Genomic DNA, 112,446 nt, shown 5'->3' with positions numbered 1-112,446 from the left:
TCGGCCTTGGCCAGGGCGTCGGCCTTGGACTTCGAGGCGTCGGTCTTGGACTTCAAAGCCTCGGCCTTGGCGAGCTTGGCCTTCTCGGCCGCGACTTTGGCGTCGGCGGCCTTGGCCTCCGCCAGCTTCTTGGCTTCGAGCTTCTTCGCCTCGGCGAGCTTCTTGGCCTCGGCCGCCTTATCGGCGGCCGCCTTCTGGGCCTCGATCTTGGCGAGGCGCGCCGTCTCCGCAGCCTTATCGGCCTCGGCCTTCTTCAGACGCTTGGCATCCTGCTCATGGGCGGCGGCTTCGGCCTTTCTGGCCTTGGCCTCTTCCTCGCGGGCGACCTTGGCGGCGCGCTCGGCTTTCGCCTGCTCCTCGCGGGCGGCCTTGGCGGCGGCTTCCGCCTTGCGCTGCTCCGCGCGGGCCGCGGCGGCCTCGGCTTTCGGATCGGCGGCGGCGACCTTTGCGGGCGCAGGGGCCGGCGCAGGCGCCGCGGCGGGCGCCGTCGAACGGGCGACCGCGCCGGCGCGGTAGACCGGGATGATCAGACGGGAGCCCGGCTGCACCTGCGCGGCGGCGCTATAGCCATTGGCATGCAGCAGCGCGTCCGGCGGGACGCCGTAACGGGTGGCGAGCATGGACGCCGTCTCGCCAGGCGCCACAGTGACGGGCGTGCCGCCGTCGGCGGTCCAATGGGCGGCGGCAGGGCCAGCCGGCGCGGGAGCAGCGGCGGCGACAGGCGTGCGGGGGGCAGCAGTGGCGGCGGCGCTGGGAGCCGGCGCGGCGGTCGGCGGCGCCAGCGGGCGCGTTTCGACCCGGGCGGGCGCCGGATTGGCGATCGCGCCGGTCGGCGACCGGTCGACGCCGCGAACGGACGCGCTACGCTGAGCGGCGGCGCCGGAGCCGCCGAAAGGATCGGAGAAGGGGTCGGAAAAACGTGTGGCGTCGGAGCAACCCGACATCAGAGCGGCCGCCCCGACGGCCATCATGAGCCGCAGCGCGGCCCGCGAATTGGAAATTTGACGCTCTATAGCCATGACGCCGACCCACTCGCACGCACCAACAACGCGTTAGTTGTATGCGTATGTCGGTTAAGGAGGCGTTTAAGATGAATCTCCGATGAGCGGGTTCATGAAAATCTTCATCATAAGCAAAGTCTCAATTCACAAGGCTTTTGCAAGGCCGCTCGCCGCCGGGCCGAGGCTGTGGGGCCCGAGATCGGTCTCGTGCGGCTCGCCGCTTTCCGTGCGATCAACCTTAATCAATCGTTGACGGGCGCGTTTCTCGCCCGCTTGCGGCTCGCGGCGCGCGTACACGAGCGTCCCGCCCGGCGACAGCATGGAGATCAGCGCGGCCGGCGGCGCGTCGAGCGCGGCCTCGACGAGGATGCGGTCGAATTCGCCGAGCGTCGCCTCCGGCGCGAGGCCGTCCGCATGCAGCACAGCAGCGTTGGCGATCTCCAAGGCGGCGAGCCGCGGCGCGGCTTCGATGGCGAGCGTCTCGAAACGCTCCAGCGAAACCACTTCCCAGGCGAGACGCGCGAGGATCGCCGTCCCATAGCCGGAGCCGGTCCCGATCTCCAGCACCCGATGCCCCTTGCCGATGCGCAACGCCTCGATGCGCCGGCCGACATCGGCGGGGCGCGACATGGTCTGCCCGCAGCCGAGCGGCAGCGCGAGATTGCGATTGGCGAGATCGCGGAACTTGTAAGGAGCGAAGGCCTCGCGCGGCACGGTCTCGATGGCGCGCATGACCGAAATATCCCGCACCCCCGCCCGACGCACGGCGAGGAGCAAGGCCGCGCGCTCCTCGACGGCAGCCTTGGCGGCGGGATCGCTCATATGGACGCCTTCAGCCCTTCCTCGAAAGCGCGCGCGAGTCGCGTCACTGTCGGATGATCGGTGAGATCGAGCTGAAGCGGCGTCACTGAAATCCTGTTTTCGTCGACCGCCAGCAGATCGGTTCCCTGCCCCGGCGTGAAGCTGCCGCGCTGGAAGGAAATCCAATGATAGGGATTGCCGCGCCCGTCCTGGCGGTCCTCGATGCGCATGAGGTCATTGCTGCGCCGCCCCTGCATGGTGACGGCGACGCCCTTGACCTCGCCGGGCGCGCAGGCCGGGAAGTTGACGTTCATCAGCACATTGCCCGGTATGCCCGTCGCCAGCAGCTTGCGCACGATCGCCGCGCCATGCGTCTCGGCGCATTCCCAATGGATCTTGCGCCGGCCGGCGAAGAAGTCATAGCACTGAGAAAGCGCGATCGCGGGAATCCCGAGAATCGTCGCCTCCATCGCGCCCGCGATCGTGCCGGAATAGGTGACGTCCTCGGCCAGATTCTGCCCGCTGTTGACGCCGGAGATCACGAGATCGGGCGGGCAATCGAGCATCAGCTTGCGCACGGCCATGATCACGCAATCGGTTGGCGTGCCTTTGACCGCGAAATGACGCGGCGAGATTTCGCGTAGCCGCAACGGATCATTGAGCGAAAGCGAATGGGCGACGCCCGATTGCTCGGTCTCCGGCGCAACGATGAAAATGTCGTCGGAGATCGCCCGCGCGATCTTTTCGGCGACTTCGAGGCCGGGCGCGTGAACGCCATCGTCATTGGTGATGAGAATTCGCATCGCTCGGGCGTGACCGTGAGGAAGTGGGGATGTTTTGAGCGCAAATTTCACGGCTCGCGCCCACGCACGCCCTACATGGTTCGGGGGTCTGGGTAAAGCGCAGGGAGTGCGCCATGCGTTCGAAACTTACGCCTCTGTTTGTCGCCATGGGGCTCGCCGCTTCGGTGGCCTCGGCGGCCGCCGTCCCCGCCATTGTGTCGGCGGACACCGCCTTACGCGCCCGCCCCGGCATGCGCAGCGCCATCGTCGCCACCATACCGGCCGGGGCCGCGGTCGAGGCCGGCCCCTGCCGCGCCTGGTGCCGCGTTCAATATGGCCCGGCCGTGGGCTTCGTCCCATCGCCGCTGGTGACCGCCAGCGCGGGCGCGCCCGGCTATTACGGTTCGGCCGGCTATGCCGACGCCGGCCCGTTCGGCTTGTTGGGCGCCCCGTTCGAAGCCGCTGGCGACATCTTCGGCGCGGGCGGGCCGGACGTATATGGGCAGGCGGCGCCGATGCAACCGCCGGTCGTCGCGGGCTATTGAAGCAGTGAGCGAAGCAATCCGGAGGAGCTTTTTCTCCCCCGGATGGCTTCGTCGAATCCTTCGCAGACTTTTGACCCGTTTTTAGCGAAGCCCGAGAAAAACGCGGCCTCGGGCATAGCCCTCCCGCTTCGGCGCGCCATATTTTTGCTTGCCTGCATCTTAAGTGGGGAGGCAATCATGCGTACGCTTTGCTATTCACTGATCGCTGCTGTCGCTCTCATCGGCTCGGTTTCGAGAGCTTCCGCCTTCGAGGCCATGCTCGGCGGAAACTTCATGCTTCACGCGCACCCCAATGGCCCCCATCTGATGACGCTCGCCGCCGGCGACGTCGTGAACATCGACCAGTGCAACCATAGCTGGTGCGCCGTGAGTCACGGCCCGCACGCCGGCTTCATCTACATGCCGCGCGTCCTCGACGGGACGGTATACGGCCCGCGCGGCGGCATCGCCGGCTATCAGGATGGCGGCCCGGCGGAGCTGGGCGTCGCCATCGTCTCCGCGCCGGTGATGGCCGCCGGGCAAATCGTCGACGCCGGCGTCAGCGTTTTGCGCTGACACCAAAGCGCTGATCGTGAGCAAATCCCTCCCCTTTACGGGGAGGGTGGCCCCGCGCAAGCGGGGTCGGGTGGGGTCCGCCCCAACCCGAGTCGTAACGGCGCGAGCCCCACCCGGCGGCCTTTGGCCGCCGACCTCCCCGTAAAGGGGAGGTATTGGCGCCGTCGCTGTCGCTTACACGCTTCGCGCGATACGCGTGAGGCCGCCCATATAGGGTTGCAGCACCGCCGGCACCGTCACCGAGCCGTCGGCCTCCTGATAATTCTCCAGCACCGCCACCATGGCGCGGCCGACCGCGACGCCCGAACCGTTGAGCGTATGCACGAAGCGCGGCTTGCCGTCCGGCCCGCGCGAGCGCGCGTTCATGCGCCGCGCCTGGAAGTCGCCGCAGACCGAGCAGGACGAAATCTCGCGATATTTCCCCTGCCCCGGCAGCCAGACTTCGAGATCGTAGGTCTTCTGCGACGCAAAGCCCATGTCGCCCGTGCAAAGCACAACCTTGCGATAGGGCAGTTCCAGCGCCTGCAGCACTTTCTCGGCGCAGCCGGTCATGCGCTCGTGTTCTTCGAGCGACTGCTCGGGCGCGGTGATCGAGACGAGCTCCACCTTGTAGAACTGGTGCTGGCGGATCATGCCGCGCGTATCTTTGCCGGCGGCGCCCGCTTCCGCGCGGAAGCAATAGGTGCCGGCGGTCATGCGGATCGGGAGCTGCGCCTCGTCAAGAATGGATTCGCGGACAAGGTTTGTGAGAGGGACTTCGGCCGTGGGGATGAGCCAATATTCGGACGTCGGCTCATCGGACGACTGCCGACCGGCGGTGACGGAGAACTGGTCCTCGCGGAACTTCGGCAATTGCGCGGTGCCAAACATGGCGTCGTCGCGCACGAGCAGCGGCGGGTTCACTTCCATATAGCCATGCTCGCCCGTGTGCAGATCGAGCATGAATTGCGCGAGGGCGCGCTCCAGCCGCGCCAGCGGACCTTTGTTCACAACGAAACGCGCGCCCGAGAGCTTGGCCGCCGTCTCGAAATCCATGAAACCGAGACCCTCGCCGATCTCGAAATGCTCCTTGGGCGTGAAGTCGAATGCGCGCGGCGTCCCCCAGCGGAAGACCTCGACATTGTCGTTCTCGTCCTTGCCCTGCGGCACGGAATCGAGCGGCGTGTTGGGGATGCTCGACAGCGCATTATCGAGCGCCGCGATCGCGTCGCGCTCCGCCTGCTCCAGCGCCGGCCAATTGTCCTTGATCTGCGCGACCTCCGCCTTCAGCGCTTCCGCCTTGGCGCTGTCGCCCGCCTTCATCGCCGCGCCGATCTCCTTTGAGGCAGCGTTGCGGCGCTCCTGGGCCTTCTGCAATTCGGCGATCGCCGCGCGGCGCGCGTCGTCGAGCGCGAAGAGCTCCGCCGACATGGGCGCAAGCCCGCGCCGCTCGCGGCCTTTGTCGAAAACGTCAGCGTTCTCGCGAATCCATTTGATGTCATACATGTCGGGCTACCGGGCGTTTGGCGTCAGATGAGAATGTAACAGCGTCATGCCCGGCCTTGTGCCGGGCATCCACGCCGCGCCGTTGCGACGTCTCGGCGTGGATGGCCGGGACAAGCCCGGCCATGACGCTGGAAAAACTTGGGGCCTTCTCCCGCAGGCGCGTGATGCGGTCAAGCGGCGGGCTGTCGCTATTCCTGCGCCGCCGCTTCCTGCTCCGCCCGCTTCTTCTCGACCATGCGGACGGAATAAATCGACGCCTCGTAAAGCAGCATCCCCGGCAGCGCGAGCGCGAGCTGGGAGAAGACGTCCGGCGGCGTCAGAACCGCCGCGATCACGAAGACGATGACGATGGCGTAGCGGCGCTTCTCTTTCAGGAATTCGGAAGAGACGATGCCCACCTGCCCCAGAAGCGTGAGAATCACCGGCATCTGGAAGACGACGCCGAAAGCGAGCACCAGCGTCATGATGAGCGAGAGATATTCCGAGACGCGTGGCAGCAGTTCGATCTGCGCCTTCCCCGGCTCGTTCGCCTGCTGCATGCCGATGAAGAAGCGCAGCAGATTGGGCATCACCAGAAAATAGACCACCAGCGCGCCGACGGCGAAGAAGACCGGCGTCGCGAACAGATACGGCCGGAAGGCCGCGCGCTCGTTCCGGTAGAGCCCGGGCGCAACGAAGGCGTAAAGCTGCGAGAGCACGATCGGGCAGGACAGGAAGGCCGCCATAAAGAGCGCGACCTTGATCTGGGTGAAGAAATATTCCTGCGGCGCGGTGTAGATCAGCCGCGCCTCGGGCCCCGCCACTTGCGTATAGGGGATGACAAGAATGTTGTAGATGTCCTTGGCGAAGAAGAAGGCCAGGATGAACGTCGCCAGAAAGGCGAGCAGCGCCTTGATGAGCCGCTCGCGCAATTCCATCAGATGTTCGATCAGCGGCGCCTTGGAGGCTTCGATTTCGGCTTCGTCGGCCTCGGTCATTTATCCGCCTTTTGCGCGTCCTGAGGAGCTGCGTCCGTGGCAGGCTGCCCCTCCGTCGAGACGCCGCTTTGCGGCTCCTCAAGCGCGCGTTCCGGCGGGGGCTTTTTGTCGCCGTCCTCGATCGCGCTGACGATCTGCTTGCGGGCCTCCGCCATCGGATCGAAGGCGCCGTTGAGATTCGCGCCGGCCATGATGGCGCTGTTCGTCTCTTCGATCTGCTTTTTCAGATCGTCGAGCTCGGCCTCGCGCATGGCCGCCATGAACTGGTCCTGGAACTCATTGGCCATGCGCCGCATACGGCCCGTTGCCTGGCCCAAAGTGCGCAGGACGCGCGGCAAATCCTTCGACGGAATCGCGATGAGCGCGACAATGCCGATGACGAGGAGCTTTCCGGGGTCGAGATCGAACATTTCCAGTCCGAGAAGATGATGGGAGGCGCCCCCTCCCTGTCCCTCCCCCGCTCCGCGGGAGAGGGGACGCTCGCGATCAGCATCGCGGATTCAAGCCGCAGTCTGCCCCCTCTCCCGCGAAGCGGGGGAGGGTTGGGGAGGGGGCTTACCGCCCCTACGCCATCAAACCTTATCGCCGCTCGCTGACTTATTCGCCTCGATGGCCCGTGGCTCGACGCGTTCTCCCACCGGCTTCGCCGCCTCGGCGGTCTCATCCTCGGCCATGCCCTTCTTGAAGGCTTTGATGCCCTTGGCGACATCGCCCATCACGTCGGAAATCTTGAACTTTCCGCCGAACAAAATGAACGCCACGCCGCCGACGATGATCCAGTGCCAGATCGAGAAACCGCCCATGGCGGAAACCTCCAGTGGGAAACAGGCCGGGATCGCCGACCAAACTCACGGGAACCTATGCGGCCCGCGTCTCAAAAACAAGGCGACAGGCTAGCGAAATGATAGGTTTTTAACGGCGCTTAGCTCGCAATGAGGGCAGAACGGCGTCAATCGTCGTTGAGCGCGTCCGGCGCGTCGATTGGCTCCGGCTCCTCCGGAAAGTCCATCTCCAGCGCCTGTGGGGCGTCGTCCTCCAGCGGCTCCTCGTCATCGCGCAGCGCCGAGTCGTCGGTCGGCTGCGGCACGCCGAAGCCCTTTGGCAGGCGGCCGTCGAAGAGGCCCGCCGCCTTGAGCTCGTCGAGACCGGGGAGATCGCTGATCTGCTCCAGGCCGAAATGCATCAGAAAGGCGTCGGTCGTGCCATAGGTGATCGGCCGCCCGGGGGCCTTGCGGCGGCCGCGCAGGCGGACCCAGCCAGTTTCCATCAGCGTGTCGAGCGTGCCTTTGGAAATGGCGACGCCCCGAATCTCCTCGATCTCGGCGCGGGTCGCCGGCTGATGATAGGCGATGATGGCGAGCGTCTCGAGCGCGGCGCGGGAGAGCTTCTTTTCCTCCACCTGCTCGCGGGCGAGAATCCAGTTCAAATCCCCCGCCGTGCGGAAGAACCACCTCTTGCCGACGCGGGTGAGGTTCACGCCGCGATTGGCGTAATGGTTGCGCAGACGCTCCAGCACCTGGGCGAGCTCGACCTTGTCGTCGACGCGCCGGGCCATTTCGGCTTCATCGAGCGGCTCGGCAGAGGCGAACAGCATCGCTTCGACGATGCGCTCCGCCTCGCGCAAGGCGACCTCGTGGCGGGCCAGCGCCTCGTCGCTGTTGACGTCGAAGAGTTCGATTTTTTCCGCGGGCTGCGCCAATGCGCTCCTCCAAATGCTGGACCGCGAGCCTTCAGGCTCGCAGAATCAAAGCGAGCTTTCGGGCTCGCAGGACTAGAGCGAGCCTGAAGGCTCGCGGTCCAATAATGGCTGCGGCGCGCGGCGGCGCAGCCAGAGCGGCGCGAAGGGCCGGTCCTGCCGGATGTCGAACAGACCTTCGCGGACCATTTCGAGCGACGCCGAAAAGGACGAGGCGCGGACGGTGCGCGCCGTCTGCAGGTCGGCGCAATATTGCAGCAGATAATCGTCGAGCACGGTCCATTCCGCGGAGACGCCGGCGAGCCGCTCCAGCGCCTCGCGCGCCTCGGCGAGCGACCAGACCGTGCGCTGTTTCAGCACCACATGGACGGCGGCGGTCTTCTGCCGCTGGCGGGAATAGGCGGAGAGGAGATCGAAGAGGCTCGCCTGATAATTCGGCTGCGAGATGGTCTCCAGCCCCTCCGGCCCGCCGCGCAGGAACATGTCGCGTCCGAGCCGCCCGCGCTGGGTCAGCTTGTCGGCGGCGAGCCGGATCAGCTCCAGCCGCTTGAGGCGTTCGGCGAGCGCGGCGGCGAGCTCCGCCGCCGAGGGTTCGTCGCTGTTCTTGGGCGGCTCGGGAAGCAGTAGGCGCGATTTCAAAAAGGCGAGCCAGGCGGCCATGACCAGATAATCGGCCGCCAGCTCCAGCCGCACCCGCCGCGCCGCCTCGATGAAGGCGAGATATTGCTCGGCGAGCGCCAAAATGGAGATGCGGGACAGGTCCACCTTCTGGCGCCGGGCAAGCTCCAGCAACAGATCGAGCGGCCCCTCGAATCCGTCGACGTCGACGAGAAAGGCCTCGCCTTCCGCGCGCGGTTCATCGGACAGATCGAATGAGAGATCCTGGGCCAATCGACTTTCCAGCTATGCGACAATTACGCGACTTTCAGGTCGGAGATTGGCAACTTCACGGCGCGCCCGCAAGCGCGGCGCGCGGTCCGGGAACGCCATCCACATGAAATGACCGCCCACCCGGCGGGAGCGGCCCGACACATTCCTGTCTCAAATGTTTCAAGCGGCGCTGCGATATGTCCCGCCGATTGCGCAGCCGAGCTTGGTTCCGCGCAAGCGTTTCAACGGATGGGGAAATTAGTCGATGTATCTCAAGCTCAAATACACGGTCGCCCTCGCGGCGCTCGCCGCGGCGACAACGGCGCTGGCCGATTCCCCGAAGGGCGTCGGGCCGATCACCTTCAGCGTTCCCAACGCCGTGTCTCCGACCGGCAATCCGCAGGCGACGCTGGTGAGCGACAATTTCAGCCTGCGCCTGCTCGCGTCGACGCCCGACCTGGTGGAAAATCCGAGCGGAGACATCACCACCTTCGGCAAGCTGGCGACGGGCGCCGATACGGTGCCGGACATCCACACCTATCTCGTGCTGCCCAGAAATCCCGGCGGCCCGACGCAAGGCTATGATTATGGCCGCCACTTCCTTTATCAGGGCCATGAGAACGGCGGGGATATGGCCTATATCACCCGCATCAATCTCGACGTCGCCGACCCGGCGCACCGCATCACCCTGCTGACGCCCGTCGATTCGGCGAGCGGCAAAACGGGCCTCAACCGCATCGACGGCTCGAGCTACAACCCCTTCACCCAGAAGCTGCTGTTCGCGGAAGAAGACGACAATTCCGCCACTCTCAACGGGACTGGCAATGTCCACGAGGTCAGTCTCGGCTGGCCGGCGCAGCGCGTCTCTCTCGAGGCGTTCATCGGCACGGGCGGCTTCGAGGGCGTTCATCCCGACGACAAGGGCAACATCTATCTGATCGAGGACATCGGCGGAAAAACCGCGCCTTCCGGCACGACCGCCACTGTCGACGGGGTGGCGAATGTGCCGCTGAAGTCGGCGCGTCAGCCCAACTCCTTCGTCTACCGCTTCGTGCCGAACAACCCGAAGCGCCTGCAGGACGGCGGCAAACTGCAGTCGCTCCAGGTTTATGTCGATGGCGCGCCGGTCACCTTCCATGCGAACGACGTGATCGGCGACATCATCTCGCCCGCGCAAAAGCAGCTCTACACGCCGGGCCTGCGTTTGCCGTTCAAGTGGGTGACCATCCACGAGTCGCACAAGGACGACGCCACGCCGTTCAGCGCCACCGAAGCGGCGAAAGCCGCGGGCGCGACGCCGTTCAAGCGTCCGGAAAACATGACCTGGCTGCCCGACTCGCATTTCCGCACCTTCTACTTCACCGCGACCGGCGACACCGACGCCCCGACGGGCCAGGTGCCGCAGCTTGCGGCCCGCGGCGCCTGGGGCGCCATCATCCGTGTCGACCTCCGCGAGAACGAAGAGCATGAGGAGCACGAAGAGCACGAAGAGCATCACGGCGCGCGCGCCAGCGGAGATGGCAGCGTCTCTGTCTTCGTTCTCGGCGACCAGGATCATGCCGCCTTCGACAATATCTTCTTCGCCAACCGCGAACAGTTGCTCGCGGCCGAAGACCGGGGCGACAAGCTGCATGACCAGTTGCAGAAATACGACTCGATCTGGGCGTATAACGTGCGCAACGGTCGTGCGGCGCGCTTCGTCGCTCTCGGCGCTGACGCGCTGGCCGCGCCCAACGGCGCTGCCGACAACGAGCCGACCGGCGTGATCATCTCCAATGGCAGCCCGACCAAGGGCGAGATGGTCGGCATGGAGGGCAGCCTCGAGCACGTTCGCGGCTTCTTTACCCAGCAGCACGGCTTGAACCAGGTCTACGAGTTCTACAAGATCGGCCGCTGATCCCGGCCGCCGGCGGCGCACGCGCCGCCGGCTCTTTCGCAGCGACGCCAGCAAAGTTCCGTGACGACTAGACGGGGCGCAACGAGGCGCTACTCCCCGTAGATGTCCGCAAACGCGATCTCTAGCCCCGGCGGGTCGAGCGTGACCGAGCCCTCGCGGATGATCCGCGTCAGGATCGTCTCCCCCTCCCCGCGCGCGTGGTGGAAGATGAGCCGCGCATCCGGCGAGACAATCAAGTAATGCGCGACGCTCGGCAGCCGGAAATAGGCCGCGAGCTTGCCAAGAGAATCGTTCTTCCCGGTCGACGGCGACAGGACCTCGACCACGATGATGGGGTTTTCGACGACGATCGTATCGGGCGGCAGCTCCGGCCCGCAATAGACCTGCGCATCGGGCTCGAAGACCGTATCGGCGGCAATTCGGATGGCCATGCCGTCGGGCAAAGAATGGCAAGGCAGGCCCTTGGCGCAGATGGCGTTGTGCAGAGCCATATAGACCCGGCCTTTGATCTTCGCATGCGCGACGCGCTCCGACGCCTGGGCGAAAACCTCGCCGCCGGCGAGTTCGTAGCGCCCCGCCTGAGTCTGCGACCAGGCGATGAATTCTTCGGCGCTCATGCGCTCTTTCGGAACGGCGGCGGCGGACATGAAGCGAGGATAGCGCGGCCGGGCCGCCCGCGCCACTCGTCGAATCGGCTCCACGCCCAGGCCGTCCCGCCGAACGAGCGTGAGCCCCGCGAATCAGGCGCGAGCGAAGACGCCTGCGCTGCCGCCCATCGCTCCCTGTGTGACGCTCTAAAGGCCTGAGCCACGCGCGCAGCTTCTCGAGCAGGCCAATCCAGAACAAAGATAATTATAAATACACTCAATAACTTATCAAAAGAAAACACGCTTTCACCTGCTTTCCTTCCTCCCTTCCACCGGGAGTGGACCAACGAAAATCGTCCCGCGTGGCTCTTTGTGAACGGATGATTGAAATGTAGTCCATATGACTAGACAATCGTCATAATGCCTAATCTATGGACGATTATTTGCCTTGTTAATAGGCACAAGATGCAAGAATGCATCGACTTAAGGGGGAAATATCCATGATCCGTAATCGGCTTTTTTTGACCCTGCTGTTAGTGGGAGCCAGCCTGGCCTCGGGAGCGCTCGCGGCCGAGAAGCACAAACGCGCGCATCCTCAGGATTTCTATGCGCGCGCTGCGGAGACCTCCGACGATCTCATGGCCGGCGCGCCTCAGACGAATGCTCGGCCCGACTGCTTCGTTTCCTATTCCCCGGCAGAAGTCACCAAAGGCATCCGCCACTGGACCGGCAAGTGTCACTGAGCTTGCGAGATTAGGCCTGAGACAAAAACGCCCCGACCGTGACATCGACGGTCGGGGCGTTTGTTTGTGTAGGCTGCGACTGAATAGGCAGCGGGCCTGAAGCGACCTTCAAACTCGCGCCCCCGCCCCTATCGCCGCCTCGAACGCCGCAACGCCAGCGGCGACGTCGAAGGCCTCGACCGCACGCACGCACGCAAGCGCCTTTTCCGCCCGCTCCAGCGCCCTGCCCGCCAACGCCGGCGCGCCTTCGGCCACCGGGAGAGCCTCGGCGAGGTCGCCATTGCAATGCAGAACCATGTCGCACCCCGCGGCAATGGCGCGCTCGGCGCGTTCGCGGAAATTTCCTGTCAGCGCCTTCATGGAGAGATCGTCGGTCATCAGCAGGCCGTCGAAGCCGATCAAGCCGCGAATGATGTCGCTCACCACGGTCTTCGACTGCGTGCCGGGCGCGCTTGGGTCGATCGCCGCGTAGACCACATGGGCGCTCATCGCCATGGGCAGGTCGGCGTTGGCCTTGAAGGGCTCGAAGTCCACCGCCTCAAGCTCGGCGCGGCTCGCCTCGACCGTCGGCAGCTCCAAATGACTATCGGCCTTGGCGCGGCCGTGGCCGGGGATATGTTTCATCACCGGCGCGACGCCGCCCGCCATCAGCCCCTCGGCGGCGGCGCGGCCGAGCTTCGCGGCGCGCGTAGGGTCGCGGCTGTAGGCGCGGTCGCTGATGATGGCGTGAGAGCTTTCGGCTGGAACGTCCAGCACCGGCAAGCAGTCGACGTCGATGCCGACTTCGCGCAAATCATGCGCCATCAGCCGCGCCCCTAGCCAGGCGAGGCGCTCGGCCTTCGCGGCGTCGCCCCCGGCCTGTTCGAAACGTGCGGCGCTCGGATAGGCGCGCCAGTTCGGTGTATTGAGCCGCTGCACCCGGCCGCCTTCCTGATCGACCAGCACCGGCGCGTGACGGCCGAGCGCGTCACGCAGTTCCGCCGTCAGGCGCGCGACCTGCTCGCGGCTCTCGACGTTGCGGCGAAAGAGGATGACGCCCCAGGGGCTGGCGTCACGCAGAAAGGCGCGCTCATCGGCGTCGAGGGAGAGGCCTTTGAGGCCGCAGATGAAAGCGCGCATGGGAAAGTTCCGGAATCACAACCGCACGTCATGCCCGCGCTTGTCGCGGGCATCCACGCGATTCGGCAAGGCGTGGATGGCCGGGACAAGCCCGGCCATGACGGTTTGTCAGTTCCCCGCGACGAAGCAGTTGCCGCCCGACGCCTTGACCTTGTTGCAGATGGCGTTGGCGGACTCCTTGCTCACGCCGGCGACGCGGACGCGATAGACCGTCTTGTCGCCGACCTTGGCGGGTTTGAACGTCGGCCGCACGCCATACTTGGCCGAAACGGTCTTGAGAAGCGTGCGGGCCTCCTCCTCCGTATTGGCGGCGCCGAACTGCACGGCGTAGCCGCCGCTCGTCGTCGCGGGCGCGGCGGCGGCGGTCTCCCCGGCGTCGGCTGGGGGCTCCACAGCGGCGACCTTGGGGGCCGGCTTGGGGGCCGGCTTGGGCTTCGGAGCCGGCGTCGTCGCGGTCTTGGTCTCGGGCTTCGGCGTCGCGCCCTTCGTCTGGAACGGATCCAACGGCACGACGACGGGATTGGCGCTCTTGGCGACGGCCGGCGGCACGCTGGCCTCATCGACACGGCTGCCATCGGGGCGCACGGTGACGGTCTTCACCTTATGGGGCTGCGAGCCGAGCGCCGGCTCATGCGGCGCGTCGACGGGACCGTTGCCTAGCGTCACGGCTTTCGGCGCCACCGTTGGATCGATCGCCTGCTCCTGATGCGTCACGACCTGCTTGACGGGCGTCGAATCCTTGCGGTCGAGCACAGCCGCCCCGTTGTCGCTCGCGGTCTCCTGCTCCGTCTCGGCCGAGGGCTTTACCTTCACCGGGCCTTCCGGCGCGTTGATGACGGCGATCTCCTTGGAGCCGCCTGCGCCGCCGCGATGCAGAAAGCCCCAGCCGATGCTGGCGACGGCGATAACGGAAATCGCCGCGACCGCATGCCAGGGACGCAGATATTTGCCGACGCCGCCGCGCGCCGTCTCGGGCGACTCCTCGGCGCCATAGTCGAGATATTCCGCGTCATCCGGCCAGCCGCCCTCGGCCCCGCCGTGATAGGCCGCGTCATAATGCTGATCAGGCTGCTGGCCATGGGCGTAGGCATGCGCGTCATAGCCCTGATGCTGCTCATAGCCCTGATGTTCTTGGCCCTGATGTTCATGGCCCTGATGTTCATGGCCCTGATGTTCATGGCCCTGCTGCTGCGCGTAATGCGGATGCGCCTCTTCGTAATGGCGCGGCTCGGGCTGCACCGCCGGCGCGGCGTCCAGGGAGCCGCGCAGCGGCGCGTCCCACTGCGGCTGTTGCGGCTGCGGCGGGGGAGCGGCGCGCGCCGCGCGAGGATCGGGCAGGATTTTGTTGAGGGGATCGGCTGGCGCCGTCTCGCCCTGCATCAGCCGGGCGAGCTCGCTCAGAGGGTTGGTCTTCGGCGGGGCGACCTGCGGCGTCTCCGCCGCCCGCATGCGCCGCTCGAATTCCGAGAGGTCGATCGCTGGGCCTCTAACGGACGATTCACGCATGATCTACCTCGATCCTCTTCCCACTCGCGGAGCTTATCGTCAGGCGTCGCGCGGGCTAAGGCCGAAGGTCGCGCGTCAACGCATTTCGTCGGGGGCGCTCACGCCGAGAAGCCTCAAGCCCGACCCCAGGACGATTGTTAAGGATAAAACCAACGCGACCCGGGCGCTCGTTAAATCTCTCTCCTTGGCATTAACAAAGCGTAATTGTGGCTGATCTTTGCCGCGGTTCCAATGCGCATGGAACACGCTCGCGATCTCATAGAGGTAAAACGCGACCCGATGCGGCTCATGGGCGGCGGCGGCCGCCTCTATGGCGCGCGGATATTGGGCGATCACGCGGGCAAGCTGCAATTCACCTTCATCCGTAAGCAGCTCGAGCTTTGCGCCCGCCAGCGCCGGCAACGAAACGTCGAGGTCGGGAAAGGCCGCGAGCGCCTGGCGCACCGCCGATTTGGCCCGCGCATGGGCGTATTGCACATAGAAGACGGCGTTGTCCTTCGATTGCTCGATGACCTTGGCGAGGTCGAAATCGAGCGGCGCGTCATTCTTGCGATAGAGCATCATAAAGCGCACGGCGTCCAAGCCGACTTCATCGACCACCTCGCGCAGCGTGACGAAATCGCCGGCGCGCTTCGACATCTTCACCGGCTCGCCGTTGCGCATCAGCTTGACGAGCTGGCAAAGCTTCACGTCGAGCGTGACCTTCCTGTCGGAGAGCGCGGCGACGGCGGCGCCCATGCGCTTCACATAGCCGCCGTGATCGGCGCCCCAAACGTCGACCAGCGTATCGAAGCCGCGGTCGATCTTGTCCTTGTGATAGGCGATGTCGGCGGCGAAATAGGTCGGCGAGCCGTCCGACTTCTTCAGCGCGCGGTCGACGTCGTCGCCGAAATCGGTCGAACGGAACAGGGTCTGCTCCCGGTCCTCCCAATCGTCCGGCAGCTGGCCCTTGGGCGGCGGCAGGCGGCCCTCATAGACCAACCCCTTCTCACGCAGCCACTCGATCGCCGCGTCGATCTTCGACGGGCCGTTGGAGCTGTCGTGCAGGGTGCGCTCGGAGAAGAACACCTCATGGCGGATGTTGAGCGCGGCGAGATCGTCGCGGATCATGTCCATCATGGCGTCAATGGCCGCGTTCTTGACGATCGGCAGCCATTCGCGCTCGGACTTGTCCAAAAGCGCCTTGCCATGCGCCTTGGCCAGCGCCTGGCCCACAGGCACGAGATAGTCGCCGGGGTAAAGCCCCTCCGGGATCGTGATGGTTTCGCCCAGCGCCTCGCGGTAGCGCATGAAGGCGGAGCGGGCGAGGACGTCGACCTGGGCGCCGGCGTCATTGATGTAATATTCGCGCGTCACCTCGCAGCCGGAAAAGGCCAGGAGATTTGCGAGCGCGTCGCCGAAAACCGCGCCGCGGCCATGGCCGACATGCATGGGGCCAGTCGGATTAGCGGAGACGTATTCGACGTTGACCTTGCCCTGCAGCGCCCCTGCCCGGCCCTTCTCGACACGGCCGAAATTTTCGGGATCGCTCAAGGCGGCGCGCAGCACCTGCGAGAAGATTTCAGGCTTCAGGCGGATGTTGATGAAGCCCGGCCCCGCCACCTCGGCCGTCGCCACGCCCTCGGATTCGGCCAAAGCGTAGCAGATCGCCACGGCCAGCTCGCGCGGATTTGCGAAACTGGGCTTCGCCTCCTTGGCGAAGACCATGGCGGCGTTGCAGGCGAGATCGCCCAGCGCCGCTTCCTTCGGCGGCTCGACGACGAAGCGCGCAGGGTCGAGCGCCGGCAGGCGGCCGTCTGCCTGGAGCCGGTCGAGGACCGAAGCGATGCGGGCGTGGAAGATGTCGAAAATGTTCATGGCGGTCCGGATCAAGGGATTTCGCGCGCGGGTCTAGCAGACCCCGCGCGCAAATGCATCCTCCGGCGGACCGGGCCCCTCGGGCCTCTCAGGCCCCTTGCCGGGCCTGGACGTCGAAATGCAGCATCATCCCCATGTCCTCGTGCTCGACGAGGTGGCAATGGTAGGGGTAGTGGCCAGTGTAACCCTTCGGGAAATGCACCAGCAGCTCGACGAGCTCATTCGACTGGATGCGCACAGTATCGTGGCGCGCGACCTTGTCGAAATCGAGCGGGCGGTTTCCCGTCGTCTCCACGAATTGGTTCGCGCTGTTCAGCGCCCAACGCCGGGTGACCACGAAACTCACCAGATGCAGGTGGAAAGGGTGCATGTCCGGCGCGCCGCCGGCGAGGTTCGTCGGGTCATTGCCGATATTCGCGACGTACCACCGCTCATAGGTCCCCTCCACCGGCTGGATCACCTGACGGCCCTGCGCCGGATTGATCCGATAGAGATGGGGATAGCGGTAGATCGGCGGAAATCCCGCCGGATTGCTGTTCTGCGTCGCAAGCCCCCAGAGCTGATCCTTATGGGTGGCCGCGTGCGGCGGCATTGGCTCCTCTGGCTCGAAGAAGAAGGCCCGCGCCACCTGATAGGGTACGGCAGGCGCCGGCGCGCCTTGTAGCGTCGGGTCGTTGAGCTTCGCGTCGAAAGGCACAGGGAAAACGGTAGGATCGCCTGACGGCGCGGTCGCCGGACGAAGCTCCCAGATTTGCGTATCGCGCCAGGGCGTGTCGCCCGTGTAAGGCGAGTTTTCGCCATTTTGCGCGAGCTTGCGCGTATCGTTCATCAAGACGACGAAACGATTGTGAGCAATCGGCGCATTTGCCGGGCTCGGCGCGAGCTCTGGCGATGCGCCCGGGACCCAATGGAAGCTCTCGTCATCAGCGTGGCGGCGCAGAATTTTGTCCAATGTGCAGACGTCGAGCGCCGAGGGCTCGCTGTGGCCCCCGCCGCCGTGGACGTGCCCGGCCGCAGCGAAGCGGAACTGGAGCAAATTGGCGAGCGGAAGATAGGGGTCCGGATTAGGTTGATTGGCGGCGCCAATGGCGGCGAGCGCCTTGTTGCTGTCCGGCGGCATCACCGAATTTCCGTCAAACTGGAAAATCGGTTCGTCGTCCGGGGCGCCGGGCTTGTACCCCGCAAGCGCCAAATTGACGAGGATGAGCGCGTTGACCTCGGGCTTCACCCCCGTGAAATCGACCAAAAGGTCGAGACGTTCGCCCGGCGCCAGCAGCAGATATTGCTTGTCCTGCAGCGAGACGCTTTTGCCGAGCAAGCCCGCTTCATTGCCGATCGCCGTCAGCCGATCCCCGTACCAAACCTTGCCATTGTCCGTTCCAGTGGGATCGGCCAATGTGAGCGCATAAGTGCGGGCGTTCGAGCCGTTGAGCACGCGCAGCCGATAAATCTTCCGATCGGCGTGAACATGCGGCCACGGCCGCCCATTCACAAAAATAGTGTCGCCGAGAAACTCCGGCCGGGCGGTGCGGTCCAAGGTCTTAAGGAGGGGCACGCCCTTCTTATAGTCGATCCGTGTGGAATCCACTTCGAGGCCATCGGGACCCTTCGATGCGAAGCAGCGGTCCTGGATGACGAGCGGGATTTCCTGCGCTTCGCCGCCGATCAGATGGAAAATCTCTGCGTCGGACTGGTCGCGGATGAAATAGAGGCCGGCCAGGCCGGCGTGAACCTGCTGCGCCGTGTTGTCCATCGAATGGTCGTGGAACCACAGCATCGTGGCCCGCTGATCATTCGGGTAGAAATAGGTCCGATGCGAGGGCATGTGGAAGGGATTGCCTTCGTAGCTCGCCGGATGCAGCGGCCAGCCGTCCGAGGTCGGCAATACCTTGCCGCCATGCAGATGGGTGACGACGCCGAGCGCGTAGTTCATCGACTTGAATTGCGGAATAGAATTTCCGATCTCCATGTCGGCAGGATTGATCGGCGGCATGGCGAGCGGGCGCGCTTCGCCTGCTTTCGCCGCGCCCATGGAGGGCAGCTTGTTGATCCAGACCGTCTTCAGCGGCTGACCGCGCTGGACGTTGATCACGGGGCCGAGATAGTTTTCCAGCGTCGCCGCCCGCTCCTGCGGCGAGCCGCTCCGAATATAGCACCACGCGTTGACATTCTTCGGGTCGGGCGGGTTTTTGGGATCGACCGCGTCGATGAACTTCACATTTCGCGCTTCGACGGTGAAGGTGAGGCAGCCCCATACGCTCGTCTGCCCCGTCGTAACGATGTCGAGCGCTCCCAGCGGCAAATGGTTTTCGAAATTCAGAGCCATCATTAAGTCCCTCCTGAAAAATCAGCCCTCGAAAAGCATCCCCGACACCGGGGGAAGAAAATGTGCGGCGACGCACGCCCCCTTTGGCTAATTGCCTTCGAGCGCCTAACCCTGCGTAACGCAAGCGTATTTCCCCTGCAATAGTTTACCCGAAAAGCCGTTTCACCTCGCCCAGCGCATATCTGTCGGTCATCCCGGCGATGTAATCCGCCACCACCACCGCTCTCGCGGCGCCGTCGCGCGCTGCGGCCAGCGTCGCCCATTCGGCCGGCATGAGCGACGGCTGCTCAAAAAACGCCGGGAAAAGGCGGGAAATCGCCTCCTCCGCGCGGGTCCAAACGCCCATCACCCGCTCGTGCCGATACATATTCGCGAAGAGGAAGCGCTTGATGTCGCGCTCGGTCGCGCGCATCGCGGCGGAAAGCGCGACCATCGCCTCCCCTGCCCCGCGGACCTCTTCGGCCGAGCGAGGAGAATGCTGCTCGAGACGCGCCTGCGCCGTCCTGATCGCATCCTCGACGAAGCGCGTGATCACCCGGCGCACCAGCTCATGGATGACGCGGCCGCGTTCGAGGCCGGGATGCTTGCGCGCGATTTCCTCCAGCAATCCGGCGACGAAGGACACCGCTCCTGCAATGTCCTCCAGCGTGAAGAGATTGGCGCGCAGGCCGTCGTCCATGTCGTGGCCGATATAGGCGATGTCGTCGGCGAGCGCCGCCGCCTGCGCCTCAACGCCCGCGAAGGAGGCGAGCTCCAGCGGATAGCCGGCGTCGAATTCGCAAATATAGCGCGACGGGGGCTTCAACGCCTTGGGCCCGGCGAGCGGCCCATTGTGCTTCACAATGCCTTCGAGCGCCTCCCAGGTGAGATCGAGCCCGTCGTAATCGGCGTAACGGCGCTCCAGCAACGTCACGACCCGTAGCGCCTGGGAATTGTGGTCGAAGCCGCCATAGGGCTTCATGCAGGCTTCCAGCGCCTCCTCCCCGGCATGGCCGAAAGGCGTGTGGCCGAGATCATGCGCCAGCGCCACCGCCTCGGCGAGGTCCTCGTCGACCCCGAGCGCCCGGGCGATCGCGCGGGCGATCTGCCCCACTTCGATCGTATGGGTCAGCCGCGTGCGGAAATGGTCGCCGTCGAGTGGCACGAAAACCTGAGTCTTATGCGCGAGGCGCCGGAAGGCGGTGGAATGGATGATGCGGTCGCGGTCGCGCTGAAACTCGCTGCGCGTCGGCGATGGCGCGACGGCATAGAGGCGCCCGCGCGACTTTGTGGCGTCGCAGGCATAGGGCGCGAGGGGCTGGCGCAGCGCCACGGTCGGGCTCCAGTCATTGAAAGGCCGGAAGTTCGGACCTATGTTGCCGCCATAGCCCGCAATCGACGGCATAAGCAAGAATCCAAAGGGGAGAGGCATGACAGCGACCCTGTCGAGCGACGTGGCGCTCACAGAACAGGCGGCGAGGCGTATTGCGGCGATTCTCGCCAATGAAGCCCCGGGCGCGGTCTTCCGCGTCGCCGTCGAGGGCGGCGGCTGCTCGGGCTTCCAATATAAATTCGTCGTGGACCCCGCGCCCGCCGCCGACGATGCGCTTTTGGAGCAGGACGGCGCCCGCGTGGCGATCGATCCAGCGTCGCTGGGCTTCCTTACGGGGGCGAAGGTCGACTTCGTGGACGATCTGATGGGACAGTCGTTCCGAATCGAGAACCCGAACGCCGTTTCATCCTGCGGCTGCGGCACCAGCTTCGCGCTTTAGGACCGATATTGGACCGCGAGCCTTCAGGCTCGCTTAGAAAAGTGCGAGCCTGAAGGCTCGCGGTCCTGTGACACTCGGGCGCCATCGAAACCGGCGACGGTGACAAACCGCCCACCATTGCGGAGCCTGATTCTTGGAAGCGCTTTTCCTCGGCCACGCCTATATCGACGTCACCATGCTCGCCGACGAGATGCCGGCCGGCGACGAGAAGATGGTCGCCCGCGACTATGCCGTGAGCTTCGGCGGCAACGCCGTCACCGCCGGCTTCGCCTGCGCCAAGCTCGGTCACGACGTGCATCTTCTCACGACGCAGGCGCGCGACTGGCTCGGCCATATGTTCTCCGAAATGGCCGACGCCTACGGAATCCGCCTGCATCCGCGCAAGGTGGCGCGCTCTTCGCTCTCTTTCGTGCTGCCCAACGACGGCAAGCGCGCCATTCTGCGCGCGCGCGACGATCACTATCTGCAGCCCTTCCTACGCCTCGATATTTCGAGCGCGCGCGTGCTGCATCTCGACGGCCATATGGCCGACGCCGCCATCCATTACGCCAAGGCGGCGCGCGAGCGCGGCGTGCTGGTCTCGCTCGACGGCGGCGCAATGCGTCCCCGCCTCGAGGAACTGATCGACTTCGTCGACGTCGCCGTGGTCTCGAAGCAGCTCTGCAAGCAGATGTCCTTCTCCGAATCGGAGATGCTCGCCTGGCTGAAATCCAAGGGCTGCCGAATCGCCGCCGTCACGGTGGGCGAGAAAGGCACCTTCTGGTGCGGCGAGGACGGCGTTCCGCAGCATTTGCCCTCCCTGCACGTGCCCTCCGAGCGGGTCATCGACACCTCGGGCGCCGGCGACGTCTTCCACGGCGCCTATTGCGCCTCTTTTCTGGAGCGCCCCGAGGCGGGCTGGCGCGAGCATTTCGAATTCGCGCGCGCAGCGTCGGCGCATAAGGTCCAGCATCTCGGCAATGAAGCCGGCCTGCCGGGCCGCGAGGACGTCGCGAGAGCGCTCGCAGAATTCAGCGAGACCGCGGCTGCGGAAGCCCAGGTCTGAGGGAGTTATCAACAGGCTGCGCGAAAGGGCTTGGCAAAGCCGCCGGGGCCTTGTATACGCCCTCCACCACGTCGTTCCCCGATAGCTCAGCTGGTAGAGCACGCGACTGTTAATCGCTAGGTCGTAGGTTCGAGTCCTACTCGGGGAGCCATTCCAAAATCGAAGAATCACAGGGTTCACGAGCGCGCTCAATTGCCGCTTCGGCGACCGCTTTTCCTGCCTCGATCGGCTTCGTCCAAAAGTTGAGGCGCCGACAAAGCGCCCTAAATGTTCCTCCCTCACTGCGGGAGGCAGCAATGCGGAAACTCACGCTTCTGACGATCGCCGCGCTTCTGACGGCTGCGGGCTCGGCCCATGCGCAGAGCGCCGGACCCTTTCCTTCTGACGGCAACATTCAGTCTTACGGCGGCCACTGGCGCTACCAGCACCGCGATTGGAGCGCGCCAGGGCGTCCTCTCAATCCCGGCGTCTGTTGGCAGTGGAGCGACTCTGAGCTCCTTTGGAAATGGGTGTGCTGAGCAGAGACCTCAACGAAGCGCCCCGCCGCCCGATCGGCGGCCGGGCCTCTTGCTCAGGATTCCCGCGCTACCTTAGCCCACTCGGTTCTGACCCGGCGCCGCCCTACATGACCCTTCGGCGCCTACGCCGCAGAGGGCTCGAAACGCGCAGGCTTTATGACGCGCGCCAGACGCAACCAGGCGTAGGGGCCGATGTTTCCAGGCAGAGGTGCGCCATGAATACCGCCAATCTCCAGCTCGAAGGCATTTATGTCATCCTCGCCGCCCTTCTCGGCGCATTGTGCGAGAAAGGCGTTTTCAAGCGAGAGGAAATCGACGGGCTGCTCGCCAAAGTCGAGGCGGCGTTGAGCGAGGATCCAAACAGGTCAGAAGACATGCGCGGCTCCAACGTCGAAGCGATCTGTTTCCCGGCGCGCTTCCTGAGGCAAGCCATTCATGCGACGTCCGAGGAGCCGAGCCTCTCGTTTGTGGATATTGCAACGCGAGTCGGACAAATGAAGCGCGAGGGGCAGAGCCGCTAAAACCTCAAACGGGGAAATCGATTCCGGCTGCGCGCAGCAAATCTATCACCTCCCCGCGCTTGCGCTCGACCGATTGCTCGCCCTCCCAGATCGCCTCCTTGGCGCGCTCGAACTCGAGCAATCCGATGTGTCCTACGCGCGGCGTGATGTGCACGTCTGGCGGATCGCCGGCGAGGCGGGAGCGCGTCAGCCGGTCCTGCATAATGCCGAGCGAGGTGGTCAACACGCCGAAGAGGCTCGGGAGATCGCCTCCCTGCTGGACGAAGGCGCGGGTCGCGCTCGCCTGGCGCGCCGACGCAACGTCATGGACGCCGAGCACCAGCGGATCGAAGCCGATAGACGTGCGCGGCGACGTTTCGCTACGCCGCATCTTCCCGATGACGTCAGTGTTGAGATTGATCGCGATCACAAGGTCCGCTCCCAAGGCGCGGCAGGGCGCGACCGGCAAGGGATCGACGAGCGCGCCGTCCGCCAGAATGCGATTGCCCGATTCGATCGGCGGCAGAAGGCCGGGAAGCGCTATGGAAGCCCGGACGGCGTCGACGAGCCCCCCATGTTGAAGCCAAATCTCGTGGCCGGTCGTCAGATCCGTCGCGACAGCGACGAACGGGTTTTGCAAATCTTCGACCCTGCGCGCGCCCAGCAGCCGGCTTACCTCGTCGATGATCCGATTGCCGCTGAGCAGGCTTCCGCGCCCGAAATGCAAGTCGATGTAGCCGAGAATCCGTCGCTTGGTGAGCGACAAAGCCCACCGCTCCAGCTCATCTAATTCCTTGGCGAGATAGCAGGCCCCGACCAATGCGCCTGCGGATGATCCAGCGACGATGTCGAACGGAACGCCGAGCTTCGTCAGCGCGTTGATTGCGCCGATATGCGCCCATCCCCTCGCGACGCCGCTGCTCAGCGCAAGGCCGATCTTGCGTCGCCCGAAGGGGTTGCCGATCGCCGCGGCCATTCAGGCTTTTCTCCAAGAAAGAGAGATGGAGCGAGAGGCCCGTCGCCTTCCCCGCGCTAGCTCACTTCCAAAACAACCAAAGCCGCATCGTCGCCCATCATCGCCGGCGCGCAAAAATCCCGCACCTCGCGCAAAAGTTTCCGCACGATGACCTCGGGCGCAAATTCTCGATTGGCGGCAAAGCGCCGGCACAGGCGCTCCAGCCCGAAGAATGCGCCGGAGGCGTCCTGGGCCTCGACGACGCCGTCGGTGTAAAAGAGAAGCTTGTCGCCCTGCGAGAGAAACAGGCTCCGCTCTTCGAAATCGACAACGCGCTCGGCTCCCAGCACGAGCCCCTCGCTATCCAGCTCCATGCAGTCCTGCTGGCCCGCCCGCAACAGCAGCCCAGGGTTGTGGCCGGCGTTTGCGTATTTCAAACGACCGGTGGCGGATTCATATCGGCAGAAAAACATGGTGATGAACAATTCGGACCGATCGAGATCGTCGTAGAGCAGCTCGTTGAGCTCGCGCAGCATATGAGCGGGGCGCCCGGTGGAAGCCGGCCGGGATTGAGCGCGGACCATGCTTCTGACTTCCGTCATGATCAGCGCCGCGCCGACGCTATGACCCGACACGTCGGCGACGACGAAATCCAGATTCCCGCCATTCTCGAAATAATCGAAATAATCCCCGCCGACATGGGTCGCCGGCAAACACACGCCAGCGATCTCGGCATGCGGCAAGCGTAACGGCTTGTCGGGCAGCAGCGACAATTGAATCTGCTTGGCGATCTCGAGGTCGCGGCGGCTTTCCTCGGCGCGCCGCTTTTCGGTGACGTCGGTCTGAATGCCGATGTAATGCGTGATCGTCCCCGTTTCGTCAGGGACGGGAGAAATAAGCAATTCGTTCCAGAAGGCTTCGCCATTCTTGCGGTAGTTTTGCAAGGTGACTTCGCAGCCCTCGCCCGTTTGCAGGGCATGCCGAATCTTCGCGACAGCCGCCGGATCGGTCCCCGGCCCCTGCAGGATATGCATGCCGCCCCGTAGCAGCTCCTCTTGCGAATAGCCGGTCATTTGGGCGAGCGCGGGATTGACGTAGATATTCGGATTTCCGCGCGCGCGCGCGTCGCAGATCACAATGCCGACATGCACCGCCTCCATCGCGCGATTACGCACGCGCAAGGCGTCCTCATATTCCTTTCGCTCGGTAATATCGCGGTCGACGCCGCGCCACTTCGCCAAACGTCCGTTCTCGTCGAATATCGGGGCGCCGCTGGACTCGGTGAAAACCCGCCGCCCATCGCCGCGCAAGTAGCAATTGACGATGCGACGGAACGGTTTGGGAGTCGGCAGTTTACCAGCAAGCCGCGAACCGTCGCCTTCTGGCTGGAGAATGCTGAGATAACTCTTACCCAATAGATCGGAAGGCTCGAGCCCAAGAATTTCCCTTACGGCGTCGCTGCTATAAGTGTAGCGGCCCTCTGCGTCCTGCTCCCAAAGCCACTCGCCGACCATCTCCGCGACCTTGCGAAAGCGCTCCTCGCTTTCCGCCAGCGCCTCTTTGTCGCGCCTTTGCTCGGTGACGTCCTGCTGAATGGCGAGATAGTGCCTGACCTGCCCATCCTCGTCGCGCAAGGGCGCGATGATCTCATAGGCCCAATAAAGCGCGCCGTCTTTTCGCCGGTCCTGGATTTCCCCGCGCCACTCCGCGCCGCTTTCGATCGTGCGCCACAAGCGCAGATGCTGGTCTCTCGGCGTGTGCGGGGAATGAAGGATTCGAGGGTTTTGTCCGATGACCTCCGCTTCGCTGTATCCTGTGAGCTTCGTGAAATAGTCGTTCACATATTCGATGAGGCCGTTTCTATCGGAGATCATCACCGCGACAGGACTTTGCTCGATGGCCGCCGTCAGCATCCACAGGCGGCTTTCGGCGCGTTTCGTCTTCGTCAGATCATGGGTGACGCCAACGAAGTAGCGACGACCCTCGAGCCATATTTCGCCGATGGAAAGATACATCGGGAAAATCGCGCCGTCCCTGCGCCGTCCCGAAACATCGCGTCCGATTCCGATGATCTTGCGTATTCCAGTGTCGCGATAGGCGGCAAGATAACTGTCGTGCTCCTCCTTGTAGGGTGACGGCATCAGCAATTTCACATTTGTGCCCATCACTTCTTCGGCGCGATAGCCAAAGAGTTTCTCCGCGCCCGCGCTGAAGAACAGGATTTTTCCGAACTCGTCGATGACGACCAGGCCGTCGGCCATTCCTCCGAAGATCGCATCGAGCTTGATTTTCATATCCTCGAGCGCCGCCGTCGAGGTTTCTTCGGCCTTCAGTTTCAGTAGTAGCCCAGCGAGACCTTTCGCTCCGAGCCGATAAACCTCGCAACTCGCGTCGATCTCTTTTTCGTCCTTCCGCTTGATCCGCACGTCGATCCACTGGCGGGCGGGCGCCATCAACCATGAAAGCGGCCCGTCTTTGGCCCCCGCCATCGCAATCTTCGGCCTGCCCGGGAATGGGCGTCCGATTAACTCGCTTTCCTTGTATCCGATGAGTTGCTGGCCGCGGCTGTTCAACGCCAGCACGAGACCGGACGGGTCCAGCAAACACGCAGCCTCGTTGCTGGCTTCAAGAAGCAGATGCGTGAGCGGCTCTTCTTCCACGGCCTCGTCCTTCTCGCATCACGCCGCGCGCCGGGCGGAGTTACAGGCTTCGACCAGGGCGTCGAGCTCGGAGGCAAAGAGCGCAAAGGGCGCAACGGTTTTCGGCGCGCTTTCGACGATCTCGGCGCGTAGCTTGCGCAGTTCCGTCAGCTTCGGCGCGAGGTCGGCGAGCCGGAAAATGGCGGCGGGCTCCTCGACGCCAGCCCTCAAGGCGACCCCCGCAATGCGCGCGGTCGCGGCGCGCAGCCGTTCCTCGATCGCCGTCTGCAGCTTCCCCTCCCACGCGTCCCGCGCAGTAAGCTCGCCGGCCAATGCAGCGATCTGGCGCACGCCGAGGCTTCCGCCAACCTCGTCGAAAAACCGCGCCGCCACCGCGATGTCCTTGCCGCCCTGCTCCGCAAGAGCAACGAGAAACGGAAAGTCCCGAAGCCTGTTGAGGAACATCTCGCGAGACGCCTCCGGCGCATTGGCGTCGAGGATCGACGCTTCCGCGCTTTGCGAAAAATAGGCGAGATATTTTTCGAGATAGGCGCGCCATTCAACGACCTCGCGCGTCTGCGGCTGGAGCCGGCGGCCGCCTTGCAGCGCCCAGCGGCACAAATAGGCCAAAGCGTCTTCGAGTTGCAGCAGATATTCATATTGCCGCCCGGCACTCATTCTGCCGTCGAGGCTCCGCACCGCGCTACGCCAACGCTCGCCTCCGAGTATCTCGTCGAAGGCAAGATAGAGGCCGACGGCGTCGGTCAGCAGAGTCGGCGCGAGCGGGTCTCCGAAAAGAAGAAATCTCGCGCCGGCCTGATCGATGATCCTGTTGCAGATGACAGTCGCGGCAATCTCGCGCGCAAGCGGATGCGCGTCGATCCTGGAAGCGTCTTCCGATCGCAGCGACGACGGGAAATAGGCGGCGAGAAACGCCTCGCTCCATTTGGAATCGAGAAAGCCCGGCGCGTCGAGAAGCGCCCGCTTCAACGCCAATTTCGACTCGGCCATGAGGATGCTCAGCTCCGGCCGCGTCAGCCCCCCTTCCGCGCGCGCCAAAAGCTCCCGCCGATTTGGAAAAGCGTTATTTTCGCGATCGAGCTGCGCCGCCGCCTCGAGCCGATCGGCGACGTCCATATATGGTTCAAGATCGGCGAGGGCGCGTTCCCGCTCGAGGGAGATGCACAGGCTCTGATTATAATTGTCATCCAGGACCGCGGCGCAGACTTCGTCGGTCAAGCTCTCCAAAAGACGATGAATCTCGCTCGATGCAGCGAATTGCGCCCCACGCGCGCCGCGCAACAAAATCTTCAGATTTACCTCGTGATCCGACAGATCGACGCCCGCCGAGTTGTCGACGGCGTCCGTATTGATCCGGCCGCCATTCAAAGCATATTCGACGCGCGCTCTTTGGGTGAAACCGAGATTGGCGCCTTCGCCGACGACTTTGGCGCGGAGCTGATTGGCGTCGATCCGCGCGCCGTCATTGGCGCGATCGCCAACGCTTTCGTCCGTCTCCGCGCTTGCCTTCACATAGGAGCCGACGCCGCCCATCCAAAGCAAATCCACAGGCGCCGCCAGCAGCAGACGGATCAGCCCCTCGCCGTCGACCAAGCGGTTTCTGGCTTGCAGCCACGACCGCGCCTCGGGGCTCAGCTCGATGTCCTTCGCATCGCGGCGATAGACGCCGCCGCCGCGCGAAATCTTGGCCGGGTCGTAATCCGCCCAGGAGGATCGCGGCTTCTCGAAAAGCCGCCGGCGTTCGTCGTAAGAGATCAGCGGATCGGGGTTGGGGTCGATGAAGATATGTTCGCCGCTGAACGCCCCCAACAGCCTGATGGTGTGCGTCTCCAACATCCCGTTCCCGAAGACGTCGCCATCCATCGAACCGACGCCGACGACGGAAAATCCCTGGTCGTCGATGTTTCGACCGATCTCGCGAAAATGACGCCGCACGCAGACCCAGGCGCCCCGCGAGGTTATGCCGAGGCGCTTGTGGCTGTAGCCGTTCGATCCGCCGGTGGCGAAGGCGTCGTCGAGCCAGAATCCGCGCGCCTGTGACATCTCATTGGCAATATCCGACCAAGCGCCCGTGCCCTTGTCGGCCGCGACGACAAGATAGGGATCGGGTTCGTCGTAGCAGATGCGCTCTGCTGGCCCAGGCTTCTCGGGATCGAGATTATCCGTCAATTCGAGCAGCGCGCCGATAAATGCGCGATAGGCGGACTTCCCCGCCGCTTCGCGTCCGGACGGGTCGGAACTCGGGGTTTTCAAAACGAAACCGCCCTTGGCGCCCTGCGGGACGATCAAGGCGTTCTTGATCATCTGCGTCTGCATGAGATCGAGAATCTCGGTTCGCAAATCGTGCGCGCGATCCGACCAGCGTATGCCGCCGCGCGCGACCTTGGCGCCGCGCAGATGTATGCCCGTCATCGCGCGCGCGTGGACGAAGATTTCGAACATCGGCTTGGGAGGCGGCGCGCCGATCACGCCGAGGCTGTTGATCTTGAGCGCCAGCGCTTTCGGTTGGCCCTCGTCGTTCAGATAGAAATTCGTGCGCAGCGTCGCATCGATGAGGTTGAAGAGATCGCGAAAAATGCGATCGTCCGTGAGATTGGAGATTTCGTCGAAGGCGGCGATCAGACGTTGCCTGACCTCGGCGAGCGCGTCGAGCGAGCCTTGGCCTGCATGATCGGGACAAAACCTGGTCTCGAAATAGGAGAAAAGCAGGCGCGTGACCTCGACTCCGCCGATGAGCGCCTCATACAAACGCGAGCGGTCCACACGCACGCCAAGTTGCAGATAATAGCAGCAGTAGGCGCGAAGGACGCCAATCTCCTTCGCGCTCAACCCCGCGAGCAGGACAAGCTTGTTGAGGGGATCGTCCTCCGCCTCCCCTGATAGCAATGCGTTCAACGCCGCAAGAAGCTGCGCCCGTGATTGCTGAACCTTCCTGGCGTCCACCGGCCTCACGCGGAAACTGCGAATGAAGCGCCTGTCTCCCGAATGCGTCACGGGAAAGAGAATCTGATCGACGGCGGAAAGGCCGAGATTGTGCAAGATCGGAATGAGATCGTCGAGCGGGCGCGGCTGTGCGCCGTAGATTCGCAGATCATACTCACGCCCGTCGCGAAGCCGGCGGAGATCGATGGCGTGGCGGCTCGGGTCGAAGACCTCGCCGAGCTTCAACAGATCGCGCATGCGCTGCCGGGGGGCGACGAGATCGCGATAATCTGCGGGAAACTCCGCGGCGGCGCCGTTCACCGCGCGGCGTGATGTCTGCGCCGCTCCGTCCACATTATTGCGGAGGTGAATGTCCCCGTCCATGGCGAGCGCTTTCTCTTTCTCTCTCGCTGCCGCCGGCGCGCGTTACTTCAAGCTCTTGTGCATTTCGAGAACATTGCCGCTTTCGCTCTTCTGATAGGTGACCGAGTCCATCAGATTACGAATGAGGAATATGCCCCGCCCCCGTTCCTGGAGTTCATCGATGTCCGGCATCGGCACGGCGCTGATGTCGAAACCCTGACCATGGTCGTAAACCCGGATACGCAGATCGTTCTCCTCGATCGAAAGACAAATTTTCACGGTATGATCCGCGCGCCTCTCGTCGGCATATTCCATCGCATTGGCGACGGCTTCGGTGAGCACGAGATTGAGGTGATAGGCGAGCATGTCCTGGTCGACCGCATCCGTCTCGAGCTCTTTTGCGATCTGCTCGGCGATATTGCCGATCACACGCAGATAGCGGGTCTGGTTCGGCACGACGATGTCGACGCTCATGCTTGTCTTGGACATGCCTGCATCGCTAGCTGACGCCTTGGCTGCTGATCGCCTCCTGCAGGCGCGGGTAGATTTCAAAGACGCGGTTGAGCCGCGTCAGCTCGAACATCGAGCGCACGCGGGGTTGTAGGCCAGAGAGCACGAATGTCCCGGAGCGCTGACTTGCGTTTTTGTAGCCGGACAGCAATGCGCCAAGTCCGGAGCTGTCGATGAATTTCACGTCCGCCAGATCGACCACCAGACGGCGCCCGCCTTCTTCGAGAGTCCTTAAAATGCGTTCCTTGAGCTCGCTCGAATTGTGCGCGTCCAGACGCTCCTCCTTCACGATGAGGACGGCTCGGTCATTCTGGGTCTGCGTTTCGAGCTGCATGTTCGAGGTCGATCCGGACATCGACAAAGGCCGCCATAGCGGTGAGATGGCTAGCTAGGTCAGCCTCTAGCGTTGTCAACGGATAAGCCTGCCGAAGTGGCTCAGCTTGAAGCCGTGCCGATGAACGGGGAAGCTAAATGACGCCTTCGCCTGCCGCCGCACGAGATGGATTGGCTAGCTAGGCAGATAGCGACACAGCCAAAGACACGGCTTACGTGCAAGGCTGTAGCGGGGAATATGGCCGGAAGGGAAATTAAAGATGCCCGCCGAAGGCGTTGTGTCCATACGTGACGCCCGTCCGTCGGTTATAAATGGGTTGGCGGCGAGAAAGGAACGTGGAAGCTCAGAATAAAAAGCCTGCCCAGGACGTAGCCCGGGCAGTAGTTGGGGAGCCCTGCCCGGCAAGCGCCAGCCGGACAGGAATTCTTTGCCAGAGAGCCGATCAGCCGCTCGCCAGGAATTTCTCGAGATACACTTGCTCCTTGGGAACGCCGGCCGAAGAAGCGGCCGCGAACGCCGCATCGATCATTCCCGGCGGCCCGCAGAGATAGATGTCGGGTTTCTCCGCGCGCCTGCCGAGCTCGTCCTGCAGCAAATCGATTACCGTGCCCTTGGCGACGCCATTGCCCTCGGAAACATTCACGACAGCAATCTGCACGTCGAGGCTCGGCATCGAATGCTGCAGCGCCTTGAGCTCATCGACATAGAAAAGCTCTTCATAATTGGTGACGCCGAAGAACAAAGTCGCGGGCTGTGGATCGCTCTCCTTGTGCAACTGCCGGATCATCGACAGGACCGGCGATAATCCGGTTCCGCCGGCGACGAAAAAGCGCGGCCGCTCGCTCTTGTGCAGCGAGAAGGAGCCCGCCGGCCCCCGGAGCGCGACGCGTTGGCCGACGTGCGCCTGCGTGCGCAGATAGTTGGAGAAGGCGCCATCCGGCAGCAGGCGGATGAAAAACTCCAGGCGGCCGTCCTCGGCGACCGAGGCCATTGAATAAGAGCGGCGCGTATGTGTGCCCGGAATTTCGATGTCGACGAATTGCCCCGGCAGGAAGTTCAGCGAAATGGGCGCCGCGCCGTCGGCCGTCAACGGCTGCAGAACCAGCCGCACGACATTCGACGACACCCTGTCGCACTCGGCGATCTCGGCAAGCCAATTCGTCTGGATCGCCTGGAAGGAGATGCGATCATAGGTGTAAGGCACGACGATGTGGAGATCGCTGCGCGGAAAGGTGCGGCACAGCAGAACCTTCCCGTCTTCCTCCTCGTCCGGCGGCAGCGCCTGGACCTTGACGTCGATGAGCTCATAATCGCCGTCCGCGCAATCGGCCTTGCAGGTCGCGCAGCCGCCGGCCCGGCAGGACGCGAGAAGAATCACGCTCTGACGAAGGCCCGCAGAGATGACGTCCTCGCTCGGTCCGCATTCGAATGAACAGGTTTCTCCATCCTCTGTCTCAATGACGATCTGATACATACGTCTCCCGCCCTATGCTACTCTGGCTGCGCCAGTTCGTTTTTCGTCGTGTCGTTCTTGTCGTTGATCGGCTCCGGCGTGCCGATCGCGCGCAATAGCCGCTTGATCTCCAGGCTATTGTCGCCGGGCGTTGCGGCGGCATCGTCCTGCCGTCGGAAGTAGCTCAACACATGAGCGACCGCCTCGCGCGCCGAATCCTGCGACAGTGAGCATCCTTCCTGGATAAACTCGCCATCGCGCAGGATTTCCCAGCGCCACATATAATCGAGGTCCATCGTATAGGCGGCGTAGCGTGAATCCGCGTGAATCAGGATCCCTTGCTCGGCCGTCGCATGTTCCGCCGAAAGCGTCATGGCGCTTCCTCCTCTCTAGAGGCGGCGTTCGGGCGGAAAGCCGTCCGAACGCTCGATCTTTACGAAGCGGATAAAGCCGTCACGCCTGCAGATGCAGGACCTTGACGCCGCGCTCCTTGCGCAAGCCCTCGAGCGGCGTTGCGTAATAGTCCGTGTTGCGCAGCTCCATCAGAATGGTGCCGAGCGCCGCATCCGTGCGCAGGAACACATTCACCGGCAGAACCGGCGGCTTGTAGAGCTGGCGGAACTCGATGTGAATGCGCTCCGCTTCGTATTTGCTCTTGGCGGATTGCATCTTGGCGATCCAGGCGGCCTCCACCGCGGCGGCGTCCTCTCCGGTCGTCGCCTTGGTGATGAGATCCGCCACAGGGAGCTTTTCGGTCTTGAGCACCGACAAACGCTCCTCGATCTTGCGTTCGATATATTGATAATCGACATCGAGGTCGTAGCTCTTGCGGAACGGTGAGCTGTAACTGACGCGGAAGTCCTGAATGAACTTCGTCGCCTGGTCTACGCTGTTCAGCTTTTTGATCTTGCCTTCCCACTCTGCGCGAGTGGAATTGTCGTGGATCGGTTCTCTTTTCGCCATTGTGGCATTCCTTGTCGTCGGACCGATCAGATGTCGGTCAGGGCGCGATCGAGGCCCATGAGTTCCGAGGTGATGGTGAATTTCGTGCCGAGCGTATAGGCGCGGCCGACGGTCGACGACACATTCACGAGAAGGTCGTAGACCGAGAACGGCTTGCCGAGCAGGTCGGAGGCTTCGGCGGCGTCGATCTCGATCGCGCCATCGGCCTTGATCCACCAGAAGCCCGCCTTGTCCTCGACGACGATCGACGGATTCTTCGCCTTGCCGCCCTTGAGCACGATGTCCTCGATAATCGCGTCGATTTCGTCGCTCTTCATCAGAACGAGAACGACCGCGTTGGACTCGTGGACGACTTGGTTCTCCTCGGCGAAAAATTCATCCGCGAAGGCCTTGCCGGTCTTCTGCATGATGCCGGCGTTATAAGCGTTATGTGCGCTAGACATATGAACGTCCTTCTCAATTCTTGTAGCCGGAGAGAACGGCGTCGACCTTCTGGTCGACGTCGATCTTGAACCCGATCTTGTCGGCGTAATCGACCTTCCAATCGCCGAAAACGCGCTGGAGCGCTTCCGAGACGCCCGCGCGATCGGTCGCGCCCGCGACTTTCTCGACCTTGGCGTAGATGCCGACGAAATCCTTCAGCGCATTGACCGAACGCGCGAGATAATGCTCGGTCCAGGCGTTGAGGAAGGTGCGGTTGTGCGCGCCGAATTCGGGGTCATTAGCGAGGCAGTAGACGAAGAGATCTTCGATCGCGCCGCGCGTGGTCTGGAAATAGGTCTGCGATTGCGCCGTGAAGAAGGGCGTGAGCGTGTCGCCATAGACCGTCGCCAGACGCTGGAAGAACTCGCGGCGGGCGAACTGGCCGAAGGTCGCGTCATAGACGGCGTGACCCGCCCAGAGGATCTCGTTCCAATCCTGAATGCCCTGCCAGATCTCTTCCACCGCGCCGCGCGCGCCGGCGTAGATCGGATCGCTCGTCCAGATCTTCTTCGGAACGTCGGTCGACGCGTCGAAGCCCGGCACGAGCTTGGCGATGAACAGACGCTCCATCTGGATCATCTGCGCATTGTCGACCTTGTCGAGACCGGCGAAAGTCGCCGACTGACGGATCGTGTCCGACAGACAGTCGCGGCCGACCGACGAATGGGCGTTGAACAGGCCATATTCGTTGTACAGCAGCGCGCCGTAATATTTGTTGAGGATTTCGTCGCGCCAATAGGCGTCGATGGTGCGGATCGAGCCCTCGGAAGAATAGGCGGCGAGAAAGCGCTGCGTGTAGCGCGCCTCTTCCGATTTGTCCTTCACATAAGGCGCGTGCCAGCGACGGGCCGGATCGCGATGGCGATACCAGTCGGTCGTGCGCAGCTCGGTGCTCTCATTGCCCCAGGACGGACGGCCGCCGTGGAATTTCTGAGTCCAATCGCCCCAATCGAGGCCGCCGGCGATCCAGTCGGGGTTGGGCTGCGCATAGCAGGACAGTTGCTCGTATTCCGACAGGCGCTTCCAGCGCGGCTGGATGAAATAATGGTATTTGCGCTGTGTATCCAGCGCGTGATCCGGAACAGCGGCGGCGATAATCGCTGCGCGTTCCGGATCAGTGAGACCTCGCTTCGTAACTTGAGAGCTTTGAGGCTGTGACATTTTAGATGTCCTCCACTAAGGATTTGTTCGTGCTTCACAGTGGGCGGGCGCACATCACCCGCCAAGATCCCGGCGCGTGCGAGACGCGCCGGGAATTCTTGTTCTTTCGACAGCCTACGCCGCCGACCGGAGATCAGTTGAATTTCGCGAGCGGATCGGGGAAGACGCAGCCCGCGCGCTTGATGTCCTCGAGCGTCCAGAGGTTGTCGCCGCGCACGTGAGGCTGGGCGATCAGCGTCTTGCCGTCGGAGCGAACGCCATGGCCCTCGGCGATCACCTCGGACAATTCGCGTCCCTCATATTGCTCGAAGAGATTGTGGCACTCGTAGCGCTCCGGCTCCGACAGCCACATGCGCTCACCCCACTCATCCGTGAGCGAATGCTTCTTGCCGTTGAACTCGTGCACGCGCAGCGAGCCGGAGCCCTTGGCGAGAGACGGGATGAACGGCACCTGCGAGACCCGGTCGATGTAAACATCGTGACCGTTCTGCAGCAGCCAGGCGTAGGGGATGAATCCGCTCTTGGGATCCTCGTAGCCGAGCTTCTTCCACTCGTTGTAGATTTTGCCGTAATGATCGGCCCAACCCGGATAGTTCGCCTCGAACCACTCCTGGTCCTCCTCGTCCGGCAGAGCCAGGCGCGCGAAGCCGAGCGGCCACAGCGCATAGGCCGCGAGGGCGAGATCGTGATGGGCCCAATAGGCGTCCGTCTTGGCGTCGCGCAGCGAGCGGGGGCTCTCCACGCCATATTTGCCGAGACGACCGATCCAGATTCCACCCCAATCCTCGTAGACCCAGCGGTTCCAGGTCTTCACCCACGGCTCGACCTTGAACTTGGAGCCATACTCGAACAGATAGCCGAGGGCCGGCGTGAAATACTTCTGCTGCGTCCAGAAGGCGTTGTTGAGGTCGGTATTGAGATATTTGGCCGCCGCCGGATCATTGGCGATCGACACCACCGTCTGATAGCCATTCGCCATATGGCGCAGCTCGTCCGTCTCCACCGACAGGAACACCGTCGGCGTGATCTCGTCGCCATTGGCCGAGGCCCATTCGGTGACGGCGACGATCAGCGGATTGGTGAAACAGGCTTCGCCGACCAACTGCAGATTGACCGAGCACTCCACGGCGTCGCCGGAGATGAAGCCGTCGGCGAAGACGCGCTTCATGCCCTTCCACAACGGGCCGATCGCACGGGTGCGACGGGCGTCATTGTGGCCGGCCGGATCGTGATAATGCTTGGAATAATAGTGATTGATGAAAGCGCACTGATGCGTGTGACGAATTTCGTCGAGCACCTGAGCGAGATAGCCGTTCTTCTGCTCGGCGGCGGTGGCGGAGTCCCACAGCATGGCCGAAGCGGCGATGGCGTTATACTCGCCGACCTCGAGGAAGTTCGAGATCACTTTCATGGTCTCGCCCCAGCGCGGATGCACTTTGTTGCCGGCGCCGAGACGCGTAAGGCCGTCAAGCAGAGTGCCGAACTGGCGCTCGTCCTTGGCCGCCTCCATGCGGGCGTATTCCTTGGCGATGACCTTGAACTGCTCCTTGGTCTGGTTCGCCATATGATATTTGGTGGCGTATTTGGTGCGGTTTTCTTTGAAGTCCCAGTTGAAGCTCTGCAGCCACTTGTGCACCTCCTGCGGCTCGACGCCGACCGGAGCGCGGTTGACCTTCAGAGCGTCGGTCGCCGCCTTGGTTGCGAGACTGATCGCCATGCTTGTTCCTCCTACCTGACTTATCGTTTCCAACTTCGTGGGCTTTGCTTTTCGTGACGCCCCGCAGTTTCGGCTCGGGCGCCTCGCTTACAAATTTCGAATAAGGAAACCTTTCGACGTCACCGCTGCGTTTCTTCTGCGAGCGGCGACCTGACTTGTTTGGCAAGGCGCATGCCACTCGTCGCGAGATTTATGAATCGACGCTATTGCAAAGGATTCGAGATGAGGTCGAAATGTTTCATGAGCGACGGCGTCGATGCAGAAAGATGATCAGCGATACATGTGTAAAGGAACCATACGCACGATCTGCGCACGCATTTCGTCGAGGCTCCATCGTCGTCAAACGAAAGCGAAAAAAAGCGGCGCGCATGGCTGCAGCCCCGCAACAAACATTGCGGAGTAGCCAGGCGCGCCGCTTACCTGAGACACGAGGATCCGCTCGATTGGATCGGATCCAAAAGCAAAACCTGCGCTTTTGCGACTGTGGATGTCAGGACCGCGGATCTTCTCTCGTCTGCGCGGCGAGATGCGGATCGAAGCCGAACGTCGGATCACTCGGGGAGACATGCGTGACCGCGCATTCGACTGTCATTAAGGATGACGCCGTTGCGATGGCGTTGCGGAGCGCGAGACGTGAGACGCGCGCAGGATCGATCACGCCCGCAGCATAAAGGTCGCCATAGGCGCCGCTGCGCATGTCCATTCCCCAGAAGTCGTCATCGGTTCGTTTGAGTTCGAACAGCAATTCATTGACGTCGACGCCGGCGTTGCCGGCGATACGGCGTATGGGCTCGTCGAGCGCTTCGCGTATGATGGCGATGCCGTGGCTCTCATCGAGAGTGTCGCCTTGAAGATTGGCGAGCGCCGCGCGGGCGCGATACAGCGCGACGCCACCCCCGGCGACGACGCCTTCGTCGCGCGCCGCGCGCGCCGAGTTCAACGCATTCTCGATGCGCTGCATACGCTCCTTGATGAGAATATCAGAGAAGCCGCCGGCTTTGATCGTGACGACCTTGCCGGTGAGCGCCTGGATTCTGGCGTGTAAATTCTCGAGGTCGTGTCGCTTCCCGCTAGGCGAGCCTTTGGATGCGTCGCCGCCGGTAATCCGCTCCGCTTGCCGTCGCGCGGAGGCGAGACGGTCGGCGATCAAAGCCGGGTCTCCTCCGGCGCCGATCACGACTGTTTCGTCCTCGCTGACAATGACACGCCGCGCGCGGCCCAGATGCTCCATCGTGACGCTGGAGAGTTCTTCGCCGAACGCCTCCATGATCGCTCGCCCGCCCGTCAAAGCGGCAAGATCGAGCAGATATTCGTAACGATTGTCGCCGTAGCCCGGACCTTTGACCGCGATGGAGCAGAGGTTCTTGCGAATATGATTGAGCAGCAGGCCCGGGAGCGCCTCTTCGGCAATGTTTTCCGCGACGACGAGCAGGGCGCCCTTGCGCCGGCGCACCAACTCGAGCGCTGGCAGGAGTTCGGCGAAATCATTTATCACGCGATCATAGACGAGGACATAAGCGTCTTCGAGCTCGGCGAGCTTGCGCGTGCTGTCGGTCATGAAATAGGGCGAGCGATAACCCTGCGCCCATCGCATGCCTTCGACCGCCTCGATCTCGTCTTGGAGCGCGCTCCCCAACTCGACGTCCACGAGTCCGCCCTCGCCGGCCTGCCGGAGCGCTTCGGCGACAATGGCGCCGATCGATTCGTCGCCCGCCGCCGCGAGCGTCGCGACATGTGCGAGCGACCGCACGTCGGCGCAGGGCCGCGCGCGCCGCGTGAGCTCTGAGTCGACGGCGCGCGCGGCGCGCTCCATGCCGATCGCGAGATCACGCGGATTGAATCCGGCGGCGAGCGCCTTTCGCGTCTCGATGGCGATGCGCCGCGTCAGCACAACGGAGGTGGTCGTGCCGTCCCCGGCCTCTTTCGCCACCGTCGTCGCCATCTGCCGCACGAGCGACACGCCGACGCTCTCCGTCCTGCCCGACAATTCGATCGCCTGCGCGACCGTCACGCCGTCCTTCGTCGCGACCGGCGGCAAGCCCGCGGCTCGATGCTCGATGACGACGTTACGGCCGCGCGGGCCGAGCGTGACGCCCACTGCGTCCGCAAGAGTATTTACGCCGTCGAGCAATTTCATGCGTACGGGATCGCCAAAACCAATATGTCTCGCCACGATTTTTTCTCCAATTGTCGCGCGCCGAAAGTGACGATGCGACGTTTCCTCACTTCTTTTTCGACTTGTCGAAAGATGTGATGTCGATGTCGTCGCGTCCGGCGTCGAGGATCATCGTTCGACGTCCCGCCGCGACGCGATGGCTGCGATTTCGTTCCAGGCGTATCCAGATCGACAGCAGCCGTCGGTCGTCGTAATCGAGCCCGCGACGCATTTCTTCCAGATCGACGGGCTCGAACTCCTTGCGCAGATAAGCCGCGAGCTCGACGACGCGCTCCTCGCCGATGACCTCCGTCAGTCGTTCTTCCTCTTGCTCGAGTTCACGCATCGACGCGTCGAGGGTGCGCGCCATCTCTTCCAGAAACGCGCGGTCGTCGGGGTCCATCGCATCACCTCTTCGAAATGATCCGCTTGTCGCTGCGCAGGCCGAAGCGGGCCATTTTGTGGTAGAGCGTCGCACGGGTGATGCCGAGGTTGCGGGCCGCCTTGGCGATGTTGCCGTTGCTCGACGCGAGCGCGAAGCGCACCGCCCTCGCCTCCCAGTCCGCGAGATCGAAGGAGGTTTCATCGCCCTGTTGCGCACATTGCGCGTCTCGTGAGGCGCTCTGGCACGCCTCGGCGGCGCCGGGGCAATCGGCGTTCAGCTCCTGCAGGAAATCGACGGGGAGATCATCGATCGCGATGAGCTTTCCTCTCGCGACGGCGATCGACGATCTCAACACGTTGCGCGCCTCGCGGATGTTTCCGGGCCAGGGGTGCCGGTCGAAAACGCGCCACACATCGTCTTCGAAGCACATCGTCTCGGTGACGCCGAGCGCCTCCTGCTCTAGCCGGAACAGATGCGCGAGCAGTCGCAGTCGATCCGGACGCTCGCGCAGCGACGGCAATCGAAGCTGCACGCCGTTCAATCGGTAATAGAGGTCACGGCGGAACGCGCCTTTTTGCACCATCTCCTGAAGGCTGCGATTGGTCGCAGCGACGACGCGCACATCGACGCGAATGGGCTTGCTCGAGCCGATCGGCGTGACCTCGCTCGAATCGAGCACGCGCAGCAGCGTCGCTTGCAGATCGAGCGCCATGTCGCCGATTTCGTCGAGGAACAGAATGCCCTTGTCCGCTTCGACGAATTTCCCCGCTTTGCCCTTCGCGCGCGCGCCGGTGAAGCTGCCGCCCTCATAGCCGAACAACTCGCTTTCGATGAGCTCGCGGGGGATAGCCGCGCAGTTGATCGCAACGAGCGGGCGATCCTTGCGAGGTCCGGAAGCGTGCAGCCGACGTACGAGGTGATCCTTTCCGACGCCAGATTCCCCCGTGATCAGGATGGAAATATTGCGCTCCTGCAGTCCTGTCGCTTTGCGCAGCGCCGAGTCGAGCACGCTATCGCTCCACGCGCCGTCGAAGGCGTTCGCAGGATGGCGGGGCGCGCCCTCGCCGGCGGGCGAGGCGCCCGACGAAACCGTCGGGGCGCTCCTGCGTTTCGCCGTGCGATGGACTTCCGCCGCGACAGCGCGTCCGCCGCCGCCGCGCGCGACGAGCGTAACGATGTCCGCAGCGTCGCTGGCGGCGTTCAGCGCCGCCAGATCGACGCCGATCGTCGCCGCCGCATCTTTTCCCAGTATCGCCGCCGCGTCGCCGGCGCCGAGAATGTCCAGCGCGTCTCGATCGGCGCCGCACACGCGGCCGTTTTGGGCGATGAACAAGCGCCCGGCGCTCAACGGGCCGCCACCGGCCTCGTCGCCGCAACGCAGCCGCAGCAAAAAGCCGTCGCAAGACATGCGTTCGAAAAGTGAAGCTTCGAGGAGGCGGCGCGCGACCTTCAAGAACCCGAGCAGCAATCTGGCGGCGTCGGGGCGATCACAGATCACGCCGACGATCGCGACGATTCCGCCGTCCGGCCCGGAAATGGGACAGCCGGCCGTCGCGCAGCGATGCAGCGCGGCGTTGAAATGCTCCTTGCCAGCAAAAGCGACAGGCTCGCGCAGCAGCGCCGCCGTCCCCACGCCATTGGCGCCGAGACTCGCTTCGCGCCAATCCGCGCCGATGCGCGCCATCTGCATGCCGCCCGCCCATATCCGGCGACCGGAGTCGAGCAGATGGATCACGCGGCCGGCCGCGTCGGCCAGCAGGAGCGTGACGTCCGCGTCGTCGAGCAACGAGCCGAGGTCGTAGATCATCGCCGAGAGATGCGACGCAACGGCGCCGCTGGCGGCGCGGGACGGCGCGTCGATCTCGGGGACGAAGCCGTCGCTTTGGCGTTGGCGCGGCGGAAAATCCAAGCCGGTCGGCAGCGCGTGGTCTTCGACGCAGCGCATCCAGGCGTCCGCCACCAGCGGCCGCACCCAATCGACGCCGCAAGGGGCTTGTCCCGTCTGCTTCATCCAATCCCAGGCGACGCCCGGGCGGTCCACCCCATAGAGGCCTGTCGCTTCGGCGGAACAGAGCGCGCCGGCGAAAGCCCCCTCGCGTTCGAGGCAGGGCTGTCTCACTATGAAGTCGCTCAACGGCGATCCTCCCGATGATGAATGTCGTCGTGGCGCGCGGGGGCATGCCGCGCGGTGACGGCTTTCGCTCGCCATTTCTTTCAGAAATGGCGAGCGCTTCTGGTCGAGTGAGAGGCGTCGGTCCGTGGATCAGGCGCTCGTGGCCGATTGCGGCCGGCGTCCGCGAAGCGGGACATATCTTTGCAGCGCTTCCGTCAGATAGTCCGACAACAGCGCGAATATCACGCCCGCCAGGAGCGACAGAACAGCGATGGCGAGCGGATTGTCCTGCGACAGCGCGATGATGCGCTCGCCGCGGTCCGAGACGCCCACGAGCGCGAAAAGCGTCGCATAGCCGAGGATCGCGACGGCGAAGTCGCTCAGCGCCGACAGTCGCGACGCGAAGACGAGGATGGCCAGCGTGATCGCCACGGCGATCGCCGTCCACGCCGGACCGCCCAGCGTCGCGCCATAGGGGAGGCGCGAGATAAGAGCCAGGGCGACGCCAGCGAGAACGACGCCCGCCAGAAGATGAAGAAGCGCTTTCTTCACGCCCTCGATCTTTCCGCGGAAGTGGTAGTAGCCGGCCCAGCCGATCAGGATCGGAAAGAGCTGCGCGCCATAGTGGGCGGCGGGTCCCTCGGCGAGAAAGGCGGCCACGCCGGCGAGCGCGCCAACGCTCACGGCGCGATATGTCGAGATGCTCATGATAAATTTCCTCTTGTCCCGCGCGATCGACGATCGGCGCGTGCGAATGAATCCCTTGGGTTGCCTGTTCAATCGAACAAAGCCGCCCGTCAGTTGAAGATGACTGTTGAGGGGATCAGACGCCGCGCGGCGGGGGCGCGCGAGGACAGAGGGCGCGCAGCTCTGGCGCGACGATGACGGCGTCGATCTGGTCGTCGCACGCCGGAGAAGCGGAAACGGTTTCCAGAGGCAGGATTTCGACGGGAGCGCGGCCCGCGTCGGCCTCGATGAAAGAGCTGCAGTGCAGAACGCAGCAGGGACCGACATGCTGCTGCTCGATCGGCCCGGAGGAGTCCCTATTCGCCGCGTCGGCGTTTTGGCAGATTGTTCCGAACAGCAGGCCGGCGGCGCCATTGGCGGTCGCGCCAGCGGCGAAGCCGATCGACGCCGCTTGCAACAGCAAGAGTATCGCGACCGCCGCGCTCACGGCCGCACGGGCGACGACCGCACGGGCCATGGCCGTTCGTTCGACGCTCCGATATGACCGGCCTGACGCTTTCAAGATCACTCACCCCGCGTGTCGGATCGAGACGCGCTATAGCAGCGATACAGGGTCCAGCGACCGCTTGTCGCATGCAATGCGGCAGGTTGTCGCGCTGACGTCCAGCGAGAGCGGCGCGCTGGCTTCACCGCCGCGCCTGCCCGGGCGTGTATGCGCGACCTGCGTCGCCCGCTTCGTCCCGCGCCATGCGCGGCCGCCTCGACGAGGAAGGCTTTCAACCTCTTGGAGGCGATATCGGCTTGCTCCATGAAGGAGAGCGTATCGACGAGCTGGCCGCGATGGTCGACAAGATAGACGAGCGTCGTGTGGTCGATCGTATAGCCGCCGCCTTTGAGAGGAACCTTGCGGTGGTAGACTCGAAACGCCTGCGCCGCTCGCGCAAGTTCGTCCGTCGATCCCCTCAATCCAGTAACGCGCCCGCCGAAGGACCCGACAAAATCCGAGAGGACGTCGGGCGTGTCTCGTTCGGCGTCGAGGCTGACGAAGAGAATTTCGAAATCGGACGTATCCGCCCCCGCCTCTTTCACGACCGTCGTCAGCTCGAGCAGCGTTGCTGGACAGGCTTCAGGACATTTCGTGAAACCGAAGAATATGGCGTAGGGGCGTCCGAGCATCGTGCGATCATCGACTGTTTCGCCCTTGGAGGACGTCAGACGAAACGCCGGCGCGGTCTTGCCCGGCGCCGCGATCGCGTCGCGGGGCTGCGGCGTCGCCTGCAGCATTGGAAGAACCATCAACGCCGATGCGGCGGCGCAGGCGATCCAGGGGCTCTGTGTTCGTTTCGCCGGCGCATCTTCGGCTCCGCGCTCCGATGGCGCGGCGGGCGCCGCCGACGCCGCGCAGGACGGCGTTTTGCAGACGGTTCGCACCGGCGCCTCGACGCCCGCCTCGCGCAGCGCAGCCGCCAGCCGCTCGACGATCGCTTCGCGTTCGCCCGGCAAGACATCGCGCGCGATTTCGAGTTGTCGCGCGACGCCTTCGACCTCGACGCGCCGGCAGTCGCCGGCGTCGTCGATGTGCCGAACGACTCCGATCGCCTTCACTCTGCGCCGACCGACGAGTTCATCGTCGACATAGTGCGAGACGCAGACGATGTTTCGCTCGATGGTCACCCGCTCCGTGAAGCGCCGCTTCGCAAACAGCGACGAGCAGGCCCAGGAGAGGCCGAGTATGGAAAAAACGCCGATGATCTTCGCATCCGGCCTGATGGCAAGGATAGCGGACATGCTCTCGAACGCGGCGTAAGCGAGCGCGAGCGCCAGAACGCGCTTGCAGGCCGTCCTTCTCATCTCACGCCGTCTTGTCGACGCTTCGGCGAGAATCTCGCTGGCGTTGGTTGCCGGATCGATCAGGACGGTCGAGCGCGGTCGAATGAGCACGAACATTCACCAATGCGTTGAAATGGGGCGAAAGCCCGCGCTCGGAACATACAAAGAAGGCGCGACGGCAAAGCGTCGAAGCGCCTACGTCGATTCCGAGAACCGCGAACGGAAAAACCAGCTTGACGATAGGAATCGTGGAGCTGTTGCGTCAATCGTCGTTGCGCAAATAATCCTGCGACAGGACGTCGCGTTCAATAAATGAACAGTTTCTCTCCGCTTTGGAGTCGGCGCTTTCGCTGCAGAAAGATGCCGACGCGCCCGATGAATAGTTCACTGTTCGTGAATTGGACTGAGGCGGCCGCATATGTATCAACACTATTCATAACCGCGACCCGCATTTTACTGCATGCACTCTGCGAACGACCCGCGATCCCAACGAATATCGCCGGTTCCGACCGCGACGCGGCTGGCGCGCGTTTTGGCGCCGATGTTGCCCAGCGGTCGGCCATGAACACGACGAGCTATGACCCCACGAGACGCCGCTACGCCATCGTTGCGCCTGTTGCAGGAGGCATTCTTTGTTGCGGTCTCGGCGCGCTCGGGGCCGCCGCGGGCGCGACTGTCCCTCTCGACATCGAGATCGAGCATCCGTGGTGTGCGGCGTCTCCAAAGGGCGTCACCACGGGCGCCTGCTATATGACGGTTCGCAATCGGGGGACGGAGACGGTCAGAATTGTCGGCGTGGATATTGCCGTATCGGACCATACCGAGCTGCATGAAACGGGCGTTGCAGACGGGATCATGAAAATGCGCCCTGTCTCTGAGGGCGTGGAAATTCCCGCCGGAACGTCGATCGACTTTCAAACGCGCGGTTACCATCTCATGCTGCTCGATCTGAAATCGTCATTGAAGCTCGGGCAGACGATCGACGGCTCGCTTCGCTTCGAAAGCGGCGGCGCGATGAAGATCGAGTTTCATGTGGAGACACGGCGGCTGTAGCACGCCCCGGGCATCGTCGTGGACGGCCGTCTGATATGAGATGCGCTTGATCGGGTCACTGTCATTCCCGACGCTCACGCAGCGAGCGATCGGGAATGAAGAGCAAAACCAGCGCTTTTGTGGCTCTGGATCCCCGGTCGGGCTTTCAGCCCGCCGGGAATGACAAGTCCCCATGCGAGCTATTCAAACGGAAATGGCATGAGGGGCTTATCGAGGCCCGCAATCCGGAAGCACCACTCCGAAGATAGCCCCTCCCCCGCCGGCGTGGGACTTGAGAGTTTTCGGCTACGTCGCCCCACAATTGGATCGATCAGAATTCGCCCACTAACTTGCTAGTTCCCACCCGTCGGCAGCATTCCGTAGTGCTTGATTCGAATGGTGGGCGCGACAGGAGTTGAACCTATGGCCAGTATCGACGGAATCGACGCTCTCATTATGGCGATGACGGGACGCCGGCCAAACTCAAACCATAAAGGCCGTGGGGCCGGCTTCCGCATTTTCAATCGACACCTCATCCGCGATGGCTCGGTCAACCGCCTCAATGAATTCCTGCACGCTCTTAAAGGTATTGGCCCAACGCTCAGGGCTATCCTCTTGAGGCTCGCCAACAAGACGAGCAATTCGGCGGCGCTCAGTGACCAGCTTCGCTCGAACGGAATTCAAGATTTCGACTTCCGACATATCGGCCCCCAAGGACTAAGAATCACGCCACGAATATGCGCGCGCAGGGAGCCGTCAGCAATGGCTGCATTGAGCGCTCGGTCCGCTCCGAGCCTGAGGAGGTTTCGAGGGTTTTGAGGGTGCTGGCTCGGGGCATTTTCAGATTTTTTTGCCCTACCGACCGCGACGGTGACCTCTTGGTCCAGCGGTGACTATATGGTGACCGGACTTCGCGGCCTCGACACTATATCTTTGTAAGTTCTTGATTTTGATGGTGGGCGCGACAGGGATTGAACCTGTGACCCCTACGATGTCAACGTAGTGCTCTCCCGCTGAGCTACGCGCCCCCTTCCGGGGTTCCGCCTTGGCGGCGGCTCGGGTGGCGTGTGTATAGTGGCGGACGCGGCGGCGCGCAAGCGCCTTTGTGCAGAAAAATTTCATAGTCCCGCGACAGCGCAAATTCCGCCCGGCGGCGGCTTGGCGGGAGTGGCCGTTAACAATTTGTTGAGGCCAGATGTCGCGGGGACGAAAGATTTATGACGCCGCGACAATTCTTATCTTGCGGGCCTCGCCCAATGTGGCATGCTTGGCCGTGCGCCCCTCGCGAGGGGAAAGTCACAAAGGAGGTTTCGCATGTCCTTACAAGGCCATATCGTCGAACTCCAACGTCGCCACGAGGCGCTCAAGAAGGAAATCGAGAGAGAGCAGCTTCACCGCAATGCCGACAAAGCCAAAATCATCGAGCTGAAACGCAAGAAGCTGCAAATCAAGGACGAACTCGCCAAATTGGCGATCAGCGAAACACGCCACTGACGCACGCTCGAACGGGGCGGAAAGCTTTTTCCGCCCTGTCCGCCTTTCAACGCTCTCGGCCCATGGCGCGCCCGCGCGTCACCGCGCGCCCGACACCAGCAGCTTGTAGTTGATCGCGTCGACAATCGCTTCGAAAGAGGCGTCTATCACATTGGCCGAGACGCCCACCGTCGACCAACGATTTCCCTCCCCGTCCGCGCATTCCACCAGCACGCGCGTCACCGCGTCCGTGCCGCCCTGGAAGACGCGCACGCGGTAATCGACAAGCCGGACGTCGTCGACGAATTTCTGATAGGCGCCGAGATCCTTTCGCAGCGCGACATCGAGCGCATTGACCGGGCCGTTGCCCTCAGCCGCCGAGATGCGCGTCTCGCCGTGAACATTGATCTTGACGATCGCCTCGGCGCCCTTGTCCTCGAAGCCATTGCGCGCGAAGCGCCGATCCACCGCCACGCTATAGCGCTCGATGTCGAAATAATGCGGGGCTTCGCCGAGCACGCGCTTGGCGAGCAGGAAGAAGGAGGCGTCGGCGCCCTCATAGGCATAGCCCTGCGATTCCTTTTCCTTCACCTCGTCGAGCAGACGCGTCAGGCGCGGATCATCCTTGTCCAGCGTCACGCCGAGGCGCGTCAGCTCGGAAATGATATTGGATCGCCCGGCCTGGTCGGAGACCAGCACGCGGCGCTGATTGCCCACGGTTTCCGGCGCCACATGCTCATAGGTGCGCGGATCGGTCAGCACGGCGGAGGCGTGAATGCCGGCCTTCGTCGCAAAGGCGCTGGCGCCCACATATGGCGCATGGCGATTCGGGGCGCGATTGAGCAGCTCGTCGAGCGCATGGCTGATGCGCGTGAGATGGGACAGCTTCTCGCGCGTGACGCTTATCTCGAACCGAGAAGCGTATTCATCCTTGAGCAGCAGCGTCGGGATGATAGTCGTGAGATTGGCGTTGCCGCAGCGCTCTCCCAATCCGTTGAGCGTGCCCTGAATCTGCCGCGCGCCGGCGCGCAGGGCGGCCAATGAGTTCGCCACCGCTTGCCCCGTGTCGTCGTGGCAATGCACGCCGATATGGTCGCCCGGAATGACCTTGGCGACCTCCGCGACGATGCGCTCGACCTCATGCGGCAGCGTGCCACCATTGGTGTCGCACAGCACCACCCAGCGCGCGCCGGCCTCGTAAGCCGCAACGGCGCAGGCGAGCGCATATTGCGGATTGTCCTTGAAACCGTCGAAGAAATGCTCGCAATCGACCGCCGCTTCCTTCTCCCGCGCGACAGCCGCTCTTACGGATTGCGTAATCGCGGCGAGATTATCCTCTTCCGTGGAGCGTAAGGCGACCTTGACCTGATAGTCCCAGCTTTTGGCGACGAAGGTCACCGCATCCGCCGAGCTGCCCAAGAGCGCCGCGACGCCGGGATCGTTCTCCACCGAACGGCCTTGCCGGCGCGTCATGCCGAAGGCGCAGAAGCGCGCCCGCAGCTTCGGCCGCTGCGCGAAGAATTCCGTGTCGAGCGGGTTGGCTCCCGGATAGCCGCCTTCGACATAGTCGATCCCGAGATCGTCGAGCATGGCGGCGATCTGCCGCTTGTCGTCGAGCGAGAAATCGACCCCCGTCGTCTGCGCGCCGTCGCGCAGCGTGGTGTCGTAAAGCGTCACGCGTTCCCTGGTCATCAATGCGTTCCCCCAGCGGCCGGCGGGGCCGCCAGTTGCTTGGTCATGGTGGTGTTTCCGAGCCATTCGCCGGCGATGGTCACCGTATTGCGGCTCTGCGCGACATAGCCGCGCGCAGCGAAGAAATCGCGCGCCGTGTCGGAGGCTTCGACGGTGAGCGTCTTGGTTCCGCGCGCGCCGGCGAGCTTCTCGATCGCGTCAGCAAGCGCGGCGCCCACGCCTTGCCCCGCATAGTCCGGGCGCACATACAGCATGTCGAAGAGCTTGTTGTCTTTAAGAGAAGCGAAGCCCGCGATCTCGCCGTCGGCCAGCGCGACAATGGTGAGGGCCCCGGCGAGTCGGGCGGCGAAAGCGGCTTCGTCATCCGCCGCCGAGGCCCAGGCCTCGCGCTGATCCGCGTCGTAATCCTCGGCCGCGAGCGCCTCAATGCTCGCGCGAAAAAGCGCGGCGAGCGCCGCCGCGTCACTTGCAAGATATGGCCGAAGACCGGGCTGCGCCATTACACGACCTCGAAGCTGCGCAAGATCTGCCAGGCGGCGAAGGCGGCGCCGGCCAGGACGAGAATTTTGAAGAGGAGGTAAACCGCCCAATGGCGCTTGAACGGCAGCGTGTTTTTCCAGTCGTTGTTGGACATGGCGTTGCTCCTGTTGCCTCGCGCGGGACGGCGCATTGTAGCCCGGCCGTGGATCACGCTACGCGCCAGACATTGCGTTGGCGTTTCGGTGGGAGGGGCGCCCTCGGACCCCACCCGGCCCGCTGCGCGGGCCACCCTCCCCGTAAAGGGGAGGGAAGGGATGGCGGCGGCAGCGCCGCTCATGCCGCCCGACGCTTCAGAAAGAGCGCAAATCGTAGGGCTCCAATCCCTCCCCCTTGCGGGGAGGGTGGCGCGCGAAGCGGGCCGGGTGGGGGGGAGGATCACGACGCCTCCGGCATATGCTCACGCGCCCGCGCCAAAATCGTCTCGACGACCCCATGCAGATTGGAATCCACCTCCGGATTCCAAAATCGCAGCGTGCGAAAGCCCTGCGAGGCAAAATGTGCGTCACGCCTTGTATCGTTGCGCAACCCCACGTCCTCGCCATGCTGAGAGCCATCCACTTCGATGATCATTTTGTATTTGAAGCAGACGAAATCGAGCACATAGCCGTCGAGCGGCGCCTGACGGCGGAAGTGGAAGCCCTGGGGCCGCAGCTTGCGTAGCTGCACCCAGAGCTTCACCTCCTGCGGCGTCATGGTCTTGCGCAGAGCGCGGGCGCGGGCGACGGACATGGTTCAGCCAACCCGGCCGTCGGGGTCGGGCCCCACCCGGCCCGCTGCGCGGGCCACCCTCCCCGTAAAGGGGAGGGATGGGATTGCATCGGCATTGCAGATCATGCGAGAGGCTCGCGACTGCATCAGCGCATCAAAAGGAGCCCAAACCGCGCCGCTCCAATCCCTCCCCTTTACGGGGAGGGTGGCCCGCGCAGCGGGCCGGGTGGGGGGGAGTCCGCTCATTGCTTCACCTCCCAACTCGTCGTGCCGTCCTTATTGTCCTTGAGCGCAATGCCCATCGCCGCGAGTTCGTCGCGGATGCGGTCGGACTCCGCCCAGTTCTTGGCGGCGCGAGCGGCGAGGCGGTCGGCAATAAGGGTTTCAATTTGCCTTTCAAGATCAGGATCGACGGGCGGCTTGTTCCACTCTGTGTCCAGAATGCGCTCCAGCCCCAACAATCCAATACAAAAACGCAGCTTTGCTGCGGAAGCGGCGATCTCTGAAGGGGGCGCTAAACGCCCTTCGCCAAGCTGCGAGTAGCCCGCGATTACACCTACATGCGTAAGGCTGTGCATTTGCGCTACAGCATCGGGGGTATTCACGTCATCGGCCAAGGCTTCAAGAAATGCAGCGTGGGGGACGGCTTCTGCGGCGCGAAGCGCATAAGCTCTCCACCTCATTAAAGTCTTCTCCGCCTCCTCCAGCGCCTTCACCGTCCAATCGATCGGCTGCCGGTAATGCGTCCGCAACATTGCAAGCCGCAGCACTTCGCCCGGCCACTTCCGCCCACCAAATTTCTCCGTATGCAGCAGCTCATGAATCGTCACGAAATTCCCCAGGCTCTTGGACATCTTCTCGCCCTCGACCTGCAGGAATCCATTATGCATCCAGTAATTCGCCATCACGTCGCGCCCAAAAGCGCAGCATGACTGTGCGATCTCGTTCTCGTGATGCGGGAAGACGAGATCGATGCCGCCGCCGTGGATGTCGAAGGTTTCGCCGAGATGTTTCCACGACATCGCGGAACATTCGATATGCCAGCCCGGACGCCCCCTGCCCCACGGCGACTCCCAGCCCGGCTCGTCCTCTTTCGAGGGCTTCCACAGCACGAAATCCATGTCGCCGCGCTTATAGGGCGCGACGTCCACGCGCGCGCCGGCGAGCATTTCATCGAGCGAACGGCGTGACAGGCGCCCATAGGCCGGCATCGACGGCACGTCGAACAGCACATGGCCGTCGGCCGCATAGGCGTGGCCCGACGCGATCAGCCGCTCGATGATCGCGATCATCTGCGTGATATGTTCCGTCGCGCGCGGCTGCACGTCGGGCTCGAGGCACCCCAAGGCCCGCACGTCTTCCTGAAAGACCTTGTTGGTCTCTTCGGTCAGCTCGCGGATCGTAATGCCGCGCTGCGCCGCGCGCGCGTTGATCTTGTCGTCGACGTCGGTGATGTTGCGGACGTATTTGACATGGCTCTCGCCGTAAAGATGCCGCAGCAGGCGGTAGAGCACGTCGAAGACGATCAGCGGCCTTGCATTGCCGATATGGGCATAATCATAGACCGTCGGCCCGCAGACATACATGCGCACATTGTTGCGATCGATGGGCTCGAAAGCCTCCTTCGTTCGCGTCAGCGTATTGTAGATTTTGAGCGCGGGCGTCGACATGAAAACCTCTGTCGCCAGCTTGAGCCGGCGCGTTTCATGTCAGTTCGAGGACGTGACGGCTCCGGCCAGCCTGGGTTGCTAGCTGATAATGGTCCGGCCACAAATTCGGCAGGAGAGCGGCGTGGGAAGCGTCATGGCGGCGACCATGCGCCCGAAACCGCCGCCGCGTCAAGCGCGCTTTCGCAGCGCGCAAGAGCGCGCCGTCGCCGCTCCAGGCTCATGCAAAGCGCCTGCGACGCTCCCGCCGCATTTACGGCAGGATCGTGGCGCCTTAACGCATGATTAACCGCGTTCCGATAGTTTTAACCATACGCCGCCCGATGTCTTTGGCGGCCATGGAGCGGGCGCCGGCATGTTCAAACTCTCGTCGAAATACGAAAAGTCTTTTCTGCCGCGCCTCGTCGCGGGGCTTCTCGTCTCGGCGGCTTATTTCTCTAGCGCCCAGGCGGCTCCGGCCTCCTATATTGTCGTCGATGACGACGGCTATGGCGTGCTGGATTGCCTCACCCAGAAATCCGAGTGCGGAAAAATCGTGGCCGACGCCTGGTGTGAATCTCACGGCCACGGTCCGGCGAAGGCCTTTGGCCGCGCCGAGGACATCACCGCCTCCATCGGAGCCGACGCGCCGCGCGAGCCGGTCAAGCCGGGCGCGGCGGTGGTCTCCTGCTCGGAATAAACCCTATCTCACCCAATTCGCGCATTTGGCGGGCTCGCCCCCGCCCCAGGGCTGGATCGCCACGGTCGACGTCGAATTCTCCGGCGAGCCCTCGACCAGCTTGTCCGAATAAACCATGTAGACGAGCATGTTGCGCCGCGTGTCGCAGCCGCGCGCAATGTGCATCTGCTTGAAGAAGAGCGACCGTCGCTCGCTGATGGCGAGATCGCCTTGCGTGAACTTCTCGTTCTCCTTGCCGGCGCGCAGCTTGATCGGCCCAAATTGGCTGCAGGCGAGCGAAACCTCCGAGGTCTGCTCAGCCACGCCGAACATGCCGGCGACGCCGCCCTTTTCATGCGCCGTAAAAGCGCAGGCGACGCCGTCGATGAGCGGATCGTCGACGACATAGGTCGCGAGCTTGTCGTTGGGCGTCAGCAGCTTGAAGTCGGTCGACTTGCGGAAGATCAGGTCCGGCCCTTCCTGCGCGCAGGCCGCGCTCGCGCCGAGCGCGGCTGCGAAAGCAATCGAGAATATCGCGCCAAAACGGTTCGTCTTCATAAGCCGGTCTCCAATGCCGTCGCGCGGGATATGGGCGAGGACTTGGCGCATGGGAAGTGCCGGAGGCTTCGCTCCTGCAAAAAAATGGCGCGGCGCGGGCCTCGCGACCGCCTTGTTGCCGACATGATGCAGGAGAGAATCCAAGGCGATCGGATGTCGGACGCACGCATCCTGAAAGAGCCGCCACAGGCGGCGGCGCGAAGGACGAAAGATCCTTCGACCGACGGGGTAACGCCCCGTAAGATTGATCGGCGGCGCGAAAAAGCGGATATGCTCGGGCCGCCCGCGATTCTTGAGCTTGGGCGCTAGATGAATGTCGCGCCGGGCCGGCAGCCGGAGCACGAGATGAGGCCGACCTTGGGGCCGACGACTACCCGCTTCCTTTTTGCATTGGCGCTCGTCGCCCTCGTCTTCCTCCCTCGCGGAAGCGCGCGCGCCGAGAGCGCCTATTGCACGGATCTACGCGGTCAGATCGCCAAGGCCGGCGCCGAGGGCATGGCCGCCCGCTATCGCGCCGCCGCAGCCAAGCAGCGGGGCGAATATGGCCGCCTCGCCGCCAAGGGCCGCGCGATGGGCTGCGATCGCGAGCAGTTCCTGTTCTTCGGCAATCCGCCGCCGCCGCAATGCGCGCAGATCAGCGCGCGGCTCAGCGCTTTGCAAGGCAGCATCGCCGCTTATGAGCAGGGCGCCGCCGACGACAGCCAAAGACAGGCGCTCATGGCGCGCTATGAGGTCGATTGCCGCAACCAGCGCGTGGCAGCGCGCGAGCCCGAGCCCAAGAGCTTCTTCGAGGAGCTTTTCGGGGTCCGGCAGCCGGAGCCGGCGCCCGGTTATCGGGAGGCCCCCGACGATCCAGGCTATCAGACGCTCGACCCGGATTACGAAGGAGACGGTCAATTCGTCGATGGACGCCCTCAGGGCGGCCCCATGGCGATCTGCGTGCGGACCTGCGACGGCGGCTTCTTCCCGATCACTTACTCTGCCAGAAGCGGGCAGCTCGACGATCTCAACACGCTCTGCAAGGCCATGTGTCCGGGAACGGAGGCCAAGCTCTACACGCAATCGCAATCGAAGGGGCTCGAATCGGCGATTTCGATCGACGGCGAGGCCTATGGGGATCTCCCGAACGCGCACAAATTCGAGAAGACCTACGACGCCTCCTGCGGCTGCAAGCCCAAAGGTCAGAGCTGGACCGAGGCGCTGGCCGAGGCCGAACGCATCCTCGCCGAGCGCAACAAGAAGGACCAGATGGTCACGGCCGAACAGGCGGAGCAATTGTCGCGCCCGATTCTGCCCGGCGATCCGCGCGCGAAGAAGCCGGCGCTTTCCCTGCCGCCCACGCCCGCCGCGGCCAACGCCGGCCTGCGCGGCGCAGAGGGAAGCGTGACGACCGGCGGGCCGGAGGTTTTCCGCGACGTCGTCGGTCCCGATGGCGTGAAGCGCCGGGTCCGCGTGGTGGCGCCGACGTTGTAGCAAGCCCCTTGGACCGCGAGCCTTCAGGCTCGCTCAGATTGTTGACAAACCTCCGAGGTGGCCTCGCCCTTCGAGACGCGATCTTCGCTCGCTCCTCAGGGTGAGGCCTAAGTGTTTGATGAGGTTTCAGAAGCTCCTCATGCTGAGGAGCCTGCGTAGCAGGCGTCTCGAAGCACGAGGGGCGTCATCGCCACTTTGTCAGCACCCTGCGCGAGCCTTCAGGCTCGCTTCCTTCAGGCGAGCCTGAAGGCTCGCGGTCCGGCGCCCCCTATGCGCCGCGCCTGACAGGCTGCCGGAGAATGGTCCTCAATTTCGCGGGCTCGGTCTTGCGCGGATCGCTCAGATAGATTTCGTGATGCCTGCCAGCGAAGACATACCCCCGCGACGGCATTTCCTCGTGATGCAGCCGCGCGAGCGCCAGTCCTTCGTCGTCATAGGCGCCGATGTGCAATATTTGGAGCGACGGACCTTCGTCGTAGATTTCCATACGCAGGCTATCAGGGGGCGCGCCGAGCTTCTTTTTCGACTTTTCAATCGCCGCGAGAAACACGCCGTCGTCCAGGAAATCCGGCGCCAGGATCATCATCGTCCAGCGCCAGCGGTCCTTGCGACGCGCAACGAAATCAGCCGGATCGTCCGCCTCCCACAAGCCTTCCAGCGGCGGCACGACATAGTCTTTGCCAAGCGACGCCTTCGCGGCGAATTTCATCGCGTAGCTCACAGAGAAGAGCCATTCGACCGCCTGCTTGTAGGCCGGTGCGGTATTGGGATCGCCGGCGCCGTCGACCATCACGAAACGCATCGCTGGAACGTCGACGAGCGCGAAGCGATTTGTCGGGGCGCGATAAAGCGCTGGAGAAGCTTTTTTAAAATCGATCTTTGTCATGCTCGAAAACGTAACGTGGGGACATTGCATCCAGAACAAACCAGCGCCGTCATTGCGAGCGAAGCGAAGCAATCCAGGGCCGTGATGTGGCTCTGGATTGCTTCGTCGCTTCGCTCCTCGCAATGACGGCGGTGGCTACCCGCCCTGCGCCGCCATATGCGATTTCACCGTCTCGATGAGCTGTTTGATCGAGAACGGCTTGGGCAGGAAACCGAAATCGCCTTCTGGCAAATTCTTGGCGAAAGCCTCCTCGGCATAGCCCGACACGAAGATCACCTTGGCCGTGACGCCGCGCTTGCGCAATTCGGCGAACATGGCCGGTCCGTCCATCTCGGGCATGACCACGTCCGAGACGATGAGGTCGATCTTGCCGCCGACCTCCTCGACAACCTCCAGCGCTTCGAGGCCGGTGGAAGCCTCCAGCACGGTGAAGCCGCGTGACTTGAGCGAGCGCGCGCCGATGGAGCGCACCGCGTCTTCGTCCTCGACGAGGAGGATTACGCCCTGCCCCGTGTAATCGGCCGCGGCCTTCGGCGCCTCGGCCTCCGGCTTCGGCGCTTCCTTCTCTTCGGGGATGAAGCGCGGCATGAAGATGCGGAAGACCGTGCCCTTGCCCACTTCGCTCTGTGCGAAGATGAAGCCGCCCGACTGTTTGACGATGCCGAAGACGGTCGAGAGGCCGAGGCCCGTGCCCTTGCCGACCTCCTTGGTGGTGAAGAAGGGCTCGAAAATTTTCTCCATCACCTCGGGCGGAATGCCGCTGCCCGAGTCCTCAACCTCGACCAGCACATAGTCCGCCGCGACGAGATGAATCTCATTGAAGCCGGCGCATTCGTCCTTGGTGACGTTGCGCGTGCGGATCTGCACGCGGCCGCCCGTGTCCGCCATGGCGTCGCGGGCGTTGACGACGAGATTGATGATGACCTGCTCGAATTGCGTGAGATCGGCCTTCACGAACCACAGATCGCGCCCCTGCCGCAGATCGAGCTCGTTCTTCTCGCCGACGATCCGGCGCAGCAGATTTTGCAGCTCGGACAAGGCGTCGCCGAGCTGAAGAACTTGCGGCCGCAGCGTCTGGCGACGCGAGAAGGCGAGCAGCTGGCGGGTCAGGCCGGCGGCGCGATTCGCGGTCTCCTTGATCTGGCGGATGTCGCGGAAAGCAGGGTCGGTCGGCCGGTGGTTCGAGAGCAGAAGATCGGAATAGCCGATAATCGCCGTCAGCATATTGTTGAAGTCATGGGCGATGCCGCCGGCGAGCTGGCCGACGGCGTTCATCTTCTGCGACTGGGCGAATTCCTCCTGCAGCTTGCGCTGCTCGGTTGTGTCGAGCGCATAGAGGGTCGCGCCTTTCTGGCCGGAATCCTCCGCTGCGGACGCGAAGAAGCGGGCCGAGCGCGGTCCCGCCCCTTCCTCAAAGGACACATTGACCGGCTTGACGTCGCTCTTGCCTTCGACCGCCTCCTCGATCGCCTTGCGCAAAGCCTGCGCGTCGCTCTCAGAGAGGCCGGCGAGTAGCGACCAGCCTTCCTTGCCGTGGAGCGCCGCCTTCGGGAGCAGCTTGGCGAAGGCGGCGTTGGAGTCGAGCACGCGGCCCTGCGCGTCGAGCGTCGCTATGGCCATGGGCGTCGAATTGAAGAAGCGCGCGAAACGCACCTCGGCGGCGCGCAGCCCTTCCTCCGGCTTTTCGCCGGCCGTGCGGTTGAGGACGAGCGTTCGCGAGGCGCCAGCGACGCCGTCCTGGCCGAAAGCCACCTGATGAAGGAGTCGCACCGGCAAGGAGCGGCCGTTCTTGCAGCGCAGATCGAGGTCGATCTGCTCCGTGCAGACCTCTCCCGGCGAGCCGGAGACGGCGGCCAGCAACGCCGCGCCATTATTGGCGACGATGGCGGAAAGACTTGCGCCCCCCGAGCCCACCTGGGTGAGATCGTAGCCGAGCCAGCCGGCGAGCGTCTTATTCATATAAGAAACGGCGCCGTCGGGCGTGGACGAGAAAAAGCCTGCCGGCGCATGGTCGAGAAAGTCGATGGCGTGCTGGAGCTCCTGAAACACGCCCTCCTGCCGCTGCCGCTCGCTCGTGACGTCGGCGACGCCCCACAGCGTCGCGCGCTGGCCGGCCTCCGGCAAGGGCCGCACCTTGATGCGATACCAGCCGACCGCGCCGGCGCCGGTGAGCGGCGGCGACAAGCGCAGATCTTCGACATGCGCTCTTCCCGAGCGCGCGGCCTGCGCCAGCCGATAGATTGCTTCGGAGACTTCCGGAGGGCCCGAAAAGAGCCGTTCGACGGCTTGCAGGCCCGAGGGGTCGCGGGCGCCGCAGAGCTCCATGTAAGCTTCATTGGCGTAGACGATCTGCATATCGCCCTTGGTGACGACCAGGCCTTCGGTGGTCGTGTCGGCGATGAGCTTGGTGACGTCGTTGCGCGGAATGCGGGACGAAAATTGTATGAGCCCGACGGCATAGGCGAAAAGCGAAAACACGCCGGCGACGCCGAAGAGCGCGAGGGCCAGCATGACGAGCCGCGGCGCCATGGCGGTCGGCGCCAGGAAATAGCCGACCGAAACCGTCAGAATCGCGATGGCGAACGTCAGCACGAGCCCGGCGCTTCCCGGTCGCTCGCTTCGATCAAATGCAGACGACGCTGCCCTCTCGCTCATCCCCTACGCCCCGCCCATCGCGCCCGCGAAGCCTGCTCGCGGACGATTCGGTCTGCATGCCAGAATATGGTTAATGAGCCGCGCATCGAAGCGACGCCGGCAAAATTGCTAAGTTTGAGAACTCTTTCAGATTCGTGTGCAAGAATGGCTGCGCACGCGCAAGATAGCAACCGCGCGCCGGGCAATTTCGGTTTCCGCCCCATAAGCGTTAACCATTGATTAACCTTTTGGGCCCGCTTGCCAGAAAAGCTGATAATTTGGCAAGGTTCAGCGCGTTCGAAGAGAGACCTGCGGTTCATGCAAGACAGATTCTCACAACTGCTACCGGTTCTCGGAGCAATCGTGGCGTTCCTCATCGCCGCGCTTCTGGTTCTTTATATCTTCCGTCTACTGTTTGGACGAAAGATTCGCTCGGATGCAGCGAAAAAAGGACCGCGTCGCCTGGATGTTGTCGACGTCTTCGACCTCGATCGTGAGCGTCAGCTCGTCATCGTCCGTCGCGACAACATCGAACATTTGCTGCTGATCGGCGGGCCGAACGACCTCCTCGTCGAGGGATCGTTCGCACGCGCCGAAGCGCCCGTTCGTGCGCCTGCCGAGGCGCGCGGCGCGGCGCCGGCGACCGCCTGGCCGCCCGGCCCTCCCGCCGAGCCCGCGCCGGGGCCCGTTCCCAAACCTGCCGTTCCAGGGCCGCTCAACCTGCCGCCGGACCTGTTCGCGCCCGCGCCCTCGAAGCCGACCGCGCCGGAGCCCGCTCCCGCGCCGCCGCCCGCCGGACCGACGGCCGCCCCGCCGCCGCCCCGTCCTGCTGCGCCGCCGCCGGCGCCGCCGCCACGCCCAGGCGCCCCGTCGCGACCTGCGACGCCGCCCTTCCTGGCGCGCACCCAGCGGCTGATCCAGCCGAAAACCGAGGCTCCGCCGCCCGCCCCGAAACCCGCCGCGCCGCCGGCGCCTCCGCAGCCCCCTGCTGCGCCGGCTCCAGTCGCCGAGCCTCCAGCCGCCCCGCCGGCGCCGGCCCAGGCCCGGCCTCCGGCTCCTCCGCCAGCGCCGCCGCCCGGCCCGGCGCGACCATCGGCGCCCCCGCCAGCCCCGCCGGCGCCCGCAGAGGTCGATCCGTTGGAGTCGCTGGAAGCCGAAATGGCCCGCCTGCTCGGCCGGCCCGAGAAGGAATAAAAAAGAAGGGCGTCGCCAAACCGGCGACGCCCTTTCTAATTGTTGGTGATTCGCTCGATTGGTTCAGTGTCATTCCCGACGCTCGCGCAGCGAGTGATCGGGAATCCAGAGCCGCCACCGCCGTTTTGGCTCTGGATTCCCGGTCGGGCTTTTCAGCCCGCCGGGAATGACAGCCCCAATGCGAGCTGTTCAAACGGCAATTGGGTATCAGTCGTCGCGATAGACCTTCTCGCGCCTCTCGTGGCGCTCCTGCGCCTCGATGGAGAGCGTCGCGATCGGCCGCGCATCGAGCCGCTTCAAGGAGATCGGATCGCCCGTCTCCTCGCAATAGCCATATGTGCCGTCGTCGAGACGCCCGAGCGCCGCGTCGATCTTGGCGATCAGCTTTCTCTGCCGGTCGCGGGCGCGCAGCTCGATCGCGCGATCGGTCTCGGAGGAGGCGCGATCGGCGAGGTCGGGATGGTTTTCATTCTCGTTTTGAAGCGCCGCCAATGTCTCGCGGCTTTCCTGGAGAATGTCTTCTTTCCACGCCAGCAGCTTGCGACGAAAATATTCGCGCTGCCGATCGCACATGAAAGGCTCGTCGTCGGAAGGTTTATAGGCTTCGTCCAGCTCCACCGACATGGCCGAGAATCCCCTCGTTGGACCATTGGCGCGCCTATATAGACGCGGCGCGTGACACTTACAATCTCACTTATATTCATGCGTCGCCGGATTGCCGCGAGACGCGCCGCGGCGACGATGAGAAGTTATTCCATCGCCTTGCGGAGATTTTCGTCCACCTTGTCGAGGAATCCCGTCGTCGACAGCCAGCTTTGATGATGGCCGACGAGGAGCGCCAGATCCTTCGTCATGAAGCCGGCTTCGACCGTCTTCACGCAAACCTCCTCGAGCGTTTGCGAAAAGCGCGCAAGCTCCTCATTGCCGTCGAGCTTGGCGCGATGAGCGAGACCGCGCGTCCAGGCGAAAATCGAGGCGATGGAATTCGTCGAGGTCTCGTGGCCCTTCTGATGCTCGCGGTAATGGCGCGTCACCGTGCCATGAGCGGCTTCGGCCTCGACCGTCTTGCCGTCGGGCGACATCAGCACGCTGGTCATGAGGCCGAGCGAGCCGAAACCCTGCGCGACAATGTCGGACTGCACGTCGCCATCGTAGTTCTTGCAGGCCCAAATATAGCCGCCCGCCCATTTGAGCGCCGAAGCCACCATGTCGTCGATCAAGCGATGCTCGTACCAAAGCCCCAGCGTCTCGAATTGCGACTTGAACTCGCTCTCATAGACGTCCTGGAAAATGTCCTTGAAGCGGCCGTCATAGGCCTTGAGGATCGTATTCTTGGTCGAGAGATAGACCGGGAATTTGCGCTGGAGGCCGTAGTTGAAGGTCGCGCGGGCGAATTCGAGGATCGACTCGTCGAGATTGTACATCGACAAGGCGACGCCGGCGCCCGGGTATTTGAAGACTTCCTTCTCGATGACCTGCCCGTCCTCGCCCTCGAATTTGATGGTGAGGCGGCCCTTGCCCGGCACTTTGAAATCCGTAGCGCGATATTGATCGCCGAAGGCATGGCGACCGACGACGATCGGTTGCGTCCAATGCGGCACGAGGCGCGGCACGTTGTTGCAGATGATGGGCTCGCGAAAAATGACGCCGCCGAGGATATTGCGGATCGTGCCGTTCGGCGATTTCCACATTTCCTTGAGGCCGAATTCTTTCACGCGCGCTTCGTCGGGCGTGATTGTCGCGCATTTCACGCCGACGCCATGCTGCTTGATGGCGTTGGCGGCGTCGATCGTGATTTGATCGTTGGTGGCGTCGCGACTTTGGATCGAGAGATCGTAATAGAGAAGGTCGATGTCGAGATAGGGCCGGATCAGCTTGTCCTTGATAAAGGCCCAAATAATGCGAGTCATTTCGTCGCCGTCGAGCTCGACGACAGGATTGGCCACCTTGATCTTCTGCATGTTTGATCGATCCTCAAGCTGCGCGCGCCTTATATCCCCGGCTCGACGCCAGGGAAAGCGGCGCCTGGGATGTGTGGATTTTCAGGAATAGGCTGTAAACTATGGCCGAAAGAGACGCGCCGAGGCGTCTCCAGCCTCCAATACCTTGAAAATCCTTCCCTTTTCGCCGACTTTGTACGACATCCAACAAGCATCAACTGCGCCACACGCCTATTCTGTAAAGGAAAGCTCAACGTCTCCCTTTCACTTTGCCCGTAGTTTTTATGCGGCGGAGTTGGAAGGCGTGAAAAACAAAGGTTTCCCTTGGACGAGCGCCGGATTTCAGGCGGACGAGCGCGGCTCGATCGCCATTCTCTTCGCCCTGTCTCTGATTCCCCTCGTCATGATCGTCGGCGCGACGATCGACTACACCCGCGCCGCGACGATGCGGACGCGCTTTACCCGGCTCGCGGATACGGCCGCGCTCGCAGCCGTGAGGGCGGCGGCGCTCCAGGAAGCCGATTGCCTCGCAAAGAGCTCCACGACCGGCCCTTGCACGCCGGACAACATCAAGAAGCTCGGCGAGGGCGCCGGCCTCAACTTCCTTGCCGCGGATACAGCCTTCGCGCGCTCCAGTCAGTCCAGCAGCGTCGCGCTGACCAATAATGACGGCTCCTGGTCGGCGACAGTGACCTATTCGGCGCAATCGCCCGCCGCCATGACCGGGCTCATCGGCTTCTCGTCGATCCCTGTGGGCCGAACCGTCACCTCGAATATTTCGCTGGGAAGCCAGATCTATCTCAACATTCGCCTTCTGCTCGACCGCTCCATGTCGATGGGCATCGGCGCCACTGCGGACGACATTTCCCGAATGGAGGACCTGACAGGCTGCGCTTTCGGCTGTCACACAAATGGCTCGTCTTCGACCTATTACGACAAGCCCAAGGCGCAGGGCATTCGCTTCCGCATAGACGAATTGCGGGACGCGACCACGGCTCTGATCGCCACGGCCAAGACGGTGACCGCGTCCAACGCCCGCACCCATATCCAGATGGCCGCCCACGCCTTCAACCATCAGGTCACAACGCTCGTCGATCTGACGACGGACCTCAACAAAGTCGCCTCGGCCGTCAAGGCGCTCGATTTGCCGACGACCGACGACGGCACGCAGACAAGCGACGCCATCAAATGGATCAACACCAAAGTTTCCGGAAATGGGAACGGACAAAAGGCGACAACGCCCCAGGAGATTATCTTCATCGTGACCGATGGCGTGGACGACGGCATTTATACCGGTTGGCAGGGAATGTCGGCGCCATATGGAAAGCCGCTCTCCTGGTGGCCAAAATACATGACCAAGGCGAACACCGGCGCCTTTCCGCGCGGCGCTTGCACGGCGCTGAAACAGAAGAACGCCATCGTCGCCGTGGTCTATACGACCTATGTGCCTTTCGTCGGAACCGAGCAATATGACAAGCTCATCGGCCCCTTCGCGAGCGATATTGCGCCCAATCTCCAGGAATGCGCGACGCCCGACTACTTCTTCACGGCGTCCACTCCTGGCGACATCCAGAAGGGCATGCAGCAGCTCTTCAACAAGGCGCTGGCGGCGTCCAAGCTGCGGCTGACGCATTAGCGGAAGCGACCTGGTTTGCGGAAAAGCCGCGGCCCCCTTCCCCCGCGCGCCGCTTCAGCCTAATTAGCGATCTCTCTGCAAGAGGAAGCTAAAAGTTGGTCGGAGCGGGAACGGATCACACCAAGCAGGCGCTCACGGGCGGGCCAGCCATCATATTGGTGCGCCCGCAGCTTGCCGTGAACATTGGCATGTGCGCCCGCGCCATGGCCAATTTCGGCCTCTCGGATCTGCGCCTGGTGTCGCCCCGCGAGGGCTGGCCGCGCACCGGCGCCTATCGCAAGGGCGCCTACGCCGCCGCCGCCGGCGCCACCCATCTGCTCGAAAGCGCCAAGCTCTACGACTCGACGCGCGAGGCGATCGCCGACCTCAATTTCGTCTATGCCGCCACCGCGCGCGGGCGCGGGCAGATGAAGCCGGTGCTCCCTCCCGCCAAGGCGCTCGCCGACACGGCCGCGCGCGTCGCGGCCGGAGAGAAACATGGCGTGCTCTTCGGCCCCGAGCGCACCGGCCTCGACAATGACGATGTGGCGCTTGCCGACGCCATACTGACCTTCCCGGTCAATCCCGCCTACGCCTCGCTCAATCTCGCGCAATCGGTGCTGCTCGTCGGCTACGAATGGTTCCGCGCCGCCCATGGCGACGCTTTGCCCTATGAGCAGGAGGAGCGCTCGCCGCCGGCGACGCGCGAGATGACCCTGGCTTTTTTCGACTTCCTCGAAGAGGAGCTCGACAAGCGCGGCTTCTTCCGGCCGCTGGACAAAAAGCCGGTGATGTCGCGCAATCTGCGCAATATGTTCCACCGCATGGGCCTCACACAGCAGGACGTGCGCACGCTCTGGGGCTTGGTGGTGCGGCTCGTCGAAGGCCCGCGGCGCGACCCCAAGAAGGTGTGGCGGCGGAAGAAGCTCGAAGAGGCGGAGGGGGAAAAGGGCTGATCCGCCCCCGGCCTCGTGGCTCTGGATTGCTTCGTCGCTTTGCTCCTCGCAATGACGACGAGGCGGCCCCGATGTGAGCTGTTCAACCGGAAATGGTATCAGTGAAACGACGGCTTCGGGCCACGCGACGGCGCGGTCGGCGCCACGGCGAGCGGACTCGCCTGATGATGCAGGAGCCGCCATTTTCTCTCGATGGCGCGAAACCAGTTGGTCGCGAGCAACAATCCGCCGCCGACCTCCTCGATGCAGAACACTCTGCCGTCGACGCCCTCGATCAACACCTTCTCCTCGCGCGCGGCCACGGCGTCCTGCGCGGGATTCCTGAAAATATCGCGATAGGAGGCGATGACCGGCGTCCGGCCGATGAGCGCCGGCCAGCCGGGATGCACGCAGCTCACCCCCTCCTCCGCCCAGATCGCCTCCATGGCGGGAAGGTCGCGGGCGGCGAAGGCGCGGTAATAGGCGGCGTTCGCGGCAAGAAGGGCGTCTTCGTCCATGCGCGCAGAGTGGTGGATTTACGCGGCGGAAGCAATATGCTTGGCCAAAGCGCGAGCGGCGCATGACCAAAGGAGGCCTATGGACGCCCTGAGCCTGTTCGGCCTTTTCGCGGTGAGCGCCATGCTGCTCACTTACGCGCTGGAGGAGCGCAGTCACTGGTTCGTGCTGGGCTTTTCCGCCTCCTGCGCGCTCGGCTCGATTTATGGCTTCCTGCAGGGCGCCTGGCCGTTCGGTCTCGTCGAGGGCGTGTGGTCGGTCGTCGCCCTCAATCGCTGGCGCGCACGGCATCGGGACTCCCAGCCAGCGGACTGAAACCCCACGTAAAAGCCGACCGTATCGCCGAAAGCCCGAACTGTGCTAAAGCCCGCGCCAGAGCCCCGGCCTTGAACCGGGCGCAGGAGGCCCTCAATGTTCATCCAAACCGAAGCCACCCCCAACCCCGCCACGCTGAAGTTCCTCCCCGGCCAGAATGTCCTCGGCCAGGGCGCGATGGAGTTTCGCTCGCGCGAGGCCGCCGCCAACGCCCCGCTGGCCCATGCGCTGCTCGCCATCGACGGCGTCGAGGCGGTGATGTACGGCGGCGACTTCGTCTCCGTGACCAAGAACGAGACGGACTGGGCGCATCTCAAGCCCGCGATCCTCGGCACGATCATGGAGCATTTCGCTTCTGGCGCGCCGCTCTTCACCGACGGCGGTTCGACTGTGGCCGACCATGGCGGCGAATTCTACGACCCGGCCGACGCCGAGACCGTCGCGACCATCAAGGAGCTGATCGAGACCCGCGTGCGCCCGGCGGTGGCCGGCGACGGCGGCGACATCGTCTTCCGCGGCTTTCGAGACGGCGTCGTCTATCTCGGCATGAAAGGCGCCTGCTCAGGCTGCCCCTCCTCGACCGCGACGCTGCGAAACGGCATCGAAAATCTGCTGCGCCATTTCGTGCCGCAGGTGAAGGCGGTGGAGCCGGCTTAAGTCTTCTTCTTCGAGCGCGCGTATTCCTCGGGAATCTCATCTCCAGCGCGAGGCGGTTCTCCCGTATCGCGCGACATGAGTCTATCGAATGCGGCCCAATCCGCCCGGCCTTTGCGGTCCGCGAAATATTGCGCGGTCCGCAAGGCCGAAACCTTTTCGGCCACTGCTGTGGAAACGAACTGGTTGAGGCTCGCCCCGTCTTCGGCTGCGAGCTTCTCGGCCTCCGCTTTCAAAGAAGCGGGAAGCCGGAGCGCATAGGCGGACACTTTCGTCTTCATGGCCTTAGCCTCACAAGCCATTCACCCGGCGTCAATACGCCGACGCAAAAGCGGTCAGACGCGGGCGAGAAGTCCTTCTTATTGAATGTCGCGATTCCCGCGGCGCGACCGTTGACGGCGGCCTCGAGAACCAGCTCGTCGCCTGGATCCCGTAACTGCGGCCGCCATAAGAACCAGATATCGACGGGCTCGACCAACTCGACGACTGCGTTCAAAAACTGGCGGACCTCCCGTGTGGAGAGCTGCGCCGCCTTTCGGTGCTCGCTCCGCTGACAGACAGATTCATATTCGACAACCAGCGCAACGGACGCCAGCAACCGAATCTCTCCCGCCCGCGCCAGCCGGAGCAGCTCCGCCGAGGCGCCGCGAGGGCTTCTCAGCGCAGCGACCACGACATTGGTGTCCAGCACAAGACGCATGGCGTCTGACTATCATATCACATATGATGTCGTCTCCAGCTTGGCGAGCCGCCGCCTCTCAAAATCTGTGACATTGGAGCTTCGCCCTTTGTTGATCGAGCGCCCCAAAGGGTCATATGCTCCCCGCATGCGAATCCTTGCGATCGACACCGCCCTGCCCGCCGTATCGGCCTGCGTGCTCGACCACGACGCGGAGCAGCCCATCGCTTCCGAGACCATCGCCATGGAGCGCGGTCACGCGGAGGCGATCATGCCGCTCATCGAGCGGGTCATGAGCAAGGTTGACGGCGGCTTCTCAACCATCGACCGCGTCGCCGTCGCCGTGGGGCCCGGCTCCTTCACCGGCATTCGGATCGGTCTTGCCGCCGGCCAGGCCATTGCGCTCGCCTGCAAGGCCGAGGTGGTCGGCGTCTCGACGCTGGCGGCGCTGGCGGCGCCGCTTATTCTCGACGCCGCCGACAGCGTGGTCGCGGCGGCGATCGACGCGCGACATGGCAAGGTCTTTGTCGCGGCCTTCGGCCCGGACGGCCGCGCTTTGCTGACGCCCCGCCGCGCCGGCGCGCATGAGGCGCTTCGGGCGCTGGGCGACGGCCCCCTGCTTCTCATCGGCTCCGGGGCGGAGCTTCTCGCCAAGGAAGCCCGCTCCTGCGGCATGGCGGTGAAGATCGTGAGCGAACAGGCGGCGCCCGACATCGAATTCGTCGCTCGGCTGGGCCTCGCCGCCAAGCCGGAGACGGCGCCCGCCAAGCCGCTCTACCTCAAGGAGCCGGACGTCACGATCGCCGGCAAGCCGCCGGAGGCCGCGCCGGCGCCCGAGGCTCCCGCCGCGCCGGCCGAGGCCGCGCCGCCCACCGCCCTCTCCGAGACCGCGCCCGAAAGCAGCGCACAAACAATCACTCCCTCCGAAAAGCTCGCCTCCGCGCCCGCGCAGGCCTAGAATCCACCCATGAGCCTGATCGCTTCTTTTTTTGCCAAGCCGACCTTTGTCGTTCGGCCCATCGGCGCCGAACGCGCGGAAGAATGCGAGGCCCTCCATGGCGCCTCCTTCGCCTTCGGCTGGTCCAAGATCGACTTCGAGAGCTATCTCACCGACCCCAATATTATCGCCGACGGCGCCGTGACCGAGGGCCTCAGAAGCAGGCTCGGCGGCTTCATCCTGTCGCGCCTGCTGCCGCCGGACGCCGAAGTGCTGACCTTCGCCGTCGACCCGGCGCGGCGCAGCGTCGGGCTGGGCCGCATGATTCTCGATCGGCATCTCGAAAATCTGGAGCGCGGCGGGGCCCGGCTGGTGTTTCTCGAGGTCGCCGACGACAACGAGGCGGCATTGAAGCTCTATTATCGCTTTGGCTTCAAGGAGATCGGCCGGCGGCAGAACTATTACCAGCGCGCCGACGGGACGAAACTCGCGGCGGTGAATTTAAGACTGGAGATGTAAGAGGGCGCCGGGGGTGAGCTTATCCCTCCCCTTTACGGCTAAGGGAGCCACACATCTCGGGGCCGTCATGGCCGGGCTTGTCCCGGCCACCCACGCCCTGGTGCACAGCCCGGCAAGACGCAATATAAGCTCTTGCGAGGCTTTAGAGGCTCCGAAGCCCCACCCCTCTTGCAGACTCAGACGTTCCGATGACCTCGGCGTGGATGGCCGGGACAAGCCCGGCCATGACGACGGGCAAGCGGTGATAATTCGAATCGGCGCGCTTTGGAAAAGCGCCTATAATGCGGCCAAACGAAGAGTCGCACGATCTCTCTCAAAGGAGCAGACAAGATTTCCACCCGGGTTCAGAACGCGTCCGAGCTGCCGTCGCCCGCGCCCGAGTCGGCGCCTTCGGAGGGCGGCAAGGTTCTGGTCAAGTCCTACGGCTGCCAGATGAACGTCTATGACGCGACGCGCATGGCGGATTTGCTCGGCCGCGAGGGCTATGCCGAGACCGCGGACGAAGCCGAAGCCGATCTCGTCATCCTCAATACCTGCCATATCCGCGAGAAAGCGGCCGAGAAAATCTACTCCGAGCTCGGCAAGCTCGCCCTCGAAAAGCGCGAACGCGAGGCCTCCGGACGCGAGATGAAGATCGTCGTCGCTGGCTGCGTGGCGCAGGCCGAAGGCGAAGAGGTCTTGAGGCGCCAGCGCGCGGTTGATCTTGTCGTCGGCCCGCAGAGCTACCACCGCCTGCCCGATCTGTTGAAACAGGCAAAGGGCGGCCAACGCCTCACCGACACCGAATTCGCGGTCGAAGACAAGTTCGACGCCCTGCCCCAACCGAGCCGCGCGCAAATCCGCGCCCGCGGCGTCTCCGCCTTCGTCACGGTGCAAGAGGGTTGCGACAAATTCTGTTCCTTCTGCGTGGTTCCCTACACGCGCGGCGCGGAAGTCTCCCGGCCGGTGACGGACATCGTCGCCGAGACCAGACGCCTCGTCGACGCCGGGGTGCGCGAGATCACGCTCATCGGGCAGAACGTCAACGCCTATTGCGGCGTGGATGAAAAGGGCGCGGAGTGGAGCCTCGCCAGCCTGCTGGGGCGCCTTGCAGAAATGCAGGGGATAAAGCGCCTGCGCTACACCACCAGTCATCCTGTCGACATGGCGCAGGATTTGATTGACGCGCATGAGGCGATTCCAAAGCTCATGCCCTTTGTCCATCTGCCCGTGCAGTCGGGCTCGGACCGCGTGCTCAAAGCCATGAACCGCAAGCATACGGTTGCCGACTATCTCGACATCATCGCCCGTCTGCGCAGGGCGCGGCCGGATGTGGCAATGTCGTCCGATTTCATCGTCGGCTTCCCGGGCGAGACCGACGAAGATTTCGAGGCCACCATGGCGCTCGTGCGCGAAGCCGGCTTCGCATCAAGTTTCTCGTTCAAATACTCCCCCCGCCCTGGCACGCCCGGCGCGGAGCGCGCGGACCAAATCGATGAAGAGGTCAAACGCGCGCGTCTCGCTGCGCTTCAGACGCTGCTCGAAGAACAGCGTCAGGCTTTCAACGCTGCGATGGTCGGCAAAACGATCGACGTCTTGTTCGAAAAACCTGGCCGCCACGAGGGTCAAATCGGTGGCAAAAGTCCCTATATGCAAGCTGTGCATGTCAGCGGCCCCGCTGACATGATCGGTGAAGTGGGCCGAGTCGCAATCGTCGCGGCGGGCTCCAATTCGCTGGCGGGCAGACTTGTGAGCGCGGGCGAGGAGGCGAAGGCTTGACAACGATTGGCGATGTGCGGCTTCGCCGGGACGAACCGGCCGAGCCCGATGCGGAAATCACGCTGGCCTTCGAAAACAATAAATATGCTTCTCTCGTCTTCGGCCATTACGACCAGAATCTCGCCAAGATCGAGCGCCGGCTGAAAATCGCCTCCTTCGCCAACGGCAATCACGTCACGCTCAAGGGCAAGGCGGAAGCCTGCGAACATGCGCGACGCGTCCTCGAGGCGCTCTACGAGCGCATCGCCAAGGGACAGACCATTGCGCTCGGCGACGTCGACGGCGCGATCGAAGAAACGGCGCGCCAGCGCAACCTCTTCCCTGACGCGGAGCCGGCGCGCGGCGCTTTCGAGCAGCTCATAACCCGCAAACGCGGTCTGGTGCGCGCCCGCAACGCGGCGCAGGACCAATATTTGCGCGCCATGAAGCGCTACGAGCTGGTCTTCGGCGAAGGCCCGGCGGGCACCGGCAAAACCTGGCTCGCGGTCGGCCACGCCGTGCAGCTCATGGAGCAAGGCGCGGTCGAGCGGCTCATCCTCTCGCGGCCGGCGGTCGAAGCCGGCGAGCGACTGGGGTTCCTCCCCGGCGACATGCGCGAGAAGGTCGATCCTTATCTGCGCCCGATCTACGACGCGCTGCACGACTTCATGGATTCGCGCATGGTCGAGCGCGGCATGCAGACCGGCATCATCGAGGTGGCGCCGCTCGCCTTCATGCGCGGCCGCACGCTGGCGCGCGCCTGCATCCTCCTCGACGAGGCGCAGAACGCGACCTCCATGCAGATGAAAATGTTCCTCACCCGCCTCGGCGAGGGCTCGCGCATGATCGTCACGGGCGATCCGTCGCAGACCGACCTGCCGCCCGGCCAGGTCTCCGGATTGTCGGAGGCGATTTCTCTGCTATCCGATATCGACAGCGTCGGCCGCGTGCGCTTTTCCGAAGGCGACGTGGTGCGTCACGACCTCGTGCGCCAGATCGTGGGCGCCTATGACCGCGCCGCCCGCGCCAAAAACAAGCCGCGAGACCTATGAATATAGAGATCGACGTCAACGTCTCCGCCGACGCATGGGAGGGCTTCGACGGTATCGAGACGCTCACCCGCGACTGCGTCGAGGCGAGCCTCGCCGAAAGCGGCGCGCGGCTGGTCGAGGGCTGTGAAATCAGCGTCACATTTTGCGACGATGCTGAGATCCATGAGCTCAACGCCGAGTGGCGCGGCAAGGACAAGCCGACCAACGTGCTCTCCTTCCCGACGCCGGGGCCCCTCTCCGCACGTCCGCTCCTCGGCGACATTGTGATCGCCTTCGAAACCGTGGCGCGGGAGGCCGAGGAGCAGGAAAAAACATTGCGTGAACATACGGCCCATATGGTCATCCATGGATTTCTGCATCTGATCGGTTATGATCACGAGACTGCCGCCGAGGCCGACGAAATGGAGAGCCTCGAAAGACGGATCGCGTCGCGGTTGGGCTTGCGCGACCCCTACGCCGGCGAGGCGGCCGGCGAAGAGGATGAAGCGGGCGAACTGAACGAAGGTCATGTCGACACGATCTGAAAATGGCGAGGAGCCTTTAAGTCGCCGGCACGAGCCGCGCTTCACGCTCCTGGACCGCCTGCGCGGATTGCTGGGCCTCGCGCCCGCCTCCGTGCGCGAGGACATCGAGGACGCGCTGGAGGAAACCGCCGGCGACGTCACGCCGCACGAGCGCGCGCTGCTGAAAAATGTGCTGGGCCTGCATGATCTGCGCGTCGAGGACGCCATGATCCCGCGCGCCGATATTGTCGCCATCTCGCAGGATTCGACGCTGCGCGAGGCGCTGCATATTTTCCGCGACGCGGGCCATTCGCGCCTGCCGGTTTATATCGAGACGCTCGACGATCCGCGCGGCATGATCCACATCCGCGATTTCGTGAATTACTTTGCGATTTGCGCCGAGAAACACGCAAGCACCGATAGCGCGGCGACGCCCAAGGTCGACTTCGACACGCCGCTGTCTCAGGCCAATCTGCTCAAGCCCGTGCTGTTCGTGCCCCGCTCCATGCCGGCGCTCGATCTGCTCGTTCGCATGCAGGCCTCGCACACCCATCTCGCTTTGGTTATCGACGAATATGGCGGAACCGACGGTCTCGTCACCATCGAAGACATTATGGAAATGATCGTCGGCGACATCGAGGACGAGCACGACGTCGCCGAGCCGCCGGAGATCGAGGAGCTCGACAATGGCGATTTCCTCGTCGACGCCCGCGCCGATCTCGACGAGGTCACCGATCGCCTCGGAGTCGATTTCCGCCTGGAGGATACGCCTGCGGAAGTGACGACCATCGGCGGACTTGTCGCCTGGCTCGCGGGGCGCGTGCCCATGCGCGGCGAGGTCATCGCGACCCCGGTCGAGACTCACGAATTCGAGATTGTGGAGGCTTACCCGCGCAGAGTCGGAAAGCTCCGGGTGCGCGCGCGCAAGCATCCGTGAAAGCCGAGGGACCGCGTGCCTTCAGGCGCGCAGCATCGGAGCGAGCCTGAAGGCTCGCGGTCCGCATCTGTCGACAGCCAATAAAACAGTCGCCCGACGTCTCGGCCTTTGCCTTGCCTCGAAAGCCGCTAGAGTCGAACCGCCGATTCGCGGGAGACTCCAAACCGATGGCGCAAATTGCTGATTTAACGAGCGCTCGGGCTGGGTTGTCGTCTCTCCCGCAGCGGATCATTCTCGCCGACGGCTGGACCCGACGGGCGATCGCCTTTGCCGCGGGCGCCGCCGGCGCGCTGGCTCTGCCGCCCTTCGATTTCGCGCCCGCCATGGCGATTCCGCTGACGACCGCGGTGTGGCTGATCGACGGCGCCGCCGCGCAAGGCGGGCGCTTCGGCTTCGCGCCGATCCGGACCGCCGCGGCGGCGGGATGGTGGCTCGGCTTCGGCTATTTCCTCGCGAGCCTTTGGTGGCTCGGCGCGGCCATGCTGGTCGAGGCCGACCAATTCGCCTGGGCGATCCCGCTTGCCGTCATCGGCTTGCCGGCGGCGCTCGCCTTCTTCCCGGCTTTCGGCTTCGCGCTGTCGCGTCTCTTATGGTCGTCGGGAAGCCTGAGGATTTTCGCGCTCGCCGCAGGGCTGGGCGCATCCGAGTGGCTGCGCGGGCATATTTTGACGGGCTTTCCCTGGAACGACGTCGGCATGGCGCTCGCGCAGGCCGGACCGATCGGACAGGCGGCCGCGCTCGTCGGGCTCAACGGCCTCGACCTCTTCGCGATTGTGATCTTCGCGGCGCCGGCCACCATCGTCGACCGGCGTCCCGGCGAACGCTTTCTCTCCAACGCCGCCGCCTGGTCGGCCGCTCTCCTGCTGTTCGCGCTCTCGGCCTATGGAGCCCTCAGACTAGCAAGGGGCGAGACGGAATATGTCGAGGGCGTCAAGCTGCGGCTCATGCAGCCCAATCTGCCGCAGGACGCCAAATTCCGCCCCGAGAACGGACAGGACATCCTGAGACATTATCTCGCGCTTTCCGACCGCGCGACCGGCCCCGAGCGCACGGGCGTCTCCGACGTCACCCATCTCATCTGGCCGGAGTCGGCCTTCCCCTACATTCTGTCGCGCGAGCCGCAGGCGCTCTCGGCCATCGCCCACGCCCTGCAGGGCAAGGTGCTGATCACGGGCGCGGCGCGCATCGAGAGCGACGGCGGCGGCAAACGCGGGAAGATTTTCAATTCCATTGAAGTCTTGCAGGGCGGCCGGATACTCGCTTTCTACGACAAGATGCATCTCGTCCCCTTTGGCGAATATTTGCCGCTCGAAGCATTGCTGCGGCCGCTCGGCGTCTCGCATCTGGTTCCCGGCACATGGGACCAGGGACAGGGCCCACGCACGCTCGCGGCGCCTGGCCTGCCGACGATGGCGCCGCTTGTCTGCTACGAGGCGGTCTTCCCCGGCGAGGCGACGGCCAGAGACAAGGAGGGCAAACGCCCGCAATTGCTTCTCAACGTCACCAATGACGGCTGGTTCGGCAAGACGCCCGGGCCTTATCAACATTTCGCCCAAGCCCGCCTGCGCGCCATAGAGGAAGGGCTTCCTCTGGTTCGCGTCGCCAACACCGGCATTTCGGCGATCGTCGACCCATACGGCCGGACAGTCGATTCGCTCCCGCTGGGCGAAGAAGGGCTGATTGACGGAGGTCTGCCGAAGGCGATAGCCGAGCCGTTGTTTGCGCGGCATGGGACGATCGTCTTCCCGTTACTATGGGCGCTCGTGCTGGCCGCCGCTATGACCGGACGCTGGCGGCGTTAAAAAGGCGTTTTTGCTCCCCTGTTGTCATTTAGAATAGTTTGCTTACAAATATTCGTCCGCCCGGATGTTGCACTTGGCGCGCGGGAAGGACTGACGAAAACGCGTCAGAAAATGAATTATTTGTTCGGATTCGGCACCCAATCGATCGCCTGTTTGCAATTGATCGCCGTTCGGCTAAAACGCGGCAGGAGGTCGTTGAAGTGAAGAAGACGCCAGATCCCATCGACCGTCACGTCGGCAGCCGGGTGCGCATGCAACGGATCCTGATGAAGATGAGTCAGGAAAAGCTGGGCGAAGCCTTGGGCCTAACCTTTCAGCAGGTCCAAAAATACGAGAAGGGATTAAATCGCATCGGCGCAAGCCGGTTACAACAAATTTCCAAAACCCTCAATGTTCCCCCGTCGTTTTTTTTCGAAGGCGCGCCCACACTCGGGGCAGCCGAGGGGAATGGCGGTTTCGCCGAATCCTCCTCCCAATATGTCGTCGACTTCCTGTCCACCGCCGAGGGGCTGCACCTCAATCGGGCTTTCGCCCGAATCAAGGATCCCAAAATCCGCAAGCGGGTGCTCGATCTTGTGGCGACGCTCGCCGATAGCAATAGCGCGGACGAAGGCTGAGCGCCCGGCGAGTTCTCTATATCGAACGATTTCCGCTTACTTGGCTTGACCTAACGAACGCGGACTGGCAGACCAAGGCCAGACCGTCGGATCATTTCGCGTCGAGGGATCGGGCGCTGGCGGCCATTGGGAGATTCTGAAGTGACCCGGAAGAATTATCTTTTCACCAGCGAGTCCGTTTCCGAAGGCCACCCGGACAAAGTGTGCGACCGCATCTCCGACGAAATCGTCGATGAATTTTTTCGGGAAGGCCCCAAGGCGGGCATCGACCCTTACGCCATTCGCGTCGCCGCCGAGACGCTCGCCACCACGAACCGCGTCGTGATTGCCGGCGAAGTGCGCGGCCCGCATATTCCCTTCGATCGGATCATCGAAATCGCCCGCAACGCCATCCGCACGATCGGCTACGAACAGCACGGTTTTCATTGGAACACCGCGAAGGTCGAAGTCCTGCTGCACGAGCAATCCGTCGACATCGCCCAGGGCGTCGACGCCAGCGGCAATAAGGACGAAGGCGCGGGCGACCAGGGCATCATGTTCGGCTACGCCGTGCGCGAGACGCCCGATCTGATGCCGGCGCCGCTCTATTATTCGCACAAGATCCTCGAGAAGCTGGCGCATGCGCGTCACAGCGGCAAGGAGAAGGGCCTCGGCCCCGACGCCAAGAGCCAGGTGACCGTGCGCTATGTCGACGGCAAGCCGGTCGAGGCGACGCAGATCGTGCTCTCGCATCAGCATGTCGACGAGAGCCTCTCGCCCGCCGACGTTCGCGCTTTGGCCGAGCCCTATATCCGCGAGGCGCTGCCTCAGGGCTGGATCACCGACAACACCGTCTGGCACGTCAATCCGACCGGCAAGTTCTTCATCGGCGGCCCGGATGGCGACGCCGGCCTCACCGGCCGCAAGATCATCGTGGACACTTACGGCGGCGCGGCCCCGCATGGCGGCGGCGCTTTCTCGGGCAAGGATCCGACCAAGGTCGACCGTTCGGCCGCTTACGCCGCGCGCTATCTCGCCAAGAACATCGTCGCAGCCGGCCTTGCCGACCGCTGCACGCTGCAGCTCGCCTACGCCATCGGCGTCGCCGAGCCGCTGTCGATCTATGTCGACCTGCATGGCACGGGCAATGTCGCGGAGGACAAGCTGGAGGCGGTTCTGCCGCAGATCATGCGCCTGACGCCGCGCGGCATTCGCGAGCATCTCCAGCTCAACCGTCCGATCTACGCCCGCACCTCCTCCTACGGCCATTTCGGCCGCGCGCCGGAGACCGACGGCGGCTTCTCCTGGGAGAAGACGGACCTCGTGGATGCGCTGAAGTCGCATTTCGCCTGACCGGAAACGAGGGCCTTTCGCATTGGCGAGAGGCCCTTTCTCCATGGGAGAAGAATTGCTTGCTTTGAACCTTGGACCTATTCTTTGTCTATGAGCGCCTTCACGATCGACACTCTGGCTGTCGCGCAGCTTTTGCGAAAACGCGGCTTCACCGAGGAGCAAGCCACAGGCGTGGTTGAAGCGTTACGCGAGATAGACGCTTCTCAGCTCGTGACAAAAAGCGATCTCAAAGAAGCGATCGCCGATCTCAAGGTCGACATCGTCAGATGGCTCATCGTAACGCAGATCGCGCTCGCAGGGTTCCTTTTCGCCGCGATGAAGTTCGCAAAATAGACGCGGCTCCGCCACTCTTTTTCGATAGATCCTAGCGGCCCCAGCTCTCGCGCCTTCTTCCGGGCTCTTCCATTCCACGCCCGCCACGGCTATCTCGGCGCAATGACCGAGAACCCGCCACACCGTCGCCTCTACGGCCGCTCCAAAGGCAAGGCCCTGCGCCAGCATCAATCGGAGCTCATCGCCGATCTCCTGCCAAAGCTCGCGCTCGATCTTTCCGCCCCCCTGCCCCTGCGGCCCGGCCGTGGCACCCGGCTCGAGATCGGCTTCGGCGGCGGCGAGCATCTCATCGAGGCCGCCGCGCGCGAGCCCGACGTGGATTTCTTCGGCTGCGAGCCCTTCATCAACGGCATGGCGAAGCTGCTTGCCGGCATCGAGGCGCGCGGCTTGACCAATGTCCGCCTCTATCGCGGCGACGCCGCCGAGGTGCTGGACCGGCTGCCCGACGCGAGCCTTTCCCGCGTCTATCTCTTCTACCCCGACCCCTGGCCGAAGCGCCGCCATCGCAAGCGCCGCTTCGTCTCGCCCGAGAATCTCGCCCGGCTGGCCCGCGTCATGCAACCGGGGGCCGAGCTGCGCTTTGCGACCGACATCGACGATTACGCGGCCTGGACGCTGGCGCGTCTGCGCGTCTGCGACGCTTTCCGCTGGCAGGCGGAAACGGCGCAGGATTGGCGGGCGCCTTGGGAGGGCTGGACGCAAACCAAATATGAGGCGAAAGCGATGGCGGCGGGACGCCGTCCGGTCTATCTGACCTTCGTCAGACAGGCGGAATAAGAAGAGCGAGAGGGGAGCGGCGCATGGTGGAGTTCGCAAACAAGGCGGCGGAAGCGACGGGGCCGATCGAGACGACGGTGGCGCGTTTTCGCATGGACGTCCTCGAAGCTTCCTTGCGCAAGGTCGTTCTCGTGGACTTTTGGGCGCCCTGGTGCGGCCCTTGCAAGCAGCTCGCGCCCGTCCTCGAGCGGCTCGTCGCCGCGACGGGCGGCAAGGTCCAGCTCGTCAAAATGAACATCGACGCCGAACCCGAAATCGCCGATCAGCTCGGCATCAAGTCGATCCCCGCCGTCGTCGCCTTCCAGCGCGGCCGCCCGGTGGACGGCTTCGCCGGCGCCCTGCCTGAAAGCCAGATCAAAGGTTTCCTCGAGCGGCTGGTGGGGCCGATCGAGGACGCGGCGGACGCGATGGAAGCCGTTCAGGAGCTGATCGAGGCGGGCGACGTCGCCTCGGCCCACGCGCTGCTCTCCGAGCTCACCAGCCAGGAGCCTGTCAATCCGAAGGCCTTCGCTTTGCTGTCGCGGCTTTACGTTGCGGCCGGGCAGTTAGACGAGGCGCGCGCGGTGCTGGACCGTTTGCCAGAATCCGCCCGTAAGGATTCGGACGTCGCCGCCGCCGCCGCCGCGATCGAAAACGCGGTCGCCGCGCAGGATCTGGGCGAAACCGAAGATCTCAAGAACCGCATCAACTTCGACCCGAACGACCTTCAGGCCTATTTCGATCTCGCTCTTGCGCTCAACGCCAAAGACCGGCGTGAAGAAGCGGCCAACGCGCTTCTTGAAATCATCCGGCGCGACCGTAGTTGGAACGACGATGGGGCCAGGAAGCAGCTCGTCCAGTTCTTCGAAGCCTGGGGACCGATGGACAAAGCGGCCGTCGCCGCGCGCCGCCGACTCTCGACCCTGCTTTATTCTTAAATAGGAGAGGCGGTAACCCAAATCCGCCGCGCATCCGCCATGAGCATCAACAGCCCCTATTCGGACATCGCCCAACTACCGGGAAGCCTTCCTGTTTTTCCGTTGACGGGCGCTGTGTTGCTGCCGCGTGGAGAGCTGCCGCTCAATATTTTCGAGCCGCGTTATGTGGCCATGGTGGACGCGGCGATCGCGAGCAATCGTCTAATCGGCATGATCCAGCCTCTCCCGGGAGGCGACGGCGCCACCGTGACGCCGCGCCTTTTCCAGGTCGGCTGCGCCGGACGTCTGACCCGTTTCTCCGAGACGGGGGATGGGCGCTATCTCGTCACCCTCTCCGGCATCTCGCGCTTTCGTCTCGGCGACGAGCTGCCGTCCACGACCCCCTACCGCCAATTCCACGTGAGCTATGACGGCTTCGAGGCCGATCTTCTGCCCGGGGCCGGCGAAAGCGCCGTGGATCGCGAGGCCATGGTGGGGATGTTGCGTAATTTCGCCGATTATTCGAAACTCGAGATCGACTGGGCGAGCATAGACGCCGCGCCCACCGAAACGCTGGTCAACGCGCTGGCGATGATGTCCCCGTTCGGCGCCAATGAGAAACAGGCGCTCATCGAGGCCATCGACCTCAAGACCCGGGCGGAAACGCTCGTCACCCTCGCGAAGCTCGACATGGCGCTTGGCGACGGCGAAGGACAACAATGGCACTGAGCGCAGTCGCTCGAACACGGGAAAACGCGAGATGAGCGAGAACATCGAGGCCGGCGCCGAGAGCCAGGAAACCAGCGCGCCCGAGGCGACGAAAGTCGATCCGCGCCTTTTGGAGATTCTCGTCTGCCCGCTGACGAAGACGACGCTCGAATATGACCGCACTCGCCAGGAGCTGATTTCCCGCTCGGCGCGACTCGCCTATCCGATCCGCGACGGCATACCGATCATGCTGCCCGAGGAGGCGCGGCCAATCGACTGAGGCGGCGCATCCGCAATGGATGACGCGCCCGCCCGCGAAATCGTCACGCTCCTCGATCTGGAGACGCTGGGAGAAGACCGCTTTCGGGGGCATAGTCCGGCCTCCGCGGGCAGACACCTCTATGGCGGACAGGTCGTGGCGCAATCGCTCGTCGCCGCGACGCGAACCGTCGAGCCCGACCGCCCGGTGCATTCGCTGCACGCCTATTTCATCCTGGCGGGCGACCCGCAAATTCCCATCGACTTTTTCGTGGAGCGCATCCGCGACGGCAAGAGCTTCGCCACGCGCCGCTGCGTCGCGACGCAGCGCGGGCGGCCGATTTTTTCGCTCGCCGCCTCCTATCAGCGCCGCGAGGAAGGGTTTTCGCACGCGCTCGCCATGCCGCAGACGCCGGCCCCCGAGTGCCTGGAGCCCATTCACGATCTCGTCGACCGATTCCGCGCCTTTCTGCCGCAACCGGCCGCGAATTGGATGGCGCGCGCCTGTGCGCTCGACATGCGCATCGTCGCCCCGGAAACGCTCGTCGCGCCCAACGCCGCCGGCCAAAAGATCTGGTTCCGGGTGCAAAGCCCGCTTCCCGACGACGAGGCGATCCACACGGCGGTCCTCGCCTATCTCTCCGATATGACGCTGCTCAATACGGCGCTCGTCGTGCACGGCCGCAATATTTTCGATCCGAAGATCCAGGTCGCGAGCCTCGATCATGCGCTGTGGTTTCACGAGCCGCCGCGCGTCGACGACTGGCTGCTCTATGTCCAGGAGAGCCCTGCGGCCTCGCATGCGCGCGGCCTGACCTTCGGCCGCATTTATGCGCGCGACGGCCGGCTGCTCGCATCCGCGGCACAGGAAGGCCTCATCCGCCTGCGCACCAATATTTAGGCGCCTGCTTATTTCTCGGGCGCCTGTCGCATTTGCCCTTCTATCCGGCTCTTCGCCCGCAGTTCCCGCAAACTCCAAGCTTTTCCGTTGGCGCAAGCGATCGAGGCCGACGTCGCGGCCCAGGCGAGAGTCGCGCCTATTTCATACAAAACCCCGTGATTTCAAGGATGGCGCTCGCTGGCACGGCTTTTGATAGCAATGGCGGCGGGCGCGCCAGCGCTCTCTCCAAACGACCGCGCCGCTGCGGCGTTCCGCTTAGAGTGAGCGGCGCCCGTCCAAGGGGTCGATAACAAACAGGATTGGCAGATGAAAATCGTGACAGCGATCATCAAGCCGTTCAAGCTCGATGAGGTCCGGGACGCGCTGACGAATATCGGCGTGCACGGCCTCACCGTGACGGAAGTCAAGGGCTATGGACGGCAGAAGGGGCACACGGAAATCTATCGCGGGGCCGAATACGCCATCAGTTTCTTGCCGAAGCTCAAGGTCGAGGTCGCCGTCCCCGCAAACCTCGTCGAAAAGGTCGTCGACGCGATCACCTCCACGGCGCGCACCGGCCAGATCGGCGACGGCAAAATCTTCGTCAGCCCGCTCGAACGCGCCATCCGCATCCGCACCGGCGAGTCCGACGCCGACGCGCTCTGATCGCCATCCTCCCGAAAACCAGGAGCTTTTCTACATGAAACTTCCTTCGTCTCGGAGCGCGTTCGCGGCTTCGACCCTCGCGGGAGCGGCGCTCGTTGCGACGGCGGGATCGGCCTTCGCTGGCAATGATCCCACGCCCAACCCCGGCGACACCGCCTGGATGCTGACCTCCTCGCTGCTCGTGCTGATGATGTCGATCCCGGGCCTCGCTTTGTTCTACGGCGGCCTCGTGCGCACGAAGAACATGGCGGCCGTGCTCTCGCAGACCTTCGCGATCGTGTCGCTCGTCGGCGTGATCTGGGCAGTCTATGGCTATTCCTTCGCCTTCGGCGACGGCGGCTCGCTCAACCATTATGTCGGCGGCTTCAACAAGCTCTTCCTGAAGGGCGTGACCGGCGCCGCCAACGCGCCGACCTTCACCCCCGGCCATGTCATTCCGGAATTCGCCTTCTTCGTCTTCCAGATGACCTTCGCCATGATCACCCCGGCCCTCATCATCGGCGCCTTCGCCGAGCGCATGAAGTTCTCGGCGGTGCTGCTCTTCACGGCGCTGTGGGTCACCTTCATCTACTTCCCGGTCGCGCATTGGGTGTGGGGCGTCGCCGATCCGAACGCGCTGGTCGACGCCGCGACGCAGCTCGCCGCCGCGCCCGACGAAGCCGCCAAGGCGGCCGCTCAGGCGAAGATCGACGAGATCGCCGGCAATGTCGGCTGGCTCGCCGGCAAGGGCGCGCTGGACTTCGCGGGCGGCACGGTCGTCCATATCAACGCGGGCATCGCGGGCCTCGTCGGCGCCATCATCGTGGGCAAGCGCATCGGCTATGGCAAGGAAGCGCTCGCGCCGCATTCGCTGACGCTCTCGATGGTCGGCGCCTCGCTGCTGTGGGTCGGCTGGTTCGGCTTCAACGCCGGCTCCAACCTCGAAGCCAATGGCACGACGGCGCTCGCTTTCGTCAACACCATGGTTGCGACCGCCGCCGCGGCGCTGTCGTGGATGATCGTGGAGTGGCTGATCAAGGGCAAGCCCTCGCTGCTCGGCCTCATCACCGGCGCGGTCGCCGGCCTCGTCGCGGTGACGCCGGCCTCCGGCTTCGCTGGCCCGATGGGCTCGATCGTCCTCGGCCTCGCCGTCTCCCCGATCTGCCTCTTCTTCGTCGATGTGATCAAGAAGAAGGTCGGCTATGACGACGCGCTCGACGTCTTCGGCGTCCACTGCATCGGCGGCATCACCGGCGCTCTGGCGACCGGCCTGCTGGTCAACCCCGACTTCGGCGGCGTCGGCATCACCGACTACACCAATCTCGAGAGCTACGCCGGCACGTATGATATGGTGGCCCAGATGAAGGCGCAGGGCACGGCGGTCGTCGCGACGCTGCTCTTCTCGGGCATTGGCTCTGCGATCCTCTACAAGGTCGTCGACCTCGTGGTCGGCCTGCGTCCGGCGCCCGATCAGGAGCGCGAGGGCCTGGACATCACGGATCACGGCGAACGCGCTTACAATTACTGACGATTGCTGATCTGTCCCCAAGCAAAAGTTGGAGCGGCGCCCACGGGCGCCGTTTCTTTTTATCGTTCTCACACGGGTTCCGCTTGATTGGTTCGGTGTTGATCCTGACGATCGTGCGATCGGATTTAACGCCGTCATTGCGAGGAGGTGGAGCCGACGAAGCAATCCAGCGTCGCATCGCCGCCCTGGATTGCTTCGCTTCGCTCGCAATGACGGCCCTGAGCGAAACCAGCGCTCTTGCGGCTCTGGATTCCCGATCGAGCCTTTCGGGAGCTATCAAACGGAAATGGTATCAGGCGCGTATTGCCCGTGTCATTTGAAGCGCGCAAACATGCGGGGCATGAAGATTCGTCACGCTCTCCCCTTTGCCCTTTTCCTCGCCGCCTTGCCCGCGCAAGCCGCCGAACGCACGGTCGACGCCACGCTCCTCGTTTTCAGCGACATTTACGAAATGGCGGAGACGAACGGGCGCGGCGGCTTTGCGCGCGTCGCCGGCGTCCTTAGCGCCGAGCGTGCGAAGACCAAGAATGTCCTCGTCGCGCTTGCGGGCGACACCATCTCGCCCTCGCTCATGTCCAGCCTCGACAAGGGCGCGCATATCATCGATCTCATCAATCGCACAAAGATCGACGTCTTCACCCCGGGCAATCACGAATTCGATTTCGGCGAGGACGTGTTTCGCAAGCGCATGTCGGAGTTGCAGGCTTTACGCCTCGCCGCCAATCTGCGCGACGGCGCCGGCAAGCCCCTGCCCGGCTTTTCGGATAGCAAGATTTTCGACGTCGATGGCGTGAAAATCGGCGTCTTCGGCCTCACGGAGGATGAATCCGCCAAGCGCTCCAACACCGGGTCGCTGCAAATCTCGCCGGCCATAGACGCCGCGCAGCAGCAGGCGCAGCGGCTGCGTGACGACGGCGCCGATCTTATCGTTGTCGTGACTCATTCGGAGTGGCGGGACGATTTGCGCCTCGCCAAGACGGGCGCGATCGACATTGTGCTCTCCGGCCACGACCATAATCTGTTCGTCGCTTATGACGGCCGCGCGGCGATTGCCGAAACGCAGGCCGACGGCGCGCAAATCGTCGCGGTCGATCTGACAATCTCGGCGTCCGACGCCGGCGCTCGCAAGGTGCGCTGGACGCCGAAGTTCCGCATCATCGACACCGCCGACGCCACGCCTGACTCCGCTGTCGCAGCCCGCGTCGCGGAATATCGCGCGAGCATGGACAAAGATCTCGATCAGATCATCGGCGCCACGCAGACCGAGCTCGATGCGCGCAAATCGTCCGTGCGCAGCCAGGAGACGGCGATCGGCGATTTCATCGCCGACGCCATGCGCGCCAGGACCGGCGCGGACGTCGCACTGATCAATGGCGGCGGCATTCGCAGCGATACGGTCCTTTCGCCCGGAACGAAGCTCGCGCGCAAAATGGTCGTGGCGGCGCTTCCCTTCAACAATAAGCTCATCACGCTGGAACTGCGCGGCGCCGATCTGCGCGCGGCCCTCGAAAGCGGCCTCTGGAAGCTCGGCAAGGACGCGGGCCGCTTCCCGCAACTGTCGGGCGCCCGCATCGTCGCGCGGCGCGACGCTGTCCCCGGATCGCGCATTGCCACGATCGACATCGGCGGCGCGCCGCTCGACGACGCGCGCCTCTATAAGGTCGCGACCAACGACTATCTCGCCGCCGGCAAGGACGGCTATGAGGCCTTTACGCGCGGCAAGCCGCTCGTCACCGAAGACGAGGCGCCGCTGCTGTCGACGGTGGTGATGGAGGCGATCGAGAAGGCGGGGACGATTGCGCCTGTAGTGGATGGGCGACTGATCATCAAGTAATATTATTGCCGTTTGAACCGCTCGCATGGGGGCTTGTCATTCCCGGCGGGCTGCAAGCCCGACCGGCAATCCAGAGCCACAAAAGCGCTGGTTTTACTCAGACCGTCATTGCGAGCGAAGCGAAGCAATCCAGGGCAGCGATGCGGCCCTGGATTGCTTCGTCGGCTCCGCCTCCTCGCAATGACGGCGCTGCGTGAGCCCCACCCGATGGCCTTTGGCCGCCGACCTAGCCGTAAAGGGGAGGCATCAGGGCTCACAACGTCAGATCGTTACAGCCTCGAAAGGGACTAATACCCCTCGTCCCAGCCCCTCACGCAGAGGCGGGCCCCGCCAGCCTGTCTCGTAGCGCCACTTCCGCGCGCAGCAGATTTGCGCGCGCCTGCGCGAGCCACAAAGCGCGCGTCTCCGGCAGGCGGTACAGCCCCTCGCCAGAAGCAAGAAAGCTTTCGAGCATCTGCATGCGGCCGAGATAAAAGGCGCGTTCGGGCACCCAGCCATATTCGAAGTGAATATCGTCGAGATTGCTCTCGAACAACGGCCAGGGCGCGGCGAGCGACGAGAGGTCGAGATCGAGGAAAAAATCGAGGTCGCGCGAAAATCCCGGGTAATGCTCGGTCGCCGCCTTTGCCTTCATATGCTGCGCCGTCGCCATGATGAGGTCGTGGATCGCCTGCCCTTCGACCTCGTCGAAGCGAGAATGAAATTCGAACAGCACCGCGCTCGCGCGCACATTCTCCGGGTCGGTGCGCGGGCGTCCATCGCCGTCGCGCGTGAGATAGACGGAATCGTGCCAGAAGATCGCCGCCGCCACGAGGTCGACGCGCGTCGCCAGATGCGCCAGCGCATCGAGCTTGGTGAGCAGATCGACGATATGTCCCCATGCGTGATAGGCGCGCTGCGGCTCGTTATAGGCGAGGTCGATCGTCGAGAAAGCCTGCGCATCATGCCGCGCCGCGATAAGCGACCAGTATTTTTCGACGATTGTTTCTGTCATGCGCTGGCGGCGATCTTTCGGTGCGGAGGGTTGAGATGCGCGTGGCGCAGGAGAGGCGGCGATCACTTGCTCAGGAGATTCCATACCGAAGACCAACCTTCATGCAAGCCCTGCTGAGCGAGCGCTGAATATCGTTTTCCCATCGCCAGATAGAGCGCAGGCCAGGCGCCGGGAGCCTTCAGGGCCAGCTCGGCCGCGCACTCGGCGGCGGCGTCGAATCGGCCCGCTTCATAATGGGCGCGCATGGCGTCATGCGTTGTGCGCCAGCGCACATACGCATCCGTTTTCGCGACATCAGCGTCCCCCGCCAGCGCGAAGACCTGCGTCGGCTCGCTCCGCCCGGCGACGACGATGCGCCCGAGATCGAGCCAGGCCATATCGGGAACCGCCTCCCGGACGGCGCCAGAGGCGATGATGTCGGTCGAGAAAGCCTTGCTCGCGCCCTCTAACCGCGAAGCTAGATTCACATTGTCGCCCAGGATCGAATAATCGAAGCGCCGTATCGAGCCCATATTCCCGACGCTGCAAGGGCCGATGTTGAGCCCCAGGCCCATCGCCGCCTCGACATGCAAACGCCCGGCCGCCTGCGCCGCTTGCGCCCGTTGCGCGTTGAACCGCGCCATTTCGGCCCGCATGCGCAGCGCCGCCTCGACGGCTTTGCGCGGATGATCCGTGACGTCGAGCGGCGCATTCCAGAAGGCGAGGATGGCGTCGCCCATATATTTATCGACCGTGCCTTCGCATTCGAGAATGGCGTCGGTCATGGGCGTCAGATAGTCGTTCATGAATTGCGTGAGCTCGCGCGCGCTCATGCCTTCCGAAATTCCGGAAAAGTCGCGCAGGTCCGAGAAAAGCACGGTCAATTCACGCGTCTCGCCGCCGAGAACGAGACGCTCCGGATGTTCGGCGATGCGGTCGACGACTGCGGGCGCGACGAATTTGCCGAAGGCGCGCCGCACCTGACGCCGCGCGAGAATTTCCGTGCGCCACAGCGTCAGCGCGCCGACGACATAAGCGCCGACGACAACGAGGCTCGGATAGGCTGGATCGAGCAGAAGGCCCTGCTTTTCGAAAAGATAGAAAGAGCCGCCGAAGAACGCGCCGATCGCAGCAAAAGCGAAAGCCGCCGACAAAAGCTGCGGCGCGGCGAAGAGCAGCGGCATGGTCAGCGCAAAGGCGACGATGGCGACGACATACTCCAGCCCCGGCGCCCAGTCGGGTCGCGACAGAAGCGCGCCGTTCGCGAGCGACTCGACGATCTGCGCATGCACGTCGACGCCGGGCGTCACAGGGTCCAGCGGCGTCGCCCGCACGTCGCCGAGCCCCACGGCGAGGGCTCCGACGAAAATGATGCGCCCCTCGATCTCGCTGCGCGCAACCTGATATTGCAGCACCGCCTTGGCCGAGATGTCGCGGGCCCGCGCTCTGTGGCTGTAACGCGGACGCACCTCGGCGTTGGGGCCGGTCGCAATCTGAAAGGCGCCGACCTTCACCGCATTGACGCCCGTCTGCGCGCCAAAAGCCGTCTGGCCGCTGGCGTTGGAGGATCGGATGACGATGCTCGGCTCGCCCTGCGCAACGCGCAAGGCTTCGAGCGCGAGAGACGGCGCGAGCGCCGCGCCGAGGCGAGACAGCAAGGGCACCCGGCGCACGACCAGATCGCGGTCCGGCAGCCAGTTCGTTGCGCCGAGACCCTGCGCATTGGCGGCGAGGCCCGGCAGCGGCGCAACGATCGCCGGGAAGGCGTAAAGGAAAGGCGCCGGATCGTCGCCCGCCGTCACGAAACCGGCTTTGGCGGAAAAATCGTTCGCTCCCGTCGGTGCGAGCGTCGCGCCAAGCACGACTGGCGCGCCCTTCAGCGCATTTGCGAAGGCGATGTCGCCGTCGGGCGCCTTGGCGAGGAGCTTCGAGACGTCCGCGCGCAGCCTGGCGTCCTCGAGCGCATCGACGAGCATATGCGGGCTGGCGCGGTCGGGCTCGGAAAAGATGAAGTCGAAGGCGATGGCGCCGGCCCCCAGCGCGCGCAGTCGCTCGACCAATTCGGCGAGCCGCGTTCGCGGCCAGGGCCACTGGCCGTAAGCTTTCAGGCTCTCCTCGTCGACGCCGACCACCCGCACGGGAGTCTCGGGATCATAGACGCGCGGCGCGGCGCGCTGAAAATTGTCGAAGACGACATTACGCATGTCGTCGAGCGCCCGCGGCTGCAGCGCGCCCCATGGCAGGAAAAGCGCGGCGGCGACGAACGATGCGACGAGAAATGCCTGCTTGCGTGTGAGCATCTCTTTAAACGGCCGGGCCAGATCGATCGACGCCTGGCCCAGCCGTCACAACCATCAAAGGCGCGGACGGCCGCAGAGCTCGCCTCGGCAGTGCTCAGGCGGCGGCGGGGCCGGCGGCGGGAACGGCTGGTTTTCGACGTTGGCGCTGCTCTGAACCAGGGCGTTTCCGGCCCAAACAGGCCCCAATGCATCGAGGCCGGGCGGCGGTTCGACGGAAGGCGCGCGATCGTGCCCGAGCAGAAGCTCGGCCTCCTCCTCGCGCGGCTTCTTCCTGGCGCCGCCGGACTGGCCCTTCAGGCTCGCGAGCTGCGCGTTCATGGCGGCGATGATTTCCGGCGGCACGCGGAAAGGCTCCGAGACGCCGCTGCTGCGGGCGCATACGCCGAAGCCCGGCCGGTTCAGTATTTGAGAACTCCCCTGAGCCCCCACAACCTCGGTCACGCCATTCTGGTGATAGACGAGCGCCTCGCATTCGCCGCCGAGGCGCACCATGATCGACCCGCCGCGAAGGCCGATCGACGCTGTCGGCGTTTTGAATGTGGCGCCGGATTCATGACTGACGCCTCCGCCCACAAAACGCATCACGCCCTTGGCGAGACTGACGCCCTGGCTGCCACTCGCGCCGTTGTAAACGAAATCATCGATGACGACCGAGCTGCTGCGGCCGACCGTCATCGTCGAGGTGTCGTTGAAAACGATCTGCGCGCTGCCCTCGCTGGCAGTCTCTATCCGCTCGCGCTTCTCGACGCCGAGGCCGACGGAGAGCGGATGTTTCGCCGCGCCGGGCGGCGTGCCATGCGCGGCGACATTGACAGCGCCGATATTGCCCACTTTTTCCGCGTTGGCGGGGAAGCAGGCGAAGAGGCCGATGGTCGCAAGCGCAAGAACAGAAACATTCCTCATAGCGCGGCTCCCTTAGAATTTCGCCGTCGGACCGAAGGAGACGGAGACATTCTGCGTCTTGAAATTCGGCAAATTGGAATCATTGCGCATGAATTCGAGATTGCCGGCAAAACCGAAGGTCTCGGTGATCGGCGCGTCCAGCATCAGCCCATAGTTCCAGGCGGAGTCGTGGCGGGCGACGAAAGGGTTCACGAGAAGATTCGCTGTGTCGAACGCCAGATTGGTGAAGCGCGCATAGGGGGCGATCGTCCAGCGGCGCGCGATCATCGGATGGGGCGGCTCCACTTCGAGCCGCAACATCGCTTGCACGTCAACCTGATCCGAGCTTTGCGCGGCATAGCCCGCCGTGGCGCGCGAATAAGCGACGCGGCCGTCGAGCCGCACGGTATCGAGCAGGCGATAGGAGCCGCTCAGATAACCGGTAACGACGTCGCCCGTGGCCAGCGTCGACAGCGTCCGATAGGGCGACGGCCCGAAGACGCCTCGGACGGGATCGACCCATAGGCCGCGCCATTCGGCGCCGGGCTCCAACCAAAAATCCGGGCCGAGGTCCGCCCGGACGCTCGCGCCCGCCCCGCCGGCGTTGAGGTAATTGTTGGAGCCGAGCATGGAGACGGCGCCGGTCAAATAGGGCCGCACCGACAAATTGCTGACCAGGGTCTGCGGCACGAAGAAGCGCGGCCCGATCGTGGCGGCGAAAAGCGCCACGCTATATTGCGGCAGGCTGAACTGCTCGGTCGCATAGGCCGTGACGCGCGTCTCGAGCTGGTCGCCGCGCTGGCCGCCAAATTCCCAGTCATGCGCGGCGAGCACGAGCTGGAAGGCGTTCATGTCGCCCTTGCGCGGCCCCGCCGACGCGAGCCCGATTCCGCCGATCTGGAAGAGATTGCCCGCCGGGAAATAATTGGCGTTCGACTGGGCGCGCAAACCCGTATGGATGCGCACCGACAGGCGGCTCGACTGCATATGCTTCTCGATGTCGGGAAGCTGCGCGTCGATCTGCGCGCTCTGAACCGCATCGAGGTCCCCGGCGGCCTTGGCGGCGCGCAAATGCCCGGCCGCCACCTCCCACGCGCCGAGGCGCGCGTAGAGGAAACCCAGCTCCTTGCGGGCGCGCGTCAGGTTCGGATTGAACATGAGAACCCGCTCGAGCGCGCCGATGGCGGCCTCGTAATCGCGCAGCTCCGTCGCCAAAATCACGAAGCGATAGGTCGCTTCGTAATCCTCGGGACGCGCCTGGATGTGGCTTGCGAGACGGTCGCGCTCGGCTCGAACCTCCTGAGCCGAAGCGGATGCGCAAAGCGCAACGAGGGCGCAAAGGCCGCCCAAAAGCTTCTCGGATACGTATCTACTTTTAAAAAACAAACGCCTACCCCCCGGATGGACGAGCCTTTTCCAGCGGCGTCGAAGCTGACTCAAACGCCGCCTTGCGGCAAGCGCCCGAAAACATTGAGATTATCCGCCCCGACTCGAAGTAACATTTTGTTAAAAGGTTATTTTCAGCTCGTTCGGCTCGTTTCGCCCCGCGTTTTCTCCGAAAAGAGAAGAGAAACTGTCTGGCAGTGTTGCAGATGAAGCACAGCGGGTAGCGCAGCCATCTCGGACGCGCCGCCTGCCATACACGCGCTCGGCGCGGCCCAGCTCGCTCGATTCCTGGGCGGATTGCCTCGCCGGCGCGTGGCCGGCGCCGGGCGCCGAACGGCCCGGCGCACGGGTTTCACGGCGAGGAGCCGTCGCAGCACGAGCAACAAATCCGCTGCATCCGCCGCCGCGCCCCGGCTGACCGCGGCGCGCAGGTCGGCGACGATCTTCACCCGCGCGACGGCGCTCGAACGCCTGGAGCGGCGATAATGCGCGAGCATCTGCTCATGCTTTTTGCTGGGGCTGACGCCGAGCACAATCTCATGCGGCGCCAGGCCCGCGACGTCCACGCAGCGTTCGATCGGCGTCAACCGGGGAGTCATCGGCGTTTCCTCGTCCTCTCTACCGCTCCCCGAATGTGAGAGAGACCCGGATTTAACGCTGTGCGCCGCCGCACATGGCTCATTCGGCGGCGTTCATTGCGTCGCGCACGCGCTTTTCGAGCACGTTCGGACGCAGCAGGACGAGGCCGCCGCGGACTTTCTCGGCGAGCCCCTCCTCCGTCATGGCGCCGAGCTCGCGGCTGACCTGCTCGCGGCGGCAGCCGATGCGGGCGGCGAGATCGTGCTGGAAGGGCGGCGGCGAGACGATGGATTGGCCGTCGTGCCCCTTGCGTGGCGACGCCATGCGCAGCAGCTCCGCATAGAGGCGATGGCGCAGATCGAGCACCGAGCGCTCGAAGAGGCGCACATTGAGCTCGCGCACGCGCGAGGTGAGAAGCCGCATAAGCCGCTCCGCAATCTCGGGCGAATGCAGGACGATCTCGCGAAAGGCCGTCGGCGGCACGAGCAAAAGCTCGGCGTTGGTCAGCGCGGTGACATTGGCGGAGCGCTTGGCGCCGTCGATGGCCGCCATCTCCCCGAAGAAGTTGCCGGGGCCGAAGTCACCGAGGATCATCTCCTTGCCCGCGGCCGTGCGGATGAGGACGCGCACGTCGCCGCTCACGATGAAGTAGACGTCCGTCGAGGGGTCGTCGAAGTCGAGAACCAGCTCACCCTCGGAAAAGCGCTTACGTATGCATTGCCGCCCGAAGGTCTCGCCGCGTGAGGGATCGAGACCGGCGAAAAAAGGGATTCCATCAAAAACCGACAAGGATTTAAGCTCCGTTGTGACAAGGAATGTTTGAATAGTAGACGCCGAAATAGCCCGCCGTCGAGGGGCAACGCGCGCTATCTTGGCTTGCGCTGGAGAGAATTCGGGCGAGCGTCAACTTGGCCGAACCGGGCGGGCATGAAACGGCGAGACAAGCGAGAATTCGATAATGGATTTGCGGCTCGCGACCTTCAATCTGGAGAATCTCGAGTGGTCGGCGGCCCACGAGGCCGCTTTCGCGCGGCGCCGCGCGGCGCTGCTGCCCGCGTTGGCGGCGCTCGACGCCGATGTTCTTTGCCTACAGGAAGTCGGCGCGCAAAAGCCGCATAAGCATAGCGTTCGCGAATATCTTGCGCTGGACCGGCTGCTGGCGGACACGCCTTACCGGGACTATTTCCGCGCGACGAGCGTGCGGCCGGGAACAAGCGCGCCGGCGGATGTGCATAATCTGGCGATTCTCAGCCGCTGGCCCATCCGGGCGACGCGCCAGATTCACCACAACATCGTCGCGCGCTGGTCATGGCCGCCGCCGCGCGAGGGCGACGTCGAGCCGGCGCCGATCGTCATCGAATGGGACCGGCCGCTGCTTTACGCCGCGATCGATTTGCCGACCGGCGCCGTTCTGCATGTGATCGATTTGCATTTGCGCGCGCCGCGGCCCGCGCCGGTCGCGACCGCGCGCGGCGAAGGTTCGAGCAAATCGCAAATCGAAGGGCAATTTATTGCGGCGCAGAAGCGCGAGGGCCAGGCGCTGGAGGCGCGGCTCTTCGTCGAGACGCTCTTCGACGCCGAGCCCGAGGCCCGCATCGCCATTTGTGGCGATGTCAACGCCGACGAATATGACGCGCCGACCCGGTTATTGCGCGGCGGCGACAATGAGCTGCAGCAAGGCGCGCGCGCGCTTGCGCCGTTGGAGGAGCGTGTCGAGGCTGCTCGGCGTTTTACGGTGTTACACGCGGGAAGGCCGAAGCTGATCGACCATATTCTTGCGTCGCCGACGCTAGCTGCTGCGTGGCGGGAGACGCGCATTCTCAATGAGGGGCTGCAGGACGAGGTGTTTGCGCCGGAGCCGGTCCTAGGATCGTTGCATGCGCCGATTGTTGCGGCGTTTGCGGTTGGGTAGGCCCTCATCCGACCCTCGCTGACGCGAGGGCCACCTTCTCCCGTAAACGGGAGAAGGAATCGCGCTGAAAAATTTGTGATCCAAAACCGGGACGGCTCTCCCTTCTCCCGCCTGCGGGAGAAGGTGGCCCCTGCGTCAGCAGGGGTCGGATGAGGGCGCGCTCACGCCCGCTCCCCATCCAACCCGATCCGATGCATCAAATAACACAGACAATCCAACTCCACCGCGCGCGGATCGACCGTCAGCATCGCCGGGATCGCCGGACGCGACAGCCTGATCTCGCCATCCGCATAATCGAAATATTCACCCGGCGCCGTCTCCTCGCCTTCGCCCGGCAATATGTCCAGCTTCACCCCCGCGCGCGCCTTGCCGAAAGAAACGCCGGGCGCCAGCTCGCTGAAATTTAAGTGGTCGATGTCCGCGCGGAACATGAAGTCCGCCGGCGTCCCGTCGAAGGAGAAGCTCGTTCCCTTCGGCGGCTTCACGATCGCATAGGTGCGCAGCAGATCGACGTCGTGCGGCGTGGGCGGGTGGTCTGGCAGATGCGATATGGAAAGCGCCGCCTCGACAAGCTCGATCGCATGTTGCGTGGCCGAGCCCGCGCCAGCCTTACCGCATTCGACCGTCATCGCCGGACAGAGATCCGCGAAGGCCGCCGCATGCGTCCCCACCGGTCGCTGCGAGTGCACGACGATGCGCGAGAAAAGACGCGCCAATGCGATGAATCGCGGATCGAGCTTTTTGATGCAGGCGTAGTGCGGATTGAAGCCCGTGTTGTTGTGAATGTCTATGCTGGCGAAAATGCCGCGCCGCGCCGCATAGTCGTAAATCCAGCGCGCCTGAAGCGCCTGCGGATCGTCCGGATAAAGCGTGCCGGGCCAGACGCGGTTAAAGTCGAGCTGGTCGGGAAGCGTCCGCAAATCGGCCGCAGCGGCGCGAATATTGCCGACGAAAAACAAAAGCGAACGCGGCAGGCCCCGTTCAATGTGCCGGCGCAGCACGCACTGCATGGCGGCAAGGCCGCTATATTCATTGCCATGCAGCAGCGTCGAGACGAACAAGGGACGCGGGTCGTGGCCCGGGAAGTCGAAGAGCGTCGGCCCGGGCAATATGTCGATGAGCTTTTCCGGCGGGCAGTCGAGAAATCCCGCCGGCAGTCTGTCCATCACGGCGCAGGGCGCGTCGATTGCATCCATTCTCACAAGTCCCATTCATGTACGGGCGCGCCGCTACGCTGCCCTTCGCAATAGGCGGCCATGAGCGCAAAGAGATCGCCGCCGCGGGCCTCGAGCGCCTGACGCTGCCACGCCGCGCCGGTTTGGCGTGAGCGCACACGGGCTTCTATCACATCGAGGAAGCCGCGCGGATCATCGACGCCGAGATCGGCAAGACCCGCGCGCGCCGCAGGAAGAAGCCGTTCGAGCAGCAGCCTGTCCGCGCCGATCTCCCCCTGCCCCGGCCAGTAAAGCACGGCGTCGAGCCCCAGACGCGCGGCGGTGTAAAAATTCTGCTTCGCTTCCTCGAAGGACAGCCCGCCTGTTCCGGTCTCGCCGGCGAGCGCAAGCGCGCGCGCAAGGCCGAGATAGAGCGCGGCGTTCGCCATCATGTCGACGAAGCTCGGTCCCGCCGGCAGAATGCGGTTCTCGACGCGCAAATGCGGCGCGCCGTCTTCGTCGAAGCCGATGAGCGGCCGGTTCCAGCGCCAGATCACGCCATTATGCAGGCGAAGGTGACGCAGCGCCTCCGGGGCTTCCTCGAAGGCGACGGGGAGCAGCGAGTCATAATCACGCGCATTCTCTTCGAAAATCTCCATCAGCGAGCGCGCGGCGAAGCCCGATCCCATGCAGACGCGCGCCGGGCCCGGCGCAACCACCGACTGCTCGAAGAGCGGAATGCGCGTCTCCTCCCAGAGCGTCTTGCCGAAGAGGAAAGGCGCATTGCCGCAGGCGGCGAGGATCGGCCCCGAAGCGGCGATGGAGGCGTTGTAATAGAGATGCGCGAGATCGGCCGGCGCCTTGAGATGCACCTGGAAAGAGGTTGTCGCCGCCTCCAGCATCACGTCGCTGTGCTCCGACACGAGATGCTCGCGGCCCAATATATCGACGCGTAAGGGCCGGCCGCCGCGTGATCGCAGCACTTCGCTGTTCAGGGCGTAAAAGCGGTTGAGCGGCGACATATTGGCGAGCGTCAAATCCTCGTCGCGGATCGTCGGAAGCGTGCCAATCGTGACGAGATTGGCGTCGAGCCGATGGGCCACACTGTTGCACTGCGCCCAGACGCTGGTCAGCGCATCAAAGGCGCGCCTCAGCGCGTCGCCTTCGAGGGAAAGCGGATCGCAGTTGAGTTCGAGATTGAAGCGCGACAGCTCCGGCACGACGAGCGGATTGTCGAGCGCTTCGAGGAGCTGCTGATTGATCGAGGCAGGGAAGTAATTGTGATCGAGTATCCAAATCTCGATCTCGAATCCGAGCATATGGCCGGCCATCGAAAAACGCCCCGAGTCATAAAGCGCGCGGGCGATCGCAGTCTCTTGCGCGACCCGGGCGGCGAAACGCGCCTTGTCCGCCCGCGTAAAGCCTGCCGCCTTGATTTCCTGACCCACGACGCCGCCTCCGTCACTCCCTCTATTACGTAGACGCGGCGATGGGAAAAGCGACGATGGGGCGCGGGGCGACGGGCAATAGTTGTATAGCGACTCGGCGTGATGATCCCCCATACCTCCCCTTTACGGGGAGGTCGGCGGCCGAAGGCCGCCGGGTGGGGTTCACGCCGCAACGATTGTGGTGGGGCTTTACCCCACCCGACCCCGCTTGCGCGGGGCCACCCTCCCCGTAAAGGGGAGGGATGGGATCACGCCGCGCGTTACCCAATGTCCTAGCGCCTCACCGCCCAAGCTCACTTCATAAATTTTACGCCTGTACGACGCTCTCCAAACGCCTCCTGCCGCGCTTGCGCTGGAACAGCGCTCGCAAGCGTGCGTTCTGCCTCCGAGTGAAATTTCCTACGGAGGCCAACATGGGCAGCCTGCTGCACTATGCGATCTTGTTTCTCGTCGTCGCCATCATCGCCGCCTTCTTCGGTTTTGGCGGCGTCGCGGGCACGGCGATGGAAGGCGCAAGGATTCTGTTCTGGGTGGCGCTGGTTCTCTTCGTCATCTCCGCCGTCATCAGCTTCGTCCGACGAGCCTGACGCGCCCGTTATTCTCTTCGGTGCTCCCAACTGGACCGGCGTTAGCCGGCCCTTTTTTAAGGAATCGACGAAAGCGCGGCGAGCCAGGCGTCGGGCGAGGAATCGCTCGGCGCCCGCCAGTCGCCGCGCGGCGAGAGCGATCCGCCGGAGCTGACCTTTGGCCCATTAGGCACGGCCGTGCGCTTGAACTGGCTCGTCGCGAAGAAGCGGCGCAAAAAGACCGCGAGCCAGTGCTTGATCTCGGCCAAGTCGTAGGCGACGCGGTCTTTATCCGCGATCACTGACGGCCATTGGCCGGCGCGCGCGTCGCGCCATGCGTGCCAGGAGAGAAAGGCCGTCTTCGCCGGATCGAAGCCATAGCGCGTCGTGTGATAGAGGTTGAAATCCTGCAGCGCATAGGGCCCGACAAACGCCTCGGTGCGCTGCGCCTCCGCGCCCGGAATCAGCTCCGGTGAAATCTCGGTTGCGAGAATGTCGGTCAGCACCGACACCGTCTCCATCCCGAAACGCGCGTCGCGCGCGCACCAGCGGATGAGATGCTGGATCAGCGTCTTGGGAACCGAGGCGTTGACATTGTAATGCGACATCTGATCGCCCACGCCATAGGTGCACCAGCCGAGCGCCAGCTCGGACAGATCGCCCGTGCCGATAACAATGGCGTCGTGGAGATTGGCGAGCCGGAAGAGGAGCGACGTTCGCGCCCCCGCTTGCACATTCTCATAGGTCGCGTCGTAAACGGGCGCGCCGCGCGCCGCCGGATGGCCGATGTCTTCCAGCATCTGCTTGCAGGCCGCTGAGACGTCGATTTCCTGGGCCGTGACTCCCAAGGCGCGCATCAGACGCCAGGCGTTGTTCCTGGTGCGATCCGTCGTCGCGAAAGCGGGCAGCGTATAGGCGAGGATATTGGCGCGTGGCAGTCCGAGACGCTCGATCGCCGTCACCGCCACGAGCAGCGCCTGCGTCGAGTCGAGACCGCCCGAGACGCCGATGACGACCTTCTCGATACGCGCGGCGCGCAGGCGCTGCTCGAGCCCGTGCGATTGAATGTTGAAGGCCTCGAAGCAAAGCTCGGCCAGCCTCGCCTCGTCGTTCGGTACGAAGGGGAAACGTGGAACGTCGCGTAGGAGGCCAAGGTTCACGTCGCGCGGCGCCGCCAGCTCGAATTCGACGTGGCGGTATTGCGTCGCGCCCGCCTCCACATCGGCGCAATCGCCGAAGGTTCCCTGCCGCGCGCGCTCAGCGAGGAGCCGTCCGAGATCGATGTCGGCGAGGACCATTTGCTGTTCGTCGGAAAAGCGCGGCGCCTTGGCGAGGAGATCGCCCTTCTCGTAGATCAACGCCTCGCCGTCCCAGGCGAGATCGGTCGTCGACTCCCCCTGCCCCGCCGCGGAATAAAGATAGGCGGCAAGGCAGCGCGCCGAATGCGCGGCGCAGAGCGTCTGCCGGTAGTCCGACTTGCCGACTATGGCGTTGGAGGCGGAGAGATTGAGCAGCACCGTCGCCCCTGCAAGCGCCGCGCGCGACGACGGCGGGATTGGAACCCAGACATCTTCGCAGACTTCCAGATGGATCACGAGGCCGTCGACATCGGAGGCTTCGAGCAGCACGTCGGAGCCAAAAGGCGCGACCTGCCCGGCAAGCGTTATCTCCTCGCCGGCGACGAAGGCGCCCGAGGCGAAGTGACGCTTCTCGTAAAACTCGCGGTAGTTCGGCAGATAGATCTTGGGCGTCACGGCCAGCACGCGCCCGCGCAAGATCGCCACCGCGCAATTATAGAGGCGGCCACGATAGCGCAGCGGCGCGCCGACGACGATGATGGGCTGCAGCGCGCGCGAGGCGTCTATCAGCACGCCAAGCGCAGTCTCGACGGCGGCGAGCAGCGCCTCCTGCTGCAAAAGATCGTCGATCGCATAGGCGGAGAGCCCAAGCTCGGGAAAAAGCACGAGCGAAGCCCCGCGTTCATGGGCGTCGCGCGCCATTTCGATCGTGCGGGCCACATTGAAGACGGGATCGGCGACGCGAACGGACGGACAGGCGACGGCGGCGCGGATGAAGCCATGCGTATGCAACGAGAAGAAAGGATGGGTCATATCAGCCCGCGTCAGCGACCGAAGCGCAGTGGAGAGACGGCGGGATAATGCCTCAAAGCCGCGTGGATTGGCAGTCCCCGCTAACGCTACTGAACCTTCACGATCTGGCGCGCGTCGAAAAACGGGTTCCCGCCCTGCTCGCCATCGCGGAACATGACAACCGTCACCGCAAAATTAGCCGTGGCGGGCTGGCCCGGCGTGATGATCTGCGGCGGTCCGGCCGCCCACTCCGTGAAGCGGAACAGCGTGTAGCCGCGCGCGAGCGTCTCCTTGGCCGCGAGCGCCAATGCTTCCTTGAGGGCCGTCTCATCCGAGAGCGTATCGGCGCCCTGGAAATCGAGCCGGACCATATTCGGCCCCAGGGCGGAAATATTGGTCGGGAGGCAGGCGGAGAGCGCAACGGCGGCGGCAAGGAGCGCGCCGGAGAGGACCGCGCGCAGGCTCCTTTGCCGCTTCAACGCCACCTGATGTGAAATCTCCTCGTGCACTGGAACTGGAAACCTATCCTTTTTGGAGTGGGTCAGAGCCCTGAAAGCAAGGCAGCCGCGTGGCCGTCAGACTGCTGACAAAGTGGCCGATAACGCCCCTCGCGCTTCGAGACGCCTGCTAGGCAGGCTCCTCAGCGTGAGGAGCTTCTGCAACTTCGTCAAACACTTAGGCCTCATCCTGAGGAGCGAGCGAAGCTCGCGTCTCGAAGGACGAGGCCGCCTCGAAGATCTGTCAACAAACTGGCGGCGGCGAGGCCGTCAGTCGCGCTCATATTGAGGCAGCCGCCATTTCTCGCTCTTCGCCGACAGGCTCCACTCCTTCCAGGACGCCAGGGATTTGATCGCATCCATATAACGCTGCGATTCCTCCGACACGGGGATCATATAGGCGTCGAACCGCTGGACGACCGGCGCGAACATGGCGTCGGCGGCGCTGAATTGTCCGGACAGAAACGGCCCGCCATATCGCGCCAATGCGTCGCGCCACGCCGCATCGATACGGGCGGCGTCGGCGCGGGCCGTCTCCGTCAGCGATATCGGGCGCGGCGCGCGGCCGAAATTCATGCTGCATTCGCTGCGCAATGCGGCGAAACCGGAGTGCATTTCGCAGGCGAGCGCCCGCGCATGAGCGCGCGTTTCCCGTTTGCGCGGCCAGATCACAAGATCGGGGTAGAGGTCGGCGACATATTCGATGATCGCCAGCGAATCCCAAACGCTTGCCTCGCCGTCGTGAAGGATCGGAACCTTGCCGGCGGGAGAATGCGTCAGCAGAGCGCTTTTGGAGTCCTCCCGATAAAGCGGGATGACAATCTCCTCGAAGGGGACGCCGAATTCCTTGAGCAAAATCCACGGCCGCAGCGACCAGGTCGAATAGCGCTTATTGCCGATGACGAGCGTCAGCACGGATAGATCCTTCATAGTCTCAAAAAGAAAAAGGGCGAGGTCTCCCCCGCCCTCAGATTGCTGACAAAGTGACGTTGACGCCCCTCGTGCTTCGAGACGCCTGCTGCGCAGGCTCCTCAGCATGAGGAGCTTCTGCAACTTCGTCAAACACTTAGGCCTCATCCTGAGGAGCGAGCCACGCTCGCGTCTCGAAGGACGAGGCCGCCTCCGAGGTTTGCCAACAAACTGAGGGCGAGGTCTCCCCCGCCCTTCCTATCACATCTGAATCGCGACCGCTCAGCCCCAGTGCGCCAATATGGCGAGCAGCAGCAGCGCGACGATATTGGTGATCTTGATCGCCGGGTTCACGGCGGGGCCGGCGGTGTCCTTATAGGGGTCGCCGACGGTGTCGCCCGTGACCGAGGCCTTATGCGCCTCGGAGCCCTTGAGGTGCTTCACGCCGTCCTTGTCGATGAAGCCGTCCTCGAAAGACTTCTTGGCGTTGTCCCAGGCGCCGCCGCCCGAGGTCATCGAAATGGCGACGAAGACGCCATTGACGATCACGCCGAGAAGCAGCGCGCCGACCGCCGCGAGCGCATTGGCCTTGCCGCCGCCGAGGATCAGCACGAGGATGAACATCACCACCGGCGCCGCAACCGGCAGGAGCGAAGGCACGATCATCTCCTGGATCGCCGCCTGGGTCAGCATATCGACCGCACGGCCGTAATCCGGGCGCGCCGAGCCGTCCATGATGCCGGGCTTCTCCTTGAACTGACGGCGCACTTCCTCGACCACCGAGCCCGCCGCGCGGCCCACGGCCGTCATGGCGATGCCGCCGAAGAGGTAGGGGATCAGGCCGCCGAAGATCAGGCCCGCGACCACGAAGGGGTTCGAGAGGCTGAAATCGATATTCTCCATCCCCTTGAAGAAGGACACGCCCGTCGCCGCGAAATGCTTGATGTCATTCGTATAGGCGGCGAACAGCACCAGCGCGCCGAGGCCCGCGGAGCCGATGGCGTAGCCCTTGGTCACGGCCTTGGTGGTGTTGCCAACGGCGTCGAGCGCGTCGGTCGACTGGCGCACTTCCTTCGGCAGGCCCGACATTTCGGCGATGCCGCCAGCGTTGTCGGTCACGGGACCGAAGGCGTCGAGCGCGACGATCATGCCGGCGAGGCCGAGCATGGTGGTCACCGCGATCGCCGTGCCATAGAGGCCGCCGAAATTATAGGTGAGGATGATGCCGAGCACGATCACCAGCGCCGGCCCGGCGGTCGCCTCGAGCGACACGGCGAGACCCTGGATGACGTTCGTGCCATGGCCCGTCACCGACGCTTGCGCGATCGACACGACGGGGCGCTTGCCCGTGCCGGTGTAATATTCGGTGATATAGACGATCGCGCCCGTCACGATCAGGCCGACAATGCCGCAGAAGAACAGGCCCACGCCATAGACCGACTGGCCGTTGACCTTGCCGACCTCGCCGAGGCCCACGGTGAAGAGCGTCGCGATGAACAGGCCCACGATGGAAAGAACGCCCGTCGCGATGAGGCCCTTGTAGAGGGCGTCCATGATCGAGTCGTCTTTGAGGCCGATCTTCGCGAAGTAAGGGGCGGCGAATTTGCCCCATTCCGTGTCGTCCTGGCCGAGTTTCACGAAATAAGTGCCGGCGATGGAGGTGAGGATGGAGAGGCCGCCGATGGCGAGCGGATAGATCACCGCGCCATACAGGCCTTCCTGACCCGCGAAGAAGATCGAGGCCAGAACCATGGTCGCGACGACGGTGACGGCATAGGTCTCGAAGAGATCGGCCGCCATGCCGGCGCAGTCGCCGACATTGTCGCCGACATTGTCGGCGATGGTGGCCGGGTTGCGTGGGTCATCCTCCGGAATGCCCGCCTCGACCTTGCCGACGAGATCGGCGCCCACATCGGCGCCCTTGGTGAAGATGCCGCCGCCAAGGCGCGCGAAGATCGAGATGAGCGAGGCGCCAAAGCCCAGCGCGACAAGCGCGTCGACAACCGCGCGGTCGGAAACCGAATAGCCGACGAACCAGGTGAGGATGGCGAAATAGATCGCGACGCCGAGCAGCGCGAGGCCCGCAACCAGCAGGCCGGTGACGGCGCCCGCCTTGAAGGCGATGTCGAGGCCGCCCGCGAGCGACTGCGTCGCCGCCTGCGCGGTGCGGACATTGGCGCGCACCGAGACATTCATGCCGATATAGCCGGCTGCGCCCGACAAGGCCGCGCCAATGGCGAAACCAAAGCCCACGGACCAGCCCAGAAGAATGACCAGCAGAACGAAGATCGCCGCGCCGACATAACCGATGGTCTTATATTGGCGATTGAGATAGGCCTGCGCGCCCTCCGCCACGGCGCCGGAAATTTCCTGCATGCGCTGCGAGCCGGGATCGGCCGCGATCAACTCTTGGGAAGTTTTTACGCCATATGCGATGGACATAAGTCCGAAGACGATGGTGAGAAAAAGGACCATTTGGGTTCGCCTTTTCTTTCTTCGACCAGCGGTCGAGCGGTTCGCGCCACAAAGGGCTGTCGCGCAAATGGAAAAAGGAAACGCGTCCCGGCCGCTGGAATCGTCCGGGCGCGCGAAAGTTTTCCGGGGGCGATTTGTGCCAGACTCCGGGGCTCCCGGCAATGGCGCCACCGGGCGCCTTCAAAAGTGGCTGAAGGATAATTTCTTGAAAATCAGCGGCTTTTTTGCTGCGCTGCGGAACTGTGGCGCGGCCGGGCCGGCGAGGATTTCTCCAATTCGCGTCACCGCGTCTGGCGGAGCGAAACCGGGGCCGGCCGTGAAGAGAATCTCATAGTCGTCGCCCCCCGTCAGCGCGGTCTCGAAAAGGCTTGGCGCAAGCGCAATCGCCTCGCGCGCGGCGTCCGACAGCGGGACCGTCGGCGCCTCTACCACCGCGCCCACGCCCGAGGCCGCGCAAAGCTTGGCGAGATCGCCGGCGAGCCCATCCGAGACGTCCATTGCAGCGCTGGCGTGGTGGCGCAGGAGCGAAACGAGATCGAGACGCGGACGCGGAAGCAGATAGCGGTCGAGGAGATGCGCGCGGGCGAGAGGCGAAAGCCGCGCCGCCAGTTTTGCATCGCGGCGCAGCGCAAGTGCGAGCGCGGCGTCGCCGATCGTCCCGGACACATAGATGGCGTCGCCGGCCCTGGCCCCGGTGCGCGGCGCGAAACGCGACGTGCGGCCGAGCGCGGTGATCGAAATCGTCAACGGACCCGGGGTCGCCGTCGTGTCGCCGCCGATGAGCGGCGCGGCAAAGGTTGCGGCGTCTTCCGCAAGGCCCGCCGCGAAGGCCTTGAGCCAGTCGTTCGTCCAATCGGCCGGCAGCGCAAGAGAGAGAAGAAAACCGATCGGGGCGGCGCCCTTGGCGGCCAGATCTGAAAGATTGACCCGCAGCGCCTTGCGGGCGATGGCGCCCGGCGGATCGTCGGCAAAGAAATGCACCCCCGCGACGAGCATATCGACGGTGGCGACGGTGGCCTCGGGCGAAGGCTCAATGAGCGCGGCGTCGTCCTTCAACCCCAAGGCCGCCGGCCCGGCGATGGGGGCGAAGACGCGGGCGATGAGTTCGTCTTCGGTGTAGCGGCTGGGCATCATGGTTCCTCCTTCTCCCGCTTTGCGACGCAAAACCGGGGAGGGTTGGGGAGGGGCAGTTCGGCGCCCGACATCCGAGCCAGAACCCCTCCCTCCCCGGCTTGACAGGGACAATCCCATTGCGCTTCTTGGCGCGCAATCGCCGGGCCTTTCCGGCATCCTTTACATTTCCAACCGAAAGCGGCCCATGCATCGCTACCGTTCGCATACCTGCGGAGAGCCCACCGAAGCGCTCGCGGGTCAGAAAATCCGCCTCTCCGGCTGGTGCCACCGCATCCGCGACCATGGCGGCGTGCTGTTCATCGACCTGCGCGACCATTACGGCCTCACCCAATGCGTGGTCGACCCCGATTCGCCCGCCTTCGCGCAGGCCGAGAAGCTGCGCTCGGAGTGGGTCGTGCGGCTCGACGGCGAGGTGCGCAAGCGCCCGGCCGGCACCGAGAACCCCGACATGCCGACGGGCCACGTCGAAATCTATGTGAACGAGATCGAGGTGCTGGGCCCCGCGGGCGAGCTGCCGCTCCCGGTCTTCGGCGACCAGAATTACCCGGAAGACATCCGCCTCAAATATCGCTTCCTCGACCTGCGCCGCGAGAAGCTGCACGCCAACATCATGCTGCGCGGCCGCATCATCGACTCGATCCGCTCGCGCATGAAGGCCGGCAATTTCTTCGAGTTCCAGACGCCGATCCTGACCGCCTCCTCGCCCGAGGGCGCGCGCGACTTTCTGGTGCCCTCGCGCCTGCATCCCGGCAAGTTCTACGCGCTGCCGCAGGCGCCGCAGCAGTTCAAGCAGCTCCTCATGGTCGCGGGCTTCGACCGCTATTTCCAGATCGCGCCCTGCTTCCGCGACGAGGACGCCCGCGCCGACCGCTCGCCCGGCGAGTTCTACCAGCTCGACGTCGAGATGAGCTTCGTCACGCAGGAAGACGTATTCGAGGCGATGGAGCCGGTGCTGCGCGGCGTCTTCGAGGAATTCTCGAAGGGCAAGCCGGTCACGCAGAAATTCCCGCGCATCCCCTTCCGCGAGGCCATGCTCAAATATGGCTCGGACAAGCCGGACCTGCGCAACCCGCTCGTCATCGTCGATCTCTCGGCCGAATTCGAGGGCGAGAGCGTCAGCTTCAAGGCGTTCCGCGGCAAGACCGTGCGCGCCATTCCGGCGCCGGGCGCAGCGTCGCAGCCGCGCAGCTTCTTCGACAAGCTCAACGACTGGGCCCGCGGCGAAGGCGCGCCGGGCCTGGGCTACATCATCTTTGAAGAAGAAAACGGCGCGCTCACCGGCAAGGGGCCGATCGCGAAGTTCATCCCCGCCGACGTGCAGGCGGTTATCGCCGCCAAGGCCGGCGTGAAGGCGGGCGACGCCGTCTTCTTCTCGGCCGGTGAAGAGACCCCGGCGGCGAAGCTCGCCGGCGCGGCGCGTCTGCGCATCGGCAATGAGTTGGGCCTGTCGAAGGCCGACGTCTTCGAATTCTGCTGGATCGTCGATTTCCCGATGTACGAGTGGAACGACGAGGACAAGAAGATCGACTTCTCGCACAATCCCTTCTCCATGCCGCAGGGCGGCATGGAGGCGCTGGAGACGAAGGACCCGCTCGACATCCTCGCCTATCAATATGACATCGTCTGCAACGGCGTGGAGCTCTCCTCGGGCGCCATCCGTAACCATCGCCCCGAGATCATGAAGAAGGCCTTCGAGATCGCCGGCTATGGCGAGGATGTGCTGATCGAGAAATTCGGCGGCATGTATCGCGCCTTCCAATATGGCGCCCCGCCCCACGGGGGCATTGCGCCGGGCGTCGACCGCATTGTGATGCTGCTCGCCGAGGAAGAGAATCTGCGCGAGGTGACGCTCTTCCCGTTGAACCAGCGCGCCGAGGATTTGCTGATGGGCGCGCCGGGCGAAGCGACGATGAAGCAGCTCCGCGAGCTGCACATCAGGCTGAATCTGCCGGCGGAGAAGGGGGCGTAAGGCCCCCGTCTACGTCGTCTCGCGTCCCGGGTCGCTCGCCTCGGACGAGGGATAGTGGAACGACGCATAGCGGATGATGAAGACCGCAAGCGCCAGGATCAGTGTGCCGCCGGCGAGGATCAGAATCCCGAAGTCCGGCGGCGCGTCCTTCTGAACATAGCCGATCATGTGGCGGGTGAGCGCGGTGATGCCGACGTAAAGCAGAAAACGCACCGGCATGTGATTTGTCTTGAAGTAAATCCCCACCATCGAGCCGATCTCTAGGTAGATAAAGAGCAGTAGGAGATCTTCGATCGAGGCGTGGCCCTTCCCGGTCATTTCGATAAAGGCTTTGGCCGCCGCCCAGACGGTCGCGCCGCCGATGGCGAAAAGCCCCAGGAAGTGAAAGCTCTCCGAGAGAAAATGCCCGAGGGGATGCGCGAAGCCGCGCATGCGCCGCATCGCTTCGCTGGATTCCGGAGCGCGATCGCTGGCCATATGTCTTCCCTTCCCCGCTTCGCCTTCACAATAGAAACGGTCGCGCGCGCCTGCTTGCAAAAGAGTTAATCACTAAAAAGGCCCCCTCCCTGTCCCTCCCCCGCTTCGCGCAGGGCTGTCCGGGGAATGAGTCGAAAGGTCGCGGGCGCATGCCCGGTTTTCCCGACGGTTGTCGGGTATTTTCCGGTTGTCGAGACTGGAAAAAAGGACCGGACATGCCCGTGCACTCTACTGTATTCGCCCAACTGCTCAAGCCGGTCGATCGGCGCGCCTTCAAGCAGATCGTCGAGCGGCATGGCGGCGACGCCTACGACAAATCCTTCAAGAGCTGGGATCACCTCGTCGCGCTCATCTACGCCCAGCTTGCCGGGGTCTCCAGCCTGCGCGCCCTCGTTCCCGCCTTCAACGCCGACGCGCGCGCGCATTATCACCTCGGGACGCGGCGGCTCGCGCGCACGACCCTTTCCGACGCCAACGCCCGCCGGCCCGTCGCCGTCTTCGCCGATCTCTTCGCCATGCTCTCCGGCGCGCTCGACCGTCATACGCGCCGGGAGGGCGCGGACATGATCCGCCTCATCGATTCGACGCCCATCCCTTTGAGCAAATTCCTCGATTACGCCCGCTCCAACGGCCGCGCTCACGGCCTCAAAATGCACGTGGTCCATGACCCGCGCGCCAATCGGCCCCTTCGCGCGGAAGTCACGCCCGCCAATGTGAACGACATAGAGATCGGCAAGAAAACCGATATCGAGCCGGGCGCCGCTTATGTCTTCGACAAAGGCTATTGCGACTATCGCTGGTGGACCGAGATCGCCGCGCCATTTGATCGATCCCTCGGAGCGGACCCGGCGGACCTCATGGTCCGCGTCGTACCAGGGCTCGTCGATCCTTTCCGGCAGGAGCCGTCCCGGCCGCGACCAATGACTTGCCGGCGTCGTCTGTTCGAGCGCCTCATGCGGACGCTCCTCGTTGTAGCTGCGCCGGAACGCATCGAAACGCGCCTGCTGCTCCATCCTGTCGCTCGCTGGGGACTTCGCCGTTTCATCCTTCAAGGTGCGATGCATGCGTTCGTGCCGGCCGTTGTGCTGCGGCGCGGCCGGCGGGATGAAACGCGGCTCCACGCCGAGCTTCAAAAGCCAGACCGAAAGCCGCGAAAGTCCACCGGCGCCCGTCGCGCCGAAGGGCGCGCCATTGTCGGAGCGGCCGGCAGGCCGATGTCGCTGAAAATGCGCAATAGCGCGCCCTTGACCCCATCATGCGTCGGCGGCGTGATCCGAACGTCGACGAGGTAGCGGCTCGCCGTGTCGGAAACCGTCAGCGGATCGATGCGTCGGCCATCGCGCGTGCGAAACCAGCCCTTGAAGTCCATCGCCCATTCGCCGTTGGGCGCATCCGAGCCGGCGATGATCTCGCCTCGGCCGACCGGGCGGCGACACCGCGGCTTTGCTGCGATCAGGCCCTCACGCTTCAAGATATCGCCGATGGTCGACGCCGCGGGCCACGCTGTTTCGGGGGCGCCGAGCAAGAGGCGCGCCCTGATCTTCTTTGGCCCAAAGTGCGGAAAGCGGCGGCGCAGATCCAGGATCCTGGCGATTGTCTCGGCCGTCGCCGCCTGCGGCGCACGCAACGGCGCCCGGCTCCGCTCCTCGAACCAGCGCGCCTCGCCGCTCTCGCGCCGGCGTTTCCAAACGTAGAATGTCTCGCGGCTCACGCCGTAAAGCCGGCACAACTCCGACACGGTGAAGACCCCCGTGTCGAAATCCCGAAACAAAGCGATCCGCTCTTCCACCGCCGCGCGCTCCCTGATAGGCATCGCCCGCATCTCCTCTCGAAGACACGAACTTGACTGTCAGGAATGCTCCCGGTCCAATCTGTCAGCTATCTCGCCGGTTCATACCCAGCCGCGACACCCGCGCCGCATCACGCAAACATAAAACCCATCGGTCCCGCTCGTCGCCGGCGAGAAGCGCAACCCCGCCCCGTGAGGCGACGCAAAGCGGGCAAGCTCCGGCAGCCCTGCCTTCACGGCCGCCTCGTCCCCCGACATCGCCGCAAACTCGGAATGCCCCGCCAAAAACGCCGCTACCTGCTCCTCATTCTCGTCTCGCAACAGCGAGCATGTCACATAAGCGAGCCGCCCCCCGATCTTCACGAAGCGCACAGCCTGCTCCAGCAACGCCGCCTGCTCCTTCAGCCGCAGCTCCAGCGCGCCGGGGGCGAGGCGCCATTTGGCGTCGGGGTGGCGCCGCCAGGTGCCCGTGCCCGTGCAGGGGGCGTCGATCAGAACTAGGTCGCAGCGCCCCTCGATATCCGCGAGCACATCGGCCTGCCCTTTCGGCTGGCGCACCTGGATATTGCGCGCCCCCGCCCGCTCCAGCCGCTCGTGAATCGGCATGAGCCGGCGGCCGTCCGCGTCATAGGCGTAGAGCTGCCCCTTGTTGTGCATCTGCCCGGCGAGCGCCAGCGCCTTGCCGCCGCCGCCGGCGCAAAGGTCGAGAACCTGCTCGCCCGGCGCCGCCGCGCAGAGGAGCGAGGCGAGCTGCGAGGCTTCGTCCTGCGGCTCGACGAAACCCTTTACGTAAGCGGTCTCGGCGGAAAGCGCCGGTCCCCTGCCCTGCCCCGCGTCGATGCGCAGGCCGATGGGCGATAGCGGCGTGGACTGCGGGTTCAAATGGGAGAGCTTCGCCAGCGCCTGCTCGCGCGAGCCTTTGAGAATATTGACGCGCAGGTCGACCGGCGCTCGGGCGGCGAGCGCCGCGCCTTCTTCAGCCGCGCGGTCGCCGAAGGCGGCGGCAAAGCGCTCGGCGAGCCATTCGGGGTAATCCCCCCGCACATGGTCGGGCGCGCCGTCCAGCGTCGCCGTTTCGAGCCGCACGCGCTCATCGTCGGTAAGCGGGGGCGGCGCATGGCGTTCGCCGGTGCAGAGGGCGGCGATCGCCGCGGCGTCCATGCCGCGCGCCTCACGCAGCGCGCCGAGCATGCGCGCGCGGGGCGTGTCGGCGCCCATGATCCAGGCGGCCGAGGCGGCCTTGCGGAGCGCGTCGAAGACGAGGCTCGCGATCGCCGCGCGATCCTTCGAGCCGGCGAAGCGGTGCGACGCGCCCCAATCCTTCAACGCCTCGGCGGCGGGGCGGCGGCGCTGCGCGAGATCATCGAGAATCTCGATCGCGGCGGAAACATGGGCGGCTGGGGTCATGGCGGAGGTTCGGCTTCCCGGGGATGAAGAAAATGGCGGCGCTTTCGAGATAGGGCTTGCCCGCCATGGGCGCCCGTCCTCCCATGCGCGACGGCCGATTGCAATGCGGCAAGACGCGAGCGTCACAATTCGGACGTTATGGCCAAGTTGACTTCGCTGCGGCGCAACATGCGCCTGCCATCGGGTTTGCAATCATGAAATCGCAAATGAACCGCGCCTTGCCGCTTCTGGCTTCGCTTCTTGCTTTGTCGCTCGCGGCCTGCGCCACGCAGCCGCCCCCGCCGCCGGATATTCCGCCGCCGCCCAAGCGCAAGCTCGACGCCAAGACGCAGCTCGAAACAGGCCGGACCTATTAAAGGTTCAAAAGGGCGCCCGGCCGCCGCCGGGCCCCGATCCGCCGGACGGTGCCAGTCGCCGAGCGGTACACCAGCGTCTCGGTCTCGATCCCGCTTTTGTCCAAAACGACGCCGCCCACCAGCCGGCCGTCCGTGACGCCGGTGACGCAGACCACAACGTCGCCGGTCACCATATCAGCCACGCCATATTTCTTGCGAAGATCCGCCAGCCCGTGGCGCAGCGCACAAGCGCGTTGCTCGGCCGTCTCCAGCACCAGACGCCCCTGCATCTGGCCGCCGGCGCAACGCAGCGCCGCCGCCGCCAGCACGCCCTGCGGGGCGCCGCCGGAGCCGAGATACATATCGACGCCCGTCTCTTCCGGGTTGGTGACGAAAATGACCCCCGCCACGTCGCCGTCGGTGATCAGCCGCACGCAGGCGCCGGCCTTGCGGCATTTGGAGACGATCTGGGCATGGCGCGGACGGTCGAGCACGCAGACCGTGATCTCCCCCGTCGACACGCCCTTCGCCTCGGCCAAGGCGCGGACATTCTCCGCAGGGTCGCGGTCGAGATCGACGACGCCTTCCGCATAGCCGGGGCCGATAGCGATCTTGTCCATGTAACAGTCGGGCGCCTGCAGCAGGGCCCCCGACGACGCAGCGGCGGCGATCGAAATCGCTCCCGCCTGGTCCTTGGCGCAGAGCGTCGCCCCCTCGAGCGGCGCCACGGCCAGCTCCACGCGCATGCCCGCGGCGGCGCCGATCTCCAGACCGACAGGAAGCCCGGCGGAATCGCCGCTTTCCTCCTCGCCGATGACGATGCGGCCCCGCACCGGCAGGCGGGCCAGCTCCTCGCGCATCGCCGCGGCGGCGGCGCGGTCGGCGGCCATTTCATCGCCACGGCCGCGCCAGCGCGCGGCAGCGACGGCGGCGCGTTCGGTGGCGCGCGCCAGCTCGATGGTCAGCAGACGCTCCACCGACGCGGGGTCCAATCTGGAGGATTGCGACATTTGCGCTCTCCGCGCCTTAGCTATTCCCGCTCGATGCGGATGACTTGAGCGCGCGACACGATGGTCCCGTCCTGGAAGATCAGGTCCAGCGCCTCGCGCACCAGATGCTCGCTCGTCGCATGGGTGATGAGGATAACATCGACGCAGGCGCCCGGCGCGCCGCGGCTGCCGCGCTGCATGATGCTGTCGAGCGAAATCTGCCGCTCGGCCATGCGCGTCGCGATCTTGGCGAAGGCGCCGGCGACGTCCTTCACCGACATGCGGATGTAATAGCCGCCCTCGTGCCGGCGCATCGGCGTGCGCTTGAACTCGGCGAGCTGGCTCGACGGCAGGCCGAAGGGGGCCGAGCGGACGCCCTTGGCGATATCGGCGATATCGGCCACCACCGCGGAGGCCGTGGCGTCGCCGCCGGCGCCGGGGCCGACGAGGGTGAGTTCATGCACGGCGTCGGCGTCGATGGTGACGGCGTTGAGCACGCCCATCACCTGGGCGATCGCGCTGTTCTTGCTCACCATGGTCGGATGGACGCGCTGCTCGATGCCCTCCGCCGTGCGCTGGGCGACGCCGAGAAGCTTGATGCGGAAGCCGAGCTCGTCCGCCGCCTCGATGTCGGCGAGCGTGACGCGCTCGATACCCTCGATGTCGATCGACTGCGCGGAGATGCGCGTGCCAAAGGCGAGAGAAGTGAGGATCGCGAGCTTATGCGCGGTGTCAAAGCCGCCGATGTCGAAAGTCGGGTCCGCCTCGGCGTAGCCAAGCCTTTGCGCCTCGCTCAGGCACGCCTCGAAGGAAAGCTGCTCGCGCTCCATGCGCGATAATATGTAATTGCAGGTGCCGTTGAGAATGCCATAGACGCGCTCGATCGAATTGCCGGCGAGCCCCTCGCGCAGCGTCTTGACGATCGGAATGCCGCCGGCGACCGAGGCCTCGAAGGAGAGCGCGACGCGTTTCTCCTCGGCGAGCTGGGTCAGATGCAGGCCATGGGCGGCGAGCAGCGCCTTATTGGCGGTGACGACCGGCTTGCCATGGGCGAGCGCGCTCTCGACGCTGGCGCGCGCCGGGCCTTCCGAGCCGCCGATCAGCTCGACGAAAAGGTCGATCGTCTCCGAAGTTGCGAGCTTGACGGGATCGTGGAAAAATTCCGCCCCGGAGAAATCGGCGTCGCGCTTCTTGCCAGCGTCGCGCGCCGAGACGCCCGTGACAACGATGCGGCGGCCGGTGCGGGCCATCAGCGCCTGCTCCTGCCGCTGGAGAAGCCGCGCAACCGCCGCGCCGACGGTTCCGAGCCCCGCGATGCCGACGCGCAAAATCTCCGACATTTCGACCCTTCCGGGAGTAGCTGAGCCGCCCGGAAAGACCGGGCTAGAAGCCAAGCGTTGTGCACGATTCCGAAGAGGCGATCAAGGAAGCGCCGCAAAAAGGGCGCGCGAGCGCCCTAGCTTAAAGAGAAGCCAGCAAGCGGGACGAGGATGGATGGCCGCCATCTATTGGAGCAACTTTCTAGCGGCTTTAGTGACGCTTGCGGTCGTCGTCGAGCCTGCCGGCCTCGCGCCGATCTTCCTCGCCGCGACCGCCCGGGAAACCAAAGCGGCGCGCGCGCAAATCGCTCTGCGGGCCTGTCTCTACGCCTTTCTGATCCTCACGGGCGCGGCCTTTGGCGGCGAGGCGCTGTTGCGCGCGCTGGGCGTCACTTTGCCTGCCTTCCGCATCGCCGGGGGCTTGCTGCTCTTTTCCATCGCCTCGGAAATGGTGCTGGGCGTCCGGATCGGGCGCGACGCCGCGACGGCCGCTCAGGCGATCGACGAGCGCGCGCGCCACATCGCCGCTTTCCCGCTCGCCATCCCGCTGATGGCCGGCCCCGGCGCGATTACGGCGACGCTGCTCATCGCCGGCGAAGCGCATGGCGATCCGCTCGCGCTCGCAGCGCTCATCGGCGCGATCTTTACGGTGCTGGCGCTCTGCTGGGCGGTCTGCCGGCTGGCGACGAGCGTGGAGCGCCTGGTCGGCGCCTCGGTGAGCATCGTGATGGAAAAGCTGATCGGCGTGCTTCTCGCGTCGCTTGCCGTGCAATATGTCGTCGACGGCGCGCGAAGCCTGTTGTCGTGACTGGCGCGCGCCGTCATTGCGAGCGAAGCGAAGCAATCCAGAGCGTCATCCCGGCCCTGGATTTTGCTTCGTCGCTTCGCTCCTCGCAATGACGGATGCGGGGCTTAAGCCTTACGCGCTCAATGCGCCACGTTCGACCAGATCTTGCGCTTGGTGAAATAGAGCAGCACGGCGAAGACGAACAGGAAGGCGAGCACGGCCTGTCCTATGCGCTTGCGGGCGTCGAGATGCGGCTCGGCGACCCACATCATGAAGGCCGTGACGTCCTTGGCGTATTGGTCGACGGTCTGCGGCGCGCCGTCGTCATAGGTCACGGCGCCGTCCGACAGAGGCGGCGGCATGCCGATGCGATTGCCGGGCATATAGGCGTTGTAGAACTGGCCGTCGGGAATTTGCATCCCATGCGGCGGCTCGCCATAGCCCTTGAGCAGCGAGGCGATATAGTCGACGCCATGCTCCTGATAGGAGAAGCCCGGCAGCGCGTCGAAGAGGAAGGTCGGGAAGCCGCGCCCATAGCCGCGCGCCTTGGCGAGCACCGACATATCCGGCGGATAGGCGCCCGACATCGCCGCGCGCGCCGCCTGCTCATTGGCGAAGGGCGGCGGGAAACGGTCGCTCGGCCGCGCGGGGCGATCGAAATAATCGCCCGTATCGTTCGGACCGTCCTTGACCTTGTAGGTCGCGGCGAGGTCGGCGACTTCCTTCTCGGAAAACTCCGGCCCGCCCGGCTGGCTCAGATTGCGGAAGGCCAGCATTTTGATCGAATGGCAGGTCGAGCAGACTTCCTTATAGACCTTGAAGCCGCGGCGGAGCTGCGCCTTGTCGTAGCTGCCCAGCGCGCCCGCGAAGCTCCAGCTATGGACCTCCGGCTTCTTCTCGTGATGCCCGGACTCGGCCAAGGCCGGCGAACCCGCCAGCGCGCCGGCGAGCAGGGCCGCGCCCGAAAGGTGTGACAAGAAACTGCGCTTCATCGAGGAGTCCTTGAGGGCAAAGAAGGATCGCGCGTCACGCATGGGCGGTCTTCCCCGTGGCGACGGCGGCGTCGATCGACTCCGGCACGGGCTCGGTCTTTTCGACCTTGCCGAGCCAGGGCAGGATCACGATGAAATGCAGGAAGTAGTAGAAGGAGAAGATGCGGGCGAGCCACAGATAGACGCCTTCCGCCGGCTGCGCGCCGAGATAGCCGAGCCCGACGCACACCGCGACGAAGACCCAGTAGAATTTGCGGAACAGCGGCCGGAAGCTGCCCGATTTCACCTTCGACGTGTCGAGCCAGGGCAGCGCCATGGTGATGAGGATCGACAGGAACAGCGCGATGACGCCGAGCAGCTTGTTCGGGATGGCGCGCAGGATCGCGTAGAAGGGCAGGAAATACCACTCCGGCACGATATGCGGCGGCGTCACCAGCGGATTGGCCTCGATGTAATTGTCCGGATGGCCGAGATAATTCGGCACGAAGAACATCATCCAGGCATAGAGCACGAGGAAGGCGCCGATGGCGAAGCCATCCTTCAGCGTCGCATAGGGCGTGAAGGGCACGGTGTCCTTCTCGACGTCCTTCACCTCGACGCCGGTCGGATTGTTCTGCCCCGTCACATGCAGCGCCCAGACATGCAGCGCGACGATCGCGACGATAATGAAGGGCAAGAGATAATGCAGGGCGAAGAAGCGGTTCAGCGTCGGATTATCGACCGAGTAGCCGCCCAGCAGCCAGGTGGTGATCGAGGTTCCGACCACCGGGATCGCCGAGAAGAGGTTGGTGATGACCGTCGCGGCCCAGAAGGACATTTGGCCCCAGGGCAGGACATAGCCGAGAAAGCCCGTCGCCATCATCACCATGAAGATGAGGACGCCGAGGATCCACAGCACCTCGCGCGGCTCCTTGTAGGAGCCGTAATACATGCCGCGGAAGATGTGGAGATAGACGGCGAGGAAGAACATGGAGGCGCCATTGGCGTGCGCATAACGCAGCGCCCAGCCCCAATTCACGTCGCGCATGATCTTTTCGACGGAGTCGAAGGCGAGCGTCGTCTCGCCGGTGTAGTGCATGGCGAGCACCACGCCCGTGACGATCTGCGCCACCAGCATGAAGGAGAGGATGGCGCCAAAGGTCCACATGTAGTTCAGATTCTTCGGCGTCGGATAGGCGACGAAGGAGTCGTACATGAAGCTGATGATCGGCAGCCGGCGCTCCAGCCAACGGGCGAAGCCGCTTTTGGGCGTGTATTGGGAATGTCCGCTCATTGGAACTTTCTCGAATGGATCGATGGCGACGAAGGACGCGAGAAATGCGGAAAGGCGCGTGGCCTATCCGATCTTGATTTTCTTGTCGCTGACGAAAGCGTAGGGCGGCACCTCGAGATTGGAGGGCGCCGGGCCGCTGCGGATACGGCCGGAGACGTCATAGGTCGAGCCGTGGCACGGGCAGAACCAGCCGTCATATTCGCCGGCCTTGCCGGTCGGAATGCAGCCGAGATGGGTGCAGACGCCGATGACCACGAGCCATTCGGGCTTCTGGACGCGCGCGGAATCGGGCTGTGGATCGGGAAGCTCGGCGAGCGGCGTGTCCTCGGAGGTCTTGATCTCCTCCGGGGTGCGGTGACGCACAAAGACCGGCTTGCCGCGCCATTTGACGGTGACGATCTGGCCGACGGCGACGGAGGACAAATCCACTTCCGTGGAGGCCAGCGCCAGGGTCGAAGCGTCGGGGTTCATCTGCGAGATCAGCGGCCAGACCATGCCGCCGGCGGCGACCGTCGCGGCCGCGCCCGTCGCGATATAGAGAATGTCTCGACGGCTCGGCTCGACCGGCGTATGTTCTGTGACGTTCTTGCTGCTCACGCCCTGACCTCTTCCCAATCGCTGCGAATAAAGAGCGCTCGGCTGACAAGCGCAAGCTCCACTCGAAGCAATCGTTCCACTTTTTCGCAACTTGCGCTAGCCCGTGGCGGCGGCGCCGATGCGGCGCGCAGCGGTTGAACCCCGTCCGCGCGCGGCTTATGTGGCGCCATTCCGCCATCATGTCCACAAGCGCAAGCCGGGATTTTTCGCTCTTTCCCTTCGCAGCGCACAATCGCGGCGATTTGCCGCAAAGCTTTGACTTTCCGCAGGATCGAGATTCATGCCGCCGCTCGCGCTCGCCCTTTATCAACCGGATATCCCCCAAAACGCCGGAACCATGCTGCGCATGTGCGCCTGTCTCGGCGTCGAGGCCGCGATCATCGGCCCCGCCGGGTTTCCCGTGACCGACGCCGCCTTCCGGCGGGCCGGCATGGATTATCTCGATCTCGTGACACTTCTCCGGCACGCCTCCTTCGACGCCTTCCAGGCTT

The 112,446-nt window shown here is 64.2% G+C and carries 108 protein-coding genes, 2 tRNA genes and 2 pseudogenes (2 of these 112 cut by a window edge); 43 read left to right on the top strand and 69 right to left on the bottom strand.

Going from position 1 to position 112,446, the window contains the following annotated elements:
• From QMG84_RS08240 to surE, 3 genes are all read right to left on the bottom strand, one after another.
• Positions 1-1,019, bottom strand: partial view of a LysM peptidoglycan-binding domain-containing M23 family metallopeptidase gene (locus QMG84_RS08240; RefSeq protein WP_281931724.1) — the 5' portion only. The gene continues 595 nt to the left of window position 1, outside the view; 1,019 of the gene's 1,614 nt are visible here — the first part of the coding sequence; its start codon is at positions 1,017-1,019; the stop codon falls past the left edge of the window.
• 126 nt (positions 1,020-1,145) lie between these two features.
• The gene (locus QMG84_RS08235) at positions 1,146-1,823 is read right to left on the bottom strand and encodes a protein-L-isoaspartate O-methyltransferase family protein (RefSeq protein WP_281931723.1); all 678 of its coding nucleotides are present in this window, start codon (positions 1,821-1,823) and stop codon (positions 1,146-1,148) included.
• Complete coding sequence (surE, locus tag QMG84_RS08230) at positions 1,820-2,605, bottom strand: 5'/3'-nucleotidase SurE (protein WP_281931722.1); 786 nt, start codon at positions 2,603-2,605, stop codon at positions 1,820-1,822. The genes QMG84_RS08235 and surE overlap by 4 nt, the downstream gene beginning before the upstream one ends.
• Before the next feature lie 113 nt (positions 2,606-2,718).
• Here surE and QMG84_RS08225 point away from each other — a divergent pair, with 113 nt between their 5' ends.
• The gene (locus tag QMG84_RS08225; RefSeq protein ID WP_281931721.1) at positions 2,719-3,129 is read left to right on the top strand and encodes an SH3 domain-containing protein; all 411 of its coding nucleotides are present in this window, start codon (positions 2,719-2,721) and stop codon (positions 3,127-3,129) included.
• Positions 3,130-3,306: 177 nt separating this feature from the next.
• A complete protein-coding gene (locus tag QMG84_RS08220; RefSeq protein ID WP_281931719.1) occupies positions 3,307-3,684 on the top strand; it encodes an SH3 domain-containing protein in 378 nt (125 codons plus the stop codon).
• A 174-nt stretch (positions 3,685-3,858) separates the two neighbouring features.
• Here QMG84_RS08220 and serS read toward each other — a convergent pair whose 3' ends face one another.
• The 6 genes from serS to QMG84_RS08190 form a co-directional block, all read right to left on the bottom strand.
• Entirely contained in the window at positions 3,859-5,169 is a 1,311-nt protein-coding gene (gene serS / locus QMG84_RS08215; protein ID WP_281931717.1) for a serine--tRNA ligase, read from the bottom strand.
• 188 nt (positions 5,170-5,357) lie between these two features.
• A complete protein-coding gene (gene tatC, locus QMG84_RS08210) occupies positions 5,358-6,146 on the bottom strand; it encodes a twin-arginine translocase subunit TatC (RefSeq protein ID WP_165048308.1) in 789 nt (262 codons plus the stop codon).
• Entirely contained in the window at positions 6,143-6,556 is a 414-nt protein-coding gene (locus tag QMG84_RS08205; RefSeq protein ID WP_281931716.1) for a Sec-independent protein translocase subunit TatA/TatB, read from the bottom strand. The genes tatC and QMG84_RS08205 overlap by 4 nt, the downstream gene beginning before the upstream one ends.
• Before the next feature lie 162 nt (positions 6,557-6,718).
• On the bottom strand, positions 6,719-6,949 hold the full coding sequence (locus tag QMG84_RS08200; RefSeq protein ID WP_202072740.1) for a twin-arginine translocase TatA/TatE family subunit: 231 nt from the start codon (positions 6,947-6,949) through the stop codon (positions 6,719-6,721).
• A 146-nt stretch (positions 6,950-7,095) separates the two neighbouring features.
• On the bottom strand, positions 7,096-7,845 hold the full coding sequence (gene scpB, locus QMG84_RS08195; protein WP_281931713.1) for an SMC-Scp complex subunit ScpB: 750 nt from the start codon (positions 7,843-7,845) through the stop codon (positions 7,096-7,098).
• A 72-nt stretch (positions 7,846-7,917) separates the two neighbouring features.
• On the bottom strand, positions 7,918-8,733 hold the full coding sequence (locus QMG84_RS08190) for a segregation and condensation protein A (RefSeq protein WP_281931711.1): 816 nt from the start codon (positions 8,731-8,733) through the stop codon (positions 7,918-7,920).
• A gap of 244 nt (positions 8,734-8,977) precedes the next feature.
• On the opposite strand from QMG84_RS08190, the gene QMG84_RS08185 reads away from it, so the two are divergent.
• Positions 8,978-10,609, top strand: a complete 1,632-nt coding sequence (locus tag QMG84_RS08185; RefSeq protein WP_281931709.1) for an alkaline phosphatase PhoX — start codon at positions 8,978-8,980, stop codon at positions 10,607-10,609.
• Positions 10,610-10,698: 89 nt separating this feature from the next.
• Here the strand turns inward: QMG84_RS08185 and QMG84_RS08180 are convergent, their stop codons facing one another.
• A complete protein-coding gene (locus tag QMG84_RS08180; protein WP_281931707.1) occupies positions 10,699-11,226 on the bottom strand; it encodes a Uma2 family endonuclease in 528 nt (175 codons plus the stop codon).
• Positions 11,227-11,696: 470 nt separating this feature from the next.
• On the opposite strand from QMG84_RS08180, the gene QMG84_RS08175 reads away from it, so the two are divergent.
• Positions 11,697-11,939, top strand: a complete 243-nt coding sequence (locus QMG84_RS08175; RefSeq protein ID WP_281931705.1) for a hypothetical protein — start codon at positions 11,697-11,699, stop codon at positions 11,937-11,939.
• Positions 11,940-12,047: 108 nt separating this feature from the next.
• Here the strand turns inward: QMG84_RS08175 and nagZ are convergent, their stop codons facing one another.
• The 5 genes from nagZ to QMG84_RS08150 form a co-directional block, all read right to left on the bottom strand.
• Positions 12,048-13,058: a beta-N-acetylhexosaminidase gene (gene nagZ, locus QMG84_RS08170; protein ID WP_281931704.1), complete on the bottom strand. Its 1,011-nt coding sequence runs from the start codon at positions 13,056-13,058 to the stop codon at positions 12,048-12,050.
• A 108-nt stretch (positions 13,059-13,166) separates the two neighbouring features.
• The gene (locus QMG84_RS08165) at positions 13,167-14,564 is read right to left on the bottom strand and encodes an SPOR domain-containing protein (RefSeq protein ID WP_281931702.1); all 1,398 of its coding nucleotides are present in this window, start codon (positions 14,562-14,564) and stop codon (positions 13,167-13,169) included.
• A 75-nt stretch (positions 14,565-14,639) separates the two neighbouring features.
• Complete coding sequence (gene argS / locus QMG84_RS08160; RefSeq protein ID WP_281931700.1) at positions 14,640-16,421, bottom strand: arginine--tRNA ligase; 1,782 nt, start codon at positions 16,419-16,421, stop codon at positions 14,640-14,642.
• Between the two features lie 88 nt (positions 16,422-16,509).
• Positions 16,510-18,750 carry a multicopper oxidase family protein gene (locus tag QMG84_RS08155; RefSeq protein WP_281931699.1) on the bottom strand — a complete coding sequence of 747 codons (2,241 nt, stop codon included), beginning with the start codon at positions 18,748-18,750 and terminating at the stop codon, positions 16,510-16,512.
• Between the two features lie 142 nt (positions 18,751-18,892).
• Positions 18,893-20,131, bottom strand: coding sequence for a deoxyguanosinetriphosphate triphosphohydrolase (locus QMG84_RS08150; protein ID WP_281931698.1), 1,239 nt, complete (start codon positions 20,129-20,131; stop codon positions 18,893-18,895).
• 25 nt (positions 20,132-20,156) lie between these two features.
• Between QMG84_RS08150 and QMG84_RS08145 the strand changes: the two genes are divergently transcribed.
• From QMG84_RS08145 to QMG84_RS08125, 5 genes are all read left to right on the top strand, one after another.
• On the top strand, positions 20,157-20,498 hold the full coding sequence (locus tag QMG84_RS08145; protein WP_281931696.1) for a HesB/IscA family protein: 342 nt from the start codon (positions 20,157-20,159) through the stop codon (positions 20,496-20,498).
• Positions 20,499-20,631: 133 nt separating this feature from the next.
• Positions 20,632-21,543 (top strand): sugar kinase, encoded by a 912-nt coding sequence (locus QMG84_RS08140; RefSeq protein WP_281931694.1) that lies wholly within the window; start codon positions 20,632-20,634, stop codon positions 21,541-21,543.
• A 75-nt stretch (positions 21,544-21,618) separates the two neighbouring features.
• Positions 21,619-21,694: transfer RNA gene (locus tag QMG84_RS08135), tRNA-Asn, on the top strand.
• Between the two features lie 145 nt (positions 21,695-21,839).
• The gene (locus tag QMG84_RS08130) at positions 21,840-22,061 is read left to right on the top strand and encodes a hypothetical protein (protein ID WP_281931693.1); all 222 of its coding nucleotides are present in this window, start codon (positions 21,840-21,842) and stop codon (positions 22,059-22,061) included.
• 215 nt (positions 22,062-22,276) lie between these two features.
• Positions 22,277-22,582: a hypothetical protein gene (locus tag QMG84_RS08125; protein WP_281931691.1), complete on the top strand. Its 306-nt coding sequence runs from the start codon at positions 22,277-22,279 to the stop codon at positions 22,580-22,582.
• 4 nt (positions 22,583-22,586) lie between these two features.
• Here the strand turns inward: QMG84_RS08125 and QMG84_RS08120 are convergent, their stop codons facing one another.
• The 17 genes from QMG84_RS08120 to QMG84_RS08040 all read right to left on the bottom strand — a co-directional run bounded on the left by QMG84_RS08120 (position 22,587) and on the right by QMG84_RS08040 (position 43,369).
• Positions 22,587-23,537, bottom strand: a complete 951-nt coding sequence (locus QMG84_RS08120; RefSeq protein ID WP_281931689.1) for a patatin-like phospholipase family protein — start codon at positions 23,535-23,537, stop codon at positions 22,587-22,589.
• Positions 23,538-23,593: 56 nt separating this feature from the next.
• Positions 23,594-26,176, bottom strand: coding sequence for a PAS domain S-box protein (locus QMG84_RS08115; RefSeq protein WP_281931687.1), 2,583 nt, complete (start codon positions 26,174-26,176; stop codon positions 23,594-23,596).
• Between the two features lie 18 nt (positions 26,177-26,194).
• A complete protein-coding gene (locus tag QMG84_RS08110; RefSeq protein WP_281931685.1) occupies positions 26,195-29,482 on the bottom strand; it encodes an NAD-glutamate dehydrogenase domain-containing protein in 3,288 nt (1,095 codons plus the stop codon).
• Positions 29,483-29,524: 42 nt separating this feature from the next.
• Positions 29,525-29,950, bottom strand: coding sequence for an ATP-binding protein (locus QMG84_RS08105; protein ID WP_202072720.1), 426 nt, complete (start codon positions 29,948-29,950; stop codon positions 29,525-29,527).
• Positions 29,951-29,960: 10 nt separating this feature from the next.
• Positions 29,961-30,326: an STAS domain-containing protein gene (locus QMG84_RS08100; protein ID WP_246744822.1), complete on the bottom strand. Its 366-nt coding sequence runs from the start codon at positions 30,324-30,326 to the stop codon at positions 29,961-29,963.
• A 421-nt stretch (positions 30,327-30,747) separates the two neighbouring features.
• Positions 30,748-31,779, bottom strand: a complete 1,032-nt coding sequence (mmoC, locus tag QMG84_RS08095; protein ID WP_202072719.1) for an aromatic/alkene monooxygenase hydroxylase FAD-binding subunit MmoC — start codon at positions 31,777-31,779, stop codon at positions 30,748-30,750.
• Positions 31,780-31,796: 17 nt separating this feature from the next.
• On the bottom strand, positions 31,797-32,132 hold the full coding sequence (gene mmoD, locus QMG84_RS08090; protein ID WP_281931683.1) for a soluble methane monooxygenase-binding protein MmoD: 336 nt from the start codon (positions 32,130-32,132) through the stop codon (positions 31,797-31,799).
• Positions 32,133-32,211: 79 nt separating this feature from the next.
• On the bottom strand, positions 32,212-32,721 hold the full coding sequence (gene mmoZ, locus QMG84_RS08085) for an aromatic/alkene monooxygenase hydroxylase subunit gamma (RefSeq protein ID WP_281931681.1): 510 nt from the start codon (positions 32,719-32,721) through the stop codon (positions 32,212-32,214).
• 26 nt (positions 32,722-32,747) lie between these two features.
• A complete protein-coding gene (gene mmoB / locus QMG84_RS08080) occupies positions 32,748-33,164 on the bottom strand; it encodes a methane monooxygenase regulator MmoB (RefSeq protein ID WP_202072716.1) in 417 nt (138 codons plus the stop codon).
• Between the two features lie 13 nt (positions 33,165-33,177).
• Positions 33,178-34,365, bottom strand: coding sequence for an aromatic/alkene monooxygenase hydroxylase subunit beta (gene mmoY, locus QMG84_RS08075; protein WP_281931678.1), 1,188 nt, complete (start codon positions 34,363-34,365; stop codon positions 33,178-33,180).
• A gap of 133 nt (positions 34,366-34,498) precedes the next feature.
• The gene (gene mmoX / locus QMG84_RS08070) at positions 34,499-36,082 is read right to left on the bottom strand and encodes an aromatic/alkene monooxygenase hydroxylase subunit alpha (protein WP_281931676.1); all 1,584 of its coding nucleotides are present in this window, start codon (positions 36,080-36,082) and stop codon (positions 34,499-34,501) included.
• 490 nt (positions 36,083-36,572) lie between these two features.
• The gene (locus QMG84_RS08065; protein WP_281931675.1) at positions 36,573-38,255 is read right to left on the bottom strand and encodes an Hsp60 family chaperonin; all 1,683 of its coding nucleotides are present in this window, start codon (positions 38,253-38,255) and stop codon (positions 36,573-36,575) included.
• A gap of 49 nt (positions 38,256-38,304) precedes the next feature.
• Complete coding sequence (locus tag QMG84_RS08060; RefSeq protein ID WP_281931673.1) at positions 38,305-38,640, bottom strand: hypothetical protein; 336 nt, start codon at positions 38,638-38,640, stop codon at positions 38,305-38,307.
• 4 nt (positions 38,641-38,644) lie between these two features.
• Positions 38,645-40,756, bottom strand: coding sequence for a sigma-54-dependent Fis family transcriptional regulator (locus tag QMG84_RS08055; protein WP_281931671.1), 2,112 nt, complete (start codon positions 40,754-40,756; stop codon positions 38,645-38,647).
• A gap of 129 nt (positions 40,757-40,885) precedes the next feature.
• Complete coding sequence (locus QMG84_RS08050; RefSeq protein ID WP_281931668.1) at positions 40,886-41,443, bottom strand: DUF1097 domain-containing protein; 558 nt, start codon at positions 41,441-41,443, stop codon at positions 40,886-40,888.
• Between the two features lie 115 nt (positions 41,444-41,558).
• Positions 41,559-41,939 (bottom strand): hypothetical protein, encoded by a 381-nt coding sequence (locus tag QMG84_RS08045; protein ID WP_281931666.1) that lies wholly within the window; start codon positions 41,937-41,939, stop codon positions 41,559-41,561.
• Between the two features lie 47 nt (positions 41,940-41,986).
• Positions 41,987-43,369, bottom strand: coding sequence for an SCO family protein (locus tag QMG84_RS08040; protein ID WP_281931664.1), 1,383 nt, complete (start codon positions 43,367-43,369; stop codon positions 41,987-41,989).
• Positions 43,370-43,813: 444 nt separating this feature from the next.
• Here QMG84_RS08040 and QMG84_RS08035 point away from each other — a divergent pair, with 444 nt between their 5' ends.
• On the top strand, positions 43,814-44,305 hold the full coding sequence (locus QMG84_RS08035; RefSeq protein ID WP_281931663.1) for a copper chaperone PCu(A)C: 492 nt from the start codon (positions 43,814-43,816) through the stop codon (positions 44,303-44,305).
• Positions 44,306-44,767: 462 nt separating this feature from the next.
• On the opposite strand, the gene QMG84_RS08030 is transcribed toward QMG84_RS08035, so the two are convergent.
• Positions 44,768-44,986 carry a hypothetical protein gene (locus tag QMG84_RS08030; protein WP_281931662.1) on the bottom strand — a complete coding sequence of 73 codons (219 nt, stop codon included), beginning with the start codon at positions 44,984-44,986 and terminating at the stop codon, positions 44,768-44,770.
• Between the two features lie 251 nt (positions 44,987-45,237).
• Positions 45,238-45,312, bottom strand: a tRNA-Val gene (locus QMG84_RS08025).
• 286 nt (positions 45,313-45,598) lie between these two features.
• Here QMG84_RS08025 and QMG84_RS08020 point away from each other — a divergent pair.
• Positions 45,599-45,778: a YdcH family protein gene (locus QMG84_RS08020; protein WP_202072706.1), complete on the top strand. Its 180-nt coding sequence runs from the start codon at positions 45,599-45,601 to the stop codon at positions 45,776-45,778.
• A 78-nt stretch (positions 45,779-45,856) separates the two neighbouring features.
• On the opposite strand, the gene cimA is transcribed toward QMG84_RS08020, so the two are convergent.
• The 5 genes from cimA to cysS all read right to left on the bottom strand — a co-directional run bounded on the left by cimA (position 45,857) and on the right by cysS (position 50,367).
• Positions 45,857-47,449 carry a citramalate synthase gene (gene cimA, locus QMG84_RS08015; RefSeq protein WP_281931659.1) on the bottom strand — a complete coding sequence of 531 codons (1,593 nt, stop codon included), beginning with the start codon at positions 47,447-47,449 and terminating at the stop codon, positions 45,857-45,859.
• On the bottom strand, positions 47,449-47,949 hold the full coding sequence (locus tag QMG84_RS08010) for a GNAT family N-acetyltransferase (RefSeq protein WP_202072704.1): 501 nt from the start codon (positions 47,947-47,949) through the stop codon (positions 47,449-47,451). Before QMG84_RS08010 ends, cimA begins: the two co-directional genes overlap by 1 nt.
• Positions 47,949-48,083: a hypothetical protein gene (locus tag QMG84_RS08005; protein ID WP_281931657.1), complete on the bottom strand. Its 135-nt coding sequence runs from the start codon at positions 48,081-48,083 to the stop codon at positions 47,949-47,951. Before QMG84_RS08005 ends, QMG84_RS08010 begins: the two co-directional genes overlap by 1 nt.
• A 281-nt stretch (positions 48,084-48,364) precedes the next feature.
• Positions 48,365-48,718 (bottom strand): endonuclease domain-containing protein, encoded by a 354-nt coding sequence (locus QMG84_RS08000; protein WP_281931655.1) that lies wholly within the window; start codon positions 48,716-48,718, stop codon positions 48,365-48,367.
• 221 nt (positions 48,719-48,939) lie between these two features.
• Positions 48,940-50,367 carry a cysteine--tRNA ligase gene (gene cysS, locus QMG84_RS07995; RefSeq protein WP_281931654.1) on the bottom strand — a complete coding sequence of 476 codons (1,428 nt, stop codon included), beginning with the start codon at positions 50,365-50,367 and terminating at the stop codon, positions 48,940-48,942.
• 352 nt (positions 50,368-50,719) lie between these two features.
• Between cysS and QMG84_RS07990 the strand changes: the two genes are divergently transcribed.
• Positions 50,720-51,043, top strand: a complete 324-nt coding sequence (locus tag QMG84_RS07990) for a hypothetical protein (protein WP_202072701.1) — start codon at positions 50,720-50,722, stop codon at positions 51,041-51,043.
• Positions 51,044-51,046: 3 nt separating this feature from the next.
• Here the strand turns inward: QMG84_RS07990 and QMG84_RS07985 are convergent, their stop codons facing one another.
• A complete protein-coding gene (locus tag QMG84_RS07985) occupies positions 51,047-51,580 on the bottom strand; it encodes a CreA family protein (RefSeq protein WP_202072700.1) in 534 nt (177 codons plus the stop codon).
• 345 nt (positions 51,581-51,925) lie between these two features.
• On the opposite strand from QMG84_RS07985, the gene QMG84_RS07980 reads away from it, so the two are divergent.
• Complete coding sequence (locus tag QMG84_RS07980) at positions 51,926-53,053, top strand: DUF2865 domain-containing protein (protein ID WP_281931652.1); 1,128 nt, start codon at positions 51,926-51,928, stop codon at positions 53,051-53,053.
• Between the two features lie 268 nt (positions 53,054-53,321).
• On the opposite strand, the gene QMG84_RS07975 is transcribed toward QMG84_RS07980, so the two are convergent.
• Both QMG84_RS07975 and cckA read right to left on the bottom strand, forming a co-directional pair.
• Positions 53,322-53,939 (bottom strand): GyrI-like domain-containing protein, encoded by a 618-nt coding sequence (locus QMG84_RS07975; RefSeq protein WP_281931651.1) that lies wholly within the window; start codon positions 53,937-53,939, stop codon positions 53,322-53,324.
• A gap of 135 nt (positions 53,940-54,074) precedes the next feature.
• Positions 54,075-56,594, bottom strand: a complete 2,520-nt coding sequence (gene cckA / locus QMG84_RS07970; protein WP_281931650.1) for a cell cycle histidine kinase CckA — start codon at positions 56,592-56,594, stop codon at positions 54,075-54,077.
• A 297-nt stretch (positions 56,595-56,891) separates the two neighbouring features.
• Here cckA and QMG84_RS07965 point away from each other — a divergent pair, with 297 nt between their 5' ends.
• Positions 56,892-57,767, top strand: a complete 876-nt coding sequence (locus QMG84_RS07965; protein ID WP_202072696.1) for a hypothetical protein — start codon at positions 56,892-56,894, stop codon at positions 57,765-57,767.
• A gap of 207 nt (positions 57,768-57,974) precedes the next feature.
• On the opposite strand, the gene dksA is transcribed toward QMG84_RS07965, so the two are convergent.
• On the bottom strand, positions 57,975-58,391 hold the full coding sequence (gene dksA, locus QMG84_RS07960) for an RNA polymerase-binding protein DksA (RefSeq protein WP_202072695.1): 417 nt from the start codon (positions 58,389-58,391) through the stop codon (positions 57,975-57,977).
• 125 nt (positions 58,392-58,516) lie between these two features.
• Complete coding sequence (locus QMG84_RS07955; RefSeq protein ID WP_281931648.1) at positions 58,517-59,728, bottom strand: NADP-dependent isocitrate dehydrogenase; 1,212 nt, start codon at positions 59,726-59,728, stop codon at positions 58,517-58,519.
• A gap of 283 nt (positions 59,729-60,011) precedes the next feature.
• Between QMG84_RS07955 and QMG84_RS07950 the strand changes: the two genes are divergently transcribed.
• Both QMG84_RS07950 and QMG84_RS07945 read left to right on the top strand, forming a co-directional pair.
• Positions 60,012-61,343 carry a TadE/TadG family type IV pilus assembly protein gene (locus QMG84_RS07950; protein ID WP_202072693.1) on the top strand — a complete coding sequence of 444 codons (1,332 nt, stop codon included), beginning with the start codon at positions 60,012-60,014 and terminating at the stop codon, positions 61,341-61,343.
• Positions 61,344-61,438: 95 nt separating this feature from the next.
• A complete protein-coding gene (locus tag QMG84_RS07945; protein WP_281931645.1) occupies positions 61,439-62,278 on the top strand; it encodes an RNA methyltransferase in 840 nt (279 codons plus the stop codon).
• A 98-nt stretch (positions 62,279-62,376) separates the two neighbouring features.
• Here QMG84_RS07945 and QMG84_RS07940 read toward each other — a convergent pair whose 3' ends face one another.
• Positions 62,377-62,775, bottom strand: coding sequence for a nuclear transport factor 2 family protein (locus QMG84_RS07940; RefSeq protein WP_281931643.1), 399 nt, complete (start codon positions 62,773-62,775; stop codon positions 62,377-62,379).
• A gap of 79 nt (positions 62,776-62,854) precedes the next feature.
• Between QMG84_RS07940 and QMG84_RS07935 the strand changes: the two genes are divergently transcribed.
• Together QMG84_RS07935 and QMG84_RS07930 are read left to right on the top strand one after the other, a co-directional pair.
• Positions 62,855-63,088: a hypothetical protein gene (locus tag QMG84_RS07935; protein ID WP_281931642.1), complete on the top strand. Its 234-nt coding sequence runs from the start codon at positions 62,855-62,857 to the stop codon at positions 63,086-63,088.
• A gap of 96 nt (positions 63,089-63,184) precedes the next feature.
• Positions 63,185-63,745, top strand: a complete 561-nt coding sequence (locus tag QMG84_RS07930) for a NifU family protein (RefSeq protein ID WP_281931640.1) — start codon at positions 63,185-63,187, stop codon at positions 63,743-63,745.
• Here the strand turns inward: QMG84_RS07930 and QMG84_RS07925 are convergent.
• Both QMG84_RS07925 and QMG84_RS07920 read right to left on the bottom strand, forming a co-directional pair.
• Complete coding sequence (locus QMG84_RS07925; RefSeq protein ID WP_281931638.1) at positions 63,742-64,023, bottom strand: YlcI/YnfO family protein; 282 nt, start codon at positions 64,021-64,023, stop codon at positions 63,742-63,744. The genes QMG84_RS07930 and QMG84_RS07925 overlap by 4 nt on opposite strands.
• On the bottom strand, positions 64,020-64,442 hold the full coding sequence (locus QMG84_RS07920) for a putative toxin-antitoxin system toxin component, PIN family (protein ID WP_281931636.1): 423 nt from the start codon (positions 64,440-64,442) through the stop codon (positions 64,020-64,022). Before QMG84_RS07920 ends, QMG84_RS07925 begins: the two co-directional genes overlap by 4 nt.
• 127 nt (positions 64,443-64,569) lie before the next feature.
• On the opposite strand from QMG84_RS07920, the gene tsaB reads away from it, so the two are divergent.
• The 18 genes from tsaB to QMG84_RS07830 all read left to right on the top strand — a co-directional run bounded on the left by tsaB (position 64,570) and on the right by QMG84_RS07830 (position 81,716).
• Positions 64,570-65,379 (top strand): tRNA (adenosine(37)-N6)-threonylcarbamoyltransferase complex dimerization subunit type 1 TsaB, encoded by an 810-nt coding sequence (gene tsaB / locus QMG84_RS07915; protein ID WP_281931634.1) that lies wholly within the window; start codon positions 64,570-64,572, stop codon positions 65,377-65,379.
• A gap of 9 nt (positions 65,380-65,388) precedes the next feature.
• Positions 65,389-65,877 carry a GNAT family N-acetyltransferase gene (locus tag QMG84_RS07910; RefSeq protein WP_281931632.1) on the top strand — a complete coding sequence of 163 codons (489 nt, stop codon included), beginning with the start codon at positions 65,389-65,391 and terminating at the stop codon, positions 65,875-65,877.
• Between the two features lie 432 nt (positions 65,878-66,309).
• The gene (gene miaB / locus QMG84_RS07905; RefSeq protein ID WP_281931630.1) at positions 66,310-67,635 is read left to right on the top strand and encodes a tRNA (N6-isopentenyl adenosine(37)-C2)-methylthiotransferase MiaB; all 1,326 of its coding nucleotides are present in this window, start codon (positions 66,310-66,312) and stop codon (positions 67,633-67,635) included.
• A complete protein-coding gene (locus QMG84_RS07900) occupies positions 67,632-68,666 on the top strand; it encodes a PhoH family protein (RefSeq protein ID WP_281931628.1) in 1,035 nt (344 codons plus the stop codon). Before miaB ends, QMG84_RS07900 begins: the two co-directional genes overlap by 4 nt.
• Positions 68,663-69,190, top strand: coding sequence for an rRNA maturation RNase YbeY (ybeY, locus tag QMG84_RS07895; protein WP_281931627.1), 528 nt, complete (start codon positions 68,663-68,665; stop codon positions 69,188-69,190). The genes QMG84_RS07900 and ybeY overlap by 4 nt, the downstream gene beginning before the upstream one ends.
• Positions 69,174-70,106, top strand: coding sequence for a hemolysin family protein (locus QMG84_RS07890; protein WP_281931626.1), 933 nt, complete (start codon positions 69,174-69,176; stop codon positions 70,104-70,106). The genes ybeY and QMG84_RS07890 overlap by 17 nt, the downstream gene beginning before the upstream one ends.
• Before the next feature lie 167 nt (positions 70,107-70,273).
• Positions 70,274-71,908, top strand: a complete 1,635-nt coding sequence (gene lnt, locus QMG84_RS07885; protein WP_281931625.1) for an apolipoprotein N-acyltransferase — start codon at positions 70,274-70,276, stop codon at positions 71,906-71,908.
• 200 nt (positions 71,909-72,108) lie between these two features.
• Positions 72,109-72,525, top strand: a complete 417-nt coding sequence (locus QMG84_RS07880) for a helix-turn-helix domain-containing protein (RefSeq protein WP_202072679.1) — start codon at positions 72,109-72,111, stop codon at positions 72,523-72,525.
• Between the two features lie 141 nt (positions 72,526-72,666).
• On the top strand, positions 72,667-73,857 hold the full coding sequence (gene metK / locus QMG84_RS07875) for a methionine adenosyltransferase (RefSeq protein ID WP_202072678.1): 1,191 nt from the start codon (positions 72,667-72,669) through the stop codon (positions 73,855-73,857).
• A 90-nt stretch (positions 73,858-73,947) separates the two neighbouring features.
• Complete coding sequence (locus QMG84_RS07870) at positions 73,948-74,190, top strand: CCDC90 family protein (RefSeq protein WP_202072844.1); 243 nt, start codon at positions 73,948-73,950, stop codon at positions 74,188-74,190.
• A 102-nt stretch (positions 74,191-74,292) separates the two neighbouring features.
• The gene (gene trmB / locus QMG84_RS07865; RefSeq protein WP_281931621.1) at positions 74,293-74,967 is read left to right on the top strand and encodes a tRNA (guanosine(46)-N7)-methyltransferase TrmB; all 675 of its coding nucleotides are present in this window, start codon (positions 74,293-74,295) and stop codon (positions 74,965-74,967) included.
• A 23-nt stretch (positions 74,968-74,990) separates the two neighbouring features.
• The gene (trxA, locus tag QMG84_RS07860; protein WP_281931620.1) at positions 74,991-75,884 is read left to right on the top strand and encodes a thioredoxin; all 894 of its coding nucleotides are present in this window, start codon (positions 74,991-74,993) and stop codon (positions 75,882-75,884) included.
• Positions 75,885-75,923: 39 nt separating this feature from the next.
• Positions 75,924-76,592, top strand: a complete 669-nt coding sequence (locus QMG84_RS07855) for an LON peptidase substrate-binding domain-containing protein (protein WP_202072675.1) — start codon at positions 75,924-75,926, stop codon at positions 76,590-76,592.
• 31 nt (positions 76,593-76,623) lie between these two features.
• Positions 76,624-76,851 carry a Trm112 family protein gene (locus tag QMG84_RS07850; protein WP_202072674.1) on the top strand — a complete coding sequence of 76 codons (228 nt, stop codon included), beginning with the start codon at positions 76,624-76,626 and terminating at the stop codon, positions 76,849-76,851.
• A gap of 15 nt (positions 76,852-76,866) precedes the next feature.
• Positions 76,867-77,730 (top strand): acyl-CoA thioesterase, encoded by an 864-nt coding sequence (locus QMG84_RS07845; protein WP_281931618.1) that lies wholly within the window; start codon positions 76,867-76,869, stop codon positions 77,728-77,730.
• 306 nt (positions 77,731-78,036) lie between these two features.
• On the top strand, positions 78,037-78,375 hold the full coding sequence (locus tag QMG84_RS07840) for a P-II family nitrogen regulator (protein ID WP_202072672.1): 339 nt from the start codon (positions 78,037-78,039) through the stop codon (positions 78,373-78,375).
• A 34-nt stretch (positions 78,376-78,409) separates the two neighbouring features.
• Complete coding sequence (locus tag QMG84_RS07835; RefSeq protein ID WP_202072671.1) at positions 78,410-79,882, top strand: ammonium transporter; 1,473 nt, start codon at positions 78,410-78,412, stop codon at positions 79,880-79,882.
• Between the two features lie 340 nt (positions 79,883-80,222).
• On the top strand, positions 80,223-81,716 hold the full coding sequence (locus tag QMG84_RS07830) for a bifunctional metallophosphatase/5'-nucleotidase (protein ID WP_281931614.1): 1,494 nt from the start codon (positions 80,223-80,225) through the stop codon (positions 81,714-81,716).
• 310 nt (positions 81,717-82,026) lie between these two features.
• Here QMG84_RS07830 and QMG84_RS07825 read toward each other — a convergent pair whose 3' ends face one another.
• The 6 genes from QMG84_RS07825 to QMG84_RS07800 all read right to left on the bottom strand — a co-directional run bounded on the left by QMG84_RS07825 (position 82,027) and on the right by QMG84_RS07800 (position 88,625).
• Positions 82,027-82,710: an HD domain-containing protein gene (locus QMG84_RS07825; RefSeq protein ID WP_281931613.1), complete on the bottom strand. Its 684-nt coding sequence runs from the start codon at positions 82,708-82,710 to the stop codon at positions 82,027-82,029.
• A gap of 62 nt (positions 82,711-82,772) precedes the next feature.
• Positions 82,773-84,989, bottom strand: a complete 2,217-nt coding sequence (locus QMG84_RS07820; protein WP_281931612.1) for a CHASE2 domain-containing protein — start codon at positions 84,987-84,989, stop codon at positions 82,773-82,775.
• Between the two features lie 54 nt (positions 84,990-85,043).
• Positions 85,044-85,892, bottom strand: a complete 849-nt coding sequence (locus QMG84_RS07815; RefSeq protein ID WP_281931610.1) for a FecR family protein — start codon at positions 85,890-85,892, stop codon at positions 85,044-85,046.
• A gap of 12 nt (positions 85,893-85,904) precedes the next feature.
• A complete protein-coding gene (locus QMG84_RS07810; RefSeq protein ID WP_281931608.1) occupies positions 85,905-87,221 on the bottom strand; it encodes a tetratricopeptide repeat protein in 1,317 nt (438 codons plus the stop codon).
• A gap of 170 nt (positions 87,222-87,391) precedes the next feature.
• Positions 87,392-87,856: a hypothetical protein gene (locus QMG84_RS07805; protein WP_281931607.1), complete on the bottom strand. Its 465-nt coding sequence runs from the start codon at positions 87,854-87,856 to the stop codon at positions 87,392-87,394.
• 79 nt (positions 87,857-87,935) lie between these two features.
• Positions 87,936-88,625, bottom strand: coding sequence for a Crp/Fnr family transcriptional regulator (locus tag QMG84_RS07800; RefSeq protein ID WP_202073702.1), 690 nt, complete (start codon positions 88,623-88,625; stop codon positions 87,936-87,938).
• Between the two features lie 169 nt (positions 88,626-88,794).
• Between QMG84_RS07800 and QMG84_RS07795 the strand changes: the two genes are divergently transcribed.
• Positions 88,795-89,748, top strand: a complete 954-nt coding sequence (locus QMG84_RS07795; protein ID WP_281931605.1) for an endonuclease/exonuclease/phosphatase family protein — start codon at positions 88,795-88,797, stop codon at positions 89,746-89,748.
• A gap of 161 nt (positions 89,749-89,909) precedes the next feature.
• Here QMG84_RS07795 and QMG84_RS07790 read toward each other — a convergent pair whose 3' ends face one another.
• Entirely contained in the window at positions 89,910-90,944 is a 1,035-nt protein-coding gene (locus tag QMG84_RS07790; protein ID WP_281931604.1) for a M14 family metallopeptidase, read from the bottom strand.
• 2 nt (positions 90,945-90,946) lie between these two features.
• On the bottom strand, positions 90,947-92,350 hold the full coding sequence (locus QMG84_RS07785) for a hypothetical protein (RefSeq protein WP_281931602.1): 1,404 nt from the start codon (positions 92,348-92,350) through the stop codon (positions 90,947-90,949).
• A gap of 413 nt (positions 92,351-92,763) precedes the next feature.
• On the opposite strand from QMG84_RS07785, the gene QMG84_RS07780 reads away from it, so the two are divergent.
• On the top strand, positions 92,764-92,937 hold the full coding sequence (locus QMG84_RS07780; RefSeq protein WP_165048148.1) for a DUF1328 domain-containing protein: 174 nt from the start codon (positions 92,764-92,766) through the stop codon (positions 92,935-92,937).
• Between the two features lie 56 nt (positions 92,938-92,993).
• Here the strand turns inward: QMG84_RS07780 and QMG84_RS07775 are convergent, their stop codons facing one another.
• From QMG84_RS07775 to thiL, 5 genes are all read right to left on the bottom strand, one after another.
• Positions 92,994-95,027 carry an NAD(+) synthase gene (locus tag QMG84_RS07775; protein ID WP_281931598.1) on the bottom strand — a complete coding sequence of 678 codons (2,034 nt, stop codon included), beginning with the start codon at positions 95,025-95,027 and terminating at the stop codon, positions 92,994-92,996.
• Positions 95,028-95,113: 86 nt separating this feature from the next.
• Entirely contained in the window at positions 95,114-95,515 is a 402-nt protein-coding gene (locus QMG84_RS07770; RefSeq protein WP_281931596.1) for a hypothetical protein, read from the bottom strand.
• Between the two features lie 258 nt (positions 95,516-95,773).
• The gene (locus QMG84_RS07765) at positions 95,774-96,418 is read right to left on the bottom strand and encodes a glutathione S-transferase family protein (protein WP_281931593.1); all 645 of its coding nucleotides are present in this window, start codon (positions 96,416-96,418) and stop codon (positions 95,774-95,776) included.
• A 276-nt stretch (positions 96,419-96,694) separates the two neighbouring features.
• Positions 96,695-98,887, bottom strand: coding sequence for a sodium-translocating pyrophosphatase (locus QMG84_RS07760; RefSeq protein ID WP_281931592.1), 2,193 nt, complete (start codon positions 98,885-98,887; stop codon positions 96,695-96,697).
• 180 nt (positions 98,888-99,067) lie between these two features.
• Positions 99,068-100,018, bottom strand: coding sequence for a thiamine-phosphate kinase (gene thiL / locus QMG84_RS07755; RefSeq protein WP_281931945.1), 951 nt, complete (start codon positions 100,016-100,018; stop codon positions 99,068-99,070).
• Between the two features lie 187 nt (positions 100,019-100,205).
• Between thiL and aspS the strand changes: the two genes are divergently transcribed.
• Positions 100,206-101,990 (top strand): aspartate--tRNA ligase, encoded by a 1,785-nt coding sequence (gene aspS, locus QMG84_RS07750; RefSeq protein ID WP_281931591.1) that lies wholly within the window; start codon positions 100,206-100,208, stop codon positions 101,988-101,990.
• A 9-nt stretch (positions 101,991-101,999) separates the two neighbouring features.
• On the opposite strand, the gene QMG84_RS07745 is transcribed toward aspS, so the two are convergent.
• On the bottom strand, positions 102,000-102,467 hold the full coding sequence (locus QMG84_RS07745; protein ID WP_281931590.1) for a phosphate-starvation-inducible protein PsiE: 468 nt from the start codon (positions 102,465-102,467) through the stop codon (positions 102,000-102,002).
• Between the two features lie 215 nt (positions 102,468-102,682).
• On the opposite strand from QMG84_RS07745, the pseudogene QMG84_RS07740 reads away from it, so the two are divergent.
• Positions 102,683-103,282: pseudogene (locus QMG84_RS07740) on the top strand (DUF4372 domain-containing protein); the annotation flags it as partial.
• Between the two features lie 174 nt (positions 103,283-103,456).
• Here the strand turns inward: QMG84_RS07740 and QMG84_RS21390 are convergent.
• From QMG84_RS21390 to QMG84_RS07730, 3 genes and pseudogenes are all read right to left on the bottom strand, one after another.
• A pseudogene (locus QMG84_RS21390) lies at positions 103,457-103,531 on the bottom strand (hypothetical protein); the annotation flags it as partial.
• A 65-nt stretch (positions 103,532-103,596) separates the two neighbouring features.
• A complete protein-coding gene (locus QMG84_RS07735; protein ID WP_281930871.1) occupies positions 103,597-104,280 on the bottom strand; it encodes a helix-turn-helix domain-containing protein in 684 nt (227 codons plus the stop codon).
• A gap of 78 nt (positions 104,281-104,358) precedes the next feature.
• Complete coding sequence (locus QMG84_RS07730; protein ID WP_281931588.1) at positions 104,359-105,663, bottom strand: RsmB/NOP family class I SAM-dependent RNA methyltransferase; 1,305 nt, start codon at positions 105,661-105,663, stop codon at positions 104,359-104,361.
• Positions 105,664-105,869: 206 nt separating this feature from the next.
• Here QMG84_RS07730 and QMG84_RS07725 point away from each other — a divergent pair, with 206 nt between their 5' ends.
• Positions 105,870-106,019: a hypothetical protein gene (locus QMG84_RS07725; RefSeq protein ID WP_281931586.1), complete on the top strand. Its 150-nt coding sequence runs from the start codon at positions 105,870-105,872 to the stop codon at positions 106,017-106,019.
• On the opposite strand, the gene QMG84_RS07720 is transcribed toward QMG84_RS07725, so the two are convergent.
• Both QMG84_RS07720 and QMG84_RS07715 read right to left on the bottom strand, forming a co-directional pair.
• Positions 106,016-107,008 (bottom strand): class II fructose-bisphosphatase family protein, encoded by a 993-nt coding sequence (locus tag QMG84_RS07720; protein WP_281931584.1) that lies wholly within the window; start codon positions 107,006-107,008, stop codon positions 106,016-106,018. The genes QMG84_RS07725 and QMG84_RS07720 overlap by 4 nt on opposite strands.
• Positions 107,009-107,028: 20 nt before the next feature.
• On the bottom strand, positions 107,029-108,327 hold the full coding sequence (locus QMG84_RS07715; protein WP_281931582.1) for a homoserine dehydrogenase: 1,299 nt from the start codon (positions 108,325-108,327) through the stop codon (positions 107,029-107,031).
• Positions 108,328-108,481: 154 nt separating this feature from the next.
• Between QMG84_RS07715 and QMG84_RS07710 the strand changes: the two genes are divergently transcribed.
• Positions 108,482-109,114 (top strand): MarC family protein, encoded by a 633-nt coding sequence (locus QMG84_RS07710; protein ID WP_281931580.1) that lies wholly within the window; start codon positions 108,482-108,484, stop codon positions 109,112-109,114.
• A 119-nt stretch (positions 109,115-109,233) separates the two neighbouring features.
• On the opposite strand, the gene QMG84_RS07705 is transcribed toward QMG84_RS07710, so the two are convergent.
• From QMG84_RS07705 to petA, 3 genes are all read right to left on the bottom strand, one after another.
• The gene (locus QMG84_RS07705; RefSeq protein ID WP_281931578.1) at positions 109,234-110,127 is read right to left on the bottom strand and encodes a cytochrome c1; all 894 of its coding nucleotides are present in this window, start codon (positions 110,125-110,127) and stop codon (positions 109,234-109,236) included.
• Positions 110,120-111,358, bottom strand: coding sequence for a cytochrome b (locus tag QMG84_RS07700; protein ID WP_202072659.1), 1,239 nt, complete (start codon positions 111,356-111,358; stop codon positions 110,120-110,122). Before QMG84_RS07700 ends, QMG84_RS07705 begins: the two co-directional genes overlap by 8 nt.
• Before the next feature lie 63 nt (positions 111,359-111,421).
• Complete coding sequence (petA, locus tag QMG84_RS07695) at positions 111,422-111,955, bottom strand: ubiquinol-cytochrome c reductase iron-sulfur subunit (protein ID WP_281931576.1); 534 nt, start codon at positions 111,953-111,955, stop codon at positions 111,422-111,424.
• A gap of 280 nt (positions 111,956-112,235) precedes the next feature.
• Here petA and QMG84_RS07690 point away from each other — a divergent pair, with 280 nt between their 5' ends.
• Positions 112,236-112,446, top strand: partial view of a tRNA (cytidine(34)-2'-O)-methyltransferase gene (locus tag QMG84_RS07690; RefSeq protein ID WP_281931574.1) — the start only. The gene runs 275 nt beyond the window's last position; 211 of the gene's 486 nt are visible here — the first part of the coding sequence; its start codon is at positions 112,236-112,238; its stop codon lies beyond the right edge, outside the window.

This window comes from Methylocystis iwaonis, from assembly GCF_027925385.1.
Taxonomy (GTDB): domain Bacteria; phylum Pseudomonadota; class Alphaproteobacteria; order Rhizobiales; family Beijerinckiaceae; genus Methylocystis; species Methylocystis iwaonis.
The sequence above is the reverse complement of the archived record's forward strand: the minus strand, read 5'-3'. Positions and strand labels throughout refer to the sequence as shown.

Bases quoted from the DNA above. Each gene is read 5' to 3' on its own strand.
- QMG84_RS08235 (WP_281931723.1), bottom strand. From the start codon at position 1,823: ATGAGCGATCCCGCCGCCAAGGCTGCCGTCGAGGAGCGCGCGGCCTTG.
- surE (WP_281931722.1), bottom strand. From the start codon at position 2,605: ATGCGAATTCTCATCACCAATGACGATGGCGTTCACGCGCCCGGCCTC.
- QMG84_RS08225 (WP_281931721.1), top strand. From the start codon at position 2,719: ATGCGTTCGAAACTTACGCCTCTGTTTGTCGCCATGGGGCTCGCCGCT.
- QMG84_RS08220 (WP_281931719.1), top strand. From the start codon at position 3,307: ATGCGTACGCTTTGCTATTCACTGATCGCTGCTGTCGCTCTCATCGGC.
- serS (WP_281931717.1), bottom strand. From the start codon at position 5,169: ATGTATGACATCAAATGGATTCGCGAGAACGCTGACGTTTTCGACAAA.
- tatC (WP_165048308.1), bottom strand. From the start codon at position 6,146: ATGACCGAGGCCGACGAAGCCGAAATCGAAGCCTCCAAGGCGCCGCTG.
- QMG84_RS08205 (WP_281931716.1), bottom strand. From the start codon at position 6,556: ATGTTCGATCTCGACCCCGGAAAGCTCCTCGTCATCGGCATTGTCGCG.
- QMG84_RS08200 (WP_202072740.1), bottom strand. From the start codon at position 6,949: ATGGGCGGTTTCTCGATCTGGCACTGGATCATCGTCGGCGGCGTGGCG.
- QMG84_RS08185 (WP_281931709.1), top strand. From the start codon at position 8,978: ATGTATCTCAAGCTCAAATACACGGTCGCCCTCGCGGCGCTCGCCGCG.
- QMG84_RS08180 (WP_281931707.1), bottom strand. From the start codon at position 11,226: ATGAGCGCCGAAGAATTCATCGCCTGGTCGCAGACTCAGGCGGGGCGC.
- QMG84_RS08175 (WP_281931705.1), top strand. From the start codon at position 11,697: ATGATCCGTAATCGGCTTTTTTTGACCCTGCTGTTAGTGGGAGCCAGC.
- nagZ (WP_281931704.1), bottom strand. From the start codon at position 13,058: ATGCGCGCTTTCATCTGCGGCCTCAAAGGCCTCTCCCTCGACGCCGAT.
- QMG84_RS08165 (WP_281931702.1), bottom strand. From the start codon at position 14,564: ATGCGTGAATCGTCCGTTAGAGGCCCAGCGATCGACCTCTCGGAATTC.
- argS (WP_281931700.1), bottom strand. From the start codon at position 16,421: ATGAACATTTTCGACATCTTCCACGCCCGCATCGCTTCGGTCCTCGAC.
- QMG84_RS08155 (WP_281931699.1), bottom strand. From the start codon at position 18,750: ATGATGGCTCTGAATTTCGAAAACCATTTGCCGCTGGGAGCGCTCGAC.
- QMG84_RS08150 (WP_281931698.1), bottom strand. From the start codon at position 20,131: ATGCCGTCGATTGCGGGCTATGGCGGCAACATAGGTCCGAACTTCCGG.
- QMG84_RS08145 (WP_281931696.1), top strand. From the start codon at position 20,157: ATGACAGCGACCCTGTCGAGCGACGTGGCGCTCACAGAACAGGCGGCG.
- QMG84_RS08130 (WP_281931693.1), top strand. From the start codon at position 21,840: ATGCGGAAACTCACGCTTCTGACGATCGCCGCGCTTCTGACGGCTGCG.
- QMG84_RS08125 (WP_281931691.1), top strand. From the start codon at position 22,277: ATGAATACCGCCAATCTCCAGCTCGAAGGCATTTATGTCATCCTCGCC.
- QMG84_RS08120 (WP_281931689.1), bottom strand. From the start codon at position 23,537: ATGGCCGCGGCGATCGGCAACCCCTTCGGGCGACGCAAGATCGGCCTT.
- QMG84_RS08110 (WP_281931685.1), bottom strand. From the start codon at position 29,482: ATGGACGGGGACATTCACCTCCGCAATAATGTGGACGGAGCGGCGCAG.
- QMG84_RS08105 (WP_202072720.1), bottom strand. From the start codon at position 29,950: ATGTCCAAGACAAGCATGAGCGTCGACATCGTCGTGCCGAACCAGACC.
- QMG84_RS08100 (WP_246744822.1), bottom strand. From the start codon at position 30,326: ATGTCCGGATCGACCTCGAACATGCAGCTCGAAACGCAGACCCAGAAT.
- mmoC (WP_202072719.1), bottom strand. From the start codon at position 31,779: ATGTATCAGATCGTCATTGAGACAGAGGATGGAGAAACCTGTTCATTC.
- mmoD (WP_281931683.1), bottom strand. From the start codon at position 32,132: ATGACGCTTTCGGCGGAACATGCGACGGCCGAGCAAGGGATCCTGATT.
- mmoZ (WP_281931681.1), bottom strand. From the start codon at position 32,721: ATGGCGAAAAGAGAACCGATCCACGACAATTCCACTCGCGCAGAGTGG.
- mmoB (WP_202072716.1), bottom strand. From the start codon at position 33,164: ATGTCTAGCGCACATAACGCTTATAACGCCGGCATCATGCAGAAGACC.
- mmoY (WP_281931678.1), bottom strand. From the start codon at position 34,365: ATGTCACAGCCTCAAAGCTCTCAAGTTACGAAGCGAGGTCTCACTGAT.
- mmoX (WP_281931676.1), bottom strand. From the start codon at position 36,082: ATGGCGATCAGTCTCGCAACCAAGGCGGCGACCGACGCTCTGAAGGTC.
- QMG84_RS08060 (WP_281931673.1), bottom strand. From the start codon at position 38,640: ATGGACCCCGACGACCGCGCGTTTCTGGAAGAGATGGCGCGCACCCTC.
- QMG84_RS08050 (WP_281931668.1), bottom strand. From the start codon at position 41,443: ATGAGCATCTCGACATATCGCGCCGTGAGCGTTGGCGCGCTCGCCGGC.
- QMG84_RS08045 (WP_281931666.1), bottom strand. From the start codon at position 41,939: ATGGCCCGTGCGGTCGTCGCCCGTGCGGCCGTGAGCGCGGCGGTCGCG.
- QMG84_RS08040 (WP_281931664.1), bottom strand. From the start codon at position 43,369: ATGTTCGTGCTCATTCGACCGCGCTCGACCGTCCTGATCGATCCGGCA.
- QMG84_RS08035 (WP_281931663.1), top strand. From the start codon at position 43,814: ATGAACACGACGAGCTATGACCCCACGAGACGCCGCTACGCCATCGTT.
- QMG84_RS08030 (WP_281931662.1), bottom strand. From the start codon at position 44,986: ATGTCGGAAGTCGAAATCTTGAATTCCGTTCGAGCGAAGCTGGTCACT.
- QMG84_RS08020 (WP_202072706.1), top strand. From the start codon at position 45,599: ATGTCCTTACAAGGCCATATCGTCGAACTCCAACGTCGCCACGAGGCG.
- cimA (WP_281931659.1), bottom strand. From the start codon at position 47,449: ATGACCAGGGAACGCGTGACGCTTTACGACACCACGCTGCGCGACGGC.
- QMG84_RS08010 (WP_202072704.1), bottom strand. From the start codon at position 47,949: ATGGCGCAGCCCGGTCTTCGGCCATATCTTGCAAGTGACGCGGCGGCG.
- QMG84_RS08005 (WP_281931657.1), bottom strand. From the start codon at position 48,083: ATGTCCAACAACGACTGGAAAAACACGCTGCCGTTCAAGCGCCATTGG.
- QMG84_RS08000 (WP_281931655.1), bottom strand. From the start codon at position 48,718: ATGTCCGTCGCCCGCGCCCGCGCTCTGCGCAAGACCATGACGCCGCAG.
- cysS (WP_281931654.1), bottom strand. From the start codon at position 50,367: ATGTCGACGCCCGCGCTCAAAATCTACAATACGCTGACGCGAACGAAG.
- QMG84_RS07990 (WP_202072701.1), top strand. From the start codon at position 50,720: ATGTTCAAACTCTCGTCGAAATACGAAAAGTCTTTTCTGCCGCGCCTC.
- QMG84_RS07985 (WP_202072700.1), bottom strand. From the start codon at position 51,580: ATGAAGACGAACCGTTTTGGCGCGATATTCTCGATTGCTTTCGCAGCC.
- QMG84_RS07980 (WP_281931652.1), top strand. From the start codon at position 51,926: ATGAGGCCGACCTTGGGGCCGACGACTACCCGCTTCCTTTTTGCATTG.
- QMG84_RS07975 (WP_281931651.1), bottom strand. From the start codon at position 53,939: ATGACAAAGATCGATTTTAAAAAAGCTTCTCCAGCGCTTTATCGCGCC.
- cckA (WP_281931650.1), bottom strand. From the start codon at position 56,594: ATGAGCGAGAGGGCAGCGTCGTCTGCATTTGATCGAAGCGAGCGACCG.
- QMG84_RS07965 (WP_202072696.1), top strand. From the start codon at position 56,892: ATGCAAGACAGATTCTCACAACTGCTACCGGTTCTCGGAGCAATCGTG.
- dksA (WP_202072695.1), bottom strand. From the start codon at position 58,391: ATGTCGGTGGAGCTGGACGAAGCCTATAAACCTTCCGACGACGAGCCT.
- QMG84_RS07955 (WP_281931648.1), bottom strand. From the start codon at position 59,728: ATGCAGAAGATCAAGGTGGCCAATCCTGTCGTCGAGCTCGACGGCGAC.
- QMG84_RS07940 (WP_281931643.1), bottom strand. From the start codon at position 62,775: ATGGACGAAGACGCCCTTCTTGCCGCGAACGCCGCCTATTACCGCGCC.
- QMG84_RS07935 (WP_281931642.1), top strand. From the start codon at position 62,855: ATGGACGCCCTGAGCCTGTTCGGCCTTTTCGCGGTGAGCGCCATGCTG.
- QMG84_RS07930 (WP_281931640.1), top strand. From the start codon at position 63,185: ATGTTCATCCAAACCGAAGCCACCCCCAACCCCGCCACGCTGAAGTTC.
- QMG84_RS07925 (WP_281931638.1), bottom strand. From the start codon at position 64,023: ATGAAGACGAAAGTGTCCGCCTATGCGCTCCGGCTTCCCGCTTCTTTG.
- QMG84_RS07920 (WP_281931636.1), bottom strand. From the start codon at position 64,442: ATGCGTCTTGTGCTGGACACCAATGTCGTGGTCGCTGCGCTGAGAAGC.
- tsaB (WP_281931634.1), top strand. From the start codon at position 64,570: ATGCGAATCCTTGCGATCGACACCGCCCTGCCCGCCGTATCGGCCTGC.
- QMG84_RS07910 (WP_281931632.1), top strand. From the start codon at position 65,389: ATGAGCCTGATCGCTTCTTTTTTTGCCAAGCCGACCTTTGTCGTTCGG.
- miaB (WP_281931630.1), top strand. From the start codon at position 66,310: ATGAACGTCTATGACGCGACGCGCATGGCGGATTTGCTCGGCCGCGAG.
- ybeY (WP_281931627.1), top strand. From the start codon at position 68,663: ATGAATATAGAGATCGACGTCAACGTCTCCGCCGACGCATGGGAGGGC.
- QMG84_RS07890 (WP_281931626.1), top strand. From the start codon at position 69,174: ATGTCGACACGATCTGAAAATGGCGAGGAGCCTTTAAGTCGCCGGCAC.
- lnt (WP_281931625.1), top strand. From the start codon at position 70,274: ATGGCGCAAATTGCTGATTTAACGAGCGCTCGGGCTGGGTTGTCGTCT.
- QMG84_RS07870 (WP_202072844.1), top strand. From the start codon at position 73,948: ATGAGCGCCTTCACGATCGACACTCTGGCTGTCGCGCAGCTTTTGCGA.
- trmB (WP_281931621.1), top strand. From the start codon at position 74,293: ATGACCGAGAACCCGCCACACCGTCGCCTCTACGGCCGCTCCAAAGGC.
- trxA (WP_281931620.1), top strand. From the start codon at position 74,991: ATGGTGGAGTTCGCAAACAAGGCGGCGGAAGCGACGGGGCCGATCGAG.
- QMG84_RS07855 (WP_202072675.1), top strand. From the start codon at position 75,924: ATGAGCATCAACAGCCCCTATTCGGACATCGCCCAACTACCGGGAAGC.
- QMG84_RS07850 (WP_202072674.1), top strand. From the start codon at position 76,624: ATGAGCGAGAACATCGAGGCCGGCGCCGAGAGCCAGGAAACCAGCGCG.
- QMG84_RS07845 (WP_281931618.1), top strand. From the start codon at position 76,867: ATGGATGACGCGCCCGCCCGCGAAATCGTCACGCTCCTCGATCTGGAG.
- QMG84_RS07840 (WP_202072672.1), top strand. From the start codon at position 78,037: ATGAAAATCGTGACAGCGATCATCAAGCCGTTCAAGCTCGATGAGGTC.
- QMG84_RS07835 (WP_202072671.1), top strand. From the start codon at position 78,410: ATGAAACTTCCTTCGTCTCGGAGCGCGTTCGCGGCTTCGACCCTCGCG.
- QMG84_RS07830 (WP_281931614.1), top strand. From the start codon at position 80,223: ATGAAGATTCGTCACGCTCTCCCCTTTGCCCTTTTCCTCGCCGCCTTG.
- QMG84_RS07825 (WP_281931613.1), bottom strand. From the start codon at position 82,710: ATGACAGAAACAATCGTCGAAAAATACTGGTCGCTTATCGCGGCGCGG.
- QMG84_RS07820 (WP_281931612.1), bottom strand. From the start codon at position 84,989: ATGCTCACACGCAAGCAGGCATTTCTCGTCGCATCGTTCGTCGCCGCC.
- QMG84_RS07815 (WP_281931610.1), bottom strand. From the start codon at position 85,892: ATGAGGAATGTTTCTGTTCTTGCGCTTGCGACCATCGGCCTCTTCGCC.
- QMG84_RS07805 (WP_281931607.1), bottom strand. From the start codon at position 87,856: ATGACTCCCCGGTTGACGCCGATCGAACGCTGCGTGGACGTCGCGGGC.
- QMG84_RS07795 (WP_281931605.1), top strand. From the start codon at position 88,795: ATGGATTTGCGGCTCGCGACCTTCAATCTGGAGAATCTCGAGTGGTCG.
- QMG84_RS07790 (WP_281931604.1), bottom strand. From the start codon at position 90,944: ATGGATGCAATCGACGCGCCCTGCGCCGTGATGGACAGACTGCCGGCG.
- QMG84_RS07780 (WP_165048148.1), top strand. From the start codon at position 92,764: ATGGGCAGCCTGCTGCACTATGCGATCTTGTTTCTCGTCGTCGCCATC.
- QMG84_RS07775 (WP_281931598.1), bottom strand. From the start codon at position 95,027: ATGACCCATCCTTTCTTCTCGTTGCATACGCATGGCTTCATCCGCGCC.
- QMG84_RS07760 (WP_281931592.1), bottom strand. From the start codon at position 98,887: ATGGTCCTTTTTCTCACCATCGTCTTCGGACTTATGTCCATCGCATAT.
- thiL (WP_281931945.1), bottom strand. From the start codon at position 100,018: ATGCCCAGCCGCTACACCGAAGACGAACTCATCGCCCGCGTCTTCGCC.
- aspS (WP_281931591.1), top strand. From the start codon at position 100,206: ATGCATCGCTACCGTTCGCATACCTGCGGAGAGCCCACCGAAGCGCTC.
- QMG84_RS07745 (WP_281931590.1), bottom strand. From the start codon at position 102,467: ATGGCCAGCGATCGCGCTCCGGAATCCAGCGAAGCGATGCGGCGCATG.
- QMG84_RS07735 (WP_281930871.1), bottom strand. From the start codon at position 104,280: ATGCCTATCAGGGAGCGCGCGGCGGTGGAAGAGCGGATCGCTTTGTTT.
- QMG84_RS07730 (WP_281931588.1), bottom strand. From the start codon at position 105,663: ATGACCCCAGCCGCCCATGTTTCCGCCGCGATCGAGATTCTCGATGAT.
- QMG84_RS07725 (WP_281931586.1), top strand. From the start codon at position 105,870: ATGAACCGCGCCTTGCCGCTTCTGGCTTCGCTTCTTGCTTTGTCGCTC.
- QMG84_RS07720 (WP_281931584.1), bottom strand. From the start codon at position 107,008: ATGTCGCAATCCTCCAGATTGGACCCCGCGTCGGTGGAGCGTCTGCTG.
- QMG84_RS07715 (WP_281931582.1), bottom strand. From the start codon at position 108,327: ATGTCGGAGATTTTGCGCGTCGGCATCGCGGGGCTCGGAACCGTCGGC.
- QMG84_RS07710 (WP_281931580.1), top strand. From the start codon at position 108,482: ATGGCCGCCATCTATTGGAGCAACTTTCTAGCGGCTTTAGTGACGCTT.
- QMG84_RS07705 (WP_281931578.1), bottom strand. From the start codon at position 110,127: ATGCGTGACGCGCGATCCTTCTTTGCCCTCAAGGACTCCTCGATGAAG.
- QMG84_RS07700 (WP_202072659.1), bottom strand. From the start codon at position 111,358: ATGAGCGGACATTCCCAATACACGCCCAAAAGCGGCTTCGCCCGTTGG.